Source organism: Amphibacillus xylanus NBRC 15112 (assembly GCF_000307165.1).
GTDB lineage: Bacteria > Bacillota > Bacilli > Bacillales > Amphibacillaceae > Amphibacillus > Amphibacillus xylanus.
In genome coordinates this window covers 2,249,185-2,364,527 of sequence record NC_018704.1, presented here as the reverse complement: position 1 = coordinate 2,364,527, position 115,343 = coordinate 2,249,185, and the positions used below count along the sequence as shown (strand labels likewise).

Sequence of the window (115,343 nt, the reverse complement as noted above, 5' to 3'; positions counted from 1 at the left end):
ATTTATCTCATTCATATTTTTCGTACTTAAACATTCACCTGTCTGGATATTACCAATTGTGACAGCCAATTTAATTAACTTTGTAACGGAACCGAATCAATATGATACCCGTTATGTTTGGATTAATGTCATTATTTTAGTCATTGTCATCTTGCAAAACTTACCTTCGCAAATGCTGCATATTAGCTTTATGTCAAAGGCAATTCGCCACGTTGAAGCGGGGTTAAGAAGTACGTTGATCAGGAAATTGCAACATTTGTCAATTTCTTATCATAATGAACTGCAATCAGGGCGTCTGCAGGCAAAAGTTCTTAGGGACGTCGAGATGATTGAAATGATGTCGAAACAAATTATGTTGGGTGTGCTGCCAGCTGTAATGAATATTATTGTTGCAATCGTAGTTACAGGTTCAAGAAGTTTGACGGTTGTTTCTTTCTATTTAATTGCAATTCCGATTTCAGTCATTTTGGTCTATTTATTCCGAGGTAAATTAAGTGGCAAGAACCGTGAATTTAGACAAGAAATAGAGGAAATGTCTGGCCAGGTTGCCGAAACAGTAGAGATGATTCCGATGACACGAGCACATGGCTTGGAGCACGTCGAAATTAATAAAATTGATGCGCTTGTGCAAAGAGTAAGAGGAAAGGGCTATAAATTAGATATTCTTGAGGCTTTCTTTGGAGCGACAAACTGGGTCAGTTTTCAAATGTTCCAGGTTATTTGTTTGTTGTTCACAGTCTATCTTGCTTTTAAAGGATCAATTCCCGTTGGGGACGTTATTTTATATCAAAGTTATTTTACGTCAATCTTGATGTCAATTTCTGCTGTTATCAACATTTATCCTCAATTAGCAAGAGGATTCGAATCGATTCATTCTGTTTCTGAAATTTTATTTGCTCAAGATGTTCAAGAATATCAAGGTAAATCCAAAATTAATAAAATTGAGGGACGAATCACTTTTGACGCGATCGACTTTCACTATCGAGATACTGATCAGCATGTATTGACTAATTTTAACTTAGATGTGAAGCCAGGTGAGTCAATTGCATTTGTAGGTGAATCAGGTGCTGGAAAATCAACGATCCTTAATTTAGTTACTGGTTTTTATCGACCAACTAAAGGGCGGATTTTAATTGACGGTATCCCGATGGATGAATTAAATATGCGAAAATATCGACATCGACTCGCTGTGGTACCGCAACATACCATTCTATTCTCCGGAACGATTCGAGAAAACATTACTTATGGTCTCGCAGAAGCCACTGATGAGCAAGTCTCGGCGGCAGTTAAACTGGCGAATTTAACAGATGTGATTGCAAGTTTACCTGATGGTATAGAGACTAAGATTGGTGAACATGGGGATCGACTATCGGGTGGACAAAGACAGCGGATTGCGATAGCCAGAGCATTTATCCGTAATCCTGATTTAATTGTTTTAGACGAGGCAACATCTGCGCTTGATAATCAATCAGAACGAATGATTCAACAGTCAATGAAAGATTTAATCAAAGGTAAAACAACGTTTATCGTTGCCCACCGATTATCAACAATTCGAGATGTTGATCGCATCGTTGTGATGAGAAAAGGGCGCTGTGTCGAAATGGGTAATTATCAAGAATTAATTAATTTAAAAGGGGAATTTTATCAGATGCAACAAGCATCTAATGAAAATTAATAAATGATTTAAAACTAACATGAGGTGACATAATTGGAAAAAATAAAGAAAGTTATTCAAGGATGGCAATTTAGGCAATTTAATGAAGGGGATTGGTTGGACGCAAACGTTCCGGGAACTGTTCATACCGATTTAAGGACTCAAGGTTTAATAGAAGATCCATTTTATGGAACGAATGAACGTGATCTTCAGTGGATTGACAAAAAAGATTGGGAATACCAATCAGTTATTTCAGTCGATCACAAATTACTTGAGCAAGATCGAATTGAACTTGTTTTTCACGGATTAGACACTTATGCGGATGTCTATTTAAATGAACAAAAAATCTTAACAACTGACAATATGTTTCGCACTTACCGTAAAGATATTAAGGAGTATTTAACTGAAGGAAATCATGGACTGAGAATTCATTTCAAATCACCGATTGATACAGATTTACCAAAGTTAGCAGCGCTAGGTTATGGTTTGCCGGCTGCTAATGACGATTCCGAAATGGGTGGCCTAGGCGATCAGAAGATTAGTGTATTTGCAAGAAAGGCACCTTACCACTACGGGTGGGATTGGGGACCGCGATTTGTTACAAGTGGAATTTGGAAAGACGTTGAGCTTGTTGCTTGGTCTAAAATTAACATTGATGATTTTTATATAAACCAACACAATGTTTCGCAAGAAAAAGCTGAGCTTGTAGCAGAACTTGAAGTAGAGAGTGTTTCGAATTGGTCAGGTAAGCTAGAAGTATCAACAGAAGCTATAGTTTGGGAAAAAACTGTTGAGCTTGTTCCAGGGAAAAATAAAGTTAAATTAGATCTGAGCATTGATCAGCCTAAATTGTGGTGGAGTAGAGGCTTGGGTGAACCGAATCAATATACTTTTGTTGCTAAGCTTGTCTCTGATGAACAACCAATCGCTGAAGAGACTGTTACAACTGGGTTAAGATCAGTTCGTTTAGTTCGTGATCAAGACCAAGCAGGTCATTCGTTTTATTTTGAATTAAACGGTATACCAGTCTTTGCAAAGGGTGCTAACCATATTCCGAATGATAGCTTTATTACTGAAGTGACTGAAGAGCGTTATCGTTATGAAATCGAAAGTGCAGTCGCAGCGAATATGAATATGCTTCGAATTTGGGGTGGTGGTGTTTATGAGTCAGACACGTTTTACCGTCTATGTGATGAACATGGCATCCTTGTTTGGCAAGATTTTATGTTTGCGTGTAGTATGTATCCTGGTGATCAAGCTTTCTTAGACAACGTTAAACAGGAAGCAATTGATAATGTCAAGCGACTTCGCCATCATCCATCGATTGTCTTGTGGTGCGGTAATAATGAGATTGATATGGCATGGGCACACTTTAACGAACATGCAGGCTGGGGTTGGAAGAATGATTATGATGATGAGACACGAGAAAAGATCTGGTCAGATTATAAAAATATTTTCCACAATATTTTAGCAAATGTCGTTGATAAATATGCGCCAAATGAACCGTATTGGCCGTCATCACCACTTGTTAGCTTAACAGATGACATTAATCAACATGCTTCAAAAGTAACGGGCAGTGGCGATATTCATTTTTGGGAAGTGTGGCACGGTGAGAAGCCGTTTGAAGTATATAAGGAAAATGTTGGACGATTTATGAGTGAGTATGGTTTTCAGTCGTTCCCAGAGCTTCGAACAGTAAATACGTTTGCAAAAACATCTGATTATGCAATTGAATCAGAGGTGATGCTCCACCACCAGAAGAATGGAGCTGGTAACCAATTAATCCGAACGTATATGGAAAACTACTTGCCAGAACCTAAGGATTTTCCAGCCTTTCTCTATATGAGCCAAGTGCTGCAAGCAGAAGGCATCAGGCAAGCGATTGAATCACATCGTCAACACATGCCTTATTGCATGGGGACGTTATACTGGCAAATTAATGATTGCTGGCCAGTAGCATCATGGTCAAGCATTGATTATTACGGTCGTTGGAAGGCACTTCATTATTTTGCAAAAGAATCATTTAAAGATGAAGCATTAATCTTTGATCAAACAGAAGAACAATTGAAAGTGTTTGTCGTTAGCGATAAGCTTAAAGCAAAACAAGCGCAGTTAAAGCTGACGCTTCAATCACTATCAGGGGAAAAATTAAGTGACGAAGTATTGACGATTGAGGTTAAAGCAAATCAGAGCACAAAGGTTGCAGTGAAAAACTTAAGTGATTTAATCAAGGATTACAAACGAGAAGAGATCACTCTAATAGGGGAATTACTGATTGATTCTGAACTTATTGATCAGAAGAAACATTACTTTGTGCGAACAAAGGAATTAAGACTTGGGCAAGCTCAAATTCAAATCAAACGGTTAAGTGAAGTAGGTGAGTTTAAAATTACAACCGATCAATTTGCTAAAAGCATTTGGTTAGATACAGAAGAAGCGGGTTATTTTAGTGAAAATTACTTTGATCTTTTACCAGGGGAAACGAAAGTTGTTCAATTCACTCCAAGAACCGGAGAAGTAAACCCATCAATGATTATTGATGTGAAATCAATGGCTGACATGATTTAAATTAGAAAACGCCATTGTTTGAACTCCCCCCACTTATCACTCTTACGAGTCGATTGAAGTGGGGGATTCCTAAGAACATCAACCTAATGGCTGATTATTGATTAGGCGATCCCTGTCGTTTGCTTTGTTTTGGGAAGTGAATCGACTTCCCTCTCAGCAAGGATAGAAACGCAATATTTACCGCTTGGATTGCGTCGAATCGTCGCATTGATGATCCGACTATCGACTTCACGACTTTTAGCGAACTTAATAAGCCCTAACTTTGGCAGTTTGATTTCACTGCCAAAAAGAGCGATATTTCCGTTTGTGTATTTCGTTGTATATGATTGGGTCGGGTTCCTTTTTGATTTAAATCGTGGTGTGCTTGTTTGCTTCTTGAAGAAACGTGAAAAAGCATCAGCTAAGTTTTTGACACTTGATTGAACGGCAATACTATCGACTTCTTTTAACCAATCATATTCTTGTTTCAAGGCTGGCAACTGTTTTGAGCAGAGATTATAAGTTAATCCTTTCCCTGCTTCTTTGTAAGTGTTATTCCACTTTGCCAAAAAATGATTGAAAACGAACCGTGAACAATCGAACGTTTTGTTGATAAGTTATTGTTGTGTCTGATTAGGATAGAGACGGAATTTATAGGCTTTATTGACTAACATGAGCACACTTCACTTTATACGAATATACGTTCTAGTTGTGCGATAAGAAATATGTTTTGGCTAGCGCCAACCGACATTCATCTCTCACTTACTCACTAGGCTAAACCCTTCTCGTTCCTTGAAGTGGGAGTTTTCTGTCGAAGTGCTGATAAATAATGCCCGCAAAGTGAAGCTAATGATTGCTGAAATTCGGTAGTGTAAAAAGTTCTATGAAAACTACCCGATAATAAAAACTCTCATCTATTTTGAAGGAGAAAAATAACCGCCATCGCCCTTGACAAACACGACAACGATTTACCTGTGGGGTGTCAAGGGCGAAGGGAACAAAAGTAGGCATGACAAATAGCCCTTGACTTTTACTAGTATAAATCGCTGTCTAGTTCGGTTTGTCAAGGGTTCGCTTCGCCGGTGGCTGAATGGTCGGGCTCAGCTAAACAAAAGCTAGGCCGCTTGCTGCTCCGCCAAAAAATCCTGAGCCATTGATATAAGTTTTGTCCATCTTTCAGGCATGTTGGGCATCATTTCAAGCTCTGGAATCATTACAGGAACTTTGTTTTCCAGTGAAGCATGTGGACGTAGGAAGTTAAAATAAGCCACAAATAACGTCACATAGGAAACAGATCCTTCTTGGGAGCCAAAGCCAGTTGTAGCTCTATAGTTGCCTTTGAACGAGCGATTGAGCCGTTCAATGATTTGTTTCAAGGGACGGTACTCCTTGGATACAGGGTCTTCATTGGTTAAGCCAATCACCTTGTGAATGTCAAAGTGTATCCCATGTTGCGAAAAATAATGCTGCGCCAAAATATAGATGGGATTACCGTCTACGACAAACATTAAGTCTTCAGGAATCTCTTTAAATTTCTGAAGTACTTGATCCAAGGCTTTAATGGCTGATGGTGTATCCCGATTAGGTGAAACAGGATAAGACAAAATAATTTTCTTTACGGCATCAAAAAAGAAAAACAGATAGTGCCATTTCCCTTTGACACGAATGTATGTCTCATCTCCACAGAAGCTATTAGAGAGCCCATAAGGATAATGATCGACGAAGGGCTTTGTGATAAGGGCAACACTATTCATGTAGTTTAGGATAGTTTGATGCGATATTTTCACACCGTGAACATCGTACATTAATGCAGCCGTTTTACGGGCTGAAAGCCCGTAGTTAACATGGTAGGTCAGAATAAGCCCCAACGTGTGTGGTGACACATAAATCTTTGAAAGATCTACTTTCGGGCTTATAGGTGACTCCTTCGCTAAAGGCTTAAAATCAAAGTTAAACTCACGGAAGATATAACGAACTTTAAACGCTTAAGGGTCATTTTTAAATTGTTGTTTCTCTTCCTTAGTCATCTTACGTAGATTTTTCTTATAAAAGGAACAGTTATTGTTTTTACACTTGTAAACGTAAAAATCTCTACGTTCCTTAATTCTCTCTAAAGTCTTTAAACAATGTGGACATTTGATAATGGCTTCCTTGAGGAAACGATTTTGTTGACTAAATAAGCACGCACACACTTTACATTTGTACTGTCCGCTATTACCGTTATTCGCGTAAAGGTATTCGGACGGCGCTGAACATTTTGGACACGTCAGTGTCTCTGGCACTGTAACCACACTATTTTTACGGCGAGTGATTGGTTTTAGGACTTTACCGTGTTCAACTTTGTAATCATGGATAAGCTTTTTATAGTCTAGCTTTTCAAGGGTTTCAATGACAGGCATATCATCAACTTGTAACTTTCGATAAGGTTTGTTGACAGGCTCATCGAATGGAGCTTTCGCAACGGATTTGCCTAGCAGAATCCCTAATAATGTATAAATTATTTTTTCTTGAAACTTGATAAATTGAAGCAAATAGGTTATAAATTGAGGGTACAACTTGTCACTTCCTATCTTGGATTTGGTGTGAGTCTGGTAACCTCATCAAACACCAAGATTCGGGGGTGGCAAGTTTTTTGCATTTAAAGACTATTAAACCAAGGTTTTAACAAGTTTTTACTATAAAACTTTTGACAATACGATAGTTAATGGAGGGGTTTTTTAATGACGACGATTTACTTTGTTAGGCATGCTGAGTCAGACTTATCAATTTATGACGATTTAACGCATCCGCTGACAGAAGCGGGTTTACAAGCGATTAAGTCTGTGACGAAATTTTTACTCGAGTAAGAGATTGATCACGTCTTTTCAAGTCCATTTAAATGGGCAATTGATACAGTAAAGGACTTTGCTGATCAAGGCTGGCATTATCAACACACAAAGTGGATTACTACGCTGAAGAACACCAAAATATTTCAAAGCATGTCTAGAAAGGCAACTTGTGCTGACAACGCCGTGATGGAAAGTTTCTTCGGTATTTTAAAGCAAGAGATTTATTACGGTGAAGAATTACTATCTTATCATGAGTTGAAACAAAAAATTGAACAATATATCGATTACTACAATAACGATCGAAGCAAAGTAAAATTGGCTGGCTTAAGCCCGGTCCAATACCGAACTCAAACCAGCCAAACAGTTGCATTATAAAAACTCTAACTTTTTGGAGTCACTACCATTTACGATAAACAGTACCTGTTTTTTCTTATTTTACTTGAGTTCAGCTTTATATTTGTTGATAAAATCTGTTAAGATAAGCTCTAATTTAGGTCCATCGACTTCATCTAAATCATAGTGAATCCGGGCAGTTGGTTGATTAATTTTAATGACACGTGATAAGTCAATTGGTGTCCCAATAATTACCGCATCACAATCGACGTTGTTAATCGTTGTTTCCAGATCTTTTAGCTGTTGTTCGCCATACCCCATTGCTGGGACAAGATTCTCAATATGAGGATAGGTTATGAACGTATCCTTTAAGCTTCCTACAAGGTATGGAGTAGGATCGATGATTTCAGCAGCTCCTAGACGTTGCGCTGCGACTGTGCCTGCACCAATTTTCATTTCTCCATGTGTAAGGGTCGGTCCGTCTTCAACAATTAGGACACGTTTTCCTTTAATTAATTCTGGCTGATCTACTGTAATCGTTGACTCGGCTTTAATAATTATACTGTTTGGACTGACAGTCTTAATATTGTTTTCAACAATTTGAATCGCCTCAGCCGTTGCGCTATCAACTTTATTAATAATGGCTACGTCTGCTGTTCTTAAGCAAACCTCACCAGGATAATACTGTAACTCATGCCCAGGTCGGTGTGGATCAAGCACTGTAATCGCTAAATCAGGTTTGTAAAATGAGAAATCATTATTTCCCCCGTCCCAAACGATCACATCACATCCATCAGGGTCATTCTCTGCAGCTTCTAGAATTGCTTCGTAATCAACACCTGCATAAATAATATTACCTCTGGAAACATGTGGTTCATATTCTTCCATTTCTTCAATTGTACATTGATGTATTTTTAAATCTTCAATCGTTGCAAAACGTTGAACACGTTGAGCAGCTAAATCACCATAAGGCATTGGGTGTCTAATTGCTATGACCTTAAGTCCTTTTGCCATCAACGTTTCAATTATTTTTCTCGATGTTTGACTTTTACCGGTTCCTGTTCTTACAGCTGTAACTGAAATTACCGGCTTATTGCTTTTTAGCATTGTTTGATTCGGTCCAAGTAATTTAAAGTCACTTCCAGCAGCATTAACAATCGCACCAATCGCCATCACGTCTTGATAGCTAATATCGCTAAATGAGAAAACACACTCATCAACATCATATGTCTTAATTAAGTCCGGTAATTGTTCTTGCGAATAAATAGGGATTCCTTCAGGATATAGATTACCAGCAAGTTCCGCTGGATACTTCCGTCCGTCTATATCAGGAATTTGTGTTGCCGTAAATGCAACAACATTATAATCGTCATTATCACGATAGTACGTATTAAAATTATGAAAGTCTCTCCCCGCAGCTCCAATAATAATAACATTTTTCTTTGTCATTTGGATTCTCTCCTGTCCGTGTTACAAGTTATAATAATTATACTTTATAGTGAATAATTATGCAACGGTAATTTTTTATTTACTTATATATGAGTTTCAGTTAAATTTACGATGTTATGTTATAATATGGGCATATTAAGGTGGTTTGACTTTTGAGCCGCTCTTCCAAATAGGGAGGAATCAATAACATGATGGACAAGTATTTAATTATAACGGACTTGGACGGAACTTTATTAAACTCAAAACACAACATCTCTGATTTTAACATTCAACAGATTAATCAATTTAGAAAATATAATGGTCAATTTACGATTGCAACTGGTAGAACGAATAAAAGTGTAGAACCTTACATAAAAAAGTTAAACATAAGACTGCCGATTATTACATACAACGGTGGGCAGATTTATTGTCCAGTTAAAAAACAAGTTCTATATCATCGAACGCTACCAATAACAGAGGAATTATGTGAATATTTAAAAGCGGCAGTTACATTTTCAGAAGTAGTTTTCTTTGCGCAGGAGCAAATTTATGCAATTAACCGCGGTGATGTTTGTCGTGACTTTGAGCAAAAGGAGAACTTAACGACAATTGAAATTAATTGGAACGAGCTACCTAAACAAGTGACGAAAATTATGCTCATGTCGATAGCAAGAAAAGACTTAGAGAAATTTGCAACAACCTTAACAGACAAATTTAACACACTTACACTTGTCTTTTCCCAAATGGAATATTTAGAAATTTTACCCGTAGCAACATCAAAGGGAGAAGCATTAAAAGAATTAATTAACCTTTGTCAGCTAACAGATGCTTATACAATTGGATTTGGTGATAATTTTAATGACATACCATTACTCACGGCATCTGACTTAGGCATCGCCGTATCCAACGCCGAACCCCAACTAAAAAAAGTCGCCGACCACACCTCTCAATATACAAACGAACAAAACGCAGTCGGTCACTATATTCAAGGACTGTTAAAATAAATATATTAATAAAATAACTCTTTTAAGGAGCTGTGATCATGTCGTTATTAAGAAGAACAATTAATATTCGGCATGATCAAATTAAATCATTTATTGAAAGTAAATTAAAAGATGAATCTCCTGTTTATATGTTAGATAGATTTTTGTATCAAATTGCAGATTCATTAATGGACCTACACCAAGACAAACAAATTAATTTGGAATCGTATTTTTATAATGCTGAGTATATTCCTAAGCAAAAAACAAGAACTCTTTCTACTGATGAGTTAAGAGAGAAGCTAACATCCTATCGTTTAAAAAAATCTAAGGAATTAAATATTAAGCCATATTATATTTTTACAAACCGAACGTTAGATGCATTGATTATTGAACAACCAAAAACTATGGAGCAGTTACTTAAAATTGAAGGAATTGGTCCCGTAAAAGCAGAAACTTATGGATTAGATATACTAAACATTATCAATAATGAAATGGAAGAAATATAAAGATAAATCAAAATCACGATTTAGAGTAACCACTTAGTTATGTTTAGATCGTGATTTACTTGTTTATTATGGTTCTAATAAATTATAGAAAGCTGAAAACATTACTATTTTAAAGATATATTAATACAACCTGACAAAATAGATGAAAAGAGTTACTATCAAGCATATTTAGTACGTCTAACTGATTATCGCCAATTCCATTAAAAGTATAAAAATAGCAGGTGAAATACACGAGACTCCTGCGGGAATAAATCTTTTCGGTGGGACGAGTAATCGCAGTCCCAGCACGAGCTGAAGATCCACTAAGGCAAGCGTTCTTTGCTTGCCTTAGTTAGCTAAAAGCCGTGCCCGCGGAAACATACTAAGATTAGTAGTACAAGACCTAGGCCAGGTTTTGTGCTACTATTTTTTTATAGTAGAAGTGAAGTAAAGCCGAATCACGCTAAGGACCTTGAGTTCGACGATCGGAAACTGGCTAACTTCACTCCCTTATTTGAATCAGCTTAGTATGTTGGGTCCCCAGAGACCGTGTATAAGAAAGTGGAATCGATAAGGTAAAGTGGAGACTTCTACAAAAATATTAAGGAGGAGAAGAAAATGAGATGCGTTATTGCTTTCGACGTTAGTCGAAAGAGTAGTACCATGGCCGCTTACAACGAGCAAGGTAACTGTGAATTTGAAGGGAGGTTAATTCATTCAAAAACGGGATTCTCTAATTTAAGTAAAATCATTAAAGATCTAAGTGAAAAGAATAATTATACCTTAGAATTTGTTTTTGAAGCGACTGGAGTATATTCGGCTGCTTTAGAACGATTCTTACGAGAGAATAATCTCGTTTATTATTCTTTAAATCCTTTATTAGCACACCTTAACACCCAATCTCTAAGAAGAAACAAAACAGATATAAGTGATGCGCATCAACTGGCTAAGAATCATTTTAAAAACGATTATTTCCAAACTTATCGCGAAGATTCTTATTACGAACAGATGCGTACAATGTCACGTCGCTATGATGAGATTATGAAAGAGAAGATTCAGTACAAAAATCGACTACATGCATCATTACAATTATCTTTCCCAGACTTTGATACGGCTTTTATTAACAAATCAAAACTTTATTATAATCTTGTACAAGTATTCCCTCACCCAAACTTGATATTAAAACGATCTAAAACAGTTATTAAAAATCGTATTAAAAAATGCACTAAGAAAAACTATTCATTAAAAAAGTTAGAGGAAAGAGCAATTTTATTGATTGAAATCGCAAAGGATTCATTTCCAGCAGTTGATGAAACAGACTATTCTTGTGAGTTAGTAAGGGATTATGCCAAGAAAATATTAGAGATGGAGGAAGAGCAAGATGAAATCATTCAAAGAATGACAGAAATGTCAAAAGACCGTAAAGAATACAGGATCCTTCGGTCATTTCCCGGAATAAAAGATAAATTAGCCTGTAGAATCATAGCTGAACTAGGGGATTTAACACGTTTTAAAAATAATAAACAACTAAATGCATACGCCGGTATAGATATCGTAAGATATCAGTCTGGAAATATGGAGTATAAAGATCGTATAAATAAACGAGGTAATAGTAGACTGCGTGGTATTTTGTATTTTATGATTGTCTCAATGCTTTCTGCTAAAGGAAAACAAATAAATCATTTAGTTGATTATTATTATAAATTAAAAAAACAACCCTATAATAAGCATCATAAGGTTGCAGTAGTCGCTTGTATGAATAAATTCTTGAAAGTCACATTTCATCTTATTCAAAACGACCTATTGTATGATTATGAGAAAGCTTCAAGCCAACAATAATCATACTATGATTTAATTATAACACAATAGACCTTGAAAAAAGACAAAAAACACAAGGTCTATTCGAAGTGCAAAATTTTAATTAATTCCCGGAGGGGTACCCCTCCGGGAATTAATTAAAAAAAGGGATTTAAACACTTGACTAAACGTAAGAAAGCGAGTGTATTTCACCTGCGGTGAATATATACTAAATAAAAATATACTTGATCATGCCTTATAATAAAGCATGATCAATATCATTTGATATTGAAATGTATTTACTTACTAAAATCAAATTTCTTATTAACAAAATAAATGATAAATCCACCGATTGTCATGGAAACAAGTTCTCCAGCTGCAATCGTTAGATACATAAACCAAAAGGATTCAGGTTGTTCAGAGACAATATAAATTTGCCCGGCAATCGTAAACATCGATACTACTACAATCGCTGCCATGACAACCATTTTCATCTTCAAATTTTTAATGTGTTTTGTTGCTGCTCTTGAAATAATTAAGACTAGGAAGGTAGATAGTCCGCCGACAATAACATCAATTAATCCAAAAGGTGAGAAAAAGTTTACAATCATAACCCCCACTGTTACAGCAATAACATAACGCTTATGTAAGAGTGCGAGATAGTTAAACATTTCGGATAATCTGAATTGAATGGGACCGAATCCAACTGGAGCGACTACGAGTGTGACCGCAATATAAAGTGCTGCAATTAGGCCCATCTTTGCTAATTCTTGGACAGACGTCTGTGAGGTTTGTTGCTTAAGATCTGTATTCATTAATAATTTCTCCTTTGTAAAATAGCAATCGCTATTTTAGTAATAACTATGGCCAAAGGATGAGAGCTTGATTGCTCTAACGAAGTGCCATAGTGCAAGTAAAAAACCTGCCTGCCCAGTATAGCAAATACAAGAAGTTCCTGCAAGATTATTTCATGATCCAGCCGCCGTCAATCGGGATGACAGCTCCATGAATATAGTCTGCTTTATCACTAGCTATAAATAAAGTTAAATCAGCAACTTCTTCAGGTTTAGCCCATCTACCAGCAGGTGTTTCTTCTGCTACCCATTTGGCGATTTTGCCATCTCCTTCGAAATCAGCCTTGTTCATTGGTGTTTCAATTGCACCAGGTGCGATTGCATTTGCCCGAATACCTTGACGGATATAGTCATAATCTAGTTGCTTTGTAAATCCAATAATGGCATGTTTTGAAGCGGTATATGCAGCACCGCCACCACCAGCAACAAGACCAGCAATTGAGCTCATATTTATAATACAACCTTTCTTTTGCTGCAACATATAAGGTAACACAGCATTAGTCACTAAATATGTCCCTTTTAAGTTTGTATCAATAATACAATCCCATAATACTTCGTCGGTTTCTAATGTTTTTGCATAGTCATCAAGGATGCCAGCGGTATTGAGTAAAATGTCAATTTTATCATACGCCATAATCGCCTGAGCTACCGCTTTTTCAACAGCTTGCTTATTTGCAACATCAGCAACGATATAACTAAAATAGTCCCCGTATTTATTTTTCAAATGGACAAGTTGATCATCTTTAATATCAATTGCAAAGACATGAGCTCCCTTTTTAAGAAAACTCTTAGCTTGAGCATAACCAATTCCCGAGTTAGCCCCGGTAACAAAAACAGTTTTTCCTTTAAATTCAGTTGTTAACAAATGATCACCTCATAAAAAAAGTCCAGACTTATGCTGGACAATGATGTTTTATTCAACAATTTCCCAATCCTCAGCGAGCAAGTCACATACTGTTGGTGTAAACATAGTATAACCTTCACCCTTTACATTAATTAAAAAGTAAGGATTTAAAGTTTCACCATCAAAAGTGGTTTGATCTACTAATTTGACATATAATTCGGCACCATGCCATCCTGAGCGAATTACTTTCTCACCAGCTTTTAGTCTAGGTAAAATTTCTTCAAATGTCATCTGTCTCATCCTTTTTTATTTACTAATAAAATTATAATTGATCTACACATTAAATACAATTGACATGAGAATGAGGAAATTATTTAGAGCAATAGATGTTCATTAGTAGAATAATTATTATTCAAACGTATAAGTATGTAATATGACCAATAAGTATTGACCTACTATTTTATTAAAGGAGACGATTAGTAATGACAAAACTTAGTCAACCACTCACTTTTAAACGAGGGTTAACGATAAAGAATAGAGTTGTCATGGCGCCGATGACAACGTGTATGAGTTTTTTTGATGGTGTTGTTACGAAAGATGAACGTGATTACTACGCATTAAGATCTGGTGAGGTAGGTGCTGTCATTACAGCTGCAGCCAACGTTCAGGAAAATGGGAAGACGTGGGAAGGGCAACTAGGTGTGTATGATGATCGATTTATCCCAGGTTTATCTCAATTAGCCGGGGCCATTAAAAGAAACGATACGAAGGCTATTTTACAACTATTTCATGGAGGAAGAATGACGAATTCAAGTGTACTTCGAGGTGAACAGCCTGTATCTGCAAGTGCGATCCCAGCTGAACGACCTGGCGCTGAAACGCCAAGAGCGTTAACAACTGAAGAAGTTAAAACGTTAATTGATAGCTACAAACAAGCGGCATTACGTGCGATTAAAGCTGGATTTGATGGTGTTGAAATTCATGGTGCAAATACGTATATAATTCAACAGTTTTTCTCACCACATTCAAATAAACGCAACGATGAGTGGGGCGGTGGCTTGGAAAAACGCTTTAAATTTATTAATGATTTAGTTGATGCTGTAACAGAAGCAGTCGATAATTCAGGTGTTTCTAATTTTATTATTGGCTATCGGTTCTCACCAGAGGAATTTGAAACGCCAGGTATAAGGTTAGCTGATACGTTATTTTTAATTGATCAACTAGCAGATAAGCCGCTTGATTATTTGCATATTTCAATTAATGATTATAAGCGCATGTCAATTAGTTCAGAATATCAAGATAAGACGATTATTCAGTATATTTTCGATCAGATAAAAGGGCGGGTTCCTTTTATTGGTGTTGGTGATATTCGGACGAAACAACAAGCAGAAGAATTATTGAATTCTGCTGATTTAGTAGCACTTGGTCGTGCACTCTTAATTGATCCGCATTGGACGCAAAAAGTTTTCGATGGAAGAGATGATCTCATTCGAACTGAGATTTCTGAATATGATCGTGAAGAATTGCTAATTGGAAATGGAACATGGGCGTTTATGAAAAACTTAATGCCAGATCGATTAATAAAAAAATAAGATAAAAATCGAGCCCTCACAACACATTATCGCGTGAGGGCCCATGTTATTTTACAAAGGAATAACTATAACATGATTTTGGCTAAAGCATTATTTTTCTCATTTGTAAAAAATTAATTATCTAAAGCGCTCATCATAATCTGTTTTTTCTCGTTCATAATCAAAATCTTCACCAAACTCAACACCATAATTGACATGTCTTGCATTAACGGTTCGATCATGATCTGCTTCACCAAGTGGATCAAATAATATCGATAAACAAATGATACCACTGATTCCAACTAGGGTATAAATAATTCTTGCTAAACCAGATGTTTGACCTCCGAATAATGATGCAACTAAATCGAATTCAAACAGTCCGATTAACCCCCAGTTGATGGCTCCGATAATGACTAATACTAAAGCAATTCTTTTGAGCGTCTGCATTAAGATCTTCACCTCCTCAAGTTGGATCCCTAAATAGGATCACCTTTATCTTTTGCTCTAAGATAAAATTCATACAATCAATATGTGGAAGGATCGATAATGTGTGGAAATAAAAAAAGCCACCACATAAAAAAATGTAGTGACTTTAGATCTTGGCGATCTTAAATGTTGATCGGATTGGTTGATACAAGATTAAAGTAATAACGATATTACCAACGGCATGATAAGTATCAAATGGGAGACCAGCAAAATAATAAGCCCAAAAGTTACCGAAGATAATATAGTTAAAAATGGACATGATAAAACCGTGAAAGTAACCAGCTAACCCGCTAATAACTGCTAGTAAATAAATAAAATGCTTTTTATCTTTTAGACGATAGAAGCTTCCTGCAATAAGGGCGATTAACGAAAACGAAACAATTTGTGAAAATGTCCAAGTTCCAACCCCTAAATACATATTACTGACGATAATGCTTATTGCTGCGAGAATCATACCATTTGTACGGCCCATAAGTACGGCAGTAATAATAATAATTGTCGTTAATGGTTGTACATTAGGTATAAAATTCATATAAACTCTGCCAATAACAGCGATACTTATCAACATCGACAGCATCGTTATTTTTTTAACGGTTAATTTTTTATTCCCAGCTATGGAAGTCAAACTCGATCACATCGCCATCTTTAATGATGTAGTCTTCTGCACCTTTCGTCGCATCTTCACCATTTACGGTATACATCCATGCATATGGTTGGCCATCTTCTGCTTGAATACCGTTTATTGAAGAAATGAAACCACCATTATTTATGACGTCAAAGTTTTCTTCCATTACTTCCATTAAACTTGTCCCTGCATCGACGGTAAGGACTTCTTCTTCAAGTATTTCTTCTTGGTTTTCAAGAGAAATTATAATTTCAACTTGAACTTCTGTTTGTTCTGTATCTGCAACATTTGGATTATTATCTGCTGTACCACAACCGACAAGTATACCTAATGTTAGTACGATGGCAAAAAGTATGTTCTTCATTTTCATTATCATACAACTCCTAGATCATTATTTTTTAGAGATGGCATCAACGTTTAGGTGATACCATCTCGTCTAAAGATATTATCTAACTGGACAAGCTCCAGTTGTACAGCTGTCATTGCCAATATCAGCTGCTTCTAAATTATCTGACACTTCATATTGCTTTAATAATTCAGCAGAGAAAGGAATCATTTTTGCTTTGAGTTCCTCATACTCTTCTTTTGAAATAGCTTCGTATGGTGTAAGTTGGTATGTTCCACCATCATGTGCTAAGAACGATACTCCAACAAAGTTATCCCAGCCTTCTAGTACACGTTCTTCTGCACGGTCCCATTCATCTGGTTTAACTGTAATCGTGTTTGATGTGTTGTGCTCTGTATAATGATTTTGGAAGCTAAAGTAGTTGTCAAACTGCTCATCTACAGATACATCATCTTTCGTCTTGTCAGCTCCAGAAGCAACAGGGAAGTCAATCACAAGTGTTTTCGCATTTGCTAATCGTTCTTCATGTGTGTCACCTTCTGTACCTACTTCAGGGTTCACTGTCCAGCCTAAGTCTAAAGCAACTTTAGCTAATGGATCAGCTTCATTAATTCGAATTCTTCTGATGTAGTATGGTGAGTGTGACCAGTGTAACCCACTTGAAACAGGAGAGTCTGTTCTCGGGTTTCGAGCAACTTGACTTAATGTTCCTTCAGGTTTAACTGCTGTAACAAGTAATGGTGCATTAATTCTTAATTCTTTTGCATACTTATCAGCTTCGCTACGTGATGCGTGGTGAAGCTTTCTTTGTAATTCTTCTTCTTGTTCTTCAGTATAGCCAAGTATCGACATTGCATCCTTCCAACCTGTTAATGAAGTACCTAATAAGCGGTCACGCTTCTGTACTTTATCCCAATTTTCAAGTTCTAAATTAGCAAGTGTCATTCTTAGGCCGATACGAGCTGAATCTCTTTGTGCTTGTAATAATCCAGCTTCGTCAAGTTGACCATTTTCATCAATAAATGCTGTAACGTTAACAGTTGTTAAGTTACATACGTTTTTACTGAATAAAATAATCTCAACACAAGGGTTTAAACCAATTTCTTCCATGATATACTCTAGTCTATTTCTTGAAGGATTTGAATCTCCTAATTGTGTTAATACTCGTCGAGCAGCCTCTTCAAGGTTAACAAATGCTGGTTCACCTTCACCTTTTAATAATTCAAATTGAAGGCTTAGTCTTTCATTTGTAGGTTTTTTAGTAAAGGCTACAGAGTTATTACTCATACGACGGTGATCAATGTTTTTACGTGGTTCACGCACAGGATGCATATGGTAACCACCAACTTCTTCAGCAAAAGCTAGTGCAACAGCTTCATCATCGAAGTATTTAAGGTTTTTGCCATCATCGTAAGAAACAGCATGCTGTTTAATTGACATTTCCTCAAACCATTTAGGTAACGTAATGCCATTTTTAATTAATGATGCTTTTACTTTTTCGTGTTGATCAAAGTGATCTTGTGTCCAGAAGCCATTAATGCCGTATTTAGCAAGTAATACTTCAATATCATCAGCATCTGATAAGAAAATTTCTGCTGTTCTTCTTACTCCACCAACAACGACGTTCGCGCCGATTAAGTTAGCCATATCAAGAATGTGGATTGGTCTAACTTGTCCGTAGCCGTCTTCATCTGTTTCAATTGGTGCTAAACTATCATCAATTTCATTTTTAAGTACTTTTGAAAATCCTTCAAACATTTCTTTAAGCGGTTCGTGACCTGATGCAGTACCACCAAATGTTTTCAGTCTTTCTCCTTTAGGGCGTACTGAGTTATAGCTAAATTTAATTGTATGAATATGCTTGTATTCTACTTTTGTTAGAACATCTAAATAAAGCTGTAATGATTCAACCCAACCTTCTTTTGAATCACCAATATAGATTTTGGCAAAGCCATTACCAATTTCAACAAGCTTTGAATGCTCCAGACGTTCTTCTTTTTTGACTGGGCGGTACTCTGAGTGGAGTACTTTAACGTTAGTTCTGATCTTTGGCATTCTTTTTGCCATTTTAAGTGTTGATTTAATCCCAATACCTGTCCCAACTAGTAATAAATAAAATACTTCGGATAAGTCCTTCCAATCTGTTATGTTTGTAAATGAACAGTTAAAATTACCAAGTGTAAATTTTTCATTTATAACGTCATTTCCACCACCAAGCCATAATGTACGGCCAGAAGGGAACTGTTTTGTATTATAAATGCTTAAAAAGATCCGCTCTGCTTCTTGTTGTAGTGCGCGGTAATCCGGCTCTAGGCCAATTTTAATAAGGTGGTCACTAGCTAAAGTCATATTATAGTTGACAGCGCGTTGAACTGTTTCTTGCCAATATTCACGTCTGCCTTTCGTAGCCTTCCATCTAGAATAAGTTCTAGTATAAACAAAACTACCAATCTCCGTTAGTGGGTTTGGGTTTTCTTTGACCACTTTTTCGACAAAACCATCGGTTACATACTCGATAATCATAAGACCGCTCCTTTGTATATATGAATAATAATATTAACGCTTCAAGGGCGTTTTTTTGACAATTATAATCATAACCTCTAAATATAAAAAAATCAATATATAGAATCGAAAATGATAACTTAATACTATATATTGATGTTTTTATGTGAGATCATGAGTTTTTATCATACCAGATTTAATAGAATAACAAAAGGATTTTGCTTAGCTAATTAGAGGGTAATTAAGAAGAAATTGTCTAAAACGACTAGAGGGTGTTAAGTTCTAGTAATTATATTATATATGATAATTTCATTTTAGGTGAGAAATTTTAGCTAAATGTGTTAAAATTTAAGTGAAAATGTATAAGTGTGTCAAATCAAAAATAATTTAGTATAAGGAGTGTCTTGTTCATGGGTTTAACTACGACAAAAACATTAAATAATGGTGTCGAAATACCGGTAATTGGACTGGGTGTTTACAAAGTTGAAGACGGGAAAACAGTGTATGATGCCGTTCGTTCAGCTCTTGAACTAGGTTACCGTCATATTGATACGGCTTCTTTCTATCAAAATGAGGAGGGCGTTGGTAAAGCAATTGCAGATAGCGGTATTCCAAGGGATGAGATCTTTGTTACGACAAAAGTATGGAATGATGAGCAAGGTTATGAAGAGACATTAGCAGCATTTGAGCGAAGTTTAACACGCCTAAATATGGATTATGTTGACCTTTATCTTGTTCATTGGCCGATACCTGGTAAGTATAAAGAAACTTGGCGAGCTCTTGAAAAAATTTATCATGATAAAAAGGCACGTGCAATTGGTGTGAGTAATTTCCACCCTCATCATTTAGAGGATTTGATGAAGGATGCAACAATAAAGCCTGCAATTAATCAGATTGAATTACATCCACAGCTTGCTCAAGTAGAGGTAAGAGAGTATTGCCGAAATCATAATATTGCCGTAGAGGCATGGTCACCGATTGGGAAGGCGACATATTTAGATCATCCAGTGCTTCAGGAGTTGGCAGCAAAGTATCGCAAGTCTCCTGCGCAAATTATTATTCGTTGGGATTATCAGAATGGGATTATCACAATACCGAAGTCTGTAAATCAATCTCGACAAAAGGAAAATGCTGATATTTTTGATTTTGAATTATCTAACGAAGACATGACAAGGATCGAAGCCTTAAACTGCGGTAATCGACTAGGAACAGACCCAGATCAATTATAATAAAAGCTAACATACGCTCAAACAATCTTAACCGGTTGTTTGAGTTTTTTTATGGGTAAAAATAAAAATTTTACATTGAATTTACAACGAGTTAACAGAGGCTTTAACTTGTTTTGATAGTCTGTAAATAGAGGAATATTTTAACTGTCAAAAAATACATCTATACTAGTTTTCCAAAAAAACACTACTATTTGGTAGTGCTTTTTTAGTAGAGGGGGCATATTAGAATATGAAAAAGTATATGAGAAGACTATTCTTTAAGGTAAATGCCGATCATTTACCAATAGCTTGGAAGTACGGTTTAATTTTTATTTTACTCTTTATCCTGTTAGTAACGTCAATTACCTTTGTTGCACGAGCGATTAATCAGACAAATCAGAGTGTAGAGACACTTAATGATAACTCTGATCATGCTTTATTAGTCACTGAGCTAAGTGATAAGATTCGGTCTAAGGGATTATCGGTTATGGGCTATGCTCAATTTGGTAGTCAAACATATGTAAATGAGTTTGAAGCAATCGATCAAGAAATTAATGAGCAATTTGACTTATTAAAAGAACGACTTAAGCATGGAAAACAGATTGATCTACTAAATAAGATAGTAGATTATAATGGACAATTAACGGACATGCTTTACCAAGACTTTATGACGATCAGTGGAAACCGTGAATTTGTTGTACGCCTACATAGTAATCGATATATTCAATTAACAGAAGAAACTACATCAGCTCTAGGTGATTTAAGTGAATTAATAATTGAAGATCGTCATGATGCTGAAGAAACAGTCTATCAAAGCCAGTTGTTCGCCCAGAACTTACTACTTTATAGCATGCTTACAACGATAATTATTGCAGTCATACTAGTATTAATCGTTAGTCGTCATGTATCTAAAAGACTGAATCATATCGTTCATGAAGCTAGTAGAATTGCTTCTGGTGATTTAACAAAAGCCAATACTATTTTGTCTGGAAAAGATGAGATTGGACAGTTATTCCATACGATTAATCAAATGCGCTTACAGTTAAGTAAAATGGTAACTTCAATTAAACAAACATCTGAGGTGGTTGATCAACAGAGTGGGCAATTAAATCAATCAGCTGAAGATGTAAAATTAGGTACACAACAGATCGCTATAACGATGAATGATCTAGCTAAAGGTACAGATGATCAAGCAGCATTCGCAAATCAATTGGAGAATATAGTACGTGATTTTGTAAGGAAAATTAGTCACATTGATCAAAGTAATGAAGCAGTAGATCAATTACTAAATGAGATGCTTGACAAGACTGCCCAAGGTCAAGATTATATGAAAAAATCTGTTAATCAGATGGACATTATTAATCAAATTGTCCAAAAAGTAATTGAGCAATTGGATAGTCTAAATCAAAAATCTACGCAAATATCTCGGCTTGTCCAGTTTATTAAAGAAATTTCAGAGCAGACAAATTTACTAGCCTTAAATGCTTCGATAGAAGCGGCTCGAGCAGGTGAACATGGCCTAGGGTTCACCGTTGTAGCAGACGAGGTCCGGCAATTAGCTGAAGAAGTAAAAAAATCAGTCAATACAATTACGACAATAACTCAAGATAATCAGAAAGAGACGCAAATAGTATCAACAACGTTAAAAGAAAGTTATCAAGAAATACAACAAGGGATGAATGATATTGAACTAACAGGATTAAGATTAAATGAGATTGAGTATGCAGTTGATCAGATGGTAACGCATATTCGATCAACGATTGAAAATTTATCACTATTGAACCAAGAATCAGTTCATGTGAGCAACGTTGCACAGGAAATGGCTTCAATTTCACAACAATCAGCAGCTGGGATTGAAGAAATAGCATCATCCGCTGAGGAAACTTCAAGTACGATGGAACACATGGCTGACAGGTCCAAAACGTTATTTGAATCTAGTCAAAATCTAAATATGCTAGTTGGGAAATTTAAAGTTTAGTGTAATGAGCATAAATTATCGAGGAAATGGTCTAAAGTTTTTCTGAATCATTTCCTTTTTACTTTGCCTATCAGGGACTAAATAAAGCAGTACTTGTCCAAACTGTTATAGAAAATATCTTATAAATGAAAGGAGTAGAAGTGGTGAAAAAATACTTCAGATTATTTTTGCTACTAATCATTATGGTCACAGCTATTGGATGTCAACAAGATGATAATCAAGAAGGCCATAAAGAACTTGATAATGAAGCGGTTGAAGTAAGTGCTTTGCCTGAAGCGGTAGTTGTCGGTTTAATTAATAGTCATGGCATGGAAATAGCAACTGCAACCCTGACTGAGCAATCTGAAGGTGGTGTGAAAATTATCTTAGAGGGAGATAACTTACCACCTGGTGAGCATGGTTTTCACATTCATGATCGTGGAGCATGCGTACCACCTGATTTTGAGTCTGCAGGTGGGCACTATAACCCAACAAATAGTAAACATGGCTTCAAACATCCAAAAGGTCCCCATGCTGGTGATCTTGAAAATATATTGGTTAAGGAAGATGGCTCTGTATATGTAGAATTAGAAGCAAAATTAGTTTCACTTGATCCAGATCATGAAAATACTCTCTTTACTGAAGAGGGGACAAGTCTTGTCATTCATGAAAATCCCGATGACTACATCTCTCAACCAGCTGGAAATGCAGGCGCTAGAATTGCTTGTGGTGTGATAGGTGAATAGTAGAGAGTGAATAATCAATAATTGATGACATAACAAGATCAGCCTAACCTCAATAAAGCGGTTCTATAATTTTTGGTGTTGGTGAGTTTTTTACGAATTCGCTGACACCTTTTTTGTGTTTCCATAGAAAAAGGCCAGTAGATTCACTAATAATTAAGTCGACGAAAAGCATTTAATATTAGAGACGAAGGGTTAGATCCCTTACAGTTATAGAGGAACGAAAGCAAAAGTAAACTGCTTAGTTAAAATAGCAGCCATTTAATTTAAAAATGAAAAACAGCAGGTGAAATACACGAGACTTCTGCGGGAATAAATCTTTTCGGTGGGACGAGTAATCGCAGTCCCAGCACGAGCTGAAGATCCACTAAGGCAAGCGCTCTTGGCTTGCCTTAGTTAGCTAAAAGCCGTGCCCGCGGAAACGTAAGAAAGCGAGTGTATTTCACCTGCGGTGAACAAGTTGTATCTTTATTAAAACTAAAATAAATTTATTCTCGACTAATTATAAAACCTACCAACACTATTTGACATTGAACCAATAAAGCCTCCAAATTGATTTAAATAAACATCAATTGGAGGCTTAAGAATTTATGAATGATTCATGTAGTTATATTAATTTGAGTGAAAATCTAATGGCACGCATGACACTCTTCAAGCTGAACATTCTTAATGACGTTTTTTGAACCAAAAGCAAGTTTTTTAGCTAATGGAGTAGGTTCATTAACAATTAATTTCTCTGTTGCGTAATATGTCGGTATTAAAATAACGACAGCGCTAATCCATGCAAGTGGATTTGACATGATTGCCCCAGCAAAACCAAATAGATTTGATAAAATGATTGCTCCAAATACTCTAGCGACAAGTTCCATTGCCCCAGCAAGTGTTGGTGCAAAACTATTACCCAAACCTTGTAATGATAGTCTAAGTACAAATATCATTGATAAAAACGGATAAAATGGTGCTTGGATTCTAAAATACTGTTGAGCTAAACTTAACACAGCCTCATTGTTACCATCTACAAAAATTAATGTTAGTGTTTGACCAAAGAACCAAAGAATAAGCCCAATCGTAAAGCCATATAGGATAGTAATCTTTAAGGTTTTTGTCACGCCTTCTTTTATTCGCGCATACTTTCTAGCACCAAAGTTTTGAGCAACGTATGTCGATATCGCTACACCAATTGTTTGAAGCGGCATCGTTAAGAGTTGATCAATTTTGTTAGCCGAAGTATAGGCAGCAACTGATACAGCACCTAATCTATTTAATGTGATTTGTACTGCAATTGTTCCCACAGCAATAATTGAATATTGGAATCCATAAGGTAAACCAACACGTAAGTGCTCCTTATACTCAGACCAATCCTTTGTCCAGTCTTCTTTATAAATCCTTAAAATAGGCACACGTCGTTTAATATAAATTAGACATAAAATAGTTGCGACAAATTGTGCAATAACTGTTGCGTAACCAACACCACTAACGCCCATATTGAATACTAAGATAAATGTATAGTCTAAGATAACATTTAAAATTGATGCAATGATTAAAAATATTAACGGAGTTCGACTATCACCGATAGCTCTTAAAATATTTGATAAGAAATTAAATAACACGGTTATACCAATTCCCGCAAATATAATAAATAAATAGTCATAAGCGTAATCAATGATTTCTGGCGGTGTTTGCATTAACTCTAGTATTGTTCTCGTATTTTTTGTGGCAAAATAAGTTAGGATAACGCTTACGATTACGACGATTATTAAACTAGTACCAAGACTTCTCCTTAATCCCTCAAAGTCCTTACGACCGAAGCGCTGTGCAGTGATAACTGATAATCCAGCTGTAATTCCAATTGCTAAACCAATAATTAAAAAGTTAATACTACCAGTTGAGCCTACAGCTGCTAATGCATCGATACCGATTGTTTGACTAACAATAAATGTGTCAGCCATATTATAAAACTGTTGAAATATATTACCGAAAAACATTGGTAAAGCAAAATAGAAAATCAGTTTTATTGGATTTCCTGTTGTCATATCTTTCCCCATGAAGACACCTCACAATTTACGTTATAGTTTAATGTTTTAAGTATAAAAAAAGACCTTAGACTAAACCAAGATCTTCTTTCGGTTTTAGGCTGTAAAACTAACATTGAATTAAAAGACCCCACTTTAGAAGTGAAATAATTAAATTATTTTCTTCAGTGGGGAGATAGCATTAGGCTGGTATTTATTTTTGATGTATATTTAATTAAAATGATAAACTATGTATAGTCACCATCTTAAAATAATATTATTCTTCTTCTAATTCTTCCAATCGTTTAATAATTTGAACTTGCTCTATTGTTCGACCATTAACTTTTAATATTTTATAAGTTAAATCATCAATGTCAATGACTTTATTTTCTTCAGGTATATTGTTAATCGTTTTTAATAAAAATGCGGCTAAAACGTCATCATCTTCAGGAATATCTGTCCCAAAAATTGAGTTTAAATGGTGAAGGGTAATTTTCCCGTCACAGATAATTTCTGTATCGGTTAATTTTTCAATTAGCAAGCTTCCTTCTAAGTCCGTCTCATCCTCAATTTCTAATCCTATCATTGTTTCAATAATGTCTTCGTGTGTAATAATACCTTCAGTCCCACCGTATTCATCTAGGACAATAGCCATGTGCTTCTTCTCTTTAGTCATTTGTCTGAATACACGTTCAACAGAATGAAACTCATAAGCTATCAGAGGTTCATTGTCAATTATCTCAATTAAGGGTTGACTAGGATTCATTGACCAGCGAATTAAGTCTTTAGCGTGAAGAACACCAATAATATTATCAATCCCTTCATCATAAACAGGATATCGAGAAAATTGGTTAGTAATAATAACTTCTTGTACTTCATCAAAGGTTGCTGTATAGGGAATTGCGATGATTTCAATTCGTGGTGTCTTTAAAACGTCTTTAATATTCAAATTATCAAAGTCTAGTACACCTTTAATTCGATTTGACTCATCTCTTTCTAACATACCTTCTGAATCTGCAATATCAATAATAGCACGTAGTTCCTCTTTTGAAACAGAAACTGTTTCTGGTTCATTTTTAGATAATGTATAAGTAATAAAATCAGTTAATTTATTAATCACAAACGTTATCGGTTTTAAAATGATAATGATTAAGTTGATTATCGGATAAACTAAATATGCTACCTTTTCCGGAAATGCTGCTGCAATTGATTTAGGGATAATCTCAGCTACTAGGATAATGATAACAGTTAAAGCGGCTGTCGCAGCACTAACACTAAAACCATGTTCAATAGCAATAGTAGTTACTAAAGCAGGTAAAATTATATTTGCGATATTGTTTCCTATAAGAATTGTTGTAATAAATTCGTTTGGACGTGAAACTAATTTAAGTAACTGATCAGATTTTTTATCACCATTTTTAACCTTAGTTTGCAATTTAATACGATTTGTTGACGTTAGTGCCGTTTCGCTTCCAGAAAAGAAAAAAGAAGCGAATAATAAAAAGATGATCGGAAAGATCACTAAAATTTCCTCCTTATTGTTGCCAATAAAATATAGTTAGTTATTTTTATTATACACTACTCAATAAAAATAGGGAATAAATATCATAATTTTAAAAGGAATATTTTAGAGGGTAAAAAAACGGTTCTAGCAAAATATATTGCTAGAACCATAAAAATATGAGCGATATTAGTGAATTTCTAAATAATCGATAAAGGCATCCCAAGTGCCATCATCTGCAGTTACAATTAATTCAACTTCTTGGAATCCCGTACCGTGATAAACGTTATTAATTGTATAGACCGCAGGATAATGATCTCCATAATAGAATGTACCGACAGTTTGTCCACCAATTCTTAAATCGGCCCGTGCCATATTATTATTGTTAGAAGCACCTCGCAATGAAAAACTGTTGTTATTGCTGTCGAAATAATGAGTGAACTTCACTGAGTCGTTATTTGCATAAAGAGCCACACCATCAAATGGAGAACTTATTGGTCCAGCATATGGGCCATTAATTGACATTGTTTCAGCTTCGATTCGTGTCACTTGTCCATTACCTGGTGTGCCACCTCCGCCACTACCACCTATGTGGAGATCATTTCTGTAGACATCAGCATAACCGCTGCTCTGATATCCTTCGATCGTTAGAGCAACTTCATACATTTTACCCATTGGCATACCGTGTCTTTCCCAAGCATTGAAGTGATCTGTTACTGAGATTGTCCCGCTTGTACGTTTGTTACGTCTTACGCTCCAATACTGTTGTAAAGTTGTGTCACCGATAATCGATGGTTGATTGTATCGTGTCGTCTCATAAATGTCGTACGTATCACCATCAACATAAACCGTCCCTTTTGGTGTTGCTCCAGGAGGTCTCCAATTCCCCCAACTATCAACAATATAATATTCAACTAATGGATCAACTGTCCAACCGTATACTGTTAAATAAGAGTTTCCGGAAGGCTGATAGTTTACGCCAAAGTCAATTGACATATTGCCAATTTGTTGGTGTGTTTGTGTTTGGTCAAACTTTTTACCCTTACGGAATAGGATGTTGTTAACATTACTCCATTGGGCAGTAAAAGTTCCCCCACTATTAAGTGTCATACTACCAGAACCACCATAATCTTTCCAAAATTCATAGTCATAGCCATCATGTGTGCCAATCTCATTGTTAGTTATTGCGGCAAATACAGTGATTGCTGATAATCCTAGTGCTAAACAAACTAAAATACCGACCAACAGTGGTTTTCTAATTCGTTTCAACTGTCTTTCCTCCTTATTTTTTGGGATTTTGATCAGATGCTTCTGTAAGTAGTCAATCAATAGATTTTTGAACAAGTTCACCTCCACTTACTTTGTAAACGCTCCCCAAGACTACTCAAGTCAACTATAACCTATTTTTGAGAATAAAAAGTAAATAAATTGGAAAAACACTTACAAATTAAAGGGAAAACTTTAAAAAGTAAATATATGGTAGTATGGTGGTAGCCTAAAAGTATGGTCTTATCTATTTTAGCAATGGTTTATAGATTAACAGAAAAGACTTGAAATGTACTAGAAACTATGTAAAGATAGGTGACAAGACAGATGAGTGGGTAAAGGGAGTGCTAATGATTGTGAATAAACTAAAACTTAAAAGAATGCTGGAAAACTTTTTTCTTGAAGACTTAGGTGAAGGTGATCGAACCACAGATTTAATTATCCCTAAACAAAATCAAGGGCGATTAGTCATTATGGCAAAAGAGACAGGTATTTTTTCTGGGGTTGATATTATCAGGGTCGGTTTCCCTCTACTTAATGAATCAATTGAGATTGAATTAAATATATCAGATGGTTCACAAGTAAAGAAAGGAGAAGTTTTAGCGATTATAAAAGGAAATGTTGGAGATTTACTAAAAGGAGAAAGAGTCATCTTGAACCTAATTCAACGTATGAGCGGGGTGGCAACATTAACGAATCAAGCGGTTCAAAAGTTAAATTGCTCTGAAACTAAAATTTGCGATACGAGAAAAACAACTCCTGGCTTAAGAATGTTAGAAAAGTATGCGGTTCGTTGTGGTGGTGGATTTAATCATCGCTCTGGTCTATATGACGGGGTGATGATTAAAGATAATCACATTGAATATGCAGGCTCAATTAAACTGGCAGTTGAGCAGGTTAAAAAACAGGTTGGTCATATGATTAAAATTGAAGTAGAAACTGAAACGATGGAACAGGTTATCGAAGCGGTTGACGCAAAGGTAGATGTCATTATGTTTGATAATTGCCAACCAGAGCAGATTAGAAAGTTAGTTAGCATTGTCCCTAAAGAGATCGTTACAGAAGCATCAGGAGGGATTCAGTTAAGCAATTTAGCTTCCTATCGTGGCACAGGTGTTGATTATATTTCACTAGGGTTTTTAACACATTCGTATCAAGCGTTGGATATAAGTGCAAATTTATTAATTGATCCATAAGGGGGAGTTTTGGTTATGATTATTACCGATAAAAAGAATTCTATTGTCGAGGAAATAATTGAGTTAAAGAAAAAGAGAAATGCGATCCTTTTAGCGCATAATTATCAGATTCCTGAAATTCAGGATATTGCAGATGTGTTAGGTGACTCTTTAGCACTTGCTCGGGCTGCGCTGAATACAGAAGCTGATGTGATTGTCTTTTGTGGTGTTCATTTTATGGCAGAGACTGCAGCGATTTTAAATCCAGAGAAAACCATTTTACTGCCTGATTTGGAGGCAGGTTGCTCACTCGCTGATTCAATCACTGTTGATCAGCTTCGTAAGTGGAAAAGAGAACATCCAGAAGCAGTTGTTGTTTCCTACGTTAATACATCTGCAGAGGTGAAGGCAGAAAGTGATTATTGTTGCACATCATCTAATGCTGTGGCGATCGTCAACTCAATTCCAGAAAAAAAAGAAGTTTTATTTTTGCCAGATCTATTTTTGGGTGAATTTGTAAAAAAAGAAACAGGTCGAGAGAATATGTACATATGGCAAGGGGAATGCCACGTTCATGCAGGGATTAGACCAGGGCAAGTTGCAGAAGTTTTTACAAACCATAATGATGCAGATCTGCTTATTCATCCAGAATGCGGATGTTCAACATCAAGTATGTATTTAAAAGCTGAAGGTATACTACCTCAAGAAAAGACACATATTCTGTCAACAGGTCAAATGTTAGACTACTCAAATAAGTCAAATGCTGAGCAGTTTATAGTTGCGACAGAGGTGGGTATCATACATCAAATGGAAAAGCAAAATCCTAATAAACAATTTATCGCAGCTAATCCAGAAGCTGTTTGTCCGTTCATGAAAATGATCACTCTAGAGAAAGTTTTAATGTCATTAAAAAATAATACACATATCATTACTGTACCGAAGAAAATAGCCCGTAAAGCAAAACATGCAATTGATCGAATGGTTTCAATCGGATAATTAACTCGTACCACTTTAATTGTTATCAATTAAAGTGGCTTTTTTTTAATGATCTTCTTCAAAATCCACCTTTCGGTTAATTTTTCCTATATAATAAAGGAAATGATTAGAGTCTGGAGCTGATTGAATGTATAAAAGTCAAATTAAAATAATCTCGGTAATAATAATTGCTTTATTTGGTTTCATCTTATTTAGTCAAGACTTAGAAGCGAATTCAATGCCAACACTAGATTATTCAATTGAATTACAACATGATGGCTCAGGAATAGTGACTGAAAAGAGACACATGCATTTAACAGAAGGAACTGAAGTGTATATTGTCTTTGAACAACTAGAAGGATCTGAGATAACAGATGTGTTTGTCAGTGACTATGGAGAATCATTTATTTATCAGGAAAACTGGGATATTAATGCTAGTCGAGAAGCTAAATCAGGTAAATATAGTTTAATCCCTACAGATGAAGGGTATGAAATATCTTGGGGCATTGGTGAATATGGTGATCATGAATATACGGTACGTTATACGATTAGCGGAATGGTCCGCCAACTAAAAGATGGCCAAAGTATGCTTTGGCGTTTATTTCAAGGTCGAAACAATCTTCCTCCAGAAAAATTCTCTATTACAGTTACAGGGCCAAATTATTTTGATCCAGAACTAACGAAAATCTGGGGCTTTGGTTATGATGGCGAAATATATTTAGAAGATGGTCAATTAGTTAGTTGGTCTAATCAACCATTAACCGGAAGAAATCATATTACGGTATATATGCAATTTTTAGACCAACCATTTCAACCAACACTATCTTGGGATCAAACTTTAGCTGAGCAGAACCATCAAGCGTTAGAGAATAACAGTTATCAAAATGAAGATGATACTACTGATATAGTTGCTGTCATATTGCTATGTTCATTCTTGGGACTCGGGGTTTTAATTGTCATTTTTGCATCGATTTATACAGCGAAACGAAATAAAGCGATTCGAGCTGCAAATCCTCTTATCACAGGAATCAAGAGAACGGAAATGAATGAAGGAAAAGTTTATCGAGAAATTCCCTATTCGGAAGGGAACATACTTGATGTTGCCTACCTATTGCAAGAACATGGCAAAGGAGACATGGAAGCTTACTTTAATGCTTTTCTTTTGAAATGGCTTAAAGAAGGCTATATTGTTCAACTCAATACTAATGAAGCGAACGGAGATAAATTGAAATTAAAAGTACAGTTATTAGATTCAAATACACCGGAATTAGAACAGCAATTTTTTGATATTCTTCTATCAGCAGCTGATCGTTACGGGGTAGTTGACATTTCTGACGTCACCCGTTGGGCAGAGAAAAATTACGATAAAATCACTGAGCTTAAAGCTAGTTTACCTTATGAATCTAAGCGCACATTAACTGATCGTGGCTATTTATATAATGAAGATGTCTATTTCTTAGGTAATTTTAGAGCGGAAGTGACTAAATCTTCTTATCAGGGAGAAGATTTATATAATCACTTAATCCAGTTTGAAAATTATTTAAATGAACTACTTTCATTAGATCGAGTCAGCTTACAGCAACAGAATATTAATGAAGATATCATTATTTGGGCTAGTCTTTACAATTTAGTTGAGCCATTTGTTGAGAAGTTTCAGGAAGTTGAACCTGACTATTTTGTGACTCATCACTTTAACTATTCAAACATTTATTTATTAAGTCTTTATTCTAGTGGTTTTTCATCTGGATACGATCAAGCAGTAACGAGTCATCAAACATCGATGGGAAGTGGTGGCACGACTAGCTTTGGTGGAGGTGGGGGATCATTTGGTGGTGGCGGTGGCGGAGTCCGCTAAACTGGATCGATCTATACAAAGCCCTAATTAGTTTAAAATTATGTCTATATTTGTTAAGCTTATAATTAATGAATATTATTAATATTCCGATGAATTTAATAGCTATTGGAAAATATGACACTATAGTGAACTAGCGATTAAAATGAGCATATTTTTGTGCTGGTATGAGGAATACTAAAGTGTTAACATATACAATAATATTTACTTTAATTCTCATGTAGTTATTCCATCTAAGAAAGAAGGAGAACAGAATATGAAAATAGGAATACCAAAGGAAATAAAAGCTCACGAAAATCGTGTTGCTATTACACCAACAGGAGTAGCACTATTACGACAAAGCAATCATGAAGTCTTAATTGAATCAGGTGCTGGTATTGGAGCAGATATTACAGATGAAGAATACCGAAATGCTGGTGCAATGATTATGGAAAAAGCTGAAGATGTATGGTCAGCTGACTTAATTATGAAAGTGAAAGAACCGCAAAAAAGTGAATATAAGTATTTTAGAGAAGGATTAATGATTTTTACTTATTTCCATTTGGCAAATGAACCAGAATTAGCAGAGGAAATGGTGAAATCGGGAGTTACAGCGATTGCCTATGAGACAATGGTTGGACCGAAGGATGATTTACCAATGCTGATGCCAATGAGTGTTATTGCAGGGCGTATTTCAGTTCAAATCGCCTCATTTTATTTACAAAGTCCTCAACAAGGAAAAGGAAAATTAATTGGTGGTGTCCCTGGCGTTAGAAACGGAAAAGTCGTCATTATCGGTGGAGGAGTTGCTGGACAAAATGCACTTCAAATTGCTCGTGGCCTTGGCGCGCATGTGACGATCTTAGATGTAAAGCCTGAGGTACTACAACAAATTGAGGATACTCACGGGACTGATGTCATTACATTGATGTCTAATGAAGTGAATATTGCCAATGCGATTAAAGATGCAGATATTGTTGTTGGTGCTGTACTTATTCCAGGTTCAAAAGCACCAAAGTTAGTAACTGAAGAAATGGTAAAATCAATGGAGCCAGGCTCAGTAATTGTAGATATCGCAGTAGATCAAGGTGGTATTTTTGAAACGGAGGATCGGATTACAACACATGATGATCCGATTTATATTAAGCATGGCGTTATTCACTATGCTGTTCCGAATATGCCTGGTGCTGTACCTAAGACAGCTACAACTGCATTAACAAATGTTACTGTTCCACACGCAATTGAAATAGCTAATCTAGGTATTGTTAATGCTGCTGAAAAGAGTAATATGATTTATACAGGTATTAACACTTACGGTGGCTATATCACAAATAAGGGTGTAGCCGAAGCACTTAATATGGAATACCGAGATTTCGCTAAGCTAGTTTAGTGAATGCATAAATAAAAATAACCGCACATATATCGACCTAGCACTTGCATGGCTAGCTTTATATGTGCGGTTAGTTATTTTAGGACTCGTCTTCAACTTTATGTCCGAATACTTCGGGTACCATCGTAAAACCATCGATGATTGTTTCCTCATCTACTTCAATCATTAAATAGCGTTTACCACCAAAATGAATTTGCCTCACATGATGTAAGTCTTCAGGACTTACAGCTATATTCGCAACTTTAGTATTAATTTTTATTGATTTTGAATTGTATTTAGGTACAATATTTTTTGCTTTTAATTCATATCCGGGATCATCAATAACATTACTGAAGGCTCTTTCAACCTTTTCAAGTGTGACATTTTCAACACCACTATGCTTAAGAACTGCTTCGATATCTTTATAATCTAGTGTTGCAGTATCTTCGTTATCTTCCTCAACGACTTGGTTAATTTCTTGATAAATATTTGCTAACTTCGTTGTATTTAATTCATGCCCGATCGCATCACGCACAACCTCTTCAAAGATAATTTTATCTTCTTTTGCCGTAATCGTTTCTTCAGCGTTAAGCACACCATCAATAAAATCTTCATCCGGTTCATTCGCTTTTGGTGCAGAGTATAATACTCGATTAACATCTGCAACAAGGTCTGTAAAACAAGGGAATAAAAATCCGCCAATTGGCTTTTGCAAATTGATTACAGGATCTACGACAAAATGATATTTAAATACCTTCTCGATGTAATCAAAGTGTAATTCCTTTTTCGGCTCTTGCGTCTGATTAATGCTAGCTAAGATAAATGTATGTGCATGTAATGTGTTATACGGACTTTCTTCATCCTCATTATTGTCCCTTTTAACAGGCTTGACATATTCACCCTTAATAAATGTCATAACAATGTCCATTTCATACTGTTTGATTTGTAGCATTTTATTTACAAGCGCGATCATCTGAGACTTCCATTCATGAAGATCATCAGTTATTAAGCCTTGATGCAGTATAAGTTGACTTGAGTACTCAATATCTTTTTGGAATTTAAGTTCAAAGAGCTTTTCATCGATTTGTCCTGAGAGCACCTTTTTAAAATTAGTTAGAAATAATTCTTGTTCATCTGGATCAAGCATTTCAAAGGGCTGACTTTGCTGATGATAGATTTCACTAGATTCTTTCATAACATAAACATTAAATATTTCATTGATCTTTAATAAATCATTATTCTTTTTAAATTGTCGACGGATTTCAGCGATATCTTTTTTATTCATTTTTTCTCCCCCTAACTTATACGATGTTAACATATTTCGCTTAAATTAAGGTGAGAAAAATTATCATAGAAAGTAAATTGTTAGTCATTCATGCAGTGAATCGTTAAATGATTGGATATGTCTCCTGAAAAACGGGATCCATATAATATGGTGGTCGTTCACCGATTAAAGCCAGAATAAATGGATAAGGATTGTCATTATAAAGAACATCAACTGTTTGATTTGTTTCATTAAATAATAATAATTGTGCACCTGGAAAGTAATAGTGAGTCATGATCAACACCCCTTTTTTTATTATTCTATTCATGAAAAGGGATGATGTACTTGAATATATAAAAAGATTACACAAAAAGCTTCTCAGATCATAAAGTAATATAGCTTAGTAAATGGGGGGGTGCCTAATGGATGAAAACAACCAAAAAGATCTGAATCCAACACCATATCCGCTATATCCGTATTATGGGTTGGTAACCAAATATGAGGATATTCATTTAAGTGTACCTGAACAACGGCAATTCAGACAACCAGGACTTGAGAAGTTTATGGATCCAAAACCGATTGTTGAAAATGAATTTCTAAAAGGGAGTGGAAAGTTACAAGGTAAAGTTGCGTTGATTACAGGAGGTGATAGTGGAATTGGTGCTGCTGTCGCAATTGCTTTTGCAAAAGAGGGGGCCGATATTGCTATTTCATACTTAGACGAACATGGTGATGCGAATCGGACAAAGAATAGAATTGAAGCGTTAGGAAAGCAATGTTTATTATTAGCCGGTGATTTAAGAAAAAAAGAGCAGTGTACTCTAATTGTTGAGAAAACTGTTCAGCAATTTGGCAAGTTAGATATACTAGTCAATCATGTTGGGATTCAATTTCAACAACCTAGTTTATTACACATTACAGATCAGCAATTTGATGATACATTGAAAGTTAATATATATGCACATTTTTATGTTACGAGAGCTGCAATCCCATATTTGAAGCCGGGTAGCTCGATTATTAATACGAGCTCAGTTGTAACTGAAATAGGGGATCCGCTTATGATTGATTATACTGCAACAAAGGCTGCTAATATCGGTTTTACGCGTGCATTAGCAAACAGTTTAATTAAAGATGGCATTAGGGTCAATGCAGTTGCACCTGGTCGAGTTTGGACGCCGTTAATTCCATCAAGCTTTTCCGCTGATGAAGTTGCAATCTTTGGTTCACAAAATCCTATGAAGCGAATGGCTCAGCCATTTGAAATTGCACCGTCATATGTATTTCTTGCTTCTGATGATTCGCGATTCATGACGGGGCAAGTGTTACATCCAAATGGGGGAGAAAGGTTAGCTTAATTGAGAATAAATATCTAAATAAAAAACATGAGCATCGAATTTCGATCCTCATGTTTTAATTTAATTACGTAGTAGATAGTCAAATGCGCCAAGTGCGGCAGTTGCACCAGCACCCATAGATACAATAATTTGCTTGTAAGGCGTGTCAGTACAGTCACCAGCAGCGAAAATACCTGGTACACTCGTTTGACCTTTCTTATCAATGACAATTTCACCGATTTGATTTCGCTCAACTGTGTCACCTAACCACTCAGTATTAGGAGCTAGACCAATTTGGATGAATGCACCTTGTAACTCAACATGTTTTTCTTCGTTTGTTGTGCGGTCAATGTAAGAGATACCTTTAACTGTTTCATCACCTGTGATTTCAGTTGTCTGTGCATTTAGAATTACATCTACGTTAGGTAAGCTACGTAGTCTTTCTTGTAGTACTGCATCTGCCTTTAACTCTGACATAAACTCAAATACAGTTACATGTTTAACGATACCTGCAAGATCTAATGCAGATTCAATACCAGAGTTTCCACCGCCAACAACAGCTACGTGTTTTCCTTCAAACAGTGGGGCATCGCAGTGTGTACAATATGCTACACCTTTATTTTTATACTCTTTTTCACCTGGAACGCCAATGTCTCTCCAACGTGCACCAGTTGCAAGAATAATTGTTTTACTCTTTAGAACAGCACCGTTATCAAGTTGAACCTCGAATAGATCTTTCTTCTCAATGTTATGAGCTCGAAGGCCTTTCATAACGTCAATATTATACTCGTTAACGTGTTGCTCAATTTCTGAGATTAGCTTAGGACCTTCAGTATATTTTGTACCGATAAAGTTTTCGATCCCAAGTGTATCCATAACTTGACCGCCAAAGCGATCAGCAATAATACCAACTCTAATCCCTTTACGAGCAGCATAGATTGCTGAACTTGCACCGGCAGGTCCACCACCGATTACAAGAACGTCAAATGGATCTTTTTCGTTAAGCTCAGAAGCATCGATACCGCTTCCTAGATGACCTAAAATATCTTCAATTGTCATACGGCCACTTGCCATGAACTCTCCATTTAAATAAACAGATGGAACGGCAAGAATATTTAGTCGATCTACTTCATCTTTAAAAGCAGATCCCTCGACCATCGTATGTGTAATGTTTGGATTAACTACACTCATTAAGTTAAGCGCTTGAACAACATCTGGACAGTTTTGACATGTTAAACTAACGTAAGTTACAAAGTCATGCTTGCCTTCAACCTTTTTAATTGCATCAATTACAGATGCTTCAACTTTAGGTGCGCGTCCGCTAACTTGTAGTAAGGCAAGAACGAGTGATGTAAATTCATGACCTAGTGGAATACCTGCAAATACAACACCACTATCTGGTTCACCCTTACGATTAATACTAAAGCTTGGTGTTCGCTCTAAAGTCGTTTCTTCGACTGAAATCATTGAAGACATGTCAGCAATTTCGTTAACAAGTTCAAGTGTATCTTTAGAAACTTTATCGTCACCAACACTTACTTTGATGACGATATCGTTTTCTAATAGAGCTAGATATTGTTCAAGTTGTTGTTTTATATCTTTATCTAGCATATTCATCAGACTCCTTAAATTTTACCAACGATGTCTAAGCTTGGTTTTAATGTTTCTCCGCCTTCTTCCCATTTAGCAGGACAAACTTCACCTGGATTTTCGCGCACATATTGTGCAGCTTTTACTTTATTAATTAATGTACTCGCATCACGGCCGATACCGTCAGCGTTAATTTCGATTGCTTGGATTACTCCATCAGGATCAATAATGAATGTTCCACGATCTGCAAGACCAGTTTCTTCGTTAAGAACGTCAAATTGACGTGAAATTGTTTGTGATGGATCACCAATCATAATGTACTCAATTGAACCAACTGCTGGAGAGTTCTCATGCCATGCTTTGTGAACAAAGTGAGTATCTGTTGATACAGAGTAAACCTCAACACCTAATTTTTTCAGTTCAGCATATTCCTTCTGAACATCCTCTAATTCTGTAGGGCAAACAAATGAGAAATCTGCTGGGTAAAATACTACAATACTCCATTTCCCTTTTAAATCTGCCTCTGTTACCTCAAAGAAATCCTTTCCGCTTTGGAAAGCTTGAGCTCTGAATGGTTGTACTTCTGTTCCAATAAGTGACATAATCATCTTCCTCCTTAATATTTTAATTATTGATAGATAACACTTTTTAATAGATAGTGTTATTCAATAATAATTCTAATTGGATACCCATTATTATAAAGTATCTATTTTATATGTCAAGCACAATGATTTAAATAAGATTAATAGTCCAAATGTACATAGTAATAGTATTTCTATATATGTTGAATATATACTTAAAGAAATTTTTTTTGATAAAATTCATTTGTGAATTATCAATCATTCTTACTTACTTGATAATTGCAATGTAGATTAATGTAATGAAAAAGTTTACATTATGCAGATATATAATTTTTTGTTAAGATTTAAACGGTTAATAAAATAATATATAAGGAGGGGGATAGCTAATGAAATCAGACAAGGAACTGATGATCGCTGGTGAACTTTATGATCCAAGTGATACTGAGCTAGTTAATGAACGTTTACAAGCTAGACGCCTCGTACGTCTATATAATCAAACAACTGAAGTTGAGGTTAGTGAACGCTCAAAATTACTAAAGCAATTATTCGGCTCAGTTAAAGGTGCGATAACGATTGAACCTAATTTTCGTTGTGATTACGGTTATAATATTCATGTTGGTGATAATTTCTTTGCGAACTTTGACTGTTGTATTTTAGATGTATGTGAAGTACATATTGGGGATAACTGTATGATGGCACCGGGTGTTCACATTTATACAGCAACGCATCCTATAGAGCCGACGTTAAGGAATTCAGGACGGGAGTTTGGTAAGCCAGTTACTATTGGTAATAATGTTTGGATTGGGGGTAGTGCTGTTATAAATCCAGGCGTTACGATTGGTCATAATGTTGTTATAGCTTCAGGCGCTGTTGTTACGAAAGATGTACCAGACAATGTCGTCGTCGGTGGAAATCCTGCTCGGGTCATTAAACAAATCGAGCTAGATTGATTATCAACACAAGTAAATAGCTTTCAGGTAAATCAAATAAGCCACTGGAAATATATCTTTCCAGTGGCTTAATCATTAATCGTTTGAGAATACTGATAGGAACCAATCCCAGATTGCTTTAAAGAAATCACCAATTGCTTTAACGAGTCCTTTACCTTCTTCGCTTTCGGCAAAATCACTAATCCAATTACGTGTTGCTTTAATTGTATCTGTCACTTTACCCCAATCAATATTTAGATTACGTAATTTATCGAATAATTCGACTAGACGGTTTAGTTGTAAATCAGATAAATCAATACCTAATTCTTTTGCTACACGTTTAATTAATTCACGTAAATCTTCTGTCGTTTCAGGACGTTGTTTTTCAATCTCTTCTTTAATACGGTTCATTAAATCTGTTGCTTGTTCTTCATCGATGTCTTCGTCGTCTGCAAGTTCTGCAGTTACAACCATTTCTTCGTTAGCTGCTTGTTTGACTTCCTCATCAATTTCTTCGCCAGTAACAGCCTCATAAGCCTTCATAATACCTGTTAGCGCACCAGTCCCTGATACGTCAAAAGGTGCAGTAACATAAATTTCAGCACCACTAATCCCAGCAGTAGCTAAAGCGTTTGAATACATTGAACCTGTAATATAAGTAATTTTATTTGTCGTTACTGTAATCCCTGTATTTTCATCACGCATATCAATTCGAGCAGATGATAGTGCGTTTGAACCAATTTGAGATGCAGGGATGTAATCTCCTAAATAATTATGTTCTTCTTCATTTGTTACGTAAATAATTGTAACCTTTTCCTTATCGTCAATTCCCATTTCTTTTAAAATAGCATCTTTTTGATCTTGAGATAAGTCTTCACCAAGCGTAACAATAATTTCTCCGGCAATTGCATCAGCAAAGGCTGTTGGAATTGTTGCGTTGATAAAGAATATGATAGCTAATAAAATCATGCTACATTTTAATAAACCCTTTTTCATGATAAAATCTCCTTTTCACTTTGTTAAAAAGCTTACATATATTTTACAACATTTAGCTAGGCTTGTCTTGTTAAAAATATCGCTAAGAATAGACAGTCTCATTTAAATAACAACAATTAATATCATTCAAGCGTAAATTAATTATCTATTACTTACAATAAAAAAAGTAAGTCAATGAATGACTTACTAGATTGCTTTGTTTTTTGATTCTGTTGATTTTTTAGTGTGTTTATTTGGTGTGTGAATGGTACTATTTCCGTTAAATAGTCCACCTTCTTCAATAATAAGTCCTCCAGATTGAACTTGTCCAGAGACTTTACCACCAGCATGGATCTGAATTTTCTCGCTAACTATAATATTGCCGTTTGCTTCACCAGCTACAATAATATTTTTTGCTTCAATAGCTGGTTCTGCATATCCGTGCTTGCCTATGTAGACATTACCTTCACATTTGATTTCGCCATATACTTTTCCGTCGATTCGTAGACTCGTTGGTAATTTAATATTTCCTTCAATGACGGTTTCTTTACCGATGATTGTTTCAATCACTTTCTGTTTTTTTTTCTTATTCAACACAGTGAATACCTCTCTCTTAGTTTTGTTTGTCTTCAAAAAAGTTTAAGTATTGTTCAGGATCGACAGGAGTTCCATCTTTAATTACTTCATAATGTAGGTGTGGTCCGGTGCTTCGTCCTGTAGAACCTAGTTCCCCAATAACTTCACCTTTTTTAACCTGATCTCCTTGCTCAACGTGAATTTTTGAAAGATGAGCATAAAGTGTTTCATAGCGACCGCCGTGATTAATAATAATCGTATTGCCATATCCACCGTAGTATTGCGCCAAATCAACCGTTCCATCTGCTGCAGCATAAATAGGTGTCCCTGTTTTCCCGCGCACATCAATACCGGAGTGGATCGCTTTAGTTCGATTAAAGGGATCTTTTCTTGGACCGAATGGTGATGTAATTGTATTCGGATCTGTTGGCCATTCAGTCGGGATATAGAGCAAGTTTTCTTCTAGCTGTTCAATACTTGCAATTGTTTGATGATAGCGATCAACCCAATTTGAAGTTAATAAAAGATCATCTGCCGGAACAGTGTCCAAATTTAATAAACTCGTATCCTGAAGTGGAATTTCAATTCCTCCTAAGGCCTCTTCAGGTAGATCACTCATCTGCTGGTGAATCATCTCTTCAATTTTCTCTAATTCAAAATATCGATTAATCACTTGATCACGTTCATCGATTAGACGTTCTACTTGTGTCGTTAACTGAGTATTTGTGTTGTTTAACTCAGCTAGGCCTTCATTTAGTAGCTGATTATCAATTAATAAGTCCTGGTTAACAGAAATGGTATAAATTAAAAGCCCTGAGGGTAATAAAAATAGTAAAAGGACAAAAAATACAAACAAACGTGAGATAGTAAAATGCTTAACAGGCTTTTTAATATTATTGGATACCATAGTAAACGTCCATTTTCTTAATTGAAACTTTTTTCCTTTCAGTTCTAGTCACTCCTCTCATAAAAAATATCCGCACTAATGTAAAATATGGTCGTGTAGTTCTCTTTTACCATAATTAAGTACCTATTAATTATCAATAGTTTTAGAGGAAATGTAACAAACTTGAAATATAATTAGTCATAATGTGTCATAATTGAGATATTTATAATTGAAATGCTAGATATTTTGCTGGACTTACGAACGTGAAGTGCAACAGATCAAAAATTGATTCTGATCAAGTTTTTAACATTAAGCTTTTAGTATAATAAAGGTAAGAAGATAAAAGTGAGTTGATTTTAACTACTACTTAGATGAAGGAATGATTTAAGTGCAAAAAACTATCTTTCAGTTAGAGCGATTAACATGTCCAAGTTGTATTAATAAGATAGAAACAGTGTTAAATGAGCACATTGGGGTAGAAGAGGTGTATGTATTTTTTAACTCTAGTAAAGTAAAAGTAGGATTTGATCCATCAAAAGTTGAAATTAATCAGCTGGAATCGGTAATTAAATCAATAGGCTTTGCAGTAGTTTCTTAATGAAACGAGAAAAATTTAGGGGTGAAATGATGAATTTACAATCAGATGGAACAAATAGTCATTCCATGCAAGGGTGTGTCAGATTGGTGCCGATCTTTAATCACCTTCACAATAATCAAATGGCTGAGATTATGAAAACAGTTCATTCTTCTCAATATAAAGTAGGTGAACACCTTTTCCATGCTGGAGATGTATCAGATGCACTTTACGTTGTTCATAAAGGAAAGGTAAGAGTATATCGTCTCTCTGAGACTGGAAAGGAACAGTTAGTCAGACTGTTGTTGCCAGGTGATTTCACTGGAGAGTTGGCACTTTTTCGTGAAAGCGAGCATGAGTCTTATGCTGAGGTAATTGAAGAAGCCCAAATTTGTCGAATATCTCGAGCTGATCTACAAAATTTATTAGCGAAGTATCCAGCTATTTCATTACACATCTTAAATGAATTAGCTACACGATTAGAACAAGCAGAGCAACAAACTGCTCGAGTCGCAACGGAGAAAGTACCTGTCAGACTTGCGCACTTTTTAGCAGAGCTGATGCCACCATTTAAAAATCAAGCAGAAATCATCCTGCCAATGTCAAGAAAGGATTTAGCTGCCCATTTAGGAACGACACCCGAAACGGTTAGTCGCACACTAAAAACCTTTGAAAAATCTGGGTACTTAACGCCAAAAGGGCATAAAAAAATGATTATTCATGATCTAGATTCTATGTTAATAGAGGTATAGGTTAGTATTTATATTTAAGATAATTATGATTGTTTATTATTTAGCGTTAGTGGAAATATATACACTGACGCTATTTGTTTTGCGTATTTACTCATAAACCATATAAAGGATTTTAAATGTAAGAAGTTGATATTGACACACATGTATATACAGGTTAGAATGGAAGCGTAAACACAACTTGTATATACATGCTATCGTTTATCATTACTATAATTTAAGAAAAGAGAGGGATTATAATGGCCAAATACACAGATTCGGCAAAAGAGCTTTTAAAGTTGGTCGGTGGAAGCGAGAACATTTCAGTAGTAACTCACTGTGCAACAAGGTTACGTTTTGTATTGAATGATACAAAGAAAGCTGACGCAAAAGCGATTGAGAAGCTCGATGTTGTTAAAGGTACATTTACAAATGCAGGGCAATTTCAAGTTATCGTAGGAAATGAAGTTGCATCATTTTATAATGAATTTACTAAAGTAGCGGGTGTAGGTGACACAGCTACAAAAGACGATGCAAAGGTTGCAGCGAAGAAAAATATGAATTTCTTGCAAAGATTAATTGCTAACTTAGCAGAAATCTTTACACCAATTATTCCAGCTTTAGTAGTCGGTGGTCTTATTTTAGGTTTTAGAAATATTATTGGTGAGATTGCTGAGTTTGGGCCAAATGGAAATCAAACATTAATTGAATTATCGCAATTCTGGAAAGGAGCATTTGACTTCCTTTGGTTAATTGGTGAAGCTATCTTCCACTTCTTGCCTGTAGGTATTGTATGGTCTATTACAAGAAAAATGGGAACAACTCAAATTCTTGGTATTGTTCTAGGTTTAACTCTTGTATCACCGCAATTGCTCAATGCTTATGGTGTGGCAGAAGCGACAGAGATTCCATTCTGGGATTTTGGTTTTGCACAAGTTGATATGATTGGTTATCAAGCACAAGTTATTCCAGCTATCTTAGCAGGATTTGTTTTAGCTTATTTAGAAATCTGGTTAAGAAAAGTTATCCCAAGTGTTGTATCGATGATCTTTGTTCCATTCTTTGCACTTATTCCAGCAGTTATTATAGCTCACGTTGTATTAGGACCGATTGGATGGGCAGTTGGTGACTGGATTTCTAGTATTGTTTACACTGGTCTAACATCAGCATTCGGTTGGTTATTTGCATCAGTGTTTGGTTTTGCTTATGCTCCACTTGTTATTACCGGTTTACACCATATGACAAATGCGATTGACTTACAGCTAATGAGTCAATTTGATGCTACGAACCTATGGCCAATGATTGCATTATCAAATATTGCACAAGGTTCTGCAGTTGTAGCAATGATTATTCTAAATAGAAGAGATAAAGCTGAGCAACAAGTTTCTATTCCCGCAGCAGTATCTTGTTACTTAGGTGTAACAGAACCAGCTATGTTCGGAATTAACTTGAAATATGGCTTCCCATTCTTAGCAGCTATGGTTGGATCAGCTCTTGCAGCTGTAATCTCTGTAGGTTCAGGTGTTATGGCGAACTCAATTGGTGTTGGTGGAATTCCAGGATTCCTATCTATCCAAGCTGGCGACTGGTTAATGTTCTTTATCGCAATGGCAGTAGCGATTGCAGTTCCAATCCTATTGACATTAGCATTAGCTAAAACTAAATTAGGCAAAAATGCATACGAGCGTTTAGGAAAAGAGTAATTAATGATAAAACAACCATTTTCTAAGTATCTTCTTAGTAAAATGGTTGTTGCTTATTTTACACAATTGAAAAATAAAAAAATATAATATTTGCAAGGGGATGAAGACGTGACGCAACCATGGTGGAGAAAATCAGTAGTTTATCAAATCTACCCGAAAAGCTTTAATGACACGACAGGCACAGGCGTTGGTGACGTTAATGGTATCATTGAAAAACTAGATTATTTAAAAGAATTAGGTGTTGACGTCGTTTGGTTAACGCCAATTTATGACTCACCTCAAAATGATAATGGCTACGATATTCGTGATTATTATAAGATTTTTGAGCCGTATGGCACAATGGAAGATGTTGAGCGTTTATTAGCAGAAGCGCATAATCGTGATCTGAAAATTATTTTCGATATTGTTGTAAATCACACATCGACAGAGCATGAGTGGTTCAAGCAATCTGCTTCTAGCAAGGATAATCGCTATCGTGATTTCTATATTTGGAAAGACGGTAAAAATAATCAGCCACCAACTAATTGGCAATCTAAATTTGGTGGAAATGCATGGCAATATGATGAAACGACAGATCAATACTATTTACACCTCTTTGATACAACCCAAGCTGATCTAAACTGGGAAAATGAAGAAGTCCGCGATGCAGTTTATGAAATGATGAATTTCTGGATTGATAAAGGCGTCGATGGTTTCCGACTAGATGTCATTAACTTAATATCTAAAGATCAAAACTTCCCAGACGATGATGGATCTGTCTCACCGGGTGATGGTAGAAAGTTCTATACAGATGGACCGAAAATTCATCAATATTTACATGAGATGCACCAGCGTGTTTTTAAAGGGAAGAATTTATTAACAGTTGGAGAAATGTCATCAACTTCAATTGATGCTTGTATCAAGTATACGAAACCAGAACGTGAAGAACTTGATATGACATTTAACTTCCACCACTTAAAAGTTGATTACCCAAATGGGGAAAAGTGGACAACTGCGCCATTTGATTTCCTTGAATTAAAGAAAATTTTATCAGATTGGCAAGTAGGTATGAATAAAGGTGGAGGTTGGAACGCACTATTTTGGTGTAATCATGACCAACCACGTATCGTATCTCGCTTTGGAGATGATCAAAATTATCATCAAGAATCAGCAAAAATGCTGGCAACAACCATTCACTTTATGCAAGGAACACCTTACATTTATCAAGGTGAAGAAATAGGAATGACAAATCCTAAATTCAAATCAATTGACCAGTATCGTGATGTTGAATCGTTAAACATGTATAACATGAAGCGTGAGGAAGGCATCGATTCTGATACGTTATTAAAGATCTTAAGTGAAAAGTCACGAGATAATTCACGAACACCAATGCAATGGAATAGTGATGTAAATGCTGGCTTCACAAAAGGTACGCCTTGGATCGATTTAGCTGATAACTATCAAGATATAAATGTAGAACAAGCCTTGAAAGATCCAAATTCAATTTTTTATCATTACCAAAAGTTGATTCAATTAAGGAAAGAATATGATATTATAACATTAGGAGATTATCAGTTAATTTTACCTGATGATCAGGCAATTTTTGCTTATATTCGGGAGTATAATAATGAACGACTGGTCGTATTAAATAACTTCTATGCTGATACAGTTGACTATGATCTAACGAAATTAATCAATACTGATTACAACCAAGCTGAAGTTCTGATTAGTAATTATTCAGATCAGATAGGTCAAGCTGAGTCAGGAAAATTACGGCCTTATGAATCTGTTGTTTATTATTTAACATAAACGAAAATGTTTAGATAAGGAAGTCCTACCATGAAACGTAAATATGATCTGATTTACCAGTCCTTAGTTGAAAGAATTGAACGTGAGGAGTGGGAAGTAGGTGAACTACTCCCCTCAGAGAACGAGCTAAAGGATGCTTACCAAACATCTCGAGAAACGATTCGAAAAGCATTAAATCTTTTATCTCAAAAAGGCTATATTCAAAAGGTAAGAGGAAAAGGTTCAGTCTTAATTGAACGTAATAAATTTGATTTCCCTGTCTCTGGTTTAGTTAGTTTTAAAGAGATTATTGAGAAGATGGATTTAGATGTGAAGACGCATGTAGAGGAACTAGAGTTAGTTAAGGCTGATCAGTTCTTGCAGGATCGTCTACAGATTGATAAAGATGATAAAGTATGGCGTATCATTCGAGTTCGAGAATTCTCTGGTGAGCGGGTGATATTAGATAAAGATTTTTTAATTGCTGATCGAGTTCCAGACTTAACTGTTGATATTTGTCAGGATTCAATTTATGCCTATATAGAGAAAGAGCTAGGCTTAACGATTAGTTTTGCAAAGAAGGAAATCACCGTAGAAGAACCAACAGAAGAAGATGAACGATTACTTGACCTTGAGGGATATAGTCATGTTGTGTTAATCAAAAACTATGTCTATTTAGATGATGCAACTTTATTTCAGTATACAGAATCACGACATCGCCCAGATAAATTTCGTTTCGTAGATTTTGCCCGTCGACTTAATTAAAAGTTAAAGAAAATGATTATATAAGAAAAACTCGATTGAATATTTGATTATTCAATTGAGTTTTTTTGCATGCTAAAATATGTTTATCGATAAAAATTTATTGATAAACGATAAGAAATGGTTTAATGTAGAATTAACAAAATATACTTGGGGTGATATTGTGAATCGTAAACTGCTGTTGTTTTTGTTACTAATGACTTTTTGTATTTTCTTATTAGCTGGTTGTTACTCGTCTCAAGCTACTGAGCCAACTGAAAACACGATGGTTATAAGTTTAGAGAATCATGCACACTTTTCTATTTATCAAATTGAAATTGACACAGCATTTACTGGTAATGGAATGGCTTATGCAGATGGTTCGAGAATTAAGAAAGGCGATATCATGAGTATGGTGTTTGATAATCAGCAGGACTTCACATTAAAAGGAAATATGCTATTTGATTTTTTCCTAATAAGTGAAAATAATGAGCGGATCTATTTAGGTCAACAAAACTTAACATTAAAACCAAACCAAGCTTATCACTTTGAAGTACATGGTACAGATATACAAGACGTAGAATTAGTAAGAGTTAGGTAATTTCAAATTGAAATCCAGGGAAACGTCGAAATCATTTAAATAGTCTATTAATTCTGACCCTTTCTATTGCTATTAGTCATATTAACCTTTATCATATTGCATATGATAAATAAAGGGTGATAATATGAATTTTTTACTTTTTGAGTTAAAAAAGATAAGAAATATACGATTTATGTATTTACTAATAGCGATTCCGATTATAATTGTGATCACTATTTTTACACTTAGATTTTTTACTGATATAAATTTTTCAGAGCAAGAGCGAATTAAAGCAAATCAGCTATTAGCGGATTTGAATTGGCGTATCCCTGATTTTTACTATGCGGAGCAAGATCCGACTACTGAATTAAGTGATGAAGATGCCCTTCTGTATGAATTGATTGATCAAGCAGAGCGTGAACGCTTTACGTATAGTGTGTCTGCATATTATGAAGAGTGGACAGATATGAATAAAGCAAAGCAGAAAATATGGGATCTATTACTTCAGATAGCTGAGATCGATCCAGAGTTACGATCTGTCAATATAGAGGATTTACAGATGGAAAAGCCAGTTATTGATTGGGCTGTCGAGTATGATGTTGGTACGCACGACTTTTCAACTGATCAAAATAGTTTATTTGTCTTATTTAAGAGTTTTGATTGGCTTTTTAGTTTGCCAGCAATCATGCTAGTTATTTTCTTCTTTTGTTTGTCGATTTTTTTAGAGCCTAATTACTCGGTTTTTAAATTTTCACAAGTTTTACCTCTAAGTTATGTAAAAATTATGGGTAATAAGTTAGTTATATTTTTTGCGATTATTGGAACATACATTGGTTCTACGATTATAGGAAGCCTACTCATTTCTATATTTGATTCAGCCTCATTAAAAGCCCAGTTAAATTACCCTCTAGTTAAAATTGCTGAAGGAGAAATGATAACTAAACCTTTTTGGCAGGTATTGTTGTTTCAAATTTTATTTTTTATTGGTCTGACGTTACTTTCCTTAGTAATCGTAGCTGTATTAGCAAAGTTATTTCATAACGAACTATTTATCACATTTATTGTAGGTGCTGTTGGCTTGATTGGAATGCAAATGACACGTCTTAGCTCAACAGCAAAGATAACATTTAATCCATTTGCATGGCTCGATACAGCTAATTTTATCTTTTTTCAGCGAACTGACAGGATTATTACTGTACTTGCGATTCTCTTTATTGTCGTAGTCTGTTTAACATATTTCGTCTTATTAAGAAACCTCCGACTACCAAAATTGAAACGTAAGGCCAAGTATCGTGGCATTCGAAAATTATCAAAGAGTTTTTTATTACGTTATGAATGGTTAAAACTAAATAGGCAGTCAATTTTGTTTTATTCAACAGCAATTATTGTTGCCTTTACGTTATTTTCTGCAATTGATAGCTATCAATATTTAGAAGTTCAGACTGATCAAGCTTATCAAGATTATGTTAATGAACGAGATCGGTTAAGAAATCAGGTTGATAGTTACCCAGAAATCATTGAAGCCTATCAGCAGCACTTGGACAATCCTGATACACATCCAAATGATTTAATTTGGCTAGAGCAGTTCTTAAATATGTATAAATCAGAGCAGCAGGTAGCTGAATCTAAACTAGCTGAGATCGAGGCGATTGAAGCTGATTTTCTCTCGGGTGATTTATCAGTGCTAAATAAAATAGAGCACCGGCGCTTGAAAGATGATTATTTGTTTGTGGCTAGAACAGGTGAAGTTCAAAGTTCTTCTACAATTCCGATTGATCACGTAATCTTTATGCCGAATGCATATATAAACTATCGATTAAGTGAGTGGAAAATTGAAAATGAAATTGACTTTGTTCCACCGGGTGGGCCATACAAGACGTTATTAATTCCAGGTTATGAGGAATCGCCTCGAAGCGGTGAAATGCAACCACCTTCAGGAATTGATCGAGAGGTATTTGATTTTTATTTAGCCGAAGTGGACAAGGAACATCGTTATTTAAGTGGCCTAAACTTATTAGCTGATTTGTTTAATGAGTACTTTTATTTAGTAATTTTTATCTTGTTAATAGGTTTTTATAGTTTATCGTATGTAAGAGAGTGGGACGGTCAAGGGACGATTCGATATTTACTCGTTCAGCCGATTTCACTAAAACGAACCTTTAAGTCTAAAATGCTTTCTTCACTAACGATGGGCTTTTGCTTCGTTGCCATTACCAGTTTGTTAGTCTTTGTGATTGGTAGTTTATTAAATGGAGTTGGACAGCTCAATTTTCCATTTGTTCAATACGTCTCTGATTCATTAGGTCTTGCTAGTAAAGAAGCATTTATTGAAATTCCAATGACGATGAAGTTTTTCCGAATTATCCCGTTATGGCAACTACTATTAATGGGGTTAGGGTTATTACTAACAAATATAGTAATGATTAACCAGCTTGTATACTACTTATCAACCTTCGCCAAAAACCAATGGGCTATCATGGCGACAAGCATACTAATTTTAGGTGCTGGTTATATCTTTTCGATTATTTTACCATTTGATTTTCAACAGTTTTTACCGTTTTTATATTTAGATATTGGTCGAATTTTAACTGGTGAGACTGCGATATTAGAAAACTATCAATATTTAAATTGGTGCACTGGGATGATTGTCCAAAGTCTAGCAGCGCTTGGCTTAACTTTACTTAGCTTAAGAAGATTACGTAAGTTTAATGATTAATTTATTTATAGAGAGGGGTAATGAAATGATTTCGGTACAAGGTTTAACCAAAAGTTATCATGATAAGAAAGTATTGGCGGATATTAACTTTGAAATTGGTCAAGGTGAGATTGCAGGTCTAGTTGGTCCAAATGGTGTTGGTAAAACGACACTCCTATCTTGTATGATGGGCTTAATCAAGGCTGATAGTGGAACTGTTACGATGGCTGATGAACTATTTACAAAAACAGACATGTATAAGAAGGTCGGCTTTATGCAGGACAATAGTGTCTTATATCCCCACTTAACGGGCTATGACCACTTATCGTATGTGGCCTATGCACAGAATTTGAGTTTAGATGCAGTGGAGGAAGTATCAAAGCATGTCGGTAATGATAGTTATCTGTATCAGAAGGTTGGAGAGTACTCTTTAGGAATGAAACAGCATCTGTTATTTGCTTCAGCTATTATTCATAAGCCTAAAGTGTTATTACTCGATGAACCATTTAATGGTCTTGATCCTACTAGTTTAATAAGAATTAGAGAGATTATTCGTGAACTAGCAGCTCAAGGGACGACAGTTCTACTTTCATCACATAATTTAAATGAGCTTGATCGTATGACACGTCATATTTACTTTTTAAAAGACGGCGAAATTATTTATCGAGATCTCGCTGATCATCATAATTTTTCTTACGTATTGACTGTTACAAAACAACCAGTAGGACAGCAATATGAAGACATTCAAGTTGAGGTTATTAATGATACACAGTTTATTGTTGATAAAGCAAATTTAAATCAAGCGATTAGCCTTTTAAATCAAGACGATAACCCAATTGTCGATATTGAACGGACACAATTTAGTAGTGAAAATCTCTATCGCGAAATTTATCAGGAAGTTTAGTTTTAGTTGTATGAAGTATGAACTAAATGAACGAGTGGTGATCAACTGAAGATTGTCAGTCGTTCTTTAGCTAAATAAGAAGGATTTAATTTTAAATATGATTAATAGGTGATGAAAATATGAACCTTTTTTCCTTTGAAATTAAGAAAATTAGAAACAAGAGGTTTTTATCTACTTTAATTATCATTCCGATGCTTATTGTATTAGTGATTTTTTTGAGTCGATTATTATCCCCGGTTGATTTTCGTTCGGAGGAAATGACGAGAGCGAATCAATTACTTGCTGATCTTAGCTGGAGAATTCCGAATTATGATAACTATATTATCGATCCGATCGTAGAGATTAGTGAAGAAATGCAAGTGATTTATGATTTACTTGATGAAGCAGAACGTGAACGCTTCAATTATAGTATTGCTGCATTTTATGAAGATTGGTATGACATGAATGTGGCGAAACAAAAAATATGGGACTTACTCATTCAAGTGCAAGAACATGACCCCGAGCTACGTGCACTCAGTTTGGAAGAACTACATACTGAAAAGCACCAACTAGATTGGGCCGTAGAGTATGAAGTTGGTAAGTTTGATTTTGATCGAGACTATAATAGTTTATTTGTCTTGTACAATAGTTACAATATTCTCTTTAGTTTACCGGCAATGATGTTGATTATCTTTTTCTTCTGTTTACCAATCTTTTTAGAGCCGAATCGAGCATCTTTTAGTTATGTTAAAGTATTGCCGATTTCTTACCCGAAAATTATGGGGCAGAAGTTAAAATTGTTTTTCTCGATTATTGGAACATATATTGCTTCATCAGTTGGAATGAGCCTAATACTCTCACTGTTTAGTACAGTTTCACTTAAGGCGCAGCTACAATTTCCGGTGCTGACTTATACCGATGCGGGAGTTTTATCTAAGCCGTTGTGGCAAATGCTACTGTTTAAAATACTGTTCTTTATTGGTCTTACATTGTTGTCTTTAATTGTCGTAACACTTTTTGCGAAGCTATTTAATAATGAGTTGTTTATTAGTTTTATCTATACGATATTAATCTTAATTGGTCAACAACTCACCAGACTACAACCAGCTCGGCTGTTAACTTATAATCCAGTTGCTTGGTTTAATTTAAATAACTATTTGTTAACTCAGTCGACAAGATCAATTATGACTGCGTTACTGTTATTATTTATTGTGGTCAGCTTGTTGACAGGGCTTGTTTTATTAAGGCCAATTCACTTACCGAAGTGGCAACGTAAACTTAAGTTTCACGGTATAAAGAAGCTTACAAACAGATTTTTGTTCCGTTTTGAATGGTTGAAGTTACATCGTCAGGCAATATTGTTTTATTCAACGGCTATTTTAGCAGCGTTTACGCTATATTTTGCTGTGAATAGCTATCAGGATCAGACTGAAAATGCCCAAGAAACTTCTGAGCGTTTCTTTAATCAAATAGCTCAATATGAAGCGGAAATTGAACTTAATCTAGAACAAGAATTAATTCATCATGATTTACTAACAATCCCTGATCTTCCTCGCTCTACGGAAGAGGATTTTAAGAACTATATTTTAATGCTTCAAAATGAACGTCAAGAACTAGAAAATAAACTGTCTAAATTAAAGGATCTCGAAGCCGAAGTTCTCGATAATAATTATCAGGGTTTATCACAAATAGAATTTACTGACTTAGAAAATGATTATCACTTTGTAACTCGGACTGGGACTGCTAGCTCTTCTCAGGTTATCCCGGTTCCAGATCCGATTTTTATTCCAAATGCGTATATTAATTATCGTTTAAGCGAATGGAAACTCGAGAAGGGGATCGATTATGTTACGCCAGGCGGACCTTATCAAACTTTGTTTACACCTACGTATCAAGAATCGCCTCGAAGTGGGGAAGATGAACCGCCAGCAATGGTAGAGAAGGATGTCTTCGATCGTTATTTAGCAGAGGTAAATAAAGAGCATAATACATTAAGTGGTCTGAATTTACTGGCTGATTTCTTTAACCACTATTATTTCGTTGTCCTGCTCATTTTACTGGTTGGTTTTTATAGCTTAAGCTATGTCCGTGAATGGGATGGTAGTGGAACAATTCGTTACTTATTAGTCCAGCCTATTTCATTAAAAAGGACTTTTACTGCTAAAATTGTCGCATCATTAAGTATGGGAATTTGTTTTACACTTTTAGTTGGTTTAATCACGTTTATAATTGGCAGTTTATTAAATGGTGTCGGACAATTAGAGTTCCCGTTTATTCAGTATATTTCATATGCTGCAGGTAATGGGAAAGCCGATCAATTAATAGAAATTCCGATGCAACTTAAATATTTCAGAATTCTACCATTATGGCAATGGCTGTTGATTGGAACAGGCTTACTATTGTCTAATCTGTTCTTTGTTAATCAAGTTGTTTACCTAGTTTCTACGTACTTGAAAAATCAATGGTTAGTAATGGCAGTCTCATTATGTGCTCTTGGCGCTGGGTTACTGTTAGCAATTATTTGGCCACATGAAATCCATGCCTTCTTACCATTTCATTATTTAGATATTAGTCAAATCATGACAGGTAAAATGGCGACCATTCATGATTACGCGTATTTAAATTGGTGGTTAGGAATAATCGTTCAAACGGTATCAGGCGTAATTTTAACAGTGTTTGCTTTAAGACGAGTTCGTCGAAACAGTTGAGATGAAAAATAGTATTAATAAAACAGCGATATTTACTTTTATTGTAAATGTTGCTGTTTTATTTTTATGGCTCTATTAAGTGTGAGAAACAATAAATTCTGCAAAACCTTTTAGAGTAAAACTTGCAATTGTGGCGGGAAGAATAAAGTTATCACCCTTTTTAATGACAAATTGGTGATCATCGATGGTGAGATTAGCTTCACCATTAATCACATTAACTTGAATAAAATCAGCTATTTGATTTAGCTTACTTATACCATCTAGCCTCCAATGATAAACGGTAAAATACGGAGTTGTGATTAATCTTGTTTGAATTAATCCGTCTTTGATCGATTGTGATTGTTGATGTTGTGGGTCATGGTGTGGTATAGAAATAACTTTAAGTGAATCTTCTAAATGTAATTCTCTTTTCTTTCCACTCTGATCTGCTCGATCATAATCATAGACACGATAAGTGATATCAGAGTTTTGTTGAATTTCCAATAAGATAATACCCGGACCGATCGCATGGAGTGTCCCACTTGGGATATAAATAAAATCCCCTCGCTTAACGGATTTCTTTTTGAATAATTGCTCCCATTTTCCTGATCTAGCCATTTGTTCAAACTGCTTTTTTGATTGGGCGTTATGACCGAATATGATTTCAGCATTTGCCTCCGCTTCGAGGATATACCAACACTCTGTTTTGCCAAAGGTTTCGCCCTCGATTTGTTGGGCATAAGTATCATCAGGGTGAACTTGAACAGATAATGGATGCTTAGCATCGAGTAATTTCACAAGTAGTGGATAGGCCTCATCACGTTGTTGTTTGTTTCGATTGAATAGCTCTGGATGATTCATCCAGACGTCATTAAGCGTTTGATTAATAAAGGGTTGATTAAGTACTTGGCTAGGGCCATTTTTATGAGCAGAAATCACCCATGCTTCACCAATTGTATCACTCGGTAGCTGATCACGGAAATAGTGGTTTAGCCTAGTGCCACCCCAGATCCGCTTGTGAAAAGAAGGTCGTAAAAATAATGGTCCACTGTACATGAACTTAGCTCCTCACTTTATAGATTTGAGTGATAATAAGCCTAAGAATATAGCTGTAATAGTGGTTTTATAAATTCAGAGTAATTTCTTGCTTGAATTAACTGTTGAACAATCGTTGGATCTTCAATAACTTTAATTAGGCCTTTATACATGATTTCTAAATCCTTATGTCCGTCTTTCTCAACATTTAGTAAGCAAATAAGTTGTACGCGTTTATTAGACCAATTAATCGGTTTTTGTAGCGTACAAATCGTTAAAAAAGTTTCCTTTGCCTGTGCAGTAATTGGATGGGGGATTGCCACCAAGTTGCCATAGGCTGTAGGTGCAACTTCTTCACGCTCATAGATCAAATCCAAATAGTTATCTGGTAAACTCATTTTTGTTTTAATTTGATTAACTAGAAACTGTAGTGCGCTCTCCTTAGTAGGGAATGTTTGATTTAAGAAAACAAACTCTTCTTTAATATAATCGTTAATTGTCTCTGTTCTTTTGTTTAAATGAGTTTTAATTCGATCTAGGTCTGTTTCTGAAAGTATCGTATTGACGACTATAACAGGGCAAGGGAGTTTTTCTTGTATTGGCACTGAGCTGATAATAAAGTCAATCTCTGAAAAAGGAATCTGTTTTAATTGATAAAATTCTGTCGTTCCCATTACTTGAATTTGAGAACCTAAAACAGATTGTAATTTATATTTAATTAAATGGGCGCTTCCAAGACCTGATGCGCATACGATAAAGCATTTTTTCGGTCCTGTTTTTAGCTTCTTTCGTTCAATCGCTGCACCAATGTGTAAGGCGATATAGCCAATTTCATTCTCATCAATTAAGACATTAATTTCGTTATCAAGCACCATTCCTGCCATAACAGCAGCCTCAAAGGCGACAGGGTAGTTTAATTTAATATCATTTAACATTGGATTTCTAATATTCATACCGTACTTATATCGATTAATTGCTGGCTTTAAATGCAACCCAAGACCAATGATTAACTCTTGATCGTGGCGGATGCCTAAGTTCATTTTTGCTTCTATTAAGTCCAGTATTTTCGTCGTTAATACTTGTGTTTGTTTTTCCAAAATGTTTTCAAATTCAGTCTCCGTTAATTTCGACTGCTTGACCATTTTCGTACCGAGCAAGTGAATCGTAATATACGCTATTTCTACATCTGGGAATTTAATTTCTAAAATAGTTTCAGTTTTACGAACAATTGATAACGCCACTTGGTATTCCTTCTGTAATTTAATTTCCTTTAAATCTTGGTGAATCAGTGAAACATAATGACCGTCTTTAATTCGTTTATAGGCAATAATGATATGGATAAATAAATTATTTATCGCAATATCGGAAAGATAGATTTGATTTACTTTAATTTCTTTAATGATGATTGACCAGACTTTTTCAAGTTCTTCTAAGCTGATTTCTGTAATTTGAGCAAGTTGCTTAATCCAAGTTGTTTTAGAGATTGGTTCACTACGGTCGAAAATATGCTCCGATAGGGCAAAGCGCATTTTAACTTCATTTCCATAGAGTTTTAATCCATAGGTTGGTTTTTGTTGAAGAGAAAGATTGTACTGCTTAAATATTTTTTTTACTGATCGCAAATCATTTTGAATGGTTGATTTGCTAATATGCATTTCTTCACAGAGATCATCTAGTTTTAAGTAGCTATCAGCAAGTAAGAAGCGTTTAATTAAGTACGTAATTCGCTCTTCGGGAGAATTAGGTACTGTTTGCTCGTTAAGCTTTTGATTTAGGAAACTTCGAAATTCGTGATCATTATCTATTATCAGTTGAAAACCAATCCCTCTGATTGATTGGATATTAGCTCCGAAATCTTGTAAGATTCGATCAAGTATCTTAATATCATCTCGAATTGTACGAGACGTTACATTAAGTAATTGAGCAATATATTCGCTAGTTACTGGTTTCTCATTTGCCATTAATACTCGTAAAATTGAAAACAATCGAGCACTCACTTTATCACCACTTTCTTCATAACCTATGAATCTATTATTTTTACTATATGCTAGTTAAATTAAGTTAGGAGAAGAAGCGCAGGATATTTCACTACGCTTAATCTACTTAGAACTAGTTATTGAAACCATTTTGCTCTGCAATTTTAGCAAACCACTTTGCGCTTTTCTTCGCGGTTCGCTTTTGTGTATTTATATCGACGGCATAGAAGCCATATCTGTTTTTATATGCATTCATCCATGACCAATTATCGAGAAATGTCCATAGGTGGTAACCCTTAACATTACAGCCGGCTAATATTGCTTTGTGAAGCCATTTTAAGTGGCCTTTAATAAAATCAATCCGATAATCATCCTCGATCTGACCATTATTTACAAATCGCTCTTCATTCTCAACACCCATCCCATTTTCAGAGATGAAAGAAGGGATATTTCCATAATTATCTTTTAAGTTTACCATAATATCGTAAATCCCTTTTTCATAGATTTCCCATCCACGATAAGGGTTCATTTTTCTACCGGGCATGTCATAGCTGTCAAAGAACCATTCTGGCATTATCGGGCTAGCTGGATTTGGTAGATTTTCTTTAGCTTTCACTCGTCTTGGTTGATAATAATTCACGCCTAATAAATCTATTTGATGATCACGAATTAATTGTTCGTCATCAGGTTCTATTTGTGGTAATAGGTCGTATGTAGCTAATAATTCTATTAAGTCTTTTGGATACTCTCCCTTTACAGCAGGATCAAGGAAACTTCGATTAAAAAGTAAATCACAAAGATGAGCAGCTTTAAGATCAGCAGGGTGCTGGCTGCGTGGGTAGGAAGGAGTTAAGTTTAGGATAATACCAATTTCTCCATTGAAATTTCCATGGTAATATTGGACCGCTTTTTTATGTGCGATCATCGTATGGTATGCTACTTGAATTGCCTTTTTAAAATCAACGATATTTGGATAATGAAAATCATATAAATAGCCACCTTCAACAGGAACGATAGGCTCATTAAAGGTAAACCATTTTTTTACTCGATCGCCAAAGAGCTCAAATGCAATTGTTGCATAGTCTAAATAAGCATCGATGACTTGTCGATTTTCCCAACCGCCTAATTCGTGCAGTGGATAGGGCATATCGAAGTGGAATAAATTGACGAATGGTTCAATCTCATGTGCAAGTAATTGGTCAATAACATCTCGGTAAAAGTCAACAGCCTGTTGATTGACTTCGCCTTTTCCACCTGGGATCAGCCTTGACCATGAGATTGAGAGTCGAAAGCTATTATGTCCTGTTTGCTTCATATTCTTAATATCTTCCTGATAATGATGATAGAAGTCAGAAGTTTGGCCAGGTCCAATTTGATCAAAGAAGCGGTTAGGCTCAGATTGGTACCAATGATCCCAAATGTCTTTACCTTTAATACCGTTATCTGATCCTTCTATTTGAGTTGCAGATGAGGCGCTACCCCACCAAAAGTCGTTAGGAAAAGTATACTTTAATGTCATATCGATTCCTCCTTATAGTCTACGATAAAGCTCAATCATTTCAATTGCTAAATCTCGAACAGTAATTGCTGTCATCAAGTGATCTTGGGCATGTATTAGGATAATGCTAATTTCTTTGTCTAATCCATTCGCTTCGTCTTGAAGTAACTTAGTTTGAAATAGGTGAGCCTTTCGGAGATCCTCATTTGCTTCTTGAATATGTTGATCGGCAGTTTGAAAATCTCCTGACTTTGCTGCTTGTATCGCTTCCATTGCATTTGATTTTCCGTTACCCGCATTTAAAATGATTTGGAAAGCAATTTCTGTAATATTGGATTTCATAGTTGACCTCCTAAAAGATGTGATAGTTAAAATGAAAGGTGGGAGGTAAGGAACCACCCACCATATTTTTTGCTAACTTGCTTTTTTCGCTGTTCGTTCACTTTCATAATACTGTTTATCCATAATTTTTAGGAATGGTAGCCAGATTGTAAAGACTATTGCCATATTAATTAGCTGCATGACTGACCCCATAATATTATTTCCAGTGGCTAGATAACCACTTAATAAGGCAGGTGTCGTCCATGGTACAATTACACCCGCTGGTTTTGGAGCAAAGCCAATTGCCATTGCAAAATAAGTAACGGCTCCAACGACAACTGGTGCAAGTAGCCAAGGAATAATCGCTAACGGGTTCATGATAATCGGTAAACCGAATATAACAGGCTCATTAACGTTAAAGATACCTGAACCGATACTTAACTTACCGATCTCGCGCATTTGCCTACTTTTCGCAATGACGAAAATAGCGAGTAATACAGCTAATGTCATACCTGAGCCACCAATACCTACGATAAACGTATCAACGAATTGCTTTGTTACGATATTAGGTAATTCTTGACCTGCTTGGAAAGCTTGGAAGTTTTGGTCATTTAAGCTGAACCAAATTGGGTCAAGCACTGAGTTAATAATAATTTGTCCGTGTAAGCCAAAGAACCAAAAGATTTGAATAAGTAAAATGGCAATAAGCGTAGCAGGTAAACCACTGCCTAAAGCAGTTAATGGTTCTTGGATAATTGTATAAATAAAGTTTTGCACTGTTTCAAATGATGTATAGCTAAAGATAATCCGTACTGCCAAAAAGATCGTTAATGTAAATGCAATTGGAATTAACGAACTAAATGAACGAGAGACAGAACTAGGTACACCTTCTGGCATTTTAATCGTTAGTTTTTTGTTAACGAAAAATTGATAGAGCTCAGCTGCAATAAATGCAGTAAAGATCCCTAAGAACAGGCCTTGGGCACTTAGAGCGGAAGTAGGGATTACGCCAGTAGTTTCCCCTAATACTTGTGGAGTGAGAATTAAATATGCTCCGAGTGCAACTGCTGCACCGTATATCGATTCTCCACCCCGTTGTTCGACCATTTTATAACCGATACCAAGTATGACGAAAAGCCCCATAATACTTAGTGTGGCGGCAGAAGCAGGACCTAAAGCATCTTGAAACGTGGCGTATGCTTCTTCTCCAATTAACTTATCAATAAAAGGTAGGTGTGCAATAACGACGAATATAGAGCCAAAAACAATTAACGGTAAGGCAACTAAAAATCCATTACGTAATGCAGTTAAATAACGGTTGTTATTTAACTTATCAGCGATAGGCATAAGTACATTTTCCAGCTGATTCATAAAACGACTGTTCATGATATAATCCTCCTTTTTAATATTGACACATATAATTGCTTAAAAAACTAACCTTTCTCAATTAACGCAAGTGCATGATTAAAGACTGCTTTTCCATCAATTCTTCCGTACGAAACTGGGTCAATGACATCTAATGGAATACCGAGCTCTTCTGCGACGACTGAAAACTTCTTCTTCATAAAACGCATTTGTGGTCCGATTAGTAGAACATCTGCTTGTTTCATATCTTCAGGTGCTTTGTCTTGGGCAACAGCCCAAATTTTTGCTTCAATACCTTGTTCTTTAGCTGCTTGTTCCATTTTGGATACAAGTAAGCTTGTTGACATTCCTGAAGAACAGGCCAATAAAATTCTTTTCATCAAACGACCTCCGTTATCATAGTTTAATACCTTCTCAATTTTGATTTTATTGCAAAAGCGCTTACATTACCACTTGCTATATTTCCGTTAGCCTAACGGAAAATGTTAATTTTCCAAAATACTAGATATTATAGTAGTGCCAAGATATTAATTGTTAACGAACAATTAAATTGATAGTATAATGTTACTAAATCTACTTATTTTCCTAGAAATGAAACCGCTTTATTTATTTAAGGTGGTTAACCGTTAAATAGGGATAGTTAGGTTTTATAGATTATTAATTAAGAGTGAGGGAAGAATTATGCATCTAGATATGCCGTTAGCTGATTTATACAAGTATACAGGGAGAAGTCCACTACCTAGTGATTTCGATCAGTATTGGGAACGAGCACTAGAAGAATTAAGAGAATTACCTTTAAACTATCAATTGGTAGAAAGTGATTTTAAGAGTCAGATAGCTGACTGTTACCACCTATACTTTACTGGGGTCGGTGGGGCAAAGGTCCATGCTAAGTTTGTTCGTCCAAAAGAACATATTGCAACGGGACAAGGAGTTGTCATGTTTCACGGCTACTATGGCAACAGTGGAGATTGGTTAGATAAAATTGCTTATGCAGCTGAAGGGATTACAGTATTAGCGCTAGATTGTCGAGGACAGGGAGGCTTATCGCAAGATTCTGTTGCTGCCGAAGGGCCGACAATCAAGGGTCATATTATCAGAGGCTTACATGATTCTGATCCTGACCAACTTTACTATCGCCATGTTTACTTAGATACGGTACAAGCTACATGGATTTTAATGAATATGGATCACATTGATGAAACGAGAGTAGGTACATATGGTCAATCACAAGGTGGTGCATTAGCCGTTGCTTGTGCTAGTTTAGAACCACGAATCAAGCAAGTTTATGCGGTCTACCCATTTTTATCTGACTTTAAGCGTGTTTGGGAAATGGATATTAACAACACAGCTTATGAAGAGATTTCATACTATTTTAGAGCAATGGATCCAACACATAAAACTGCCGATCAAGTCTTTAATCGTCTTGGATATATTGATATTCAAAACTTATCACCACGGATAAAGGGTGATGTGATCTGGGTGACAGGCATGCGCGATCCGATTTGTCCACCATCTACTCAATTTGCTGCTTATAATAAAATTACAGCGAATAAAGAGATCGTTATTTATCCAGAGCATGGTCATGAGTATATACCTGAACATGGTGATCAAGCATTACAATGGTTTAAACAATTGTAGTTAACTAAATATTAAAAGCACCACTTGGATAATTTTTCGTACACTTTTCCAAGTGGTGTTTTACTTTAACTCCATTTTGTTGTCATTTAGAGAGAATTGTTTAAATTTTTAAAAAATTCACTTGAAATGCATAATAGATCTTGTTAAACTTGGTGATTATAGGACTTATCGACATGAGGTCTATGACAATATCAATTAGATAGGTGTGAATAGGGATGAAACAAGTTTATAATTTTTCAGCAGGTCCAGCCATGCTACCTAAAAGCGTTTTGAAAACGGCACAAGCAGAAATGTTAGACTTTAATGGTTCAGGGATGTCAGTAATGGAACTGAGTCACCGCTCAAAATGGTTTATTGATATTTTAGAAGCTGCAGAGGCTAACTTGAGAAAACTGCTGGACATTCCAGATAATTATCATGTTTTATTTTTACAAGGTGGCGCATCACAGCAATTTGCAATGGTACCTATGAACTTAATGGTCAGAAATAAAAAAGCTGACTATGTATTGACGGGGTCATGGTCGAAAAAGGCGTATAAAGAAGCACAGCTCTTTGGAGAAGTTCGAGTTGTTGGCGAAGATACTAATAACCATATTCCAAAGCTAACAAAAGATATGTTTGATCCAAATGCAGATTATGTTCATATTACAACGAATAACACGATTGAAGGGACTGCTTTTTCTACATTACCTGATACCGGAGATGTCCCACTTGTTGCTGATATGTCGTCAAATATTTTATCTACACCTATTGATGTTAGTAAATTTGGATTAATTTATGCAGGAGCACAAAAAAATATCGGTCCTGCTGGTTTGACAATAGTCATTATTAGAGATGATTTAGTAGGTCAGGCACCTGCAACTGTACCGACGATGTTCAATTATGAGACACACGTTAAGAATAAATCAAGCTTTAATACGCCACCAACCTACTCAATTTATATTGCTAAGCTTGTATTTGATTGGTTATTAGATCTTGGCGGATTAGAGGAAATGGAGAGGCTCAACAGGGCTAAGGCTGATTTACTGTATCAAGCATTAGATGAATCAAAATTGTTCGATGCACCAATTAAAGGTGAAGATCGTTCAATTATGAATGTTCCATTTATTGCAGCGAATGGTGATCAAGAGCTTGAGGCTAAATTTATTAGTGAAGCTAAAGCGGCAGGACTAGAGACATTAAAAGGTCACCGTTCAGTAGGTGGGATGCGAGCTAGTATTTATAACGCAATGCCACTGGCAGGAGTAGAAGCTTTAGTAGATTTTATTAAGAAATTTGAAGAAAGTAATCAATAATCTATAATAGAGGGAGTTGAGATTATAATTTCAACTCTCTTTTTAAGTTGTGTTAATAAAAGATTTAGCACAAACACAAGAAGAGTATCTTACAAATTTTAAGGAGGAAACAATGAATCTAATTGTTTATTTAGCTGGCCAAATTCATGATGATTGGCGAGAACAACTAAAAGCTCAAGCCGAAAAAAGAAATTTACCATTAACCTTTGTAGGTCCACAAACGGATCATGATCGTTCAGATCAAATAGGTGAAGCTATTATAGGAGAACAGCCGGGTGATTACTATCGTGATGAAGCTGCATCAGCGATCAATAACTTTAGAACAGAGCTATTAATCCAGAAGGCTGATGTAGTAATTGGACTATTTGGTGAGAAATATCGCCAATGGAATACAGCGATGGACGTAACAAGAGCAATCTCGCTTAATAAACCAACAATTATTATTCGCCCGGAGTCATTGATTCATCCATTAAAAGAGTTATCGAATAAGGCGAATGTAACTGTTGAAACAATTGAACAAGCACTCGATGTACTTGCCTATGTGTATGAATAAAAAAATAAGCTATGCAATCGCATGGCTTTTTTCTATGGTCAACTTTCTACAATAGAAAGAAGCCAATGATAATGGCGATAATTAAAAGACAGCTACGTAAGTCAATGATGGGAATATTTTTCATAATCAATCATTCCTTAATATATGATAAATAAATTATAACATACAATTCGGATAAAATTAATATGAATTAACTTCCTCCAAAATTTATTGAGTCAGTTACCCAAGTGATCATCTGGAACAAGGATTTAATATTTTCAAAACTTAACCTCTAAAGTCTCTAATGACAATAAAAGTTAAGGTTAATTAACAATTGGCTATTAGAAATTCTAATAATCTATTTTTTTATTAAAGATAGAAAAACTCATCTACTATTAATTGAAAAAAATTAAATTAACGATACAATTATATAAGAATCATATATTTAATCAGATGATGGATCATCAAGCGTATGCAAATCGATAAATAGGAGGCGTAATTGATTGAAAAAGGTAATTCTTAGTGCAGATAGTACATGTGACTTGAGTGACGATTTAATCCAGAAATACGATGTAAAAATACAGCCCCTACATATTAATTTAGATGAAGTGGATTACAGAGATGGTATAGATATCACGCCAGATGATATTTATGCTATATATCAAGAAAAAGGGATGCTTCCGAAAACATCTGCTCCTAATCCAATTGAGTATATTGAACATTTTAAAAAGTGGACTGATCAAGGTTATGCTGTTATCCATATCAGCCTTGGATCAGGTATTTCTTCTTCTCACCAGAATAGTTTAATTGCAGCATCAGATTTACCTGATGTTTATTCAATAGACTCTGGTAATCTTTCAACAGGGATGGGCTTGCTTGTTATTGAAGCAGCAGAGCGAATTGAACAGGGGATGGACGCTGCTCAAATTTATCAAGAATTAAACGAGCTAAAGCATCGTGTCCATGCTAGCTTTGTCATTGATAAGTTAACGTATCTTTATGAAGGTGGAAGATGCTCTGCGTTAGCTAATATAAGTGCAAACCTATTGAATATTAAACCAAGTATTCAAGTCGATAATACGACTGGTAAAATGGCTGTTGGTAAGAAGTACCGTGGTAGCTTATTACGCGTCTTAAAGCATTATACTGAGGATCAGCTTCAAGATGGTAAATCAATTAATAAAAAACGTGTTTTCATAACACACTCAGGTACATCAGAGAAAAATATTCAAGCAGTTAAGGAATTGATCGAAGCTAATTATGACTTCGATGAGATATTAGTCACTCGAGCGGGTTGTACAATCTCATCACATTGTGGACCTAATACACTTGGTGTATTGTTTATCGCAAACGACTAAAGACATGCTAATATTGGCACAATACGTTTCAGTAGTTTAAACTGACTAACCCGAATGGCAGATTTATTTGACCGTTCGGGTTGTTTTACAGGGGAACACGATAATCATCTATTTTCTCTAATTAAATTATTTGTTACCTTTTTTTTACGCTGGTAAGTAAGTTATAATAGCAAGAAAGGTAACTCCTGAAAGAAGGTCACTCGATGTTAGAAGAAGAGAATCATATTACAAGAATTGAACGAAACGGTAAGGAATACATTATTATTGGTACAGCGCATGTTTCTAAGAGTAGTGCTGAACTGGTTAAGCAAGTCATTGAACAGGAACAACCTGATTCGGTTTGTATTGAACTCGATCAGCAACGTTATGAATCAATTAGAGACGGAAGTAAGTGGAAGGAAATGGACATCTTTAAGGTGATTAAAGAGAAGAAAGCCACATTATTAATTATGAATTTGGCCATTTCCTCATTCCAAAAACGAATGGCGAAACAATTTGGCATTGAAGCGGGACAGGAAATGATTCAGGGTATTCAATCAGCAGAGGAAATTGGTGCGACCTTAGTATTGGCAGATCGTAATATCCAGATCACGTTTTCACGGATTTGGTCTGGCGTTGATCTTAAAGGAAAACTAATGTTGCTAACGCAAATTATAGCTAGTATATTTTCCAATGAAACGATTACTGAGGAAGAACTAGAAAAGTTAAAAGAAAAAGACTCCATCAATGCTATATTGGATGAATTTACAGAACACTTCCCACAACTGAAAAAGCCGCTCGTTGATGAACGGGATCAATATTTAGCCGAGAAGATTAAACGAGCTCCAGGAAATAAAGTAGTTGCAGTTCTTGGTGCTGCTCATGTTCCTGGTGTAACACGAGAAATTGATAACGAACATGATTTAAAAGCTCTAACAACAGTTCCGAAGAAAAAGAACTGGAAGAAACGCCTTGGCTGGATTATTCCAATTTTAATTGTTTCTCTTATGGCTTCAACATTCTTATTAAACCCAGATGCAGGCTGGCAACAAATGAAGAGCTGGCTAATATGGAATGGTACATTCGCTGGGATTGGTACAATTGCAGCATTTGGTCACCCATTAGCTATCTTGACTGCGGTTGTATCTTCACCATTTACATCACTCAATCCATTTATTGCTGCGGGTATTTTAGCTGGGATGGTACAAGCTTATTTTAATAAGCCACAAGTAAGTGATTTTGAAAGCTTATCTGATGATGTTCACACGGCAAAAGGGTTTTGGAAGAATAAAGTGACAAGAGTATTGCTTGTCGTTATTTTAGCGAACCTAGGTAGTACGTTAGGAACGATTGTGGCTGGAACTGATGTTATTCGCTTATTCTTTGAAAATATTTTTTAATCAATTAAGTCTTTAAATACAATGATGTATTTGAAGGCTTTTTTTGCTTCTATTTTTGATTTGCTTAGTTTATGATTAAGTAAATTATAATTAAATCGGTTACAGAAGGGAGTAGGAAATTGAAGAAAGGTTTTGATTTTAGTGAAAATGAAATTATAAAAGGAATCAATCAAGATCAAGAGGTTCAGCTTAAATTACATAACAACGAGATGACTTGGGGTAAATTCAGTTTATTTTTTTTCATGTATATTGCAATAATGGTTGGTGTTACTATATTTGCGAGTGTGATTTCAATAATTACTGAACGTGTATTTAATATAGATCTGTTATCTTACATTCAACAAATTCAATACTCTGCACTAATGGAATTACTTGTCTTTATCTTAACATTACTAGCGTTAAAGCATGTGCGCGAGTTTTTAAAAGGGAAATATAATTTTCAAGCTTTGAAAAAGTGGCAAACCTATGTTTATCTAGTAGTGGCATATGTTGTTGTCTACACTGCTCAATATCTCATTATCCATAAGCTAGAGTGGGAGCAAGGAGGAAGCCAAGTTGGGTTATTTGGGCTAGATGAAATTTCACTAAATACAATTAATGTACTCTTGTTAATTGTTGCGTTTGTCGTTATTGCACCAATTACAGAAGAGGTCATCTTTCGCGGCTTAATTTTAGGGTTCTTAAGAGAAAAGATTGGTATTATACCAGCAATCTTAATTTCATCGCTTTTATTTGGCTTAGGTCACCCTGGGCATCATTTATCAACGACAATCATGGGTCTTACCTTTGGATTGTTATATTACCGAACGAAGTCAATAGCAGTACCGATTGTCTTTCATATGATCTGGAATGCATTTGCAACATATGGCATCCTATCGCTTGTTGCAAGTGGTTAATGATAAGATAATAGAATGGAATTATGGAAAAAGTAAAGAAAAAATATCAATTAGGTTACAATTTCTAATTTTTCGCCAACTTAATCGCTCATTATGATAAAATAAGATTAAATAAATGACAGAAGAGAAGGAGGAGGATTCAGATGAAACTATGGTTGAAGCGATTTTTCGTATTAATTGTAACGATTATGAGTCTAGGATTCTATGTGCCTCCTCTTAACTTAGAAATTAATGCAGACACAAATGGTAATGAAACAGAATCAGAGAAAAAGAGTTTAGATAACTCTACAACTTATATTTATGAACCATCCATATACTTGGATGAAGTAGAATCATATCAAATTACTGAAACTGACCCAGTAGATGAGCTAATTGAACAAGCAAAAGAACAGATGATTCAAAAGCTAGGTCCCAAGATACATGAACAGATTGAAGATGATGTTAAAGAGCAAGTTATTCCTAACCTTGAATTAGTTGTTGCAAATCTGATTGATACAAAATACGCTGATCAAGATTTTAACCTATCAATTATTGAAAATAAAGTATCAGGATATGGTGAGAAGATTTTTGATTTATATGATGAAGATAGTGAAGAAATTATTGCTAAATTTCATGTCCGTAGAGAGAATCGTCCGCTAGATGGATATTGGTTTAATTTTCACTATCACTTAGCACAAGATCAATTTGAAACACATTATGAATTTGCCGATGTTTATTGGAGTAAAGATACCCCACCAAAATGGATGAGCAAAAAACTAGATTAAGCCTTTATGCTTAATCTAGTTTTTTTATGCTTAAATGTTTATCTTTCTTAGCTCGGGGAAAAATACACTAACAAACCTCAGTTCAGAAAGGAAGTTCATAATGAATAAATATGTGCAAGCTTATTTTCGCGATGAAGATGAAGCTGAGCAATTAAAAGCAAGTTTAGTTAAATTTCCAACAACTAATCTAATGATTGATTTTTTAGAAGATGTTGGTGAAAAAAGATTAGTGGTCCCGTATATTGCCCAACAATCTGTTGGCGACAATACTGGTAATATGACTTTTGATTCTCAAGCTATTGGCTATCAAGATGTTGAGAAAGAAGATCGAGAAGTGCGAAATACAGTTGTATCATTTGAAGTGCCAGAGAAGCACTTTTATGATGTCATTTTAGAAATTCAAAAATTAGATGGCCGTGTTGATCGATCATTATTTGAATAATTGAATTAAAAATAGTTACAGTTAATAAAAAATGGTTCTATTTACGTTTATCCGTAAGTAGAACCATTTAATTCAATGGACTATTCTGTACTTGTGAAGTGACAGACTTAAATCAAGTATGAGTAAACAGCTAAAAAGTGGGTAAAGGACCCAGTTAAAATAAATAAATGGAATACTTCATGAAATCCTAGATATTTACTTTCAAGCCATTTAGGCTTTGTCGCATAAATAATGCCCCCAAGTGTATAAATGATGCCGCCAGCAATTAATAGAATCAAGCCGTTAGTCGCTAAGTTCGCCGATAGCGGTACGATTGCAAAAATAATTAACCAGCCCATCAAAATATAAAGCGCTGTTGATAACCAGCGTGGACTATGAAACCAAATTAATTTAAACAATATACCACTAATTGCAATCAACCAGATGATACCGAGTATTGTCCACCCAAGTGTGCCATTTAACGAGATGATGCAAAATGGTGTGTAAGTACCTGCAATTAAAATGTAAATCATCGAATGATCCAACCGCCGAAGCCACGCAATTAGCTGATCGGATCCAATCACCATATGATAGGTCGCTGAGGCGCTATAAAGTGAAATCATACTCACACCAAATATGATTAAAGAAACTAAGCTAATTGTAGACACTTGAGCACTGATCCCTTTGATTACCATCATGACCAAGCCAATTGCAGCAAGAAAAGCTCCTGCTAAGTGTGTCAATCCATTGATGGGTTCTCTAATATACCGATTCAAAACATCACCCCTATATTATGTAGTTATTAAAACTATGTAATGAAATCATACTATACATATGGTGATTCGTCAACATTTACCTTTTAACCAAAATCCGTTATACTAAGTGGTATAATTCATAAAAGGATCGTACTTGAATGATTTAGAATAAAATAAATGAGGTTGTTATTGTGGATTGGTTAAAAGAAGTTGTTACTTCATTAAATTTTGATCGGATCATCGAGCGAGATGATATACCTAAAATTGATCTTTATATGGATCAAGTTACACAGTTATTTGAAGGGGCTTATGCAGCAGGGAAGCGGAATCAAGAGGATAAGATCTTAACGAAAACGATGATCAATAATTATGCTAAAGATAATTTATTATTCCCGATTAAAAATAAGCGCTATACAAAAGAGCATATTATGTTTATTCAATTTATTTATCAACTAAAAGCGTCATTATCGATTCGTGATACTAAAACGGTTTTAGAAAAATTAAATCAATCAGTTAAAGAGGAATCGATTGATATTGATCAAATATATGATCAATATGTACTGTTAATGGACAAACAAGTGGATGATTTTGTTCAGAGTTTACCTCGAATGCTTGAAGAAGTGGATGAGATTGTTGCAGAAATGGATGATCATGATCAAGTATATTTAAAACAGTTGTTTTTAATTTTTTCTCTAGTACATCAAAGTAATATGTATCGCCGTCTCGCGGAACGATTGACTGATCGATTAGTCGAAGATTCTAAAACTGATAACAAACAAAAAGACTAGACAACTGAAGCTGTCTAGTTTTTTTGTTAAATGAAAAACCAAGGGAGAATAGCTAATGTTCCAATTACACCAAGAGCAATACCTAGTCCAAAACCAGGTCGATAAGGGTAGTAGGGTTGAACCGGTTGATAGTAATATGGCGTACCATAACCTTGGGGCTGATTTGAGTATGGTTCGATAAAGACATGTGTCGGTGTAACCTGTCGAATAAATCCACGGTGTTCTTGACCGTCTAATGTTTGTATTGAAACAGGTTTACCGATATTATCACAACATACTTTGTAATAGTTAGGCATTAAGAAGCTCCTTTCTATTTATTCAAGTGATTGAGTCGTCAATCATCACTCTTTTAGCAATGTAAATTGTCATGAGTCACTCACCATACTGTATGTTTGAAATCATGATTTGTAGAGGTTATTCGTTTAGTTAAAGTTAGAAAATCATTAATAAATTAGAAAAAGTCATTTGTTGGTTGCCGTATTAATTGATTATCGCTGACAAGATAGCTTTTCTGCCATCTTTCAACGAGGTAAGTCCCGATATAATAGCCTAAATATTGAGGCATACTTTCATTACCATACATTAAGTGTTGATAGAGGGGATGTGTTGAGCGGATTTCTAAGTTTGGTAGAATCCATTGTTTGTACAAATTTTCAATGGTTAGTTTATCGGGTGTGATGTTTGGAAGTAATGACTTTCCGTATTTTCTCCTTGTAATAACTTCAGCAATACCTTCCATGATAAGCGTATCTTTGAGTTGAATCACCTCCTCATGATGAATAGTTTGTAGCCTCAATACATGACTATATTCATGTGTCATAATAGTCTCAATTAAGTGTTTTTCAGGCTCTAAACTGAGAAATAGCAGTATTTTATCAGTAAAGCTAAGACCAGATCCAGTGATTGATGAGTTGTCATTTAAGTTGAATGGTAAGACAAAAATATTGACCTCTGGACCATCCCATGCTTGTTTTAATTGATTAAAAAATTGTGTGACTTTAAGTTTGTAATCTTTCTCAAGCCATTTTCGAATATAAGCCTTATCTGTTTGTTCGGGATGGAACAGCCCATGACTTAATAATTGGATTTGAACTGATGGTGGATTCGGCTCTTGAAAATAGTTAGCAATTGGTTGAATAATGAACTCTCTTTGACTATTAACTGTGTATTCATCGTGATTGAGGAAGTTAAGTAATAAATGCTCTGTGTTTATTATTGGCATTTTAAACAAACCTTCATTTCTTTTGGCAAAAGAATTGCTGACCCATTAGTTTAGTCTGAAGAATATTGATGAGATGATAATGGTGACTTAAATAATCAATATAAATGGAGTTAATTTGATCGTTAAACTCTAGTTCAATCTGTCCATCGGCTGTAGCTGGAAGAGGTGAAGATTCAATCACGTTAAATCCGGCTTGCTTAATTAATTTATTCCACTCATCTGCTGTTAAAATCGACTGGGTCCCGTAAAATTGATTTATCTCATCCTGTTCGGCAAAAGTTAGAGTATCGCAGGCAGTAATTTCAACAATATAAAGGGTCCCTCCAGGACGAAGGACACGATAATACTCTGCCAAACAATCTCTAACATTGTTGAACGATATAACTGATTCAGAAATGATGCAGTCGATTGTTTCATTTTCAAATGGAAGTGATCCGATATTTGCAAGGTGGAGTTTTACTGAAGTATGCTGCAATCTTTGGCTTGCTTTTTTGATCATCGCTTCATGTTGATCAACGCCAATTAATTGACTGTTCGTTTTATTAGCTAAGTACGCTAATGTTTTACCTGTTCCACAACCTGCATCTAATATGACGTCGTGGCGGAAATTTTTTAGCTTTTCCCATGCTTTTTTTGTCGCTGTAAATCCACCAGGATGGGCACTAGCAACATTTAGCTGCGCAAGCATATTCGTGTAGGTAAAGTCCATATTCCATCTCTCCTCATAGGTTATTAGTCCATACTATGCGAAGAGATATTTTCTGTTTGGATATTTACCTTAAATGTAATATGTAGTAATATATTAAATAATTCTAAATTATCTGACTATAAACACAAACACTTATGCTCATTTGTTCACAATAAATAAATTGGTAACTCCAATTTGCTAAATTGAAATAAATTAATGTTATAATACTAAATAGTATAAATATAGTGTTCTTTAATAACTGGGGGGAAATTAAATGAAAACTGATTTAGAGATTGCAGTAGAGACAGAATTACAGCCAATTAAAGAAATTGTAAACCAATTAGATTTACTTGATGAAGAATGGGAGCCATATGGAAAATATAAAGCTAAGCTCTCATTGAACATCCTAAATCGCCTCAAAAGTAAAGCTGATGGAAACTTAATCTTAGTGACCTCAATTAATCCAACACCAGCTGGTGAAGGTAAATCAACAGTTACAGTTGGGTTAGGCCAAGCACTACATCAATTAGGTAAAAAGACAGCTGTCGCGCTTAGAGAGCCTTCATTAGGTCCTGTAATGGGCTTAAAAGGTGGAGCAACAGGTGGTGGTTATTCTCAAGTTGTCCCAATGGAAGATATCAATTTGCATTTTACCGGTGATATTCATGCGATTACTGCTACAAATAATGCGTTAGCAGCATTAATTGATAATCATATATTTCAAGGTAATCAAGAACAGATTGATCCGCGTAGAATTACTTGGAAACGAGTTGTAGACTTAAATGACCGAGCGTTACGTGAGGTTGTCATCGGTCTTGGTGGTGTGAAACAGGGTGTACCGAGAGAAGATGGTTTTAATATTACAGTTGCCTCTGAAATAATGGCGATTTTATGCTTAGCTAATGGATATGAAGATTTAAAACAAAGACTCGCTAAAATTGTTATTGGCTATCGATTTGATTCAACCCCAGTCACAGTTGCTGATCTAAAAGTCGAAGGTGTATTAGCTATGCTTTTACGAGATGCCTTAAAGCCAAATCTCATCCAGACAATTGAAGGTGTTCCTGCCATTATTCATGGTGGTCCATTTGCTAATATTGCACATGGATGTAATAGCTTATTAGCGACGAAAATGGCTGGTAAGTTAGCTGATTATGTTGTTACTGAAGCTGGTTTTGGCGCTGACCTTGGTGCTGAGAAATTTTTAAATATTAAGTCTCGAATTGGAGAATTAGATCCTAAAGCTGTTGTAATTGTTGCAACAACTCGCGCATTAAAAATGCATGGTGGCGTTGAAAAAGATCAATTAGCAACAGAAAACATAGAAGCATTAGAAAAAGGATTAGAAAACTTAGCAAAACATATAGAAACAGTAGAAAAGTTTGGCTTACCGTTTGTTGTTGCGCTAAACCATTTCACTACAGATACAGAAGCAGAAGTTAGAGTCATAAAAGAATGGTGCGATAACCGAAATGTATCATTGGCAATCACGACTGTTTGGGCGGAAGGTGGTAAAGGTGGACTAGATTTAGCAAAAGAAGTGATCCAAAAAGTTGAGCAACAACAATCAAATTACCAACCACTTTACCAACTAGAAACAACAATTAAAGAAAAAATAGAAGCGATTGCTACACAGGTATATGGTGCGACTGATGTTAAATATTCACCTTTATCTGAACAGCAAATTGTTGAATTCACCAAGAACGGTTGGGCAGACTTACCGATTTGTATGGCAAAGACACAATACTCACTATCAGATCAACCGGAACAATTAGGTAGACCAACTGACTTTTCAATTACAATCCGTGAGCTTAGACCATCAATCGGTGCTGGATTCATTGTCGCGTTAACAGGTGATATGTTGACAATGCCTGGCTTACCGAAAGAACCAGCAGCGCTGAAGATGGATATTGATAGAGACGGTCAGATTAGTGGACTCTTTTAAAAAATGTAAAGCAATAAAGAAAAAAGTACTAGAATTTAACGCTAGTACTTTTTCTTTAGCTAAAATCATTAGTCCAAAATACCTATTTATGTAATGATAAAAAACATGATATGATCAATAGAGTCAATATTTAACGGCTTACAATGGATATTATGTCATAAAAAGTCATATGTAAGGTAATAGTATCATTTTTTTAAGTACTATTGACGTGATAATAAATTACAAGTAACATTATTAATTAGTAAAATGAAGTCTTTTTGACTAACAGATAAGAGATCGATATTAGGAGAAGGAAGTGCAGTTTTTTAATGAATATTTTGTTGGTAAAACAAGCTTCGTTAGTATGTGATGGTATTTTTGGACTGTTAAAGCGTCACTTTCCAAACAGTAAGCTATCACTATGTAGTCAATATGACTGTCAGGAATTTTTAGCGTATAGTGAACAAGCAAATTTAATAATCGTTGATATCAAAATGACTAAAGAAGTATTAAAAGTAATCAAGTACTTAAAAAATGAAGGTAAAAAAGTCATAGCTTGGGTTGAAGATTTACGTGATGATAAATTACCAGAGGTCTTTAAACTAAATTTAAATGGCTATATTTATTATGAAGTCGATGAAGAAACCTTAATTAAGGCAATCAGACAAATATGCGCAGGTGGTCTCTTTATCCATGAACCACTATCTAATCGATTGCTAGATATTTACACCAAATCTCAGTCAGAGCAAAACGAACCACCATTAGAGTTGTTGTCTGAACGTGAATGGGAAGTGCTCGAACTCCTTTCTAAAGGATATAGTAATGTTAAGATTGCGAATGAATTATTTTTATCGGATAAAACCGTCAAAAATTATGTCAGCTCAATTTTATATAAACTAGATGTTCCAGACAGAACAAATGCTGTATTACATGCTTTACGCAAGCGATGGGTTAGTTTATAAGTAGACAATCTTTAAGTAATTAAAGGATTGTCTATTTTTTGTATAAACAATTCCTGGTTGTTGATATTAATAATAAATGAACTTAAGGGTGGAAATGACAATGAAAAAAATAATTATCATCGCATTGGTCATATCATTACTTACTGCATTTATTGAAAATGATAAACGGTACCAAGATGATGAGATTAGACGTCCATTTATTCCGGGAAGAGAGCAAAATATCTTTTGAGAAAAAGAATATTGTTAAAACGAATGGTAGCGCTTGAGTTTATTTCAAATATGGGGGATGATCTTAACAGAATTAATATTTTTATAGATTATAAGTTTGAGAGGGGAAAGTTTTTTGTCGAAGAAAGCGTCACTTATGCCATTAAAAATGTTGTTATTCAGTTTCTATGGCGCTAATACTATGATTGTTAGTTTTTTACCATTATTATTAACCTATCGTGGGTTAAGTAGACAAGAGGTTGGCTGGGTACTAGCAATTGGACCCGCAGTGTCAATTGTTGCGCAGCTGTTTTGGGGATATATTAGTGATAAGTTTCAAACGGTGAAAAATGTGTTGATCATCACGCTAATTGGGTTATTAATTAGTAGTGTGTTCTATTTTCAAGCACAGACACTGATGTTGATTTTGTGCTTTTCGATTATTTATTACTTTTTCCAATCCTCAATTGCACCTTTATCAGATAGCTTGGCACAGCGTCAGGCAGAAGAGATCGGCATTAGTTTTGGTTCAATTAGAACTTGGGGTTCAATTGGGTTCGCTGTATTTTCAATCTTAGTTGGGGAAATTATTGATTGGACGGGGATTCAATATTTAATTATCCCATATTTTATAATGGCGTCGATCACATTGATTTTAAGTACGCGTGTAAAAGATGTAACGATTAAGAAAGCAGCGATTCAATTAAAAGACTTACATAAGTTATTTAAAAACGCACCACTAATCATTTTCCTTGTTGTATTATCTTTAGTATCAATTACCCATCGGATGAATGATTCATATATGAGTTTATTCATCAGTGATTTAGGTGGTGGCGATAATATTGTTGGGCTGGCTTGGTTTATTGGTGTTGTAAGTGAAGCGCTCGTTATAGCGTTCTCTGGCAGATGGTTGAAGAATTTGCATCCACTTATTTGGATTACTACATCAGGTCTCATCTATGCATTAAGATGGATCATCTATAGCTTGATTGCTAATCCAATGCTAATAGTTGCTTTTCAAGTGTTAAATGGTTTTTCTTATGGTATCTTTTTTGTTATGTCTTTTCAATATGTATCGAGACTTATCCCAGAACAGCTGCAAACAACAGGACACTTGCTATATTCTACCGTCATTTTCGGTATATCAGGAATTATCGCATCGTTAGGTGGAGGTTATCTGTTTGAACAATTTGGTGGTTCAACGCTCTACTTTGTGATGGCGATATTAGCTCTACTTGGTTCTTGTTTAATTTTGCTTTATCATATAGTTATCCGTAAGACTAGCAAAGCGGTATAGCTGGTTAAGCATCTGGTGGTAAAGGAGGGCTCGCATGGAACAAGAAAGAATAACAAAGGTATGCTTATTAGCAGGAAAAATTATGCTGAAAAGTGGTGCCGAAACGTATCGTGTCGAGGATACGATGGTTCGAATTGCTCGAGCGTTTGGTGTTGAAAATGCTCAAATTCATGCAACACCGACAGCAATTATGTTTGCTGAAGACATGACGTCACCAACAAATTTTGTCCGTATTAGTGAACGCGTTACAGATCTAGATAAAATCACTAAAGTTAATAGTATTTCAAGACATATTTCTGCTGGGCAGTTAACTTTAAAAGAGGCACGTCAGCAATTATTAACAGTAGAAAAGGATAACAATATGTTTAATACGTGGCTACAAGTGCTGGCGGCTGGATTTGCTAGTGGTTGCTTTACGATTATGTTTGAAGGCATGTGGATCGATTTCTTACCAGCTATGCTTGTTGGGATGATTGGGTATTATTCAATGCAAAAGTTTAATGAAAAGTTAAAAATTCGCTTTTTCGCTGAGTTTTTAGCGGCGATTTTCTTAGCTATTGCTGCATATTTTATGATTCAAATTCAATTTGGGGTTCAAATTGATAAAATTATTATTGGTTCAGTCATGCCACTAGTCCCAGGACTCTTAATTACGAATGCTGTTCGTGATTTAATGGCTGGCCATTTAGTATCTGGTATGACAAAGGGTACAGAGGCTATTTTAACTGCCTTTGCAATTGGTGCTGGAGTGGCAGTCGTCTTACTCGTTATATACTAAAACTTGTTTTGGAGTGATTTAATGCTGATTGAACAATTAGTTGTAAGTTTTTTTGCTGCAATTGGATTTGCGATATTGTTTAATGCACCGATTAATGTACTGTGGCAGTCTGGAACCGTCGGGATGATTGGTTGGCTAGTGTTTGTCGTTTTATCAAGGGTGTATGATGTAAATGTTGTCATTGCTACATTTGTTGCATCAGTTATTATTGGGATTATTAGTCAGATACTTGCTAAACGGTTTCGAACGCCGATCATTATTTTCAATCTAGCAGGTATTATTCCACTTGTTCCGGGTGGTCTCTCTTATGATGCAATGCGCTTCTTTGTTGTAAATAACTATGATGCAGCCATTTCAACTGGTGCGACAGTTGCCATGATATCTGGTGCCATAGCACTCGGGCTGATTTTTTCTGAAATTATCAATCAGATGATTCGTAATATGGATTGGCGTAAATATCATAGTGAATACGATCGTAAAGGTGTGACACGCTAACTGAAATTCAATTATGTGCATTGCTGAAGTATTTTCGTTAGAATATATAAAAAAGTAAATGAGGAGGAATATCTAAATGATTAGACTAAATAAATCGACTGATCGAGCACATGAGATTACGAATGATGGTGGAACAGTTTACCTTGCTAAGTCAGGAAAAAGCGATCTCGATGCTTTTACACCAGGTGACTTTCTTAATAGTTCAATTGCCATTTGTATGGGACTCACTTTAGATGCACTTATTGAAAGAGACGGTCTTGATATTCCAGGTTATACAATTGAAGTGGATGGAACGAAAGCACAAGACGTGCGCCCATCACGGATGGAAAAGTTTGATGTTAAGATTACTTTTGATGCAGATATTGATGAGAAACTAAAGAGTCGACTAATTAAATCGGCAAAACGTGGTTGTACAATGGGTAATACAATTGAACACGGTGTGCCAATCAATGTCATAGCTGAATAATTAATAAAGCTAAGTGTATTGAAAAGAGACAACCTGCTGTTTGAATTCATTCAAATGGCAGGTTTTTTCTATGACATATATTATACAAGTTTTTATGAACAAAACTCTTGTTGTATAGCTATATGGTGAATATTTATTCAAAAAATACATGGAATATAAATATTTCATTCGTTACTATTGCATAAACATACAACATGAAGTATAATAATTAATCACAATGGTCATGGGGAGTGTTATTGGATATGAAGGTAGCTATTATTGGAGGTTCTGGCTATGGTGGTGTTGAATTAGCGCGCTTATTACACAATCACCCATACGTCGAGTTAACTCAAATTATTTCACATTCTCAAGCTGGTACGGTATTTTCTGAAGTTTATCCACAAATGACTCAAATTCTCGATGAGCCAATGGTGGATTTTAATATAGACCAATTAGCAGCTGATGTTGACGTTGTATTCTTAGCTACACCATCAGATGTAAGTCACCGAATTGTTCCTGAAATACTTAAAGAGAAGATAAAATGTATTGACCTTTCAGGAGATTTCCGATTGAAGGATCCAGCATTATATCAATCGTGGTACGGTTTTGAGAATACGGCAAAAGACTATCTTAATCAAGTTGTGTATGGTCTAAGTGAAGTTTATCAAGCAAAGATAGAAGGTGCTGAACTAATTGCAAATCCAGGCTGTTTTCCTACTGCTGGCTTGCTTGCTTTAATTCCATTAGTTCAGGCTCAAGTTATTTCTACTCAATCAATCATTATTGATGGGAAAACGGGTGTATCAGGTGCTGGAAGAGGCCTATCGCTAAATGTTCATTTCGCTGAGATGAATGAAAATGCTAAAGCATATCAACTAGGGGTGCATAAACATATCCCAGAATTAGAACAAGAATTATCTGAAAAATCAAATGATTCAATCAAACTAAATTTTACGCCACACATTGTCCCGATGACACGAGGGATTATGATGACAAGCTATACAGATTTAGTAAGTGAGCAATCAGCTGACGACATTTTAGACATTTATCGATCATATTATCATAATCAACCATTTATCCGGATCAGAACGAATGATCAGATACCAAGCACTAAGGAAGTTTACGGTAGCAATTATTGCGATATTGGTTTTCATATTGATCGACGAACAAATAAGTTAATCGTTGTATCTGTGATTGATAATTTAGTCAAAGGTGCATCTGGTCAAGCAATTCAAAACTTGAACATAATGGCTGGTTTGGACCAGAAAACGGGACTCAATCAATTACCGATTTACCCATAGGAGGCGACTATGATGAATGTAATAGGGGAGAAACAAGGGGAAATAAAGCTAGTTAATGGTGGTGTATCGACACCGACTGGATACCTTTCGGGTGGACTTCATTGCGGCATTAGGAGAGAAAAGCCAGATCTAGGTTGGCTCATATCTGAAGTTCCGGCTGATGCATTCGCCGTATATACAAAAAATATTTTTCAAGCAGCACCGCTTAAAGTTACTCAAGCTAGTCTTTCAGTTGCACAAAAATTACAAGGCATCATTGTTAACTCTGGGAATGCCAATGCATGTACAGGTGAACAAGGTTTAACTGATGCTTATCAGATGAGAGAATTAATGGCTGATAGGCTTCAAATAGATCAACACTATGTTGCAGTAGCATCAACGGGAGTCATTGGTGAGTTTTTACCAATGGGTAAAATCAACAAAGGGATTCAAGCAATTGAATTTAAACAGGGAAGTGTCCCGCTATTTGAAACAGCAATATTAACAACGGATACAAAAGAAAAAAAGATTGCAGTTCAAATTGAAGTTGACGGTAAAACAGTCACAATAGGTGGTGCGGCAAAAGGGTCTGGAATGATTAATCCAAATATGGCGACAATGCTAGGATTTATTACGACAGATGCAGTCGTTGATCCGAACGTACTTGAACAAGAGTTAAAAACTCAAACAGATCAAAGCTTTAACATGATTACAGTAGATGGGGACACATCAACGAATGATATGGTCATTGTAATGGCTAATGGTTTAGCAGGGAATGAAATGCTAGATCATGCTCATCCAGACTTGCCGGTCTTTGTTAAGGCACTTAGCCATGTGTTTCAATTTTTGGCAAAGGAAATTGCCCGTGATGGTGAAGGTGCGACGAAATTAATTGAGGTAAATGTTGAAGGAACAGAGACAGAAGAAGCAGCTCGTCAAATTGCTAAAGCCGTCATCAGTTCAAATTTAGTCAAGACAGCTATTCATGGTGCAGATGCGAATTGGGGTCGAATCATTACAGCCATCGGCTATAGTGGCGTCCAATTCGAACCAAATGAAGTAACCGTCAAAATCGGTGATAAAACTGTTGTGGAAAATGGCTTACCAAAGCCGTTTGATGAAGCGGAACTGAAGAGTATCTTAGAGCAGGATGAAGTTAAACTTTACATCAATATGGGATCTTCTCATTACTCAGCATTAGGTTGGGGCTGTGATTTATCTTATGAGTATATAAGAATTAACGCCTTATACAGAACATAGGGGAGGTGTAGTGATGTCATATTTAGTGATTAAATGTGGTGGGAGTATAGTTGAAGAACTTCCTAGCTCCTTTTTTAGCGATTTAAAAAAATTACAGCAAATAAAACAGGTAAAGCCAATCATTGTTCACGGTGGTGGGCCGATGATTACAAGTCAACTAAAGTTAATGAACGTTAAAACGACGTTTGTTAATGGTTTGCGTGTAACAACTAAGGAAGTTTTAGATGTTGTCGAGATGGTTTTAAGTGGTTCAGTTAACAAGCAAATTGTCCGTCGCATGCTCGATCAAGGCGTGAAGGGAATGGGTATGAGTGGTGTTGACGGTCAGTTACTCCAAGCGGTGCCAATTAAAGAGACGGATAAATATGGCTATGTCGGACAGATCAAATCAGTTAATGTAAAATTGCTAGAATCATTAGCTGATCAGGACTATATTCCAGTGATTTCACCAATTGCTATCAGTGAAGATCATCAACACTATAATATTAATGCTGATGTAGCGGCAGCAGCAATCGCAGCATCTCTCCAAGCTCCGTTATGTTTTATTAGTGATATTCCGGGTGTGCTCGTTAACGATAAAGTGCTACATTTTGCAGATCAAAAGAAAATTGAACAATTAATTCAAAATCAAACAATCAATGGCGGAATGATTCCTAAGGTCAAGGCAGCACTTAGTGCATTAAATGCAGGTGCACCAGAAGTGTCAATTGTAAACGGTATGGACCATCATGCGCTAGTTGATTTTGTTCAAGGAAAAAGGATCGGAACACGGATTCAGTTAAGGGAGATTAGCTATGTTTAAAGAACAAAATGCAGTCATGTCAACATATAATCGTTTTCCAATTTCAATTGTAAAAGGGGAAGGAAGCTATGTCTGGGATCAAAATGGGATAAAGTATTTAGATTATACAGCTGGAATTGGTACATGTAACCTAGGTCATCGACCAGTAACAGTAGAATCGGCATTACAGGAGCAACTAAGTAAGCTCTGGCATTGTTCTAACTTATATACAATTCCTCATCAAGAGCAGTTAGCTGAAAAATTAACGGCCAATAGTATTTTTGATCAAGTATTCTTTTGTAATAGTGGCGCAGAGGCAAATGAAGCAGCGATAAAACTAGCGCGTCGATATGCTCAGAAGGTTAAGCAAACCAATCAATACGAGATCGTGACATTTAAACAATCATTTCATGGTCGGACATTAGCTACACTTTATGCTACTGGTCAAGAAAAGATTCAGGACGGTTTTGCACCAAGGACACCTGGCTTTAGGTATTTACCGTATAATGATTTTGACGCATTGGATCAGCTTGTTCAGGAAGAGACGTGTGCGGTTATGTTAGAGCTTGTTCAAGGTGAGGGTGGAGTTAATCCGGCTGACCAAGCGTGGTTAGACCAGCTCGTAAAATTGTGTAAAGCAAATGATCTATTAATTATCGTTGATGAGGTTCAAACAGGTATGGGTCGAACAGGGACTCTATTTGCTTATGAACAGTATCGAATTGATCCAGATATTGTGACATTAGCAAAAGGGTTAGGATCTGGATTTCCTGTTGGTGCACTTTTAGCAAATAACAAAGTTGCTCAAGCCTTTACCCCTGGTAGCCACGGCTCTACTTTTGGTGGAAACCCGTTAGCAATGACTGCTGGATCAGCAACGCTTGAACAAATGACTTCTAGCAGCTTTTTTCCAGAGTTAAGTAAGAATATTGAGTATTTATGGCTTGAATTACAGACTGTTTGTAAACAGTTCAAGCAAGTAAAAGGCTTACGAGGAAAGGGTTATTTAATTGGCATTGAAGTTGAGGGGCAGGCAGTAGATTATGTGCATCGGGCGAGAGAAGAGCATCAATTATTAATTTTAGTTGCTGGTCCGAAAGTGATTCGATTGTTACCACCACTAACAACGACAAAGTTAGAGATAGATCAATTTATTAATACGATAAAAACAATTTTTGCAGATTAAAATGACTGCCCTCTCTGATTTGAGAAGGCAGTCATTTATCTTTGCTTAATGGGTAGCAGTAATCTTAGACCGTTAAAAATAACGGCTAGTGTACTTCCCTCGTGGAAGACTACTCCAATGGCTAGACTCATTGTACCGAATATATTAAATACATTTAGCATCAAAACAACGATTAAGGCAATTGCGATATTTTGATTTACAACTCGATTCATTTTTTGAGCCACTTTGTGAGCATAGCTAAATTTCTCTAAATTGTTTTCCATAATCACGGCATCTGCCACTTCAATTGCAACATCAGTTCCTTCCCCCATAGCAAATCCAACATCTGCAGTGACAAGGGCAGGTGCATCATTAACGCCATCACCAACCATTGCCGTTAATCCTGATAGTTTTTGAATCGATTCAATATGTTTTGCTTTATCTTCAGGTAAAACATTACTATAAACTTGATTGATCCCAATTGATTTAGCAATATATTGACTTGTCGCCTCGTTATCTCCGGTGATCATAATCGTTTTGATTTGCTGTTGATTTAGGTAGTTAATAACAGGTGATACATATTGGCTTGGCGTATCGAGCATGGCAATTAAACCAACGACTCGATCATTCTCTCTAAATAGAACAACTGTCTTTCCTTCTTTTGTTAATGTTTCATACCGCTTGTTAAACTCAGCGGTTAATTGCTCGTTTTCTTGTAATTTTCCAATCGAATAATGAGTATCGTTATACTGTGTTGATAACCCTTTGCCAATCTGATTTAACGTTGTTACAGTTAAATCTTCAGAAGCTGAAAATTTATTTAAGATCGCATCAGCTAATGGATGATTTGCTTCCTTTTCCATTGCGACAATAATATCGATCCATTTTGACGCTTTAGTATCATCAATGAACAAGTAATCAGTTACTGTTGGCTTTCCTACAGTTAATGTACCTGTTTTATCAAATGCCACAGCCTTAATTGAACCTAAGTTTGCGATAAAATCGCCACCTTTAAATAAGATCCCTCGTTTTGCTAAATGAGCGATTGCTGATAAGTTCGTTGGAATCGATGCGGCCGCCAGTGCACATGGAGAAGATGCGACCAATGTCACCATCCCTCTATACAAGCTTGTTGACCAATCCCAACTAGTCAATAGTTGTGATAATAAGATAAATATAGGGACAAAGATTAAGACAGCTGTGACGTAAATCGGTTCAGCTTGTTTAATTTTTGTTGCGACAGGAGATAGTTGATCTTGAGCTTCTTGAACTGTCCGCATAATTTGCCCAAAAACACTTTCCTGACTTGATTTCGTCACCGTCATTGTGAATGAATGGTTCTGATTTATTGTACTACCGAAAACTTCATCTCCGACTGTTTTTTCTTGCACAATACTTTCTCCTGTAATCGATGCTTCATTGATTAAACCAGTTCCAGATGTAATGACACCATCTGTTGGTACTTGATCACCGGGTAAAATTTGTACATGGTCGCCAATTTTAATATCTTCTACATCGACAATTTTGATTTGACCATTTTCGGTAATTTTTCGTGCAGTAGTAGGATGCATGTTAAGTAAGTTAGTAATATCCTTTTTGCTTTTGTTTTTTGCGTAGCCTTCTAAAAAGTGAGCTCCTGCAAAGATTAATATTAACAATGATGCCTCTGAAAATTGTCCAATGATCATAGCTCCAAAGGCAGCAAGTGACATTAACAAATGAATATTCGGGTAAAATCGCTTTCTATTGATTGATTGCTGAAATGTGTCTGTGACACCCTCGATAACGACGTGATTTCCAGCTAAAAACACCACTGAAAAATCAACTAAATTTCCCCATAATTCTGGTAATGGAAATAATCTTGCGACTAAATAGCCAATTAAGCCAATCAAATATAACCAACGTTCAAGCTGATGATCGTGATGGTGATGATGGTGTGTCTCTGCTTTAGTTTTGTGAGTATGCGACATACAAGTTCCCATAATAATTTCTCCTTAATAAATGAATTGACAATCATATGAATACCTATTCATATGTATAATGATACATGAATGACTATTCATATGTCAATCTTTTTAGATCAAAATGGGTTCTAATTTAAAATCAAGAATATCGACAATTTATCTCAATAAATTAACCCGAACGATTAACAATCGCCCGGGCTAACGGATGCTAGTTATATTTAGTTTTATTGTCTATTTTAAAGCTGAAACTATTACATTAGATGTTGGCGTGGTGTTACTGCTCGTTCATTCCAGATTGAGCTTTCACCATATTCATTTATAGCTACAACGCTAAAGTAATAGGTTGTATCATTTGTTAGACCAGACACAATGATTGGACTGCTAGTAACATTTTTAATCGTAGCAGTGTATTCACCAGGATTAGTGCCATACTTAATTTTATATGATGTTGCACCTATTGAAGGTTGGAACCATAGTTTAGCACAACCATTCAATGGTTGCTCAGCATATAGAAGTGGAGAACACGGTACTGATTCGACAGTGAATGAATGTACTTTTCCACTTGATGCAGCTTGTTTATGTTGTAAATCCTTAGTATATGATGTGACCCTCCAGTAATACGTTTGCCCAGGTAACAAGACATTAGGCTCGACAGTATATCGATTATGAATCATTCGGTCTCTAATAATAACTGGCTTTTCCATATTTTCATCTTCAGCAATTTCAAGCTTATAAAAGAATCCGTTTTTAGATTTTTCCCAAGATAACACAGTTCTTGCTGTTAAGTCTTTGGCGCCATCTTTAGGTGATATTAGGTTAAAGGCAACAGGAGCATCTCCTTTAGCTTTAGTTGTAAAGTATCGAAGTGGTCCACCCATTTTTCTTTCACCATATTTGTTCATCGCATACACTGACCAGTAATATGTTGTATCGTATGCAAGTGAATTTTCAACCTGATAGTAGCCTAGTGTGTTAGGTCCATACATACCGGTATCTCTAACGGTTGTCACATTGTCTATTTCAACCACGGGATCTGATAAATCCGGATTTTTAGAAATGACAACACGATAAGAATCCGCATTATATGATATTGACCATTGTAGTTCTGGTGTGACTGATTCATTTGGTGCATCAATCGTCGGTAAATATGGACTAAATTGTCCAGGTATATTTGGATTTTCTGTAACTAAGAATGAGTAAGCTGTATCGTTAGGGAAGCCTCTTTTACCATATGGATTAACAGCTATAACTGACCAATAATAAGTCTTGCCAACTAGTAAATCATTTGGAACTTGATAGCTTGGATCTGGTAAGTTTGATTCATGAATTAAGATGTCAGTAAAGTCTTTATCAGCAGCTACTAATAATTCATAATGTGTTGCCCCTTGAGCGACAGACCAGTTAAAACTTGGGCGAGTCGTAACAGCATTTCCGTCATCTGGTGTAATCGGATAGAAGACGCTAGGTGCTGAACTAACTTTTTTAATAATTGCAAACCAAACTTCATTAGCTTTTACTTGTTCAATGATAACTTGTAGCTGATCAGTTGCTTCTACATCGATTGAATATTGATAGTCTAGTCCAGTATTTTCGGAATTAGTAATTTTATAAAGATCTACTATCAGCTGTTCTTCTTGATAAGCATGGTTTTTCAATTGAATGGTGACTAAGCCATCACAATCATTTTTCGCAATAATAACTTTTGTCTCATCTTGATTGACACTTGAAACAGCTGTGAAATCTTCTGTTATATCAGTTGAAACATCAGCATAATCACCAGATAGCTGTGAAAACATAAAGTATACCCACCAAATTGGGCGACGTGCCGCAGGATTTTCTTTAAGTGCATTCGTTGTCAATAGATCACTCATGCCATTAGCATTTCGAGCTTCTAAGCAGCCCTTAATCATTTTGTTAACATCGGCACGAATTACATTTGCCATGCTTCTAGTCCAATCAGCGGGATGCTTTGAGCCGGCGTTATTTTCTTCAAAAATGATATACTTACCATTTGCTTCAGGGTGTTCTGCTTGGAAATCCGCGATAACCTTTCGCCACTGTTTCATTTGAGTTAAGGTTGCATAGCGGTCATTAACCCAGAATTCATGCCAACCAGGACCTTCAATTGTTATTTGACTTTCACTAGCAAAGGGGATGTAGAAGTCAGGAATCCCTGAGAAACCAACACCACCAGGTCCAACAGCTGGGATGAAATCAGGATAGACCTCTCTCAACGCCTCCCAATTGCCTTTAAAAGTTCGTTCAGTTCCTGTCCAGTATTCATTTGTTAGGTTAGCGAAGTCTGGCTTTGCACCATTGTCTTTGAAAAATTGAAGCGCATCTTTGATATATTGCTTAAAGCGTTCTTGTTCAATATCACTCTTCGTTTGTTTATTCTTAAATGTTTCTATTGGTGATCCACTTGATGTAGCCCATGAAGGGTTCATCCCTAATAACATATACCACTTCGCACCAAGTGCTTTAGCTCTCTTGTAAGCTTCTAAGCATCTTTGTAAAATGCTTGCTTCATGCTTATAATAAGCCCCATCCAAGTCACCAATTGCTTGGAAATTTTGCACAGGAAGTGTCTCGCGATTTAATACAGGACCAAGTAGTGAGATGCGACTATCAGGGACATCGTAATTTGGCGTTAAAATATATCCAAACGTACTAGGATCAACAGGTCGCTTTTTCTTCTTACAATCTACAATGACTGTAGGATTTTTTAAAACTGTAACATTAACTTGTGTGGAAAATCCTAATCCCTCTGCACTAACTAATGTTGTACCTGCTGTAACACCTGTGATGACACCAGTTTTTGAATCAACTTTAGCAATAGAAGGATCATCTGAGCTGTACTGAAGCGGTGCCTGGCAAGCCTTTCTCATACCATTACTGTCAACTTCTTGAATAGCTGTTTTGATCTGATTTTTTTCACTTACTGTGTATTGATTTTTATCAAAAACAATGCCATCTAGCGTTGGATTTTGATTAAACTTCCAAACTGCTAATTGATCGAGATTGATACAGTCAGAATTATCATTTTCACTAATTGAGTGAAAATTAATTGTATTTTTTCCTGCGCTAAGTCTTACTATCAGAATATTTTCGCGCCAAACATCCCATCTTGCGCTTATGCTTTTAAAAGTTACGTGTGTAGAAGACTCACCATTAATCGATAATCCTACTGTTCGATCTGTATTCCAGTTACCTGCTGCACCAGCAGCATAGCGAAGCGCAATGAAATAATCCCCATCAGTAGGCACATCAACAGTAAATTCAGTATTAGCATCTTTATTGTCAATATACCCAGCTACATAGCCTTTTCCGTTAAATCCTTGATTACTCGTTTCAACAAACGCACCACCTGAAATTTCAGCCTCGGCCGCATCATAGATCATCGCTTTGGGGTGAGATAACTCTGGCAAACTATGAATTGTCATTTATCAGTCAATCTCCTTTTGTCTATTTCGTCCTTTTAACCTCAATGTATCTCAGTGACAATATAATAACAACCGGTCTATTTATATATCTTGTCATGCGGTTGGGATAAAAAAAGAGCCCAAAAAAATTTGGACTCTTAATCAATTGGGTAATATTAAAATTTATCAGTGACTTTTTGTTGAAGGATAGGTATGATTGCAGTCATCTTCAAGCGCATGATCAATCACTTGAGTTAAAATATCATATACGTGTTGGTCATTAGGGCTATAAAAGACAGACCTTTTCTCACGTCGACTTTTTACAAGTCGTTCAGAACGAAGCGCACTTAATTGGTGTGAAATAGCCGATTGCTCCATATTAAGTGCTCGACTAATTTCTGAGACGTTCATTTCTTGCTCTTTAATTAATAGCATAATCGATAACCGAGTTTTATCACTCAACATTTTAAATAGCCGAATTGTCTTCTCGATTGTTTGTTCATCAAATAATTGTGTCATGAGTATCCTTCTTTCAACATTGATCCATAATTGTACATATTTAGTTTACAATATAAATCCTCCTGCGACCAGAAAAACCAAAAGTAAATCATAATCGTTAAACGACTCTTTTGTTTAAAGCCTTTTCATTATTATGCCCGTTTTTATCATCACGAGTAATCCAAGCAAGACCAAACACAATAATGATACCACCAGCGATTTGGATCGGTGAAATCATCTCGTTAAAGAGGAATACACCTGAAATTGTAGCGGAAGCGGGTACAAAATAACGGAAGAAGTTTGACTTTGTGGCACCCACTTTCTGCATTGAGAGATTCCAAACAATAAACGCAACAACAGAACAGATGACGACATTATAAACGATAACGGCTAGTGTCACACCATTTATACTTGCCCACTGCACTGCGTCCCATTTCGTTAAAGTAAAAGGAATCATAAAGATAGAACCAAATAATATGTACCAAGTCGTCACACGTAGTGGTGAGTATTTCTGCATCAATGGCATATATGATAGATTAAATAATGCGCCAAGAATACTGATAGAAAACGCTAATAGATTACCAATCATATAGTCAGAATTTAAGGTAAAGCCATCATCGCCACCTAAAATAATGAATGTAACCCCAACAAAGGCAATCATTCCACCGATTGCTAGTCTAAGAGTCATGCGCTCACGAGTAAATAATGGTGCAAATAGTGCTACAAAGATAGGCCAAGGTGCTACATTTAATAACGATGCGTTGGCAAGTGTCGTAAATTTTATCGAATACATGACAACAATTTCTAAAATTGTAATCCCAAAAAGTCCAATTAAAGCAAGCTTAATCAGGTCCTCTTTATCAACTCTAATGTTACCTTCTTTAATTTTGAGAATTAAAAATAATATCGGGACTGCTAGACCAAATCTAAATAACACAAAAATCTCTGCAGGAAATACTTCCATTGCTAGACGTGAAATGCCAAAATTAACACCCCAAATAACTGCTACTAAAATAAGTCCAAGATAGTAAATTGTCTTTCGTTTCAATTTAGCCACATCCACTCTTATGTATATTTGTCTGCTAGTAGTGTATAGAGTTAATCATAGTGGTGTCAAGTTTTGTTTTAAATGGAATAGATTATTAATTTTAATCTATTATTTATTTAACTGAAAACAGTTATTTAATTAAGACGGTGAAAAGTACCAATGACTGCGAATCTTTGATATGATTTTTAAGAAGGAGTGATGATAATGAATCAGATATTTAAAGCATATCGATTAAATAAGGACGATCAAGAAGTAACGAGAGGTGTTCAACAAATAACAGAACTCGATCTACCAGAAGGTGAGGTCTTAATTAAAGTTCATTATTCAAGCGTCAACTATAAAGATGCGATGGCGAATATGACAGAAAGTCCAATTATTAAAACGTACCCTGCTACTCCGGGGATTGACTTAGCGGGTGTAGTAGTTGAATCAGTTGATGATAGATTTAGTGAAGGTGACCCAGTTATTGTGACGAGTTATGATTTAGGGGTTAGTCATGATGGTGGTTATAGCGAATATGCTCGAGTTAAATCAGAATGGGTATTACCTCTTCCAGAAGGGATGACTTTAAAACAGGCGATGATTTATGGCACTGCTGGATTTACCGCTGCATTATCTGTTGATCAATTACAAGCACAACAGATTACACCTGATCAAGGCCCAGTTTTAGTGACAGGTGCTTCAGGCGGAGTCGGAAGTATGGCTACTGCAATGCTTGCTAATCTAGGTTATCAAGTTGAGGCGAGCACAGGGAAGTCTTCTGCACACGATCTATTAAAACAACTAGGAGCCTCAGACATTGTTGATCGTGAAACAGTCACAGGAGAAAAGTTAAGAGTTATCGATAAGCAGATATGGGGTGGGGCGGTTGATCCAGTGGGAGGCGACACATTAGCAGCAATCATTAGTAAATTAAAGTACAACGGTGCTGTTGCAGCTAGTGGATTAACAGGTGGCATTAAAATTCCAACGAATGTTTATCCATTCATTTTACGAGGTGTCCGTTTAATTGGAATTGATTCTGTATATTGTCCAATGGAAAAAAGACAGGAAATATGGAAACGGATGGCAACTGATCTTAAGCTAACAGACCAGCAATTTGAACTGATTACCAACCGTGAGATTACATTAGAGCAATTAGAAGAAACACTGCCTCAGCTACTAGAAGGAAAATCTTTAGGTAGAATTATTGTGAAGGTATCGTCATAATCGAGCACCGATAAACATTTATTTTATATTGATTGTCCGTACAAATTATATTAATATATAAATATGCAGTTATATATCCGTACAAGGGAAATATTCGACAGGAAGGTGTTGAAACTAATTGCTAGAAGCGTTAAAGGAAAAGGTTTTAAAGGCTAATCTTGATTTACCTAGATATAATTTGGTGACGTTTACATGGGGAAATGTTAGTGGATATGACAAAGAGTCAGGTCTAGTCGTTATCAAGCCTAGTGGCGTCCCGTATGATGAGATGACGATTGATGATCTTGTCGTTGTTGATTTAGACGGTAACGTAGTGGAGGGGACGAAGAAACCTTCATCTGACACAGCTACTCACTTAGTGTTGTATAAAAACTTCCCTAACATTGGTGGAGTTGTTCATACTCATTCACCATGGGCAACAAGTTGGGCACAAGCAGGGGAATCAATTCCTGCCTTAGGAACAACACATGGGGATTATTTTTATGGTGATATTCCGTGTACACGGAGGATGACACAAGCTGAGATTAGCGGCGAATATGAATTGGAAACAGGAAATGTGATTGTGGAAACATTTAAAGACATTGATCCTGCAGCAATTCCAAGTGTTTTAGTCCATGGACACGCACCATTTAATTGGGGTAAAGACCCAGAAGAAGCGGTTCATAACGCAGTTGTACTAGAAGAAGTTGCGAAAATGGCACTTCAAACACTACAAATTAATCCTGAAGCACCAAGAATGCAACAAGCGTTATTAGATAAGCACTATTTAAGAAAACATGGAAAAGATGCGTATTACGGACAATAAGATAAAATAATTGGAGGGAATAAAATGTTAACAGTAAAGCCTTATAAGTTTTGGTTTATTACAGGTAGTCAACCACTTTATGGACCAGAGACAATTTTAGAAGTAGAGGATAACTCTAAAAAAGTTGTAGCTGGACTAAATGAATCAGGAGTTTTACCTAACGAAATTGAGTTTAAACAAGTAGTAACTACAGCAAGTGAAATTCATAAGCTCGTACAAGAAGCAAATGCAAGTGATGAGTGTGCTGGTATTATTACATGGATGCATACTTTTTCTCCAGCTAAGTCATGGATTGCTGGATTAAAAGCATTACAAACGCCATTACTGCACCTGCATACTCAATATAATCGTGATATCCCTTGGGATACGATTGATATGGACTTCATGAATACAAACCAAGCAGCTCATGGTGACCGTGAGTATGGATTTATTGGAACGCGCTTAGGTTTAGGTCGAAAAGTAATCGTTGGTTACTGGAAAGATGAAAAAGTTCACGAGCAAATCGCTGCTTGGATGAAGACAGCAATTGGTGTTAAAGAAGGTATGAATATTCGCGTAGCTCGTTTCGGAGACAATATGCGTAATGTTGCTGTTACTGATGGTGATAAAATTGAAGCACAAATTAAGTTTGGCTGGACAGTAGACTATTACGGTATTGGCGACTTAGTTGAAGAAATCAATCAAGTTAAAGATGAAGATCTTGAGAAGCTATATCAAGAATATGAAGAATTATATGAATTACCAGCAGAAGCAAGCCAACCAGGACCAATCCGTGATGCAATTTTATACCAAGGTAAAATTGAGCTGGCATTAAAATCATTCCTAGCAAAAGGAAACTACAATGCATTTACAACAAACTTTGAAGATCTACATGGTATGAAGCAATTACCAGGATTGGCAGCACAACGCTTAATGGCGCAAGGTTATGGATTCGCTGGTGAAGGTGACTGGCGTACAGCTGCGTTAACAAGATTGATGAAGATTCTTTCTGACAATAAAGAAACATCATTTATGGAAGATTATACGTATCACTTAGAGCCAGGTAATGAGAAGATTCTTGGTTCACACATGTTAGAAATTTGTCCAACAATTTCAGCCACTAAGCCTAAAATTGTTGTTCAACCATTAGGTATTGGTAATCGTGAGGATCCAGCTCGTCTAGTCTTTGATAGTAAAGGTGGCGAAGCGATTAACGTATCTCTAGTGGAAATGGGTGGCCGTTACCGCTTAATCGTTAACGAAGTTCGCGCAGAACAACCAGAAAAAGAAACACCTAAGCTACCTGTTGCAAAAGCAATTTGGGAACCAAAACCATCATTAGCAGAAGGAACAGCCGCATGGATTTATGCTGGTGGAGCACACCATACCGTACTATCATTTGTTGTTACAACAGAACAAATGGTCGACTTTGCTGAAATGGCTGACATTGAATGTGTTGTTATCGATGACGATTTAAACTTACGTCAATTTAAAAATGAATTAAAATGGAATGACATCGTTTATAGAAGATAAAGTGTTTATACTTAATGAGAGGTGAGACTTTGGCAAGACCAAAGTCTCACTTTCAATGTATGGTAAGAGTTTATTAATAGAGTCTAATCTAGCTACTCTTACTAAATGATAACTACACACAATATCTGTTTAAACGCAGTATAGCATTTGCATAAAATGACAACAATTGAACGAACAGGAACAGTGAGGTGTGATTGATGCAAACTAAATACAGTATTGTGAAACAAGCAATAAAATCAAAAATATTGGATGGAACATTTCAGCCTCATCAAAAAATTAGCTCGGAAAGTGAGCTAATGAAACAATTTAATGTTAGTCGGCACACAGTTAGATTAGCGGTAGGTGAACTAGTTAATCAAGGTTGGCTTTACCGTGAGCAAGGAGCTGGGACATTTTGTGCTGATCGCTCGAAGGAAGACATTAATAAATCCATTTCCAATCAAAAAAATATTGCCATAATTACTACTTATATTTCTGACTATATTTTCCCTTCAATTATTAGAGGGGCAGAATCGTATTTGAGTAAGCATGGCTACCATGTAAGTCTCTTTAGTACGAATAATGATCATGAAAAGGAACGACATTTTTTAGAAAGCATTCTAACGCAGCATTTTGATGGCGTCATTGTTGAACCAACAAAAAGTGCGATCAGTAATCCAAATATAAATTATTACTTGAATCTAGAACGTCAAGACATTCCTTATATCATGATAAATGCATTCTATGATGAGCTTGAACCCTTAAGCATCACAGTTAATGATGAAAAAGGTGGATACATTCAAACAGAGCACCTAATTAAATTAGGTCACCAAAGAATCGTTGGGCTCTTTAAGAATGACGATGGCCAAGGCCCGAAACGAATGAAGGGTTATTTACAAGCTCACCGGAAAAATGGCGTGATGATCAATCCTAACCATATCATTACTTATAAAACGGAAGAGAAGTATCAACGGCCGAAAGAAGAAATAGCAAAGTTATTAGCATTACCAGAGCATGAGCGCCCAACAGCTATTGTGTGTTATAACGATGAACTGGCTTTAGCTTTACTAGATGTTATTAGAGAAAAGGGCATGCAAGTCCCTGAGGATATATCAATTATTGGCTTTGATGATTCATTTTTAGCGGAAGTGTCTGAAGTTAAGCTAACGAGTGTTAAACATCCAAAAACAGAGCTCGGTGAACTCGCGGGGAAAATGATTCTTGACATTGTTAAGAATAGAAGAGGTAATCCACATAAATCAAAAGAAGTATTCGAATCTATCGTTTTTGAACCAGAACTTGTTCTGCGACAATCAACGTCTGAACCGAAATTTAAAGACTGACGTTAACAACTTATTAGCTTAATAAGTAACCTGTCCGTTCGAGTAATGGTGATACGTATCAAGTCAAAATCGTTTTAAAGCCTTATGATACTTGTGTTTTGGCTTATTTAATTAATTTAATGATTAGAATTGAATTATCAGCTAAATGTCGATATAATGAAAGCGCGAACATATACGTATATTTTTATGTTAAAATGACTTTAATTAACTGATAAGCTACTTACATAAGAGATATGCGTATCAAAAAATACATTTTTTTGGAGGTAGAAGATGACTAAGTTAAAAGCAACATTGACGCTTGATAAAAATTATCAGATTGACAAAGTTGATGATCGTATTTATGGTTCATTTATTGAACACCTTGGACGAGCAGTATATGGTGGAATCTACGAACCTGGTCACCCAGAAGCGGATGAGCAAGGGTTCCGTAAAGACGTTATTGAACTTGTTAAAGAATTAAATGTACCGATTATTCGCTACCCAGGCGGTAACATGGTATCTGCATATAATTGGGAAGATGGCATTGGACCAAAAGAAGAACGACCAAGACGTTTAGAATTGGCTTGGCGTACAATTGAAACAAACGAAGTTGGAACAAACGAGTTTGTTGATTGGGCGAAAAAGGTTGGTGCCGAAGTAATGATGGCTGTTAACCTTGGAACACGAGGAATTGACGCTGCTAGAAACCTATTAGAATATACGAATCACCCCGGCGGTACATATTGGAGTGATTTACGTCGTTCACACGGCTACGAAGAACCACATAATATTAAGACATGGTGCTTAGGTAACGAAATGGATGGTCCATGGCAAATTGGTCATAAGACAGCTTATGAGTATGGCCGTATCGCAAATGAAACAGGAAAAGCTATGAAACTAGTAGATCCAACGATCGAACTTGTAGCTTGCGGAAGCTCAAGCTCAGAAATGCCGACATTCCCTGAATATGAGGCAACAACACTTGACCTTGCATATGATCAAATTGATTATATTTCGCTACACCAATACTATGGTAACCGATCAAATGATACACCAAACTTCTTAGCGAAAAACTTAACAATGGATCATTTCATTAAATCTGTTATTGCTACATGTGACTATATTAAAGCTAAGCGTCGTAGTAAGAAGACTATTAAACTAAGCTTTGATGAATGGAACGTATGGTATCACTCTAATGATGCTGATAAGCAGATTGAACCATGGACAATCGCGCCTCCTCAATTAGAAGATCACTATAACTTCGAAGATGCGCTATTAATTGGTAGTTTACTAATTACATTCTTAAAACACGCTGACCGTGTTAAGATGGCTGCAATGGCTCAATTAGTTAACGTTATTGCACCGATTATGACTGAAAATGAAGGACGTTCATGGAAACAAACAATTTTCTATCCTTATATGCATGCATCTGTGTACGGTCGTGGAATCTCATTAAAACCAATTCTATCATCTCCTAAGTATGATAGTAGAGAGTTCACTGACGTACCATATATTGATGCAGGTGCTGTTTACAACGAAGAAAACGAAGAGGTTACAATTTTCCTAGTTAACAAGCATTTAGAATCAGCAATGCCAATGGATATTGATTTAAGAAGCTTTGAAGGTTATGAGCTTGTTGAGCATATCGAATTAGTAAGCGATGATCTAAAAGCAGTTAACACAGCTGATCATCAAGCAGTAGCACCACAACAGAATACTCATTCTAAACTTGATGGTGGTATTTTAACTGCTCACTTATCAAAGGCATCATGGAACGTGATCAGACTTAGAAAAGGAGCAAACTAAGAATATGAAACATCATAGTTTTGCGCTAACTCCTCCTAAGGGTTGGAATAGTTGGGATTGTTACGGTGCCACAGTGACTGAGTCAGAAGTAAAAGGTAATGCCGATTATATGGCAAAACACTTAAAACAACATGGTTGGGAATATGTCGTTGTTGATATTCAATGGTCAGAAGCAGGTGCTGTTTCATCAGCATATCGACCATTTGTCCCACTAGAAATGGATGGATACTCAAGATTAATCCCTGCTGTAAATCGCTTCCCGTCTGCTGAAGGTGGGAAGGGGTTTAAGCCGTTAGCTGATTATGTTCATAATCTAGGCTTAAAATTCGGTATTCACATTATGCGTGGAATACCTAGACAAGCAGTGCATCAAAATACAAAGATTAAAGGTACAGATGTTGGAGCTCGTTATATTGCTAAACCTAACTCAATTTGTGCTTGGAATACAGACATGTATGGATTAGATCATACTAAACCAGAAGCGCAGCTATACTACGATTCACTTTTTGAGCTGTATGCTGAGTGGGGTGTAGATTTCATAAAAGTAGATGATATTGCAGACTCTCAACATTATGGTGCACATATTGAAGAGATTAAAATGATTAGAAAAGCAATTGACCGATGCGGTCGCCCAATGGTCTTAAGTCTATCTCCTGGACCTGCAAGCTTAAACGATGCTGCAGTCCTAGAGGAAAACGCTAATATGTGGCGTATGACGAATGACTTCTGGGATATTTGGGAATTGCTATATGATATGTTTGATCGCTGCTACCGTTGGAGTAAAAATATCGGACCTGGTCATTGGCCTGATGCTGATATGCTACCATTAGGTCATATTGGGATTCGCTCAGTAGATGGTGGTGCAAGTGATCGTTACACAAGATTTACTCGTGATGAACAAATCACAATGATGACGCTCTGGTCAATTTTCAGATCACCATTAATGTTCGGTGGAGAATTGCGAGATAACGATGATTTTACTTTATCATTACTAATAAATGAAGAAGTAAACAAAATGCATCAAGAAGGACATGGTGCCCGTCAAGTTTATCGCCATGAGGATCGTGTAGTTTGGCAATCCTATGGACCAGATCAAGAGGTTTACGTGGCATTATTCAATATAGCTGATCATGAGCAAACAGTTTCAGTCGATTTAGACCAACTTGGTGTAGACGCAACCAAAGTTGAATCAATCACTGATTTATGGGAAAAAGAAACGTTATCAAACGTAGATCAAACAATCACTAGTCACTTAAGACCGCACGCTTGCCAATTACTTAAATTGGTTATTAAAAAGTAAATACATCATGATCATTAAGTGAGTCGATGGGATAACCATCGACTCATTCATTTCTTAAAGATGAAATTTTATTAGTCTGCCGCAACCAATCATAGGCTTATGTTAGAATATAGCTAAAGGAGTTTGATAAAAATGGCTCAGATCAAAGCAATAGCAAAAATGATAACAGAAGCAAAATCGATTACTTTTCTAACTGGTGCAGGTGTATCGACGGCTAGTGGAATACCAGATTTTAGATCAAATGATGGTATTTGGACAGAGGATCATTCACGAGAATATTACACTTCAGTTGATTACTATCAAAAAGATCCTGTTGATTTTTGGCATAAATATAAGAGTATCTTTAAAATTAAATTACTAAAAAGTTATCAGCCTAATGTTGTCCATGAATTTATTGCCGACTTAGAAAAAAACGGTAAAGATGTCAAAGTAGTAACCCAGAATGTAGACTCTTTACATAGTTTGGCAGGTAATAAACATGTCATTGAATATCATGGGAATTTGAACACTGCTACATGTCCAAGATGTGGAAAGCAATATGATTTATCATATATATTGCAAGAAGATGTTCCAGTTTGTGAGAAAAAGTCGTGTCAAACGATAGTTAAACCTGACATCGTTCTATTTGGTGATCCGATAACTAAGCATCAAGAAGCGGAAATGGCAATTGTCACGAGTGATCTTGTTATGGTACTTGGCACATCACTGCTTGTAACACCATTTAGTTTGTTACCAAGTATCGCTAGCAATTATCAGATCCCCTTAGTGATTATTAATCGAGATGCTACGCCAATGGATGATTTGTTTGATATAACGATCCATGATGACTTAGTAAAAGTAACCAAGCAAATCAAACAACTCATATAAACAGTATAAGACTGGGGTTAATGAAAAAATATCATTTAAGTCTTAGATCAACGATCAAGCCATCGAAACGGATTTGATAACTAATGATCATTGTTCCCAGTCTCATTTATTCATTAAGTCAACTGTTTATTGAATGACTTTTACTACATATTTTCTTGAACGTGGTCCATCGAATTCACAGAAATAAACACCTTGCCACGTACCTAAGACAAGTCTACCTTGTGAGACGATGAGTGTTTGAGCATGTCCAACTGTACTTGTCTTTAGGTGTGCAGCTGTGTTGCCTTCCATATGGAGATCTTTATGGTGATCCCAAGGATAGACCTCATCTAAGCGACGGAGAAAGTCTGTTTTAACATCAGGATCAGCATTTTCATTAACAGTAATCCCGGCAGTAGTATGCATTGAGGATACGATGACTATTCCATCAGTTACTTGCTCCTCATTTAACCACTGTTGAATCTGATCGGTAATTTCGATCATTTCACTATGTGCATGCGTTCTTAAATGAAATGTTTTAATCATGGCAATTCTCCTTTATGACAATGTAATCTAAACTTCATTTTACTAAATAATCGTACATATGTTAAAATTTTAATGATGTATAGACAGGAAGGATGAGCGAAGTGAATAATAAAAAAATCGATACTGAATTTGCACCAAAAGCTATTGGACCATACTCGCAAGCAATTGATCTAGGAGATTTAGTGTTTGTTTCGGGCCAAATTCCATTAGACCCAGAGACAATGGAAGTCGTCGGAGAAACAATTGAAGAACAAACAACACAAGTGATGAAAAACCTTGAAGCAATATTAAAAGCAGCAGACTTAAGTTTTGAGAATGTTGCTAAGTTTACAATTTACTTAACTGATTTAGCGGATTTTGATGCAGTTAATAAAACTTACGCAGCATTTCTAACAGAGCCATATCCTGCTCGTGCTACAGTAGAAGTATGTAAACTACCTAAAGATGTTAAAGTGGAAATCGATCTGATTGCTAAGAGATAAAACTACGACAATTAAAAGCCAACAATACCATTTAAGGTTTGTTGGCTTTCAATATCTAATGCCAATTCACTATATTATAAGAAAGTTAGTGATACGATGGACATTTATCTTCTTTTCATGGATAATGACATATCATATAGGGTAAATTCTAATCAAGCTCATGTAAGTTTATATGTAAGATAGGAGTGGGAATATGCCAAAAAGCAATCAGGATTGGCAAGAGGAATACAACAGAGTTAAAGATGTTGGTCAATATATCGATAAAAAAATTCAACGATTAAAAACATATATGCAATTAATTAAAGAACGCGTCATTGATATTCGAAAAACCTTTTGGGATGATGTAACGGTTAACTTGACTGAAATGGATGACGCGATTGAAACGCAAGCTAGTTTAAAACAACAAGCTGAGTTTTTATCTGAAAGAGAGCGTAGTCACGGTCAATTAGCATCAGAGATGAATAAGCTATTGGACTTAAAAGAAAAGCCTTATTTTGGCCGAATTGATTTTATTGAGGCTAATCAGGATACAAAGGAAAAGATCTATATTGGAACTTCTTCATTGATGGACGAAAATGATGAGGATTTTCTCATATATGATTGGCGTGCACCAATTTCTAGTATGTACTATGACTATGCACCAGGGCCTGCAGCGTATCGAACAATTGATGGCGAAATCGAAGGTGAAATTGCTTTAAAACGTCAATACGTGATTAAGCAGGGTGAATTAACCGGTATGTTTGATACTGGTTTAACTATTGGTGATCAGTTATTACAAAGTGTGCTAGGTAAATTCTCTAGTTCAAAAATGGGGAACATCGTTGCGACTATTCAAAGAGAACAAAATAAAATTATTCGTAATGAAAAAAGCAAGATGTTAGTTGTCCAAGGAGTTGCAGGAAGTGGGAAGACTTCAGCAGCCTTACAACGAGTTGCCTATTTGCTATATCGCTATCGTGAAACGCTAACAGCTGATCAAATGATCTTATTTTCTCCTAACCCACTGTTTAACAGTTATGTATCAAGAGTATTACCTGATTTAGGGGAAGAGAACATTAAGCAAATGACTTTTTACCATTATGTTGAACAACAATTAGGTAGCCGATTTACAATCGAGTCTCCATTTGAACAAATTGAAGTTGTTTTCTCTGAATCAGAATCTGATTCATGGTCAAGATTATCTGGTATGCGTTATAAATCTAGTGAATATTTCTTAAATCGAGTTGATGCATATCTAGCTGATTTAATGAAAGAAGGATTACAGTTTAGAAATATTCGCTTTCGAGACCAATTTATCTTTACTAAAGAGCAATTGGCTGAAACTTTCTATCAATTTCCAGAGCATGTTTCAATTCAATTACGTTTAGAGAAGCTAGCAGAGCTGATTTTAAAGAGATTAAACCAGTTAGAGCGAAAATGGATTAAAGCCGATTGGGTTGAAGATGAAGTTGAATTATTAGATAAAGCTGATTTACAAGAAATTTTCACAAAAGTAGAAAATGAAGTCCAGGAAAATAGAGAAGGTTATCATGAAGCAGATGCTGAATCCTATTACTTAAAACAAAAAGTAGTCCGTCGTAGATTAGCGCCATTGCGACGTAAAATTAAGCAGCTTGCCTTTGTAAATACGAAGCGGACATATATGAAATTATTTGATCAAGTCGAGCCAGGAGAAGGTATAACCGAAAAAGAATGGCTAGAATTAGCTAAGTTTACACAAGAAAATTTACAGTCTAACAATTTAACGTGGGAAGATGCGACACCATTCCTCTATTTTGAGAAGATGATTGTCGGGTTTGAGGAGAATCGGGCAATTAAGCATATTATTATAGACGAAGCTCAAGATTATTCTACGTTCCAGCTACGTTATTTAACCTATATCTATCCTAACAGTCGAATGACGTTACTAGGAGATGTTAATCAAACGATTTATTATCATAGTTTGACTAATAATATTTTAACAGAAGATGCAATTGAGAATACAGAGCGCGTCACATTAATGAGAAGCTATCGCTCGACTCGACCAATTGTTGAATTTACGAGATCATTTATTGAAGATGGGGATAAAATAGAACCATTTAACCGAGAAGGAAGTAAACCAACAGTATATGAACTTGATAATCAAACAATTGCAGAGTATAAACTATACGATTGTATTGATAACTATCTAAATCGTAAATATCCGCATATCGCAGTCATTACAAAAACGATGGACGAAGCGAGAGAGCTAGCCCAATTATTGAAGAAATCGTATGATCAAGTACAACTGATTGATCAAGAAACGCATACATTCAAAACAGGCATTCATGTTATCCCTGTTTATTTAGCAAAAGGCATTGAATTTGATGGCGTGATTGTTTATGACGCATCGACAAATCAATATTTAAATGAACTTGAGCGTTACTTACTATATACTGCTTGTACTAGAGCGATGCACGATTTAACGCTAATTGCTATTGGTGGTATCTCGAGATTTATTACAGAAGTACCTACTTCGTTGTATTCTTTCTATCGTGTTCATGAAATTATCACAGAGTAAAAATAAAAGCCTTTGCCACTCACATTTTGAGTGACAAAGGCTTATTTACATTACAACATTAACAACAAACTAATCGCCATAACAGCCATACCTGAAATCACACCGTAAATTGATCTATGTGTTTCATCATAACGTTTTGCTGCAGGAATTAACTCATCTAAAGAGATAAAGACCATAATTCCAGCCACTCCTGCAAAGATAATACCGAATAGTGTATCTGTTAAAAATGGCATTAATAAAAGATATGCAATAATTGCTCCAGCTGGTTCAGCTACACCTGATAAAAATGATAATTTAAATGCTTTACGCTTACTACCGGTTGCGTAATAAATCGGAACGGATACAGCAATCCCTTCAGGAATATTATGAATCGCAACGGCAATTGCAATTGGAATACCTAGGGCAGGGTCTTGCAATGTAGCAGTAAATGTAGCAATCCCTTCAGGGAAGTTATGAATTGCAATTGCTAAAGCAGTGAATGTTCCCATTTTTAATAAACTCTTATCTTTCAGTGTTGAGGGCTTTTTATCCATATCCTCAACTTTCTTCACTTCATGTGGGTTTCCTTCCTGTGGAATCAATTGATCAATTAGACCAATAACAAGCATACCTCCAAAGAAACTAATCACCGTTACCCATGAACCTTTAACTATACCAAGCTCACCAACTAAAGAATCCTTAGCTTTAAAAAAGATTTCAACCATAGAAACATAAATCATCACACCCGCTGAAAATCCTAGTGCAAATGAAAGAAATTTAGTATTAGTAGTTTTTGTAAAGAATGCGAGTATACTTCCGATCCCAGTAGCTAAACCGGCAAATAAAGTTAAACCAAATGCAAGCCATATGTTACCATCCATTTTCAAAATCCCTTCTTCTCTTTTTATTAATTTCAGATTATTTATTTCCTAAATACTTTATGATTATTAATCTAAGTGAGTCAATTTCATAATACAAAAATCTAGTTAAGAACACGAACGATTACAAATAAAAATACAATATCACACGTAAATAAAGAAGCCTAATCAAGTGATTGGAACGGCAGGCGGCGACTCCAGCGGGAACAATCGTGTCCGAAGATCCAGTGATAAAAGCTTGGAAAGCTTTTATCAATTAGCTGAGTTTAACGAAGGCAAGCTAAAACCGTCACGTCGTGTGACGACGCTTGCATGACCTACATCCTGTAGGCCCGAAAGCGTCCGCCTAGAGTGGAAATCACCGCGTCATCTGTAACCCAATTGTTCGTGTTTTATAGCCAATTAAGTCATTATGAAATTCATTCGATTATTAATAAGTATCTTAATATTATAAAAAAACAATACAAAAGATGTGACTAACCTAAAAAGTTTGCCTAACGCAACTTTTTCGCCTAAGACCATTTTAATATGAAAAAATGCAAATTTCAACTGTTTTCATAAAAATTTATTTGTTAGTTAAATCCTTTGTCCTGTGAATAGGGGATTGGATTAATTCAACTGGAAACACAATTAGATCAATTGATTTAACAGACCAAACGTCAGTAGAGAAAATGATTGAACAGGATGAGCTTGTCTATTTATTTAAACTCATAATTGAAGAATCGAAACATAAATAAAAAAACCAACAATGCGTAGATTATCAATCAAAGCATTGTTGGTTGTAATTTATTTTAGCAATGAAGCAGCTGCTTGATCTATTACAATTGTTACTTGAGGGTGATGATGTAAAATTGATGCAGGGAAGTTTTCAGTTACTTCACCTTCAATTAATTGCTTAACAGCTTGAGCTTTATTTTCTCCTGAAGCAAGTAAAATAATTTCTTTACTTTCCATGATTGTTTTAATCCCCATCGTAATTGCTTGTGTGGGTACATCCTCTTTATTGTCAAAGAATCGTGAATTAGCCTCAATAGTTTCTTCAACTAAATCAGTAATCTGGGTCCGGCTCTCAAACGAAGTACCTGGCTCATTGAAAGCGATGTGTCCATTTACACCTAGACCGAGAATCTGTAAGTCAATTGCACCAACCTCTTTAATTGCGGCTTCATAATCCTTACATTCTTTTTCTAAATCATCAGCTACACCGTTTGGTAAATGTACATTATTCGGATCAATATCAATATGGTTAAACAATTTTTCATTCATAAAATAGCGATAACTATTTGGATCATCACTATCCAGTCCAATGTATTCATCTAAATTAAATGTCGTGACATTCTTAAAAGAAACCTCTTCGTTTTTATAGGCGTCAATTAAGTATTGATATAGTCCTTCAGGCGTAGAACCTGTTGCTAGACCTAAAATAGGCTTACTTAATTCATTAACTTTCTGAACGACCTGTTTTCCAGCCCATTCACTCATTTCTTGATAGTCACTTACTTTTACAATCTTCATTGGCTCACTCCTTGATATACAATTTTCCCTTTTTTAAAGGTTAGCTTTAAATCAAGATCATTATCTACTAGTAATAAATCTGCATCTTTTCCGACTGCAATTGAGCCTTTTTCATGAAAAACACCTGCTTGCTTTGCCGGATTAATTGATGCCATTAAAATAATATCATGAATAGTGACCTCAGGTATAGCAAAAAATTGCTTTGCACCATCAATCATTTTTAAGACACTTCCTGCGAGTACACCGTTAGCTAAAACAGCACGATCTTCATTCACTTGAACAGGCTGGCCTCCTAATTCATAAATTCCTGGATGAAGTCCTTTCGCACGCATTGAGTCAGTGATTAAGATTAATCGATTAGGTCCAATATTTTGATAAATTAATGCTAGCATAGCTGGATCAACGTGAATCCCATCTGCAATAATTTCAGCGTACACATCTTCAAGTAAGAATGTACCTCCAACAACCCCAATATCTCGGTGATGAATCCCATTCATTGCATTACATAGATGCGTCACTTGATTTACTCCATTTGCAACAGCCTGTTTCATTGCTGAAAAATTCATAGCAGTGTGACCGGCGGATACATTGATATTTTCTGCTCTTAGAGCTGAAGTAAATTGAAAATCTTGATCATGCTCTGGTGCGATTGTTACTGTTTTGATTGTTCGGTTTGCTACTTGTTGCCAATGGTTAAATAATTCTAAATCTGGTTTGATAATATATTCTAACGGTTGTGCGCCAGCTTTTGATTTTTCTACAAATGGTCCTTCAAGATGAATTCCAATCATTTCAGCACCATTGTCGATATTGTTATAATGAGCAAGATTTTCTAAAGCATGCTCAATATTTTCTTTTGACTGTGTAATCGTTGTGGCAAGGAAGCTTGTCGTTCCCTCAGTAACAAGGAACTTAGCAATTGTTTCAATCGACTCAGGTGTTTGATCCATTACATCAGCCCCGTTTGCACCGTGAATATGCGTATCAATAAAACCAGGGATAAGATTTAAATAATTCGCTTCAATCATCTCAATATCTTTGGGCAAATCTTGTGGTAACTCACGGTAAATCTGTGCTATCTTACCTCGATCAATAAGAAGATGTCCGTTCACTACTTCCTGTTCGGTATATATTTGTGCGTTTTTTATTAGCATATTGTTCACCTACTTAGAATAGTCTTACCCTTTTATTATGACATTCAATGCGTGAAAATTAAAATATAAATTAAAAAAGTGGCTTGGACATAACTAGTCTCACTGAGTAAAAAATAGTTCTATTTACGATTTTTTTGTAAATAGAACTATTTTTATTTTTGTGATTGTTTTGGTTGATTGGATTTTTAGCGTAATTGGCAGTGCATTTTCTTAAGTTCACTGCCAATTACGCTAATCAGAGTTCATTGTTTTCTTATTTAACGAGCGCCTATCGAGTGATTTAAACGGCGGATGGCGACTCCTGCGGGAAAAGATCGAGTCAGAAAACCCTTATTGCGACACGGTAGTGGAGCAATAAAAGTTGACGCCGATCCCGCGGAGAGCGTCCACCCAGAGTGAGAATCACAAAGTGACACCTTTAATTTATATTAGAGATGATCATCCTATTAAATGATGATGGTAAAAAAGGAATCCATTTGATTAACTGAATTCCTTTTTCATCTTAGCTGAGTTTTGTCCCAGCCTCAATGGTGACGTTTAAAATATGCTAATAATTTTGGTGCAACTAATGCCGCAATGATAGCACCTAAAACACTACTTACCAAAAACCCAGGTACAAAAGCGAAAACACCAACAGTCTGCCCCATAACGAGACGTGCAATTGGAATAGAAAGGAGTGAACCGATCATTCCAGTCCCAACTACTTCACCGATGACGGCTGAACTTATTTGCTTACGATAGCGATAGAAGAGACCAGCTAGTAAAGCACCAATCATACCGCCAGGAAAAGCAAGTAATGTACCAAGCCCCAAAGCATTACGTACAAGACCTATGCCAAAAGCAATTATGACTGTCGGAACAGGTCCTAAAATGATGGCACTAATGACATTAATCGCATGTTGTACAGGGTACGCTTGCGCAATCCCAGTTGGAAACCAGAGAAAGCTTGCCCCGACGACGCCAATTGCAATAAAGGCAGCAATTAGCGTCAATTGATTTGTTTTTTTCATAAAAAATAGTCCTCCTTTTGTTGTTGCATTGACTAAAAGCTGTCAGTTGCAGCGAAAGAAGAACCTGATAGGTTAAAGAAGTGCTACTTCCCTCCGCTAGTACGAACTAGATCAGGTTCAAAAGGGTTAGAAAGATTGAATTCTTTCCTCTCAGCCGATCCCATCGGCACCCCTAGTAGTCAAAGCTATTGAATTGGTTTCATCATAATATAGATCAGATCAAATGACAAGTTAGTTAGGCACCCAATTATCTCTAATATCAAAATTACTAATCACATTAAATGTATCAGTATCAGGATCAAACTCTAATGCAATTAATTCGCCAAAGTCCGCAGAATAATAATCTGTACTCACGATCGCAATGATATTCTCACTTAATTGTGCGACTTCATAAGAACTATTAGGGACGTAACTTTCTTGTGCAGGTTCAGTAGTTACGGAAATTGGTTCTTTAAAGACTAATAATAATAAAATAAACACTAACAATATAGCATTGATTGTTAATAAAAGAGGGGTAATCTTTATCTTCATCTTTTTATTCCTCACTTTACATTTTTTTGTAAATTATCATTTACACGGAAGTTATTATGGTATATTATATATAATATACCATAATAAAGGAGAGGTGCAAATGTCTTTTAAAAAAGTGTTTTTGGGTTTCTTGTTATCAGTAATCTTTTTGTGTGGTTTAATTGTAATTGATAGCAATGTCTATGCCTATGAGGATTTGGAGAGTTATTACAATTCAAAACTTTTAAGTTATGGTTTGTCAGAAGCGGAAATTAATCTAATGGATATTGGTTTGAAAGAAATACTCATAGCTGACTTTGGTGAGGACATAGAAAATAATCCAGATAGAAAGCTAAATTATTATCCAGGGGAAATCAAAGAGTATATTATTGACCCGGATGGAAATCTAGTAGAACTTCCGGCTATATATAATACTTCACCTAACTATGTCTCACCGTTTAATGTAATTCCAACATCTGACCTAAAGCTTCAGTTTTCTACAGCAAACAATGGACAGAAAGTTCAACGGATAATTGCTCTTTTCGAATGGACGAAAAAGGAAACAGCACCCAGAGAGTTTGTAGGATTTACTAAAGAATCAAACTTAGATATAGTTCCCAACTCTTATGAAGCAAGAATTATGACTAGACAACAAACATACAATACTTGGCAATATTACGGAAATGCAGGTGGTAGACCATATGAGATTGATGCTAATAATGGTGCTACATGGCGGTGGAGTGGAAATGCGGCATACTACAAAGGACACGTTAGTTATAAAGTAGACACAAAAAACAAAAGGACGGGTATTTTCCAAATGCAGTACGCTTCAGATCCTGGTGGTTCTAATACTAGTGTAAATGTTTCGTTAGGCCCTCTTTCGATCAATCATACTTTATCAAATAATAAAGCTATGCTGAAAGCCCCTCATCGTGCTACAGTAGTATTTAGAGTAGGGCCTTAAGTAGTAAATTAAATAATACCTTTTTGATTATAATAAAAATAATCCACCATTCTCTTTATTAATACGGTGGATTATTTTTATGTGTCCAGTTGAATGTGATCTGTAGGGTGAGAGAACAATAATAGAGATATTAAATTGTTTAAAATGGGCTATGATTAAAAGTTAACGAATAGAAGTCGACAGTCGACTATAGCCCACCAAGTACATATAACCACTATTAAAGTACTTTAATATTCTTCTAACATCGATTCGTTACCTTCTCATTTGATTGGAATACTGATGGATAAATGTTATTAATTCAACTGGAAAACCTGATCTAGTCTTTTTGCCTTAACAAACGTAACCCATTTAAGATTACTAAAATTGTTGATCCTTCATGAAATACAACACCCAACGGCAAACCTAGCCAACCAACAATATTTAAACCAATCAATGAGACAATCACTGCAATTGAAAAAATCACATTTTGAACAATAATTTTATTTAATCGCTGACTTAATTTAAAGCTGTATAACAATTTGGCTAAATTATTTTTGACGATGACAACATCAGATGACTCCATGGCGACTGACGAACCACTGCCCATAGCTATCCCAATATCTGCTTGAGCAAGAGCAGGGGCATCGTTAATACCATCACCAATCATACCGACAACATGATGATTGTCTTGATCAGCTTGAATAAATTTTATTTTTTCCTCAGGTGAGCAGTTAGAATAATAATGGTCAACTTTAATTTCACTAGCAACTTTTTTAGCAACCAATTCATGATCGCCAGTAATTAAATTAACCTTAATATCCTCAGCCTGAAAACCAGCAACTGCTTCAGCTGATTCGCTTCGGATTTGATCAGCTAATAAGAAGTACCCAACAATTTGATTAGCTTTGCCAACTAAGACAGCAGTATTTTCAGCTGCTACCTTCTCACGATAGTTATATGGGTCTTCAAAATTCTTTAATGCAGTAGGTTTAGCTACTATGATATCGCCTTTTTTAACCCCTGCACCGGCAATTTCTTCAATTGGTGTACGATCGTCAACAGCACCTAAATCTAAATCTTTAAACGATGTTGTGATCGCATCAGCAATGGGGTGACTCGACTGTTGTTCCATATATACAACTTCTTTTAAAATACTTTCATCGATTTCATAATCAATCACTTTAAATTTCCCTAAAGTCAATGTCCCAGTTTTATCACTATATAGTACATCCATAGAGCTAAGTGCTTCCATCGCAGCACCACCCTTAAAGAGGACGCCGTTTTTCGCTCCGTTACTAATCGCGCTTAGTGTTGCTGGTGTTGCAGATGCAACTAATGCACAGGGACTTGCAACAGTTAATAATACCATTCCACGATAGAAGGCTTCTTGAAATGTCAGGTCATTTAATGTATACAACATCAAAATAAAGATTGGAACAGTGATCAGCACTGCAATCACATACTTAGACTCAATACGGTCAATAAATTTCGATACTTTAGATGGACGCTTCTGTGCTTCTTCAACCATCCGAATAATATTTGAAAAGACTGTTTCATGACTTAATTTTGTTACAGTTAAATAGAAGACATGACCTTCATTAATTGTTCCGGCAAAAGCATTATCTCCTTTAGATTTCTCTACAGGGATTGACTCTCCTGTGAGAGCGGCTTCATTGATCAGTGCTGTTCGATCGATCGTTCCATCAATCGGAATTTGGGCACCTTTTGCAACGATGACAATATCACCGATAGCTAATGCATCTGTTGGGACTTCAATGACATCGCCATTGTCTTTTAATACTTGTGCAACAGTTGGAACTTGAGCCATTAATTCAGTAATCGCACGGGTTGATTTGTTAGATGCATAGTCTTCAAGAACTTCAGCACAAGCAAAAATTAGTAATAGTGTTGCACCTTCAGATTCATAGTTAATAAAGGTTGCTCCAAGCGCTGCTAAGATCATTAACAAGTCAACATTAGGCGACTTTGATTGAATTGTATCAACGACTGCATTTTTAGCTGCAAAAAAGCCTAAAAAGAAGATCGAGCCATAAAAAGCAAAACGACTATAATCATGGTTGAGCAACATCAGTACAAATCCAACCATTGCCATAAAGGACCCAATCAACAGGAACTGCCCATTTCGATTTTTTAATAAAAACTTAATCATCTTACAACATCCTTTCTTAATGGAATTATAAAAGTAATAATTAAAAAAGGGCACACCTGTGGACAGTAACTACTGTCTCACAGATGTACCCTAGGATAGGTATACTCTGCTGTCACAATCGTGACCGGGCTGCATAGTAAGAAATAATGTGCAGCTTGCTCAGATTTGAAAATATCTTGCTTTAGTATTCAACTAATGCGAGAGATTTAATTCAATTGTTATCTATAGGATATGATATTTTAATAAGATTGTCAACCGTTTCACAAACTTTAGTTTGAGTCAAGTATTTGTAGGCAATTTTTCTACGTTAATAATGAAAGCGGATTCATCATTTTAAGGTGACCCCTTGATAAAGTTTTTGCCTTTTTTAAAAACCAGATAACTCCTTTAACACGTTGTATATCGGAATATTTGCCTTTCCTTTTAGGTACATAAGATTGTCTCTGGTAACCTGACCAATGGTTCTTTTAACCTTTTCTTTATAATGTCTTGGTGGTTTCTTTTCCAGCTCGATTTCTGTCCATTTATCTATTCGCCCGAATAAAGTCTTTAGGGACAAATTATCCAAGAAGGCCACTAATGCAGTGCCCATGGCACTTACACCTTTATCCGACCAACTACGGCCATTTTTTAGTCTTTTGGCAAACACACTCATGGTTCCCTCTGCGCTTCCCATTGGACGCATACCAGTTGTATCAATTCCCTGTTCTTTTAACCATATTCTATAATCTCCCAATGCTTCTGGATATTTTTCTAATTGGCGGATAAACGACACAAGTCGTTCCTCCTTCTCCTCATCCTCAAGCGTTCCTACGGCACTGTTAAGCTCTGTTAAGAACGTTTTGTATTTGTATGCCGCAAGGGCTTTACGAATGGACCGATAACGAGGATGCTTGCTGAATATACTCTTAACCTCTCGTGCCACATGAAAGCGATCAAGAGAAAAGAATACACGACCTTTAAAATACTCACGACAGGATGTAATCCAGTTGGCACCATCTCCATTTATAACCAGCTTGTGAAAAGTCGGGTCATATTCGAAGTTTTCAATTAGAAAGTCCTCAAAAGCCTCCCAAAAGGGTTGCTTTCCTTTGTGAATAAAATGACGTTTGTTCTTAAGGCTAACCCGTTTTCCATTGACTTCCCATCCTTGATGGACAGCTGCTATTTTCTCTTCTTTTCCCTTTTTCCATTTACCTTGGCGTTTTACAAATAAACCATCTACTTCTACAAATAAGACGGGTTGGAGTATAGGTTCACGCTTTTTAGGTTTACACGTAACCTCTAATAGGTGTTGACGAATTGCCTCATGACTGATAACCCGGTAACCTAATAGAGTTTGTAATGTATTAGCTGCATTTCGATAGGAGCGACCCTTAACAGCTAGCTCAATGGCAGCTTCCTCAATCAATGGACTAAAAGAACCGGCCTCCTCAAACTCTAGATAACGATCAAGAAGATAGACATATTCCCCAGTTGATCGGTCAAGGTAATAATTGCGATATAATTCAATCTCACCAAAGAGACTAGCTATATTAAACTTTCTTTTATCAATAAGACGATAGCGCTTTTTATCACGTTCATCGGCAATCTGTTGGTCCATATCCTCCAAGACCTGTTTCATAACGAAACCAAAGGTTTCTTGTAATTGTCTCCAAACCAATTGCTCAATTTGTTTTAAATTTGGGTATTTTATGATATTCTTTTCCATGAGGGATTCTCCTTTCGGTAATGGTGTTTTAGTAGACTATCATTTTACCAAGGAGTGTCCCTTTTTTCATGACTTTTGCTTTGTTTCCTACCGCGCTATCGCTTGCTGGCCCCTTCACTTAGTGAAGGGGTTAATATATTTTTGCGCCCACAATAATTTTACTCATACAAACTTTATTCCGTTAGATACATAGATTAATAATTATCTTGAATTCAAGATAATTTTAAGTTATAATAAAGCTAACAGAACAATAGGGGGTTGTCGGTATGCAATTTTCAGGTATACATCATGTTTCAGCAATGACAGCAAGCGCGGAACGGAACTATCAATTTTACACAGAAGTTCTCGGTATGAGATTAGTTAAAAAATCAGTTAATCAAGATTCACATCATATGTATCATTTATTTTACGCAGATGAAATTGGTCGCCCAGGTACAGATTTAACCTTTTTTGAAATGCTAGGCATCGGACGAACATACCGGGGCAATAACAGTATCTCTTTAACGGGCCTTCGAGTAGCGAGTGATGAAGCGATTGACTATTGGATTAAACGCTTTGATCAGTTTTCAGTAAGTCATGAAGGTATAAGTGAGCAGCTTGGACGAAAAGTCATTTTCTTTGAAGATCCAGAAGGCCAGCGATTAATGCTTGTATCGGATCAAAATAATACAGGAGTGGAAGCGGGAATTCCTTGGGATAAGAGTCCAGTACCTGTTGAGTATGGTATTACTGGCTTAGGACCGGTTCGATTAACGGTACCTGAACTAGCACGAACAAAAGATATTTTAACGAGAGTCATGAATTTTCGACATGTAGCAAGCTATCCGGCTTATCAAGCAGGACAACCAGATGTTGAAGTGTATCAAACAGGTGAGGGTGGATCAGGTGCAGAAATCCATGTCGAGGTTAGAACAGATTTACCTCGTGAAAGACCGGGTCGAGGCAGTGTTCATCATGTGGCTTTTCGTGTTAAGGACCGTACAGAGTTAGAAGCATGGGCTGATAGAATCAATCAAGAAAAGTTGCCGAATTCAGGCATCGTAGATCGCTATTATTTTGAAGCCTTCTACTTCCGTGAACCAAATGGCATTCTTTATGAATTGTCTACAGATGAGCCAGGCTTTTTAGTTGATGAACCAGAAGAAACTTTAGGTGAGAGATTAGCATTACCACCATTTATTGAACATAAGCGTGCTGAAATTGAATCAATATTAAAGCCATTAAATAGTGGAAAATAGTAAATTACTAAACAGGATACAATTGAACTGTAGTATGAGTAAAATTATTGTGGGCGCAAAAATATATTAACCCCTTCACTAAGTGAAGGGGCCAGCAAGCGATAGCGCGGTAGGAAACAAAGCAAAAGTCATGAAAAAAGGGACACTCCTTGGTAAAATGATAGTCTACTAAAACACCATTACCGAAAGGAGAATCCCTCATGGAAAAGAATATCATAAAATACCCAAATTTAAAACAAATTGAGCAATTGGTTTGGAGACAATTACAAGAAACCTTTGGTTTCGTTATGAAACAGGTCTTGGAGGATATGGACCAACAGATTGCCGATGAACGTGATAAAAAGCGCTATCGTCTTATTGATAAAAGAAAGTTTAATATAGCTAGTCTCTTTGGTGAGATTGAATTATATCGCAATTATTACCTTGACCGATCAACTGGGGAATATGTCTATCTTCTTGATCGTTATCTAGAGTTTGAGGAGGCCGGTTCTTTTAGTCCATTGATTGAGGAAGCTGCCATTGAGCTAGCTGTTAAGGGTCGCTCCTATCGAAATGCAGCTAATACATTACAAACTCTATTAGGTTACCGGGTTATCAGTCATGAGGCAATTCGTCAACACCTATTAGAGGTTACGTGTAAACCTAAAAAGCGTGAACCTATACTCCAACCCGTCTTATTTGTAGAAGTAGATGGTTTATTTGTAAAACGCCAAGGTAAATGGAAAAAGGGAAAAGAAGAGAAAATAGCAGCTGTCCATCAAGGATGGGAAGTCAATGGAAAACGGGTTAGCCTTAAGAACAAACGTCATTTTATTCACAAAGGAAAGCAACCCTTTTGGGAGGCTTTTGAGGACTTTCTAATTGAAAACTTCGAATATGACCCGACTTTTCACAAGCTGGTTATAAATGGAGATGGTGCCAACTGGATTACATCCTGTCGTGAGTATTTTAAAGGTCGTGTATTCTTTTCTCTTGATCGCTTTCATGTGGCACGAGAGGTTAAGAGTATATTCAGCAAGCATCCTCGTTATCGGTCCATTCGTAAAGCCCTTGCGGCATACAAATACAAAACGTTCTTAACAGAGCTTAACAGTGCCGTAGGAACGCTTGAGGATGAGGAGAAGGAGGAACGACTTGTGTCGTTTATCCGCCAATTAGAAAAATATCCAGAAGCATTGGGAGATTATAGAATATGGTTAAAAGAACAGGGAATTGATACAACTGGTATGCGTCCAATGGGAAGCGCAGAGGGAACCATGAGTGTGTTTGCCAAAAGACTAAAAAATGGCCGTAGTTGGTCGGATAAAGGTGTAAGTGCCATGGGCACTGCATTAGTGGCCTTCTTGGATAATTTGTCCCTAAAGACTTTATTCGGGCGAATAGATAAATGGACAGAAATCGAGCTGGAAAAGAAACCACCAAGACATTATAAAGAAAAGGTTAAAAGAACCATTGGTCAGGTTACCAGAGACAATCTTATGTACCTAAAAGGAAAGGCAAATATTCCGATATACAACGTGTTAAAGGAGTTATCTGGTTTTTAAAAAAGGCAAAAACTTTATCAAGGGGTCACCTTAAAATGATGAATCCGCTTTCATTATTAACGTAGAAAAATTGCCTACAAATACTTGACTCAAACTGAACTGTATCCTGTTTTTTGTATAAAAAGTGAATGATGCTATACTAATAGTTAAAGATAAACTATTGCGAGGGGATAATTGATGAGGAAACCAAAAGCCATCTTCTTAGATATGGATGGGACGATGCTAAATAATTATAATCGTGTCACTGATAATACAAAATCCGTGATTGACAAGCTACGCGAGTCAGGTATTTACGTATTTATTGTCACTGGTCGTGGTAAAAATGAGATTTTCCAAACAGCACCAGATGGCTTTGAAGTAGATGGAGTCATCAGCTCAAACGGTATGATCGGTTATCTTGGTGACAAAAAGGTATTTGAACATACATTACCATTCCATGTCGTTGAAGCAATTATTAAACTAGCAAAGGATAATAAAATATATTATGAGCTTTTCCCAACTGAAGGCTCACAAATTGTTGAACAGAAAGACGAGTCCATATTATTAGCAGAAATGGAGAAGCCGATGCCAGATACTGTTGGAATAAATGAATGGCGTGAACGCGAAGAGGCACTAGAAGGTTTAATCAAATGGGTTGATCAAGTACCACGAGATGAATATTCTAAATTCTATTTCTTTAGTCGATGCCCTGAAAAAATGCAACGCTGGATATCAGTGCTAAGAGAGCAGCAACAGCACTTACCATTTTCGATGGTATCCTCTAGTTTAAATAACGTTGAGGTCATGGTCGAAGGGAAGAATAAAGGTACAGGTATTCAAGAATTCCTCGATGAATTAAAGATCTCAGCTGACAATATATTGGCTGTCGGTGATAGCTATAATGATGAGAGTATGTTTAAGCTCGCGGGCTACACTGTCGCAATGAAGAATGCGCCTGATGAGATTAAAGCAATGGCAGATGAAGTAACAGAGTTTACTAATGATGAAGAAGGGCTATATCATTATTTAAAAAAACTTTTACTCGATAAATAATTGATCTGTATGTTATAATGAGAAAAACATAAATAAGGTA

The 115,343-nt window shown here is 35.9% G+C and carries 99 protein-coding genes, 2 pseudogenes and 3 riboswitches (2 of these 104 only partly in view); of the genes and pseudogenes, 59 read left to right on the top strand and 42 right to left on the bottom strand.

Annotated elements, in window-relative coordinates:
* Together AXY_RS11280 and AXY_RS11275 are read left to right on the top strand one after the other, a co-directional pair.
* Positions 1-1,675 carry the 3' portion of an ABC transporter ATP-binding protein gene (locus AXY_RS11280; RefSeq protein WP_015010947.1) on the top strand. The gene continues 113 nt to the left of window position 1, outside the view, so the window shows 1,675 of its 1,788 coding nt (coding positions 114-1,788); its start codon lies off the left edge, out of view; the stop codon is at positions 1,673-1,675.
* Between the two features lie 33 nt (positions 1,676-1,708).
* Positions 1,709-4,222: a beta-mannosidase gene (locus AXY_RS11275; RefSeq protein ID WP_015010946.1), complete on the top strand. Its 2,514-nt coding sequence runs from the start codon at positions 1,709-1,711 to the stop codon at positions 4,220-4,222.
* A 107-nt stretch (positions 4,223-4,329) separates the two neighbouring features.
* Here AXY_RS11275 and AXY_RS11270 read toward each other — a convergent pair.
* Positions 4,330-4,875, bottom strand: a pseudogene (locus AXY_RS11270) (RNA-guided endonuclease TnpB family protein); the annotation flags it as partial.
* Between the two features lie 441 nt (positions 4,876-5,316).
* A pseudogene (locus AXY_RS11265) lies at positions 5,317-6,756 on the bottom strand (IS6 family transposase).
* Positions 6,757-6,921: 165 nt separating this feature from the next.
* On the opposite strand from AXY_RS11265, the gene AXY_RS13110 reads away from it, so the two are divergent.
* Entirely contained in the window at positions 6,922-7,047 is a 126-nt protein-coding gene (locus tag AXY_RS13110) for a hypothetical protein (protein ID WP_015010942.1), read from the top strand.
* Between the two features lie 132 nt (positions 7,048-7,179).
* Entirely contained in the window at positions 7,180-7,404 is a 225-nt protein-coding gene (locus AXY_RS12925; RefSeq protein ID WP_015010941.1) for an IS3 family transposase, read from the top strand.
* 60 nt (positions 7,405-7,464) lie between these two features.
* On the opposite strand, the gene AXY_RS11250 is transcribed toward AXY_RS12925, so the two are convergent.
* Positions 7,465-8,811: a cyclic 2,3-diphosphoglycerate synthase gene (locus AXY_RS11250; protein WP_015010940.1), complete on the bottom strand. Its 1,347-nt coding sequence runs from the start codon at positions 8,809-8,811 to the stop codon at positions 7,465-7,467.
* A gap of 188 nt (positions 8,812-8,999) precedes the next feature.
* On the opposite strand from AXY_RS11250, the gene AXY_RS11245 reads away from it, so the two are divergent.
* From AXY_RS11245 to AXY_RS11235, 3 genes are all read left to right on the top strand, one after another.
* Entirely contained in the window at positions 9,000-9,794 is a 795-nt protein-coding gene (locus tag AXY_RS11245) for a Cof-type HAD-IIB family hydrolase (RefSeq protein WP_015010939.1), read from the top strand.
* Positions 9,795-9,832: 38 nt separating this feature from the next.
* A complete protein-coding gene (locus AXY_RS11240; RefSeq protein WP_015010938.1) occupies positions 9,833-10,279 on the top strand; it encodes an HRDC domain-containing protein in 447 nt (148 codons plus the stop codon).
* Between the two features lie 597 nt (positions 10,280-10,876).
* Positions 10,877-12,097 (top strand): IS110 family RNA-guided transposase, encoded by a 1,221-nt coding sequence (locus AXY_RS11235; protein ID WP_015009979.1) that lies wholly within the window; start codon positions 10,877-10,879, stop codon positions 12,095-12,097.
* 257 nt (positions 12,098-12,354) lie between these two features.
* On the opposite strand, the gene AXY_RS11230 is transcribed toward AXY_RS11235, so the two are convergent.
* The 3 genes from AXY_RS11230 to AXY_RS11220 form a co-directional block, all read right to left on the bottom strand.
* The gene (locus AXY_RS11230) at positions 12,355-12,870 is read right to left on the bottom strand and encodes a QueT transporter family protein (RefSeq protein WP_015010937.1); all 516 of its coding nucleotides are present in this window, start codon (positions 12,868-12,870) and stop codon (positions 12,355-12,357) included.
* A gap of 148 nt (positions 12,871-13,018) precedes the next feature.
* Positions 13,019-13,774 carry a 3-oxoacyl-ACP reductase gene (locus AXY_RS11225; RefSeq protein ID WP_015010936.1) on the bottom strand — a complete coding sequence of 252 codons (756 nt, stop codon included), beginning with the start codon at positions 13,772-13,774 and terminating at the stop codon, positions 13,019-13,021.
* Between the two features lie 48 nt (positions 13,775-13,822).
* Complete coding sequence (locus AXY_RS11220; protein ID WP_015010935.1) at positions 13,823-14,044, bottom strand: DUF2829 domain-containing protein; 222 nt, start codon at positions 14,042-14,044, stop codon at positions 13,823-13,825.
* A 191-nt stretch (positions 14,045-14,235) separates the two neighbouring features.
* Here AXY_RS11220 and AXY_RS11215 point away from each other — a divergent pair, with 191 nt between their 5' ends.
* Entirely contained in the window at positions 14,236-15,345 is a 1,110-nt protein-coding gene (locus AXY_RS11215; RefSeq protein WP_015010934.1) for an NADH-dependent flavin oxidoreductase, read from the top strand.
* A gap of 117 nt (positions 15,346-15,462) precedes the next feature.
* On the opposite strand, the gene AXY_RS11210 is transcribed toward AXY_RS11215, so the two are convergent.
* The 4 genes from AXY_RS11210 to nrdJ form a co-directional block, all read right to left on the bottom strand.
* Positions 15,463-15,771 carry a DUF378 domain-containing protein gene (locus AXY_RS11210; RefSeq protein WP_015010933.1) on the bottom strand — a complete coding sequence of 103 codons (309 nt, stop codon included), beginning with the start codon at positions 15,769-15,771 and terminating at the stop codon, positions 15,463-15,465.
* 145 nt (positions 15,772-15,916) lie between these two features.
* Positions 15,917-16,387: an ECF transporter S component gene (locus AXY_RS11205; protein ID WP_041450377.1), complete on the bottom strand. Its 471-nt coding sequence runs from the start codon at positions 16,385-16,387 to the stop codon at positions 15,917-15,919.
* 25 nt (positions 16,388-16,412) lie between these two features.
* Positions 16,413-16,805 carry a DUF4430 domain-containing protein gene (locus AXY_RS11200; protein WP_015010931.1) on the bottom strand — a complete coding sequence of 131 codons (393 nt, stop codon included), beginning with the start codon at positions 16,803-16,805 and terminating at the stop codon, positions 16,413-16,415.
* Between the two features lie 75 nt (positions 16,806-16,880).
* Positions 16,881-19,304 carry a ribonucleoside-triphosphate reductase, adenosylcobalamin-dependent gene (gene nrdJ / locus AXY_RS11195; protein ID WP_015010930.1) on the bottom strand — a complete coding sequence of 808 codons (2,424 nt, stop codon included), beginning with the start codon at positions 19,302-19,304 and terminating at the stop codon, positions 16,881-16,883.
* A 389-nt stretch (positions 19,305-19,693) separates the two neighbouring features.
* Between nrdJ and AXY_RS11190 the strand changes: the two genes are divergently transcribed.
* From AXY_RS11190 to AXY_RS11180, 3 genes are all read left to right on the top strand, one after another.
* Positions 19,694-20,512: an aldo/keto reductase gene (locus AXY_RS11190; RefSeq protein WP_041450188.1), complete on the top strand. Its 819-nt coding sequence runs from the start codon at positions 19,694-19,696 to the stop codon at positions 20,510-20,512.
* A 229-nt stretch (positions 20,513-20,741) separates the two neighbouring features.
* Positions 20,742-22,469, top strand: a complete 1,728-nt coding sequence (locus AXY_RS11185; protein ID WP_015010928.1) for a methyl-accepting chemotaxis protein — start codon at positions 20,742-20,744, stop codon at positions 22,467-22,469.
* 140 nt (positions 22,470-22,609) lie between these two features.
* On the top strand, positions 22,610-23,194 hold the full coding sequence (locus AXY_RS11180) for a superoxide dismutase family protein (RefSeq protein ID WP_015010927.1): 585 nt from the start codon (positions 22,610-22,612) through the stop codon (positions 23,192-23,194).
* Positions 23,195-23,820: 626 nt separating this feature from the next.
* Here the strand turns inward: AXY_RS11180 and AXY_RS11175 are convergent.
* From AXY_RS11175 to AXY_RS11165, 3 genes are all read right to left on the bottom strand, one after another.
* The gene (locus AXY_RS11175) at positions 23,821-25,236 is read right to left on the bottom strand and encodes an MATE family efflux transporter (RefSeq protein ID WP_015010926.1); all 1,416 of its coding nucleotides are present in this window, start codon (positions 25,234-25,236) and stop codon (positions 23,821-23,823) included.
* A 244-nt stretch (positions 25,237-25,480) separates the two neighbouring features.
* Positions 25,481-26,725 (bottom strand): hemolysin family protein, encoded by a 1,245-nt coding sequence (locus tag AXY_RS11170; RefSeq protein ID WP_015010925.1) that lies wholly within the window; start codon positions 26,723-26,725, stop codon positions 25,481-25,483.
* A gap of 168 nt (positions 26,726-26,893) precedes the next feature.
* Positions 26,894-27,973, bottom strand: a complete 1,080-nt coding sequence (locus AXY_RS11165) for a glycoside hydrolase family 11 protein (RefSeq protein ID WP_041450187.1) — start codon at positions 27,971-27,973, stop codon at positions 26,894-26,896.
* Between the two features lie 353 nt (positions 27,974-28,326).
* On the opposite strand from AXY_RS11165, the gene nadC reads away from it, so the two are divergent.
* The 4 genes from nadC to ald all read left to right on the top strand — a co-directional run bounded on the left by nadC (position 28,327) and on the right by ald (position 33,341).
* The gene (gene nadC / locus AXY_RS11160) at positions 28,327-29,166 is read left to right on the top strand and encodes a carboxylating nicotinate-nucleotide diphosphorylase (RefSeq protein ID WP_041450374.1); all 840 of its coding nucleotides are present in this window, start codon (positions 28,327-28,329) and stop codon (positions 29,164-29,166) included.
* A 15-nt stretch (positions 29,167-29,181) separates the two neighbouring features.
* Complete coding sequence (gene nadA, locus AXY_RS11155) at positions 29,182-30,141, top strand: quinolinate synthase NadA (RefSeq protein WP_015010922.1); 960 nt, start codon at positions 29,182-29,184, stop codon at positions 30,139-30,141.
* A 127-nt stretch (positions 30,142-30,268) separates the two neighbouring features.
* Complete coding sequence (locus AXY_RS11150; protein WP_015010921.1) at positions 30,269-31,975, top strand: DUF2207 domain-containing protein; 1,707 nt, start codon at positions 30,269-30,271, stop codon at positions 31,973-31,975.
* Positions 31,976-32,228: 253 nt separating this feature from the next.
* On the top strand, positions 32,229-33,341 hold the full coding sequence (gene ald, locus AXY_RS11145; RefSeq protein WP_015010920.1) for an alanine dehydrogenase: 1,113 nt from the start codon (positions 32,229-32,231) through the stop codon (positions 33,339-33,341).
* Between the two features lie 79 nt (positions 33,342-33,420).
* Here ald and AXY_RS11140 read toward each other — a convergent pair whose 3' ends face one another.
* Positions 33,421-34,605: a DUF4317 domain-containing protein gene (locus tag AXY_RS11140; protein ID WP_015010919.1), complete on the bottom strand. Its 1,185-nt coding sequence runs from the start codon at positions 34,603-34,605 to the stop codon at positions 33,421-33,423.
* Between the two features lie 103 nt (positions 34,606-34,708).
* Positions 34,709-34,879 carry a hypothetical protein gene (locus AXY_RS12920; protein WP_015010918.1) on the bottom strand — a complete coding sequence of 57 codons (171 nt, stop codon included), beginning with the start codon at positions 34,877-34,879 and terminating at the stop codon, positions 34,709-34,711.
* Between the two features lie 127 nt (positions 34,880-35,006).
* Here AXY_RS12920 and AXY_RS11135 point away from each other — a divergent pair, with 127 nt between their 5' ends.
* Positions 35,007-35,939, top strand: a complete 933-nt coding sequence (locus AXY_RS11135; RefSeq protein WP_015010917.1) for an SDR family oxidoreductase — start codon at positions 35,007-35,009, stop codon at positions 35,937-35,939.
* 60 nt (positions 35,940-35,999) lie between these two features.
* Here the strand turns inward: AXY_RS11135 and ahpF are convergent, their stop codons facing one another.
* Positions 36,000-37,529 carry an alkyl hydroperoxide reductase subunit F gene (gene ahpF / locus AXY_RS11130; RefSeq protein ID WP_015010916.1) on the bottom strand — a complete coding sequence of 510 codons (1,530 nt, stop codon included), beginning with the start codon at positions 37,527-37,529 and terminating at the stop codon, positions 36,000-36,002.
* 14 nt (positions 37,530-37,543) lie between these two features.
* Positions 37,544-38,110: an alkyl hydroperoxide reductase subunit C gene (gene ahpC, locus AXY_RS11125; RefSeq protein ID WP_015010915.1), complete on the bottom strand. Its 567-nt coding sequence runs from the start codon at positions 38,108-38,110 to the stop codon at positions 37,544-37,546.
* Between the two features lie 365 nt (positions 38,111-38,475).
* Here ahpC and maa point away from each other — a divergent pair, with 365 nt between their 5' ends.
* On the top strand, positions 38,476-39,039 hold the full coding sequence (gene maa / locus AXY_RS11120; RefSeq protein WP_015010914.1) for a maltose O-acetyltransferase: 564 nt from the start codon (positions 38,476-38,478) through the stop codon (positions 39,037-39,039).
* Positions 39,040-39,114: 75 nt separating this feature from the next.
* On the opposite strand, the gene AXY_RS11115 is transcribed toward maa, so the two are convergent.
* The 3 genes from AXY_RS11115 to AXY_RS11105 form a co-directional block, all read right to left on the bottom strand.
* A complete protein-coding gene (locus tag AXY_RS11115) occupies positions 39,115-40,014 on the bottom strand; it encodes a DUF1002 domain-containing protein (protein WP_015010913.1) in 900 nt (299 codons plus the stop codon).
* Between the two features lie 186 nt (positions 40,015-40,200).
* On the bottom strand, positions 40,201-40,590 hold the full coding sequence (locus tag AXY_RS11110; RefSeq protein WP_015010912.1) for a bactofilin family protein: 390 nt from the start codon (positions 40,588-40,590) through the stop codon (positions 40,201-40,203).
* A 16-nt stretch (positions 40,591-40,606) separates the two neighbouring features.
* On the bottom strand, positions 40,607-41,476 hold the full coding sequence (locus AXY_RS11105) for a M23 family metallopeptidase (RefSeq protein ID WP_015010911.1): 870 nt from the start codon (positions 41,474-41,476) through the stop codon (positions 40,607-40,609).
* A gap of 367 nt (positions 41,477-41,843) precedes the next feature.
* Here AXY_RS11105 and AXY_RS11100 point away from each other — a divergent pair, with 367 nt between their 5' ends.
* From AXY_RS11100 to AXY_RS11060, 9 genes are all read left to right on the top strand, one after another.
* The gene (locus AXY_RS11100) at positions 41,844-42,053 is read left to right on the top strand and encodes a heavy-metal-associated domain-containing protein (RefSeq protein ID WP_015010910.1); all 210 of its coding nucleotides are present in this window, start codon (positions 41,844-41,846) and stop codon (positions 42,051-42,053) included.
* A gap of 29 nt (positions 42,054-42,082) precedes the next feature.
* Positions 42,083-42,781: a Crp/Fnr family transcriptional regulator gene (locus tag AXY_RS11095; protein ID WP_015010909.1), complete on the top strand. Its 699-nt coding sequence runs from the start codon at positions 42,083-42,085 to the stop codon at positions 42,779-42,781.
* Between the two features lie 236 nt (positions 42,782-43,017).
* Positions 43,018-44,460, top strand: a complete 1,443-nt coding sequence (gene treP, locus AXY_RS11090; RefSeq protein WP_015010908.1) for a PTS system trehalose-specific EIIBC component — start codon at positions 43,018-43,020, stop codon at positions 44,458-44,460.
* Between the two features lie 108 nt (positions 44,461-44,568).
* A complete protein-coding gene (gene treC / locus AXY_RS11085; protein WP_015010907.1) occupies positions 44,569-46,248 on the top strand; it encodes an alpha,alpha-phosphotrehalase in 1,680 nt (559 codons plus the stop codon).
* A 30-nt stretch (positions 46,249-46,278) separates the two neighbouring features.
* A complete protein-coding gene (treR, locus tag AXY_RS11080; RefSeq protein WP_015010906.1) occupies positions 46,279-46,992 on the top strand; it encodes a trehalose operon repressor in 714 nt (237 codons plus the stop codon).
* A gap of 193 nt (positions 46,993-47,185) precedes the next feature.
* Positions 47,186-47,569, top strand: coding sequence for a hypothetical protein (locus AXY_RS11075; protein ID WP_172635012.1), 384 nt, complete (start codon positions 47,186-47,188; stop codon positions 47,567-47,569).
* 172 nt (positions 47,570-47,741) lie between these two features.
* Positions 47,742-50,264, top strand: coding sequence for an ABC transporter permease subunit (locus AXY_RS11070; protein ID WP_231841349.1), 2,523 nt, complete (start codon positions 47,742-47,744; stop codon positions 50,262-50,264).
* 25 nt (positions 50,265-50,289) lie between these two features.
* Entirely contained in the window at positions 50,290-51,147 is an 858-nt protein-coding gene (locus tag AXY_RS11065) for an ABC transporter ATP-binding protein (protein WP_015010903.1), read from the top strand.
* A gap of 257 nt (positions 51,148-51,404) precedes the next feature.
* The gene (locus tag AXY_RS11060) at positions 51,405-53,834 is read left to right on the top strand and encodes an ABC transporter permease (protein ID WP_231841348.1); all 2,430 of its coding nucleotides are present in this window, start codon (positions 51,405-51,407) and stop codon (positions 53,832-53,834) included.
* Positions 53,835-53,909: 75 nt separating this feature from the next.
* On the opposite strand, the gene manA is transcribed toward AXY_RS11060, so the two are convergent.
* From manA to AXY_RS11030, 6 genes are all read right to left on the bottom strand, one after another.
* Entirely contained in the window at positions 53,910-54,869 is a 960-nt protein-coding gene (manA, locus tag AXY_RS11055) for a mannose-6-phosphate isomerase, class I (RefSeq protein WP_015010901.1), read from the bottom strand.
* Between the two features lie 41 nt (positions 54,870-54,910).
* Entirely contained in the window at positions 54,911-56,845 is a 1,935-nt protein-coding gene (locus AXY_RS11050; RefSeq protein WP_015010900.1) for a BglG family transcription antiterminator, read from the bottom strand.
* Positions 56,846-56,957: 112 nt separating this feature from the next.
* Positions 56,958-58,343, bottom strand: a complete 1,386-nt coding sequence (locus tag AXY_RS11045; protein WP_015010899.1) for a glycoside hydrolase family 1 protein — start codon at positions 58,341-58,343, stop codon at positions 56,958-56,960.
* A gap of 12 nt (positions 58,344-58,355) precedes the next feature.
* On the bottom strand, positions 58,356-58,664 hold the full coding sequence (locus AXY_RS11040; RefSeq protein WP_015010898.1) for a PTS lactose/cellobiose transporter subunit IIA: 309 nt from the start codon (positions 58,662-58,664) through the stop codon (positions 58,356-58,358).
* Between the two features lie 72 nt (positions 58,665-58,736).
* Positions 58,737-60,029: a PTS cellobiose transporter subunit IIC gene (gene celB, locus AXY_RS11035; RefSeq protein WP_015010897.1), complete on the bottom strand. Its 1,293-nt coding sequence runs from the start codon at positions 60,027-60,029 to the stop codon at positions 58,737-58,739.
* A gap of 47 nt (positions 60,030-60,076) precedes the next feature.
* A complete protein-coding gene (locus tag AXY_RS11030) occupies positions 60,077-60,388 on the bottom strand; it encodes a PTS sugar transporter subunit IIB (RefSeq protein ID WP_015010896.1) in 312 nt (103 codons plus the stop codon).
* A gap of 301 nt (positions 60,389-60,689) precedes the next feature.
* Here AXY_RS11030 and AXY_RS11025 point away from each other — a divergent pair, with 301 nt between their 5' ends.
* The 8 genes from AXY_RS11025 (at position 60,690) to AXY_RS10990 (ending at position 68,315) form a co-directional block, all read left to right on the top strand.
* On the top strand, positions 60,690-61,649 hold the full coding sequence (locus AXY_RS11025) for an acetylxylan esterase (RefSeq protein WP_015010895.1): 960 nt from the start codon (positions 60,690-60,692) through the stop codon (positions 61,647-61,649).
* A gap of 215 nt (positions 61,650-61,864) precedes the next feature.
* Positions 61,865-62,944: a 3-phosphoserine/phosphohydroxythreonine transaminase gene (gene serC, locus AXY_RS11020; protein WP_015010894.1), complete on the top strand. Its 1,080-nt coding sequence runs from the start codon at positions 61,865-61,867 to the stop codon at positions 62,942-62,944.
* Positions 62,945-63,056: 112 nt separating this feature from the next.
* On the top strand, positions 63,057-63,497 hold the full coding sequence (locus AXY_RS11015; protein ID WP_015010893.1) for a YtoQ family protein: 441 nt from the start codon (positions 63,057-63,059) through the stop codon (positions 63,495-63,497).
* Between the two features lie 482 nt (positions 63,498-63,979).
* Complete coding sequence (locus AXY_RS11010) at positions 63,980-64,834, top strand: DegV family protein (RefSeq protein ID WP_015010892.1); 855 nt, start codon at positions 63,980-63,982, stop codon at positions 64,832-64,834.
* A 203-nt stretch (positions 64,835-65,037) separates the two neighbouring features.
* Complete coding sequence (locus AXY_RS11005) at positions 65,038-66,213, top strand: TraB/GumN family protein (protein WP_015010891.1); 1,176 nt, start codon at positions 65,038-65,040, stop codon at positions 66,211-66,213.
* A 119-nt stretch (positions 66,214-66,332) separates the two neighbouring features.
* On the top strand, positions 66,333-67,109 hold the full coding sequence (locus AXY_RS11000; RefSeq protein WP_015010890.1) for a CPBP family intramembrane glutamic endopeptidase: 777 nt from the start codon (positions 66,333-66,335) through the stop codon (positions 67,107-67,109).
* 143 nt (positions 67,110-67,252) lie between these two features.
* The gene (locus AXY_RS10995) at positions 67,253-67,873 is read left to right on the top strand and encodes a YpjP family protein (protein WP_015010889.1); all 621 of its coding nucleotides are present in this window, start codon (positions 67,253-67,255) and stop codon (positions 67,871-67,873) included.
* A 100-nt stretch (positions 67,874-67,973) separates the two neighbouring features.
* The gene (locus AXY_RS10990; protein WP_015010888.1) at positions 67,974-68,315 is read left to right on the top strand and encodes a hypothetical protein; all 342 of its coding nucleotides are present in this window, start codon (positions 67,974-67,976) and stop codon (positions 68,313-68,315) included.
* A gap of 107 nt (positions 68,316-68,422) precedes the next feature.
* Here AXY_RS10990 and trhA read toward each other — a convergent pair whose 3' ends face one another.
* Positions 68,423-69,070 (bottom strand): PAQR family membrane homeostasis protein TrhA, encoded by a 648-nt coding sequence (gene trhA, locus AXY_RS10985; protein ID WP_015010887.1) that lies wholly within the window; start codon positions 69,068-69,070, stop codon positions 68,423-68,425.
* Between the two features lie 170 nt (positions 69,071-69,240).
* Here trhA and AXY_RS10980 point away from each other — a divergent pair, with 170 nt between their 5' ends.
* Complete coding sequence (locus tag AXY_RS10980; protein WP_015010886.1) at positions 69,241-69,837, top strand: DUF1836 domain-containing protein; 597 nt, start codon at positions 69,241-69,243, stop codon at positions 69,835-69,837.
* Between the two features lie 26 nt (positions 69,838-69,863).
* Here the strand turns inward: AXY_RS10980 and AXY_RS10975 are convergent, their stop codons facing one another.
* The 3 genes from AXY_RS10975 to AXY_RS10965 form a co-directional block, all read right to left on the bottom strand.
* A complete protein-coding gene (locus tag AXY_RS10975) occupies positions 69,864-70,133 on the bottom strand; it encodes a hypothetical protein (protein ID WP_015010885.1) in 270 nt (89 codons plus the stop codon).
* Positions 70,134-70,288: 155 nt separating this feature from the next.
* Positions 70,289-71,059 (bottom strand): DUF2268 domain-containing protein, encoded by a 771-nt coding sequence (locus tag AXY_RS10970; protein WP_015010884.1) that lies wholly within the window; start codon positions 71,057-71,059, stop codon positions 70,289-70,291.
* Between the two features lie 13 nt (positions 71,060-71,072).
* Complete coding sequence (locus AXY_RS10965; protein ID WP_015010883.1) at positions 71,073-71,768, bottom strand: class I SAM-dependent methyltransferase; 696 nt, start codon at positions 71,766-71,768, stop codon at positions 71,073-71,075.
* Positions 71,769-72,021: 253 nt separating this feature from the next.
* Here AXY_RS10965 and AXY_RS10960 point away from each other — a divergent pair, with 253 nt between their 5' ends.
* The 11 genes from AXY_RS10960 to AXY_RS10915 all read left to right on the top strand — a co-directional run bounded on the left by AXY_RS10960 (position 72,022) and on the right by AXY_RS10915 (position 82,362).
* Positions 72,022-73,692 carry a formate--tetrahydrofolate ligase gene (locus AXY_RS10960; protein ID WP_015010882.1) on the top strand — a complete coding sequence of 557 codons (1,671 nt, stop codon included), beginning with the start codon at positions 72,022-72,024 and terminating at the stop codon, positions 73,690-73,692.
* 308 nt (positions 73,693-74,000) lie between these two features.
* Positions 74,001-74,633, top strand: coding sequence for a response regulator transcription factor (locus tag AXY_RS10955; RefSeq protein ID WP_015010881.1), 633 nt, complete (start codon positions 74,001-74,003; stop codon positions 74,631-74,633).
* 100 nt (positions 74,634-74,733) lie between these two features.
* The gene (locus AXY_RS13105) at positions 74,734-74,862 is read left to right on the top strand and encodes a hypothetical protein (protein ID WP_269447582.1); all 129 of its coding nucleotides are present in this window, start codon (positions 74,734-74,736) and stop codon (positions 74,860-74,862) included.
* Positions 74,863-74,976: 114 nt separating this feature from the next.
* Positions 74,977-76,137 carry an MFS transporter gene (locus tag AXY_RS10950; RefSeq protein ID WP_041450186.1) on the top strand — a complete coding sequence of 387 codons (1,161 nt, stop codon included), beginning with the start codon at positions 74,977-74,979 and terminating at the stop codon, positions 76,135-76,137.
* A 34-nt stretch (positions 76,138-76,171) separates the two neighbouring features.
* Complete coding sequence (locus AXY_RS10945; RefSeq protein WP_015010879.1) at positions 76,172-76,915, top strand: threonine/serine exporter family protein; 744 nt, start codon at positions 76,172-76,174, stop codon at positions 76,913-76,915.
* Between the two features lie 21 nt (positions 76,916-76,936).
* Positions 76,937-77,410: a threonine/serine exporter family protein gene (locus AXY_RS10940; RefSeq protein WP_015010878.1), complete on the top strand. Its 474-nt coding sequence runs from the start codon at positions 76,937-76,939 to the stop codon at positions 77,408-77,410.
* A 76-nt stretch (positions 77,411-77,486) separates the two neighbouring features.
* Positions 77,487-77,876 (top strand): OsmC family protein, encoded by a 390-nt coding sequence (locus tag AXY_RS10935; protein ID WP_015010877.1) that lies wholly within the window; start codon positions 77,487-77,489, stop codon positions 77,874-77,876.
* Between the two features lie 242 nt (positions 77,877-78,118).
* The gene (gene argC / locus AXY_RS10930; protein WP_015010876.1) at positions 78,119-79,156 is read left to right on the top strand and encodes an N-acetyl-gamma-glutamyl-phosphate reductase; all 1,038 of its coding nucleotides are present in this window, start codon (positions 78,119-78,121) and stop codon (positions 79,154-79,156) included.
* Between the two features lie 9 nt (positions 79,157-79,165).
* Positions 79,166-80,395 carry a bifunctional ornithine acetyltransferase/N-acetylglutamate synthase gene (argJ, locus tag AXY_RS10925; RefSeq protein ID WP_015010875.1) on the top strand — a complete coding sequence of 410 codons (1,230 nt, stop codon included), beginning with the start codon at positions 79,166-79,168 and terminating at the stop codon, positions 80,393-80,395.
* A 13-nt stretch (positions 80,396-80,408) separates the two neighbouring features.
* The gene (gene argB, locus AXY_RS10920) at positions 80,409-81,197 is read left to right on the top strand and encodes an acetylglutamate kinase (protein ID WP_015010874.1); all 789 of its coding nucleotides are present in this window, start codon (positions 80,409-80,411) and stop codon (positions 81,195-81,197) included.
* Positions 81,190-82,362 (top strand): acetylornithine transaminase, encoded by a 1,173-nt coding sequence (locus AXY_RS10915; RefSeq protein ID WP_015010873.1) that lies wholly within the window; start codon positions 81,190-81,192, stop codon positions 82,360-82,362. Before argB ends, AXY_RS10915 begins: the two co-directional genes overlap by 8 nt.
* A 35-nt stretch (positions 82,363-82,397) precedes the next feature.
* On the opposite strand, the gene AXY_RS10910 is transcribed toward AXY_RS10915, so the two are convergent.
* The 4 genes from AXY_RS10910 to AXY_RS10895 all read right to left on the bottom strand — a co-directional run bounded on the left by AXY_RS10910 (position 82,398) and on the right by AXY_RS10895 (position 89,282).
* A complete protein-coding gene (locus AXY_RS10910) occupies positions 82,398-84,323 on the bottom strand; it encodes a heavy metal translocating P-type ATPase (RefSeq protein WP_015010872.1) in 1,926 nt (641 codons plus the stop codon).
* A gap of 233 nt (positions 84,324-84,556) precedes the next feature.
* On the bottom strand, positions 84,557-87,748 hold the full coding sequence (locus AXY_RS10905) for a CBM35 domain-containing protein (protein ID WP_015010871.1): 3,192 nt from the start codon (positions 87,746-87,748) through the stop codon (positions 84,557-84,559).
* A gap of 165 nt (positions 87,749-87,913) precedes the next feature.
* A complete protein-coding gene (locus AXY_RS10900; RefSeq protein WP_015010870.1) occupies positions 87,914-88,246 on the bottom strand; it encodes an ArsR/SmtB family transcription factor in 333 nt (110 codons plus the stop codon).
* Between the two features lie 97 nt (positions 88,247-88,343).
* Complete coding sequence (locus tag AXY_RS10895; protein WP_407919028.1) at positions 88,344-89,282, bottom strand: DMT family transporter; 939 nt, start codon at positions 89,280-89,282, stop codon at positions 88,344-88,346.
* Between the two features lie 195 nt (positions 89,283-89,477).
* On the opposite strand from AXY_RS10895, the gene AXY_RS10890 reads away from it, so the two are divergent.
* The 7 genes from AXY_RS10890 (at position 89,478) to AXY_RS10860 (ending at position 98,073) form a co-directional block, all read left to right on the top strand.
* Entirely contained in the window at positions 89,478-90,482 is a 1,005-nt protein-coding gene (locus AXY_RS10890; protein ID WP_015010868.1) for an acrylyl-CoA reductase family protein, read from the top strand.
* 118 nt (positions 90,483-90,600) lie between these two features.
* Entirely contained in the window at positions 90,601-91,287 is a 687-nt protein-coding gene (gene araD / locus AXY_RS10885) for an L-ribulose-5-phosphate 4-epimerase (protein WP_015010867.1), read from the top strand.
* A gap of 24 nt (positions 91,288-91,311) precedes the next feature.
* Entirely contained in the window at positions 91,312-92,799 is a 1,488-nt protein-coding gene (gene araA, locus AXY_RS10880) for an L-arabinose isomerase (protein WP_015010866.1), read from the top strand.
* A gap of 197 nt (positions 92,800-92,996) precedes the next feature.
* Positions 92,997-94,121, top strand: coding sequence for a GntR family transcriptional regulator (locus tag AXY_RS10875; protein ID WP_015010865.1), 1,125 nt, complete (start codon positions 92,997-92,999; stop codon positions 94,119-94,121).
* A gap of 270 nt (positions 94,122-94,391) precedes the next feature.
* Complete coding sequence (arfA, locus tag AXY_RS10870) at positions 94,392-95,906, top strand: arabinosylfuranosidase ArfA (protein ID WP_015010864.1); 1,515 nt, start codon at positions 94,392-94,394, stop codon at positions 95,904-95,906.
* Positions 95,907-95,910: 4 nt separating this feature from the next.
* The gene (locus AXY_RS10865) at positions 95,911-97,206 is read left to right on the top strand and encodes a glycoside hydrolase family 27 protein (protein ID WP_015010863.1); all 1,296 of its coding nucleotides are present in this window, start codon (positions 95,911-95,913) and stop codon (positions 97,204-97,206) included.
* A gap of 132 nt (positions 97,207-97,338) precedes the next feature.
* Positions 97,339-98,073 (top strand): NAD-dependent protein deacylase, encoded by a 735-nt coding sequence (locus AXY_RS10860; protein ID WP_015010862.1) that lies wholly within the window; start codon positions 97,339-97,341, stop codon positions 98,071-98,073.
* A gap of 126 nt (positions 98,074-98,199) precedes the next feature.
* Here AXY_RS10860 and AXY_RS10855 read toward each other — a convergent pair whose 3' ends face one another.
* Positions 98,200-98,598 (bottom strand): secondary thiamine-phosphate synthase enzyme YjbQ, encoded by a 399-nt coding sequence (locus AXY_RS10855; protein ID WP_015010861.1) that lies wholly within the window; start codon positions 98,596-98,598, stop codon positions 98,200-98,202.
* Positions 98,599-98,699: 101 nt separating this feature from the next.
* Between AXY_RS10855 and AXY_RS10850 the strand changes: the two genes are divergently transcribed.
* Complete coding sequence (locus AXY_RS10850; protein WP_015010860.1) at positions 98,700-99,080, top strand: RidA family protein; 381 nt, start codon at positions 98,700-98,702, stop codon at positions 99,078-99,080.
* 193 nt (positions 99,081-99,273) lie between these two features.
* Entirely contained in the window at positions 99,274-101,619 is a 2,346-nt protein-coding gene (helD, locus tag AXY_RS10845; protein WP_015010859.1) for an RNA polymerase recycling motor HelD, read from the top strand.
* A 50-nt stretch (positions 101,620-101,669) separates the two neighbouring features.
* Here the strand turns inward: helD and zupT are convergent, their stop codons facing one another.
* The 5 genes from zupT to AXY_RS10820 all read right to left on the bottom strand — a co-directional run bounded on the left by zupT (position 101,670) and on the right by AXY_RS10820 (position 106,686).
* A complete protein-coding gene (zupT, locus tag AXY_RS10840; protein WP_015010858.1) occupies positions 101,670-102,479 on the bottom strand; it encodes a zinc transporter ZupT in 810 nt (269 codons plus the stop codon).
* 783 nt (positions 102,480-103,262) lie between these two features.
* Positions 103,263-103,991, bottom strand: coding sequence for a glucosamine-6-phosphate deaminase (gene nagB, locus AXY_RS10835; protein ID WP_015010857.1), 729 nt, complete (start codon positions 103,989-103,991; stop codon positions 103,263-103,265).
* Positions 103,988-105,145 (bottom strand): N-acetylglucosamine-6-phosphate deacetylase, encoded by a 1,158-nt coding sequence (gene nagA, locus AXY_RS10830; RefSeq protein WP_015010856.1) that lies wholly within the window; start codon positions 105,143-105,145, stop codon positions 103,988-103,990. The genes nagB and nagA overlap by 4 nt, the downstream gene beginning before the upstream one ends.
* A 524-nt stretch (positions 105,146-105,669) precedes the next feature.
* Positions 105,670-106,155: an energy coupling factor transporter S component ThiW gene (gene thiW / locus AXY_RS10825; RefSeq protein WP_015010855.1), complete on the bottom strand. Its 486-nt coding sequence runs from the start codon at positions 106,153-106,155 to the stop codon at positions 105,670-105,672.
* Between the two features lie 71 nt (positions 106,156-106,226).
* A riboswitch (TPP riboswitch) is annotated at positions 106,227-106,339 on the bottom strand.
* A gap of 47 nt (positions 106,340-106,386) precedes the next feature.
* Entirely contained in the window at positions 106,387-106,686 is a 300-nt protein-coding gene (locus AXY_RS10820; RefSeq protein ID WP_015010854.1) for a hypothetical protein, read from the bottom strand.
* A 100-nt stretch (positions 106,687-106,786) separates the two neighbouring features.
* Between AXY_RS10820 and AXY_RS10815 the strand changes: the two genes are divergently transcribed.
* Positions 106,787-107,629 carry a hypothetical protein gene (locus AXY_RS10815; RefSeq protein ID WP_015010853.1) on the top strand — a complete coding sequence of 281 codons (843 nt, stop codon included), beginning with the start codon at positions 106,787-106,789 and terminating at the stop codon, positions 107,627-107,629.
* A 316-nt stretch (positions 107,630-107,945) separates the two neighbouring features.
* Here AXY_RS10815 and AXY_RS10810 read toward each other — a convergent pair whose 3' ends face one another.
* Positions 107,946-109,778 (bottom strand): heavy metal translocating P-type ATPase, encoded by a 1,833-nt coding sequence (locus tag AXY_RS10810; RefSeq protein WP_015010852.1) that lies wholly within the window; start codon positions 109,776-109,778, stop codon positions 107,946-107,948.
* A gap of 70 nt (positions 109,779-109,848) precedes the next feature.
* A riboswitch (NiCo riboswitch) is annotated at positions 109,849-109,951 on the bottom strand.
* A 194-nt stretch (positions 109,952-110,145) separates the two neighbouring features.
* Positions 110,146-111,489 carry an ISLre2 family transposase gene (locus AXY_RS10805; RefSeq protein WP_015009875.1) on the bottom strand — a complete coding sequence of 448 codons (1,344 nt, stop codon included), beginning with the start codon at positions 111,487-111,489 and terminating at the stop codon, positions 110,146-110,148.
* 266 nt (positions 111,490-111,755) lie between these two features.
* On the opposite strand from AXY_RS10805, the gene AXY_RS10800 reads away from it, so the two are divergent.
* The 3 genes from AXY_RS10800 (at position 111,756) to AXY_RS10790 (ending at position 115,303) form a co-directional block, all read left to right on the top strand.
* A complete protein-coding gene (locus AXY_RS10800; protein ID WP_015010851.1) occupies positions 111,756-112,727 on the top strand; it encodes a ring-cleaving dioxygenase in 972 nt (323 codons plus the stop codon).
* Between the two features lie 200 nt (positions 112,728-112,927).
* Positions 112,928-114,271, top strand: a complete 1,344-nt coding sequence (locus AXY_RS10795; RefSeq protein ID WP_015009875.1) for an ISLre2 family transposase — start codon at positions 112,928-112,930, stop codon at positions 114,269-114,271.
* Positions 114,272-114,448: 177 nt separating this feature from the next.
* On the top strand, positions 114,449-115,303 hold the full coding sequence (locus tag AXY_RS10790) for a Cof-type HAD-IIB family hydrolase (RefSeq protein ID WP_015010850.1): 855 nt from the start codon (positions 114,449-114,451) through the stop codon (positions 115,301-115,303).
* Positions 115,304-115,324: 21 nt separating this feature from the next.
* Positions 115,325-115,343, top strand: a riboswitch (purine riboswitch) (it continues 81 nt past the right edge of the window).

What these genes read in the sequence shown, in the direction of transcription:
- AXY_RS11030 (WP_015010896.1), bottom strand. Translation starts at nt 60,388, where the DNA reads ATGAAAAGAATTTTATTGGCCTGTTCTTCAGGAATGTCAACAAGCTTA.
- manA (WP_015010901.1), bottom strand. Translation starts at nt 54,869, where the DNA reads ATGTACAGTGGACCATTATTTTTACGACCTTCTTTTCACAAGCGGATC.
- thiW (WP_015010855.1), bottom strand. Translation starts at nt 106,155, where the DNA reads ATGAAAAAAACAAATCAATTGACGCTAATTGCTGCCTTTATTGCAATT.
- AXY_RS10805 (WP_015009875.1), bottom strand. Translation starts at nt 111,489, where the DNA reads ATGGAAAAGAATATCATAAAATACCCAAATTTAAAACAAATTGAGCAA.
- AXY_RS11235 (WP_015009979.1), top strand. Translation starts at nt 10,877, where the DNA reads ATGAGATGCGTTATTGCTTTCGACGTTAGTCGAAAGAGTAGTACCATG.
- AXY_RS10915 (WP_015010873.1), top strand. Translation starts at nt 81,190, where the DNA reads ATGTTTAAAGAACAAAATGCAGTCATGTCAACATATAATCGTTTTCCA.
- AXY_RS10995 (WP_015010889.1), top strand. Translation starts at nt 67,253, where the DNA reads ATGAAACTATGGTTGAAGCGATTTTTCGTATTAATTGTAACGATTATG.
- AXY_RS10875 (WP_015010865.1), top strand. Translation starts at nt 92,997, where the DNA reads ATGCAAACTAAATACAGTATTGTGAAACAAGCAATAAAATCAAAAATA.
- nadA (WP_015010922.1), top strand. Translation starts at nt 29,182, where the DNA reads ATGATTATTACCGATAAAAAGAATTCTATTGTCGAGGAAATAATTGAG.
- celB (WP_015010897.1), bottom strand. Translation starts at nt 60,029, where the DNA reads ATGAACAGTCGTTTTATGAATCAGCTGGAAAATGTACTTATGCCTATC.
- AXY_RS10945 (WP_015010879.1), top strand. Translation starts at nt 76,172, where the DNA reads ATGGAACAAGAAAGAATAACAAAGGTATGCTTATTAGCAGGAAAAATT.
- serC (WP_015010894.1), top strand. Translation starts at nt 61,865, where the DNA reads ATGAAACAAGTTTATAATTTTTCAGCAGGTCCAGCCATGCTACCTAAA.
- AXY_RS10855 (WP_015010861.1), bottom strand. Translation starts at nt 98,598, where the DNA reads ATGATTAAAACATTTCATTTAAGAACGCATGCACATAGTGAAATGATC.
- AXY_RS10890 (WP_015010868.1), top strand. Translation starts at nt 89,478, where the DNA reads ATGAATCAGATATTTAAAGCATATCGATTAAATAAGGACGATCAAGAA.
- argB (WP_015010874.1), top strand. Translation starts at nt 80,409, where the DNA reads ATGTCATATTTAGTGATTAAATGTGGTGGGAGTATAGTTGAAGAACTT.
- ald (WP_015010920.1), top strand. Translation starts at nt 32,229, where the DNA reads ATGAAAATAGGAATACCAAAGGAAATAAAAGCTCACGAAAATCGTGTT.
- AXY_RS10795 (WP_015009875.1), top strand. Translation starts at nt 112,928, where the DNA reads ATGGAAAAGAATATCATAAAATACCCAAATTTAAAACAAATTGAGCAA.
- arfA (WP_015010864.1), top strand. Translation starts at nt 94,392, where the DNA reads ATGACTAAGTTAAAAGCAACATTGACGCTTGATAAAAATTATCAGATT.
- AXY_RS11185 (WP_015010928.1), top strand. Translation starts at nt 20,742, where the DNA reads ATGAAAAAGTATATGAGAAGACTATTCTTTAAGGTAAATGCCGATCAT.
- AXY_RS10800 (WP_015010851.1), top strand. Translation starts at nt 111,756, where the DNA reads ATGCAATTTTCAGGTATACATCATGTTTCAGCAATGACAGCAAGCGCG.
- AXY_RS10940 (WP_015010878.1), top strand. Translation starts at nt 76,937, where the DNA reads ATGCTGATTGAACAATTAGTTGTAAGTTTTTTTGCTGCAATTGGATTT.
- AXY_RS11215 (WP_015010934.1), top strand. Translation starts at nt 14,236, where the DNA reads ATGACAAAACTTAGTCAACCACTCACTTTTAAACGAGGGTTAACGATA.
- nrdJ (WP_015010930.1), bottom strand. Translation starts at nt 19,304, where the DNA reads ATGATTATCGAGTATGTAACCGATGGTTTTGTCGAAAAAGTGGTCAAA.
- AXY_RS10990 (WP_015010888.1), top strand. Translation starts at nt 67,974, where the DNA reads ATGAATAAATATGTGCAAGCTTATTTTCGCGATGAAGATGAAGCTGAG.
- nagA (WP_015010856.1), bottom strand. Translation starts at nt 105,145, where the DNA reads ATGCTAATAAAAAACGCACAAATATATACCGAACAGGAAGTAGTGAAC.
- maa (WP_015010914.1), top strand. Translation starts at nt 38,476, where the DNA reads ATGAAATCAGACAAGGAACTGATGATCGCTGGTGAACTTTATGATCCA.
- araA (WP_015010866.1), top strand. Translation starts at nt 91,312, where the DNA reads ATGTTAACAGTAAAGCCTTATAAGTTTTGGTTTATTACAGGTAGTCAA.
- AXY_RS11205 (WP_041450377.1), bottom strand. Translation starts at nt 16,387, where the DNA reads ATGCTGTCGATGTTGATAAGTATCGCTGTTATTGGCAGAGTTTATATG.
- AXY_RS10810 (WP_015010852.1), bottom strand. Translation starts at nt 109,778, where the DNA reads ATGATTAAGTTTTTATTAAAAAATCGAAATGGGCAGTTCCTGTTGATT.
- AXY_RS12920 (WP_015010918.1), bottom strand. Translation starts at nt 34,879, where the DNA reads ATGACTCACTATTACTTTCCAGGTGCACAATTATTATTATTTAATGAA.
- AXY_RS11005 (WP_015010891.1), top strand. Translation starts at nt 65,038, where the DNA reads ATGTTAGAAGAAGAGAATCATATTACAAGAATTGAACGAAACGGTAAG.
- AXY_RS11015 (WP_015010893.1), top strand. Translation starts at nt 63,057, where the DNA reads ATGAATCTAATTGTTTATTTAGCTGGCCAAATTCATGATGATTGGCGA.
- AXY_RS11070 (WP_231841349.1), top strand. Translation starts at nt 47,742, where the DNA reads ATGTATTTACTAATAGCGATTCCGATTATAATTGTGATCACTATTTTT.
- AXY_RS11190 (WP_041450188.1), top strand. Translation starts at nt 19,694, where the DNA reads ATGGGTTTAACTACGACAAAAACATTAAATAATGGTGTCGAAATACCG.
- AXY_RS11240 (WP_015010938.1), top strand. Translation starts at nt 9,833, where the DNA reads ATGTCGTTATTAAGAAGAACAATTAATATTCGGCATGATCAAATTAAA.
- AXY_RS10905 (WP_015010871.1), bottom strand. Translation starts at nt 87,748, where the DNA reads ATGACAATTCATAGTTTGCCAGAGTTATCTCACCCCAAAGCGATGATC.
- argJ (WP_015010875.1), top strand. Translation starts at nt 79,166, where the DNA reads ATGATGAATGTAATAGGGGAGAAACAAGGGGAAATAAAGCTAGTTAAT.
- AXY_RS11175 (WP_015010926.1), bottom strand. Translation starts at nt 25,236, where the DNA reads ATGGGGAAAGATATGACAACAGGAAATCCAATAAAACTGATTTTCTAT.
- AXY_RS11245 (WP_015010939.1), top strand. Translation starts at nt 9,000, where the DNA reads ATGATGGACAAGTATTTAATTATAACGGACTTGGACGGAACTTTATTA.
- AXY_RS11025 (WP_015010895.1), top strand. Translation starts at nt 60,690, where the DNA reads ATGCATCTAGATATGCCGTTAGCTGATTTATACAAGTATACAGGGAGA.
- AXY_RS10815 (WP_015010853.1), top strand. Translation starts at nt 106,787, where the DNA reads ATGTCTTTTAAAAAAGTGTTTTTGGGTTTCTTGTTATCAGTAATCTTT.
- nagB (WP_015010857.1), bottom strand. Translation starts at nt 103,991, where the DNA reads ATGAAGATTGTAAAAGTAAGTGACTATCAAGAAATGAGTGAATGGGCT.
- AXY_RS13105 (WP_269447582.1), top strand. Translation starts at nt 74,734, where the DNA reads ATGAAAAAAATAATTATCATCGCATTGGTCATATCATTACTTACTGCA.
- ahpF (WP_015010916.1), bottom strand. Translation starts at nt 37,529, where the DNA reads ATGCTAGATAAAGATATAAAACAACAACTTGAACAATATCTAGCTCTA.
- treP (WP_015010908.1), top strand. Translation starts at nt 43,018, where the DNA reads ATGGCCAAATACACAGATTCGGCAAAAGAGCTTTTAAAGTTGGTCGGT.
- AXY_RS11200 (WP_015010931.1), bottom strand. Translation starts at nt 16,805, where the DNA reads ATGAAAATGAAGAACATACTTTTTGCCATCGTACTAACATTAGGTATA.
- AXY_RS11230 (WP_015010937.1), bottom strand. Translation starts at nt 12,870, where the DNA reads ATGAATACAGATCTTAAGCAACAAACCTCACAGACGTCTGTCCAAGAA.
- AXY_RS10900 (WP_015010870.1), bottom strand. Translation starts at nt 88,246, where the DNA reads ATGACACAATTATTTGATGAACAAACAATCGAGAAGACAATTCGGCTA.
- AXY_RS11040 (WP_015010898.1), bottom strand. Translation starts at nt 58,664, where the DNA reads ATGAAATCCAATATTACAGAAATTGCTTTCCAAATCATTTTAAATGCG.
- AXY_RS10865 (WP_015010863.1), top strand. Translation starts at nt 95,911, where the DNA reads ATGAAACATCATAGTTTTGCGCTAACTCCTCCTAAGGGTTGGAATAGT.
- AXY_RS13110 (WP_015010942.1), top strand. Translation starts at nt 6,922, where the DNA reads ATGACGACGATTTACTTTGTTAGGCATGCTGAGTCAGACTTATCAATT.
- AXY_RS11045 (WP_015010899.1), bottom strand. Translation starts at nt 58,343, where the DNA reads ATGACATTAAAGTATACTTTTCCTAACGACTTTTGGTGGGGTAGCGCC.
- AXY_RS11115 (WP_015010913.1), bottom strand. Translation starts at nt 40,014, where the DNA reads ATGAAAAAGGGTTTATTAAAATGTAGCATGATTTTATTAGCTATCATA.
- AXY_RS10955 (WP_015010881.1), top strand. Translation starts at nt 74,001, where the DNA reads ATGAATATTTTGTTGGTAAAACAAGCTTCGTTAGTATGTGATGGTATT.
- AXY_RS10910 (WP_015010872.1), bottom strand. Translation starts at nt 84,323, where the DNA reads ATGGGAACTTGTATGTCGCATACTCACAAAACTAAAGCAGAGACACAC.
- AXY_RS10975 (WP_015010885.1), bottom strand. Translation starts at nt 70,133, where the DNA reads ATGCCTAACTATTACAAAGTATGTTGTGATAATATCGGTAAACCTGTT.
- AXY_RS11075 (WP_172635012.1), top strand. Translation starts at nt 47,186, where the DNA reads ATGACTTTTTGTATTTTCTTATTAGCTGGTTGTTACTCGTCTCAAGCT.
- AXY_RS11060 (WP_231841348.1), top strand. Translation starts at nt 51,405, where the DNA reads ATGACGAGAGCGAATCAATTACTTGCTGATCTTAGCTGGAGAATTCCG.
- AXY_RS11095 (WP_015010909.1), top strand. Translation starts at nt 42,083, where the DNA reads ATGAATTTACAATCAGATGGAACAAATAGTCATTCCATGCAAGGGTGT.
- ahpC (WP_015010915.1), bottom strand. Translation starts at nt 38,110, where the DNA reads ATGTCACTTATTGGAACAGAAGTACAACCATTCAGAGCTCAAGCTTTC.
- AXY_RS10860 (WP_015010862.1), top strand. Translation starts at nt 97,339, where the DNA reads ATGGCTCAGATCAAAGCAATAGCAAAAATGATAACAGAAGCAAAATCG.
- AXY_RS11220 (WP_015010935.1), bottom strand. Translation starts at nt 14,044, where the DNA reads ATGACATTTGAAGAAATTTTACCTAGACTAAAAGCTGGTGAGAAAGTA.
- treR (WP_015010906.1), top strand. Translation starts at nt 46,279, where the DNA reads ATGAAACGTAAATATGATCTGATTTACCAGTCCTTAGTTGAAAGAATT.
- argC (WP_015010876.1), top strand. Translation starts at nt 78,119, where the DNA reads ATGAAGGTAGCTATTATTGGAGGTTCTGGCTATGGTGGTGTTGAATTA.
- AXY_RS10965 (WP_015010883.1), bottom strand. Translation starts at nt 71,768, where the DNA reads ATGGACTTTACCTACACGAATATGCTTGCGCAGCTAAATGTTGCTAGT.
- AXY_RS11250 (WP_015010940.1), bottom strand. Translation starts at nt 8,811, where the DNA reads ATGACAAAGAAAAATGTTATTATTATTGGAGCTGCGGGGAGAGACTTT.
- helD (WP_015010859.1), top strand. Translation starts at nt 99,274, where the DNA reads ATGCCAAAAAGCAATCAGGATTGGCAAGAGGAATACAACAGAGTTAAA.
- AXY_RS11065 (WP_015010903.1), top strand. Translation starts at nt 50,290, where the DNA reads ATGATTTCGGTACAAGGTTTAACCAAAAGTTATCATGATAAGAAAGTA.
- AXY_RS10960 (WP_015010882.1), top strand. Translation starts at nt 72,022, where the DNA reads ATGAAAACTGATTTAGAGATTGCAGTAGAGACAGAATTACAGCCAATT.
- AXY_RS10970 (WP_015010884.1), bottom strand. Translation starts at nt 71,059, where the DNA reads ATGCCAATAATAAACACAGAGCATTTATTACTTAACTTCCTCAATCAC.
- zupT (WP_015010858.1), bottom strand. Translation starts at nt 102,479, where the DNA reads ATGGATGGTAACATATGGCTTGCATTTGGTTTAACTTTATTTGCCGGT.
- AXY_RS11150 (WP_015010921.1), top strand. Translation starts at nt 30,269, where the DNA reads ATGTATAAAAGTCAAATTAAAATAATCTCGGTAATAATAATTGCTTTA.
- AXY_RS10790 (WP_015010850.1), top strand. Translation starts at nt 114,449, where the DNA reads ATGAGGAAACCAAAAGCCATCTTCTTAGATATGGATGGGACGATGCTA.
- AXY_RS11210 (WP_015010933.1), bottom strand. Translation starts at nt 15,771, where the DNA reads ATGCAGACGCTCAAAAGAATTGCTTTAGTATTAGTCATTATCGGAGCC.
- AXY_RS10935 (WP_015010877.1), top strand. Translation starts at nt 77,487, where the DNA reads ATGATTAGACTAAATAAATCGACTGATCGAGCACATGAGATTACGAAT.
- AXY_RS11135 (WP_015010917.1), top strand. Translation starts at nt 35,007, where the DNA reads ATGGATGAAAACAACCAAAAAGATCTGAATCCAACACCATATCCGCTA.
- AXY_RS12925 (WP_015010941.1), top strand. Translation starts at nt 7,180, where the DNA reads ATGTCTAGAAAGGCAACTTGTGCTGACAACGCCGTGATGGAAAGTTTC.
- AXY_RS10820 (WP_015010854.1), bottom strand. Translation starts at nt 106,686, where the DNA reads ATGAAGATAAAGATTACCCCTCTTTTATTAACAATCAATGCTATATTG.
- AXY_RS11105 (WP_015010911.1), bottom strand. Translation starts at nt 41,476, where the DNA reads ATGGTATCCAATAATATTAAAAAGCCTGTTAAGCATTTTACTATCTCA.
- AXY_RS11140 (WP_015010919.1), bottom strand. Translation starts at nt 34,605, where the DNA reads ATGAATAAAAAAGATATCGCTGAAATCCGTCGACAATTTAAAAAGAAT.